General features: G+C 70.5%; 104 protein-coding genes (1 of these 104 cut by a window edge). 40 read left to right on the top strand and 64 right to left on the bottom strand.

Translation table 11 applies throughout. The annotated features are described in order from the left end of the window. Nucleotides 1-841, top strand: the 3' portion of a protein-coding gene (locus ACFY1E_RS36820; protein WP_389084114.1) for a fumarate reductase/succinate dehydrogenase flavoprotein subunit. It extends 1,925 nt beyond the left edge of the window; only the last 841 of its 2,766 coding nucleotides appear in the window; the start codon falls outside the window, past its left edge; it ends in the stop codon at nt 839-841. 218 nt (nt 842-1,059) lie between these two features. Here ACFY1E_RS36820 and recQ read toward each other — a convergent pair whose 3' ends face one another. From recQ to ACFY1E_RS36745, 15 genes are all read right to left on the bottom strand, one after another. Beyond that, on the bottom strand, nt 1,060-3,048 hold the full coding sequence (gene recQ, locus ACFY1E_RS36815) for a DNA helicase RecQ (RefSeq protein ID WP_389084111.1): 1,989 nt from the start codon (nt 3,046-3,048) through the stop codon (nt 1,060-1,062). A 166-nt stretch (nt 3,049-3,214) separates the two neighbouring features. Next, entirely contained in the window at nt 3,215-4,873 is a 1,659-nt protein-coding gene (nuoN, locus tag ACFY1E_RS36810; protein ID WP_389084109.1) for an NADH-quinone oxidoreductase subunit NuoN, read from the bottom strand. Further along, the gene (locus ACFY1E_RS36805) at nt 4,870-6,444 is read right to left on the bottom strand and encodes an NADH-quinone oxidoreductase subunit M (protein ID WP_389084106.1); all 1,575 of its coding nucleotides are present in this window, start codon (nt 6,442-6,444) and stop codon (nt 4,870-4,872) included. The genes nuoN and ACFY1E_RS36805 overlap by 4 nt, the downstream gene beginning before the upstream one ends. 5 nt (nt 6,445-6,449) lie before the next feature. Then, nucleotides 6,450-8,396 carry an NADH-quinone oxidoreductase subunit L gene (nuoL, locus tag ACFY1E_RS36800; RefSeq protein WP_389084104.1) on the bottom strand — a complete coding sequence of 649 codons (1,947 nt, stop codon included), beginning with the start codon at nt 8,394-8,396 and terminating at the stop codon, nt 6,450-6,452. Nucleotides 8,397-8,410: 14 nt separating this feature from the next. Further along, nucleotides 8,411-8,710: an NADH-quinone oxidoreductase subunit NuoK gene (gene nuoK / locus ACFY1E_RS36795; protein WP_020130147.1), complete on the bottom strand. Its 300-nt coding sequence runs from the start codon at nt 8,708-8,710 to the stop codon at nt 8,411-8,413. Beyond that, complete coding sequence (locus ACFY1E_RS36790; protein ID WP_389084101.1) at nt 8,707-9,549, bottom strand: NADH-quinone oxidoreductase subunit J; 843 nt, start codon at nt 9,547-9,549, stop codon at nt 8,707-8,709. The genes nuoK and ACFY1E_RS36790 overlap by 4 nt, the downstream gene beginning before the upstream one ends. Then, on the bottom strand, nt 9,546-10,196 hold the full coding sequence (gene nuoI / locus ACFY1E_RS36785) for an NADH-quinone oxidoreductase subunit NuoI (protein WP_389084099.1): 651 nt from the start codon (nt 10,194-10,196) through the stop codon (nt 9,546-9,548). Before nuoI ends, ACFY1E_RS36790 begins: the two co-directional genes overlap by 4 nt. Beyond that, entirely contained in the window at nt 10,189-11,553 is a 1,365-nt protein-coding gene (nuoH, locus tag ACFY1E_RS36780) for an NADH-quinone oxidoreductase subunit NuoH (protein WP_389084097.1), read from the bottom strand. The genes nuoI and nuoH overlap by 8 nt, the downstream gene beginning before the upstream one ends. After that, nucleotides 11,550-14,054 (bottom strand): NADH-quinone oxidoreductase subunit G, encoded by a 2,505-nt coding sequence (locus ACFY1E_RS36775; RefSeq protein WP_389084095.1) that lies wholly within the window; start codon nt 14,052-14,054, stop codon nt 11,550-11,552. Before ACFY1E_RS36775 ends, nuoH begins: the two co-directional genes overlap by 4 nt. Next, the gene (gene nuoF, locus ACFY1E_RS36770) at nt 14,051-15,400 is read right to left on the bottom strand and encodes an NADH-quinone oxidoreductase subunit NuoF (protein ID WP_389084092.1); all 1,350 of its coding nucleotides are present in this window, start codon (nt 15,398-15,400) and stop codon (nt 14,051-14,053) included. Before nuoF ends, ACFY1E_RS36775 begins: the two co-directional genes overlap by 4 nt. Continuing rightward, the gene (nuoE, locus tag ACFY1E_RS36765) at nt 15,397-16,272 is read right to left on the bottom strand and encodes an NADH-quinone oxidoreductase subunit NuoE (RefSeq protein ID WP_389084090.1); all 876 of its coding nucleotides are present in this window, start codon (nt 16,270-16,272) and stop codon (nt 15,397-15,399) included. Before nuoE ends, nuoF begins: the two co-directional genes overlap by 4 nt. After that, on the bottom strand, nt 16,269-17,591 hold the full coding sequence (locus tag ACFY1E_RS36760; protein WP_365833751.1) for an NADH-quinone oxidoreductase subunit D: 1,323 nt from the start codon (nt 17,589-17,591) through the stop codon (nt 16,269-16,271). Before ACFY1E_RS36760 ends, nuoE begins: the two co-directional genes overlap by 4 nt. Continuing rightward, nucleotides 17,588-18,331 (bottom strand): NADH-quinone oxidoreductase subunit C, encoded by a 744-nt coding sequence (locus tag ACFY1E_RS36755; protein WP_351462614.1) that lies wholly within the window; start codon nt 18,329-18,331, stop codon nt 17,588-17,590. Before ACFY1E_RS36755 ends, ACFY1E_RS36760 begins: the two co-directional genes overlap by 4 nt. Beyond that, entirely contained in the window at nt 18,328-18,882 is a 555-nt protein-coding gene (locus tag ACFY1E_RS36750) for an NADH-quinone oxidoreductase subunit B family protein (protein ID WP_007383964.1), read from the bottom strand. Before ACFY1E_RS36750 ends, ACFY1E_RS36755 begins: the two co-directional genes overlap by 4 nt. A gap of 14 nt (nt 18,883-18,896) precedes the next feature. Beyond that, nucleotides 18,897-19,256, bottom strand: a complete 360-nt coding sequence (locus ACFY1E_RS36745) for an NADH-quinone oxidoreductase subunit A (RefSeq protein WP_003992243.1) — start codon at nt 19,254-19,256, stop codon at nt 18,897-18,899. A 765-nt stretch (nt 19,257-20,021) separates the two neighbouring features. Between ACFY1E_RS36745 and ACFY1E_RS36740 the strand changes: the two genes are divergently transcribed. Beyond that, a complete protein-coding gene (locus ACFY1E_RS36740; protein WP_389084086.1) occupies nt 20,022-20,816 on the top strand; it encodes a C40 family peptidase in 795 nt (264 codons plus the stop codon). Nucleotides 20,817-21,453: 637 nt separating this feature from the next. Here the strand turns inward: ACFY1E_RS36740 and ACFY1E_RS36735 are convergent. Next, nucleotides 21,454-22,770, bottom strand: a complete 1,317-nt coding sequence (locus tag ACFY1E_RS36735) for a geranylgeranyl reductase family protein (protein ID WP_389084083.1) — start codon at nt 22,768-22,770, stop codon at nt 21,454-21,456. Nucleotides 22,771-22,870: 100 nt separating this feature from the next. On the opposite strand from ACFY1E_RS36735, the gene ACFY1E_RS36730 reads away from it, so the two are divergent. Both ACFY1E_RS36730 and ACFY1E_RS36725 read left to right on the top strand, forming a co-directional pair. Next, nucleotides 22,871-23,395 (top strand): GNAT family N-acetyltransferase, encoded by a 525-nt coding sequence (locus tag ACFY1E_RS36730; RefSeq protein ID WP_389084081.1) that lies wholly within the window; start codon nt 22,871-22,873, stop codon nt 23,393-23,395. A gap of 83 nt (nt 23,396-23,478) precedes the next feature. Beyond that, nucleotides 23,479-23,814 carry a PASTA domain-containing protein gene (locus tag ACFY1E_RS36725; protein ID WP_351462620.1) on the top strand — a complete coding sequence of 112 codons (336 nt, stop codon included), beginning with the start codon at nt 23,479-23,481 and terminating at the stop codon, nt 23,812-23,814. Nucleotides 23,815-23,817: 3 nt separating this feature from the next. Here the strand turns inward: ACFY1E_RS36725 and ACFY1E_RS36720 are convergent, their stop codons facing one another. From ACFY1E_RS36720 to ACFY1E_RS36700, 5 genes are all read right to left on the bottom strand, one after another. After that, nucleotides 23,818-24,510, bottom strand: a complete 693-nt coding sequence (locus ACFY1E_RS36720; RefSeq protein ID WP_389084077.1) for a demethylmenaquinone methyltransferase — start codon at nt 24,508-24,510, stop codon at nt 23,818-23,820. 112 nt (nt 24,511-24,622) lie between these two features. Continuing rightward, nucleotides 24,623-25,069 carry a hypothetical protein gene (locus ACFY1E_RS36715; RefSeq protein ID WP_389084075.1) on the bottom strand — a complete coding sequence of 149 codons (447 nt, stop codon included), beginning with the start codon at nt 25,067-25,069 and terminating at the stop codon, nt 24,623-24,625. A gap of 7 nt (nt 25,070-25,076) precedes the next feature. Beyond that, nucleotides 25,077-26,276 (bottom strand): cyclic dehypoxanthinyl futalosine synthase, encoded by a 1,200-nt coding sequence (gene mqnC / locus ACFY1E_RS36710; RefSeq protein ID WP_389084072.1) that lies wholly within the window; start codon nt 26,274-26,276, stop codon nt 25,077-25,079. A gap of 49 nt (nt 26,277-26,325) precedes the next feature. Beyond that, nucleotides 26,326-26,952: a prepilin peptidase gene (locus ACFY1E_RS36705; protein ID WP_389084070.1), complete on the bottom strand. Its 627-nt coding sequence runs from the start codon at nt 26,950-26,952 to the stop codon at nt 26,326-26,328. 43 nt (nt 26,953-26,995) lie between these two features. Then, nucleotides 26,996-27,409, bottom strand: a complete 414-nt coding sequence (locus ACFY1E_RS36700; protein WP_389084067.1) for an SsgA family sporulation/cell division regulator — start codon at nt 27,407-27,409, stop codon at nt 26,996-26,998. 240 nt (nt 27,410-27,649) lie between these two features. Here ACFY1E_RS36700 and ACFY1E_RS36695 point away from each other — a divergent pair, with 240 nt between their 5' ends. Continuing rightward, nucleotides 27,650-29,422: a sigma-70 family RNA polymerase sigma factor gene (locus ACFY1E_RS36695; RefSeq protein ID WP_389084065.1), complete on the top strand. Its 1,773-nt coding sequence runs from the start codon at nt 27,650-27,652 to the stop codon at nt 29,420-29,422. Nucleotides 29,423-29,633: 211 nt separating this feature from the next. Next, entirely contained in the window at nt 29,634-30,704 is a 1,071-nt protein-coding gene (locus ACFY1E_RS36690) for a sugar ABC transporter substrate-binding protein (protein WP_389084062.1), read from the top strand. Between the two features lie 11 nt (nt 30,705-30,715). On the opposite strand, the gene ACFY1E_RS36685 is transcribed toward ACFY1E_RS36690, so the two are convergent. Both ACFY1E_RS36685 and ACFY1E_RS36680 read right to left on the bottom strand, forming a co-directional pair. Then, nucleotides 30,716-32,518 carry a protein kinase gene (locus tag ACFY1E_RS36685; protein WP_389084059.1) on the bottom strand — a complete coding sequence of 601 codons (1,803 nt, stop codon included), beginning with the start codon at nt 32,516-32,518 and terminating at the stop codon, nt 30,716-30,718. 67 nt (nt 32,519-32,585) lie between these two features. Beyond that, on the bottom strand, nt 32,586-33,434 hold the full coding sequence (locus ACFY1E_RS36680; RefSeq protein ID WP_389084057.1) for a menaquinone biosynthetic enzyme MqnA/MqnD family protein: 849 nt from the start codon (nt 33,432-33,434) through the stop codon (nt 32,586-32,588). 308 nt (nt 33,435-33,742) lie between these two features. Between ACFY1E_RS36680 and ACFY1E_RS36675 the strand changes: the two genes are divergently transcribed. Beyond that, on the top strand, nt 33,743-33,946 hold the full coding sequence (locus tag ACFY1E_RS36675; RefSeq protein WP_003992177.1) for a cold-shock protein: 204 nt from the start codon (nt 33,743-33,745) through the stop codon (nt 33,944-33,946). Between the two features lie 112 nt (nt 33,947-34,058). On the opposite strand, the gene ACFY1E_RS36670 is transcribed toward ACFY1E_RS36675, so the two are convergent. Further along, complete coding sequence (locus tag ACFY1E_RS36670; protein WP_389084055.1) at nt 34,059-34,625, bottom strand: helix-turn-helix domain-containing protein; 567 nt, start codon at nt 34,623-34,625, stop codon at nt 34,059-34,061. Between the two features lie 65 nt (nt 34,626-34,690). Here ACFY1E_RS36670 and ACFY1E_RS36665 point away from each other — a divergent pair, with 65 nt between their 5' ends. The 3 genes from ACFY1E_RS36665 (at nt 34,691) to ACFY1E_RS36655 (ending at nt 36,670) form a co-directional block, all read left to right on the top strand. Then, complete coding sequence (locus ACFY1E_RS36665; RefSeq protein ID WP_389084052.1) at nt 34,691-35,401, top strand: AzlC family ABC transporter permease; 711 nt, start codon at nt 34,691-34,693, stop codon at nt 35,399-35,401. Continuing rightward, on the top strand, nt 35,398-35,712 hold the full coding sequence (locus ACFY1E_RS36660; protein ID WP_389084050.1) for an AzlD domain-containing protein: 315 nt from the start codon (nt 35,398-35,400) through the stop codon (nt 35,710-35,712). The genes ACFY1E_RS36665 and ACFY1E_RS36660 overlap by 4 nt, the downstream gene beginning before the upstream one ends. Nucleotides 35,713-35,986: 274 nt before the next feature. Then, entirely contained in the window at nt 35,987-36,670 is a 684-nt protein-coding gene (locus ACFY1E_RS36655) for a class I SAM-dependent DNA methyltransferase (protein ID WP_389084047.1), read from the top strand. Here the strand turns inward: ACFY1E_RS36655 and kstD are convergent. The 6 genes from kstD to ACFY1E_RS36625 all read right to left on the bottom strand — a co-directional run bounded on the left by kstD (nt 36,667) and on the right by ACFY1E_RS36625 (nt 46,145). Continuing rightward, on the bottom strand, nt 36,667-38,457 hold the full coding sequence (gene kstD, locus ACFY1E_RS36650; protein ID WP_389084045.1) for a 3-oxosteroid 1-dehydrogenase: 1,791 nt from the start codon (nt 38,455-38,457) through the stop codon (nt 36,667-36,669). The genes ACFY1E_RS36655 and kstD overlap by 4 nt on opposite strands. A 251-nt stretch (nt 38,458-38,708) precedes the next feature. Continuing rightward, nucleotides 38,709-39,008: a hypothetical protein gene (locus ACFY1E_RS36645; protein WP_389084042.1), complete on the bottom strand. Its 300-nt coding sequence runs from the start codon at nt 39,006-39,008 to the stop codon at nt 38,709-38,711. Beyond that, nucleotides 39,005-39,505: a hypothetical protein gene (locus ACFY1E_RS36640; RefSeq protein WP_389084040.1), complete on the bottom strand. Its 501-nt coding sequence runs from the start codon at nt 39,503-39,505 to the stop codon at nt 39,005-39,007. The genes ACFY1E_RS36645 and ACFY1E_RS36640 overlap by 4 nt, the downstream gene beginning before the upstream one ends. 81 nt (nt 39,506-39,586) lie before the next feature. Continuing rightward, a complete protein-coding gene (locus ACFY1E_RS36635; protein ID WP_389084305.1) occupies nt 39,587-41,887 on the bottom strand; it encodes an MFS transporter in 2,301 nt (766 codons plus the stop codon). 131 nt (nt 41,888-42,018) lie between these two features. Continuing rightward, nucleotides 42,019-43,935, bottom strand: coding sequence for an AMP-dependent synthetase/ligase (locus tag ACFY1E_RS36630; protein WP_389084037.1), 1,917 nt, complete (start codon nt 43,933-43,935; stop codon nt 42,019-42,021). A gap of 257 nt (nt 43,936-44,192) precedes the next feature. Continuing rightward, the gene (locus ACFY1E_RS36625; RefSeq protein WP_389084035.1) at nt 44,193-46,145 is read right to left on the bottom strand and encodes an AMP-dependent synthetase/ligase; all 1,953 of its coding nucleotides are present in this window, start codon (nt 46,143-46,145) and stop codon (nt 44,193-44,195) included. 285 nt (nt 46,146-46,430) lie between these two features. Here ACFY1E_RS36625 and ACFY1E_RS36620 point away from each other — a divergent pair, with 285 nt between their 5' ends. Then, nucleotides 46,431-47,285 carry a MaoC family dehydratase gene (locus tag ACFY1E_RS36620; RefSeq protein ID WP_389084303.1) on the top strand — a complete coding sequence of 285 codons (855 nt, stop codon included), beginning with the start codon at nt 46,431-46,433 and terminating at the stop codon, nt 47,283-47,285. Here the strand turns inward: ACFY1E_RS36620 and ACFY1E_RS36615 are convergent. The 7 genes from ACFY1E_RS36615 to ACFY1E_RS36585 all read right to left on the bottom strand — a co-directional run bounded on the left by ACFY1E_RS36615 (nt 47,280) and on the right by ACFY1E_RS36585 (nt 52,018). Next, the gene (locus ACFY1E_RS36615; protein WP_389084032.1) at nt 47,280-47,930 is read right to left on the bottom strand and encodes a TetR/AcrR family transcriptional regulator; all 651 of its coding nucleotides are present in this window, start codon (nt 47,928-47,930) and stop codon (nt 47,280-47,282) included. The two genes, ACFY1E_RS36620 and ACFY1E_RS36615, sit on opposite strands and share 6 nt — an antisense overlap. A gap of 38 nt (nt 47,931-47,968) precedes the next feature. After that, complete coding sequence (locus ACFY1E_RS36610; protein WP_389084030.1) at nt 47,969-48,277, bottom strand: DUF4229 domain-containing protein; 309 nt, start codon at nt 48,275-48,277, stop codon at nt 47,969-47,971. 98 nt (nt 48,278-48,375) lie between these two features. Then, nucleotides 48,376-48,900, bottom strand: a complete 525-nt coding sequence (locus ACFY1E_RS36605) for a GNAT family N-acetyltransferase (protein ID WP_389084027.1) — start codon at nt 48,898-48,900, stop codon at nt 48,376-48,378. Between the two features lie 16 nt (nt 48,901-48,916). Beyond that, the gene (locus tag ACFY1E_RS36600) at nt 48,917-49,564 is read right to left on the bottom strand and encodes a UdgX family uracil-DNA binding protein (protein WP_389084024.1); all 648 of its coding nucleotides are present in this window, start codon (nt 49,562-49,564) and stop codon (nt 48,917-48,919) included. A gap of 93 nt (nt 49,565-49,657) precedes the next feature. Further along, nucleotides 49,658-50,821 (bottom strand): aminofutalosine synthase MqnE, encoded by a 1,164-nt coding sequence (mqnE, locus tag ACFY1E_RS36595; protein ID WP_365833719.1) that lies wholly within the window; start codon nt 50,819-50,821, stop codon nt 49,658-49,660. Between the two features lie 50 nt (nt 50,822-50,871). After that, nucleotides 50,872-51,327, bottom strand: coding sequence for an Lrp/AsnC family transcriptional regulator (locus ACFY1E_RS36590; RefSeq protein ID WP_030945405.1), 456 nt, complete (start codon nt 51,325-51,327; stop codon nt 50,872-50,874). A 58-nt stretch (nt 51,328-51,385) separates the two neighbouring features. Then, nucleotides 51,386-52,018, bottom strand: coding sequence for a UbiX family flavin prenyltransferase (locus ACFY1E_RS36585; protein ID WP_389084020.1), 633 nt, complete (start codon nt 52,016-52,018; stop codon nt 51,386-51,388). A gap of 143 nt (nt 52,019-52,161) precedes the next feature. On the opposite strand from ACFY1E_RS36585, the gene ACFY1E_RS36580 reads away from it, so the two are divergent. After that, complete coding sequence (locus tag ACFY1E_RS36580; protein WP_389084018.1) at nt 52,162-52,764, top strand: rhomboid family intramembrane serine protease; 603 nt, start codon at nt 52,162-52,164, stop codon at nt 52,762-52,764. Here ACFY1E_RS36580 and ACFY1E_RS36575 read toward each other — a convergent pair. From ACFY1E_RS36575 to ACFY1E_RS36560, 4 genes are read right to left on the bottom strand one after another with little or no spacing between them, the layout of a single operon-like run. Continuing rightward, nucleotides 52,755-53,327, bottom strand: a complete 573-nt coding sequence (locus ACFY1E_RS36575; RefSeq protein WP_389084015.1) for a Uma2 family endonuclease — start codon at nt 53,325-53,327, stop codon at nt 52,755-52,757. The genes ACFY1E_RS36580 and ACFY1E_RS36575 overlap by 10 nt on opposite strands. Nucleotides 53,328-53,371: 44 nt before the next feature. Then, the gene (gene mqnP / locus ACFY1E_RS36570; protein WP_389084013.1) at nt 53,372-54,274 is read right to left on the bottom strand and encodes a menaquinone biosynthesis prenyltransferase MqnP; all 903 of its coding nucleotides are present in this window, start codon (nt 54,272-54,274) and stop codon (nt 53,372-53,374) included. Beyond that, on the bottom strand, nt 54,271-55,722 hold the full coding sequence (locus ACFY1E_RS36565) for a menaquinone biosynthesis decarboxylase (protein ID WP_389084010.1): 1,452 nt from the start codon (nt 55,720-55,722) through the stop codon (nt 54,271-54,273). The genes mqnP and ACFY1E_RS36565 overlap by 4 nt, the downstream gene beginning before the upstream one ends. A gap of 49 nt (nt 55,723-55,771) precedes the next feature. Then, nucleotides 55,772-59,104: a BTAD domain-containing putative transcriptional regulator gene (locus tag ACFY1E_RS36560; RefSeq protein WP_389084008.1), complete on the bottom strand. Its 3,333-nt coding sequence runs from the start codon at nt 59,102-59,104 to the stop codon at nt 55,772-55,774. Between the two features lie 213 nt (nt 59,105-59,317). On the opposite strand from ACFY1E_RS36560, the gene ACFY1E_RS36555 reads away from it, so the two are divergent. The 5 genes from ACFY1E_RS36555 (at nt 59,318) to ACFY1E_RS36535 (ending at nt 62,409) form a co-directional block, all read left to right on the top strand. Beyond that, nucleotides 59,318-59,956 carry a hemerythrin domain-containing protein gene (locus ACFY1E_RS36555; protein ID WP_389084005.1) on the top strand — a complete coding sequence of 213 codons (639 nt, stop codon included), beginning with the start codon at nt 59,318-59,320 and terminating at the stop codon, nt 59,954-59,956. After that, nucleotides 59,953-60,873 (top strand): pyridoxamine 5'-phosphate oxidase, encoded by a 921-nt coding sequence (locus ACFY1E_RS36550; RefSeq protein ID WP_389084003.1) that lies wholly within the window; start codon nt 59,953-59,955, stop codon nt 60,871-60,873. Before ACFY1E_RS36555 ends, ACFY1E_RS36550 begins: the two co-directional genes overlap by 4 nt. A 5-nt stretch (nt 60,874-60,878) precedes the next feature. Continuing rightward, a complete protein-coding gene (locus ACFY1E_RS36545) occupies nt 60,879-61,019 on the top strand; it encodes a hypothetical protein (RefSeq protein ID WP_389084000.1) in 141 nt (46 codons plus the stop codon). Nucleotides 61,020-61,117: 98 nt separating this feature from the next. Next, nucleotides 61,118-61,516 (top strand): PLD nuclease N-terminal domain-containing protein, encoded by a 399-nt coding sequence (locus ACFY1E_RS36540; RefSeq protein WP_389083998.1) that lies wholly within the window; start codon nt 61,118-61,120, stop codon nt 61,514-61,516. Then, on the top strand, nt 61,516-62,409 hold the full coding sequence (locus ACFY1E_RS36535) for a LysR family transcriptional regulator (RefSeq protein WP_389083995.1): 894 nt from the start codon (nt 61,516-61,518) through the stop codon (nt 62,407-62,409). Before ACFY1E_RS36540 ends, ACFY1E_RS36535 begins: the two co-directional genes overlap by 1 nt. Here the strand turns inward: ACFY1E_RS36535 and ACFY1E_RS36530 are convergent. Beyond that, on the bottom strand, nt 62,297-63,268 hold the full coding sequence (locus tag ACFY1E_RS36530) for a DMT family transporter (RefSeq protein WP_389083993.1): 972 nt from the start codon (nt 63,266-63,268) through the stop codon (nt 62,297-62,299). The genes ACFY1E_RS36535 and ACFY1E_RS36530 overlap by 113 nt on opposite strands. A gap of 169 nt (nt 63,269-63,437) precedes the next feature. On the opposite strand from ACFY1E_RS36530, the gene ACFY1E_RS36525 reads away from it, so the two are divergent. Beyond that, nucleotides 63,438-64,850, top strand: coding sequence for a purine-cytosine permease family protein (locus tag ACFY1E_RS36525; protein WP_389083991.1), 1,413 nt, complete (start codon nt 63,438-63,440; stop codon nt 64,848-64,850). Here the strand turns inward: ACFY1E_RS36525 and ACFY1E_RS36520 are convergent. Next, on the bottom strand, nt 64,823-65,452 hold the full coding sequence (locus ACFY1E_RS36520; RefSeq protein ID WP_389083988.1) for a hypothetical protein: 630 nt from the start codon (nt 65,450-65,452) through the stop codon (nt 64,823-64,825). The genes ACFY1E_RS36525 and ACFY1E_RS36520 overlap by 28 nt on opposite strands. 60 nt (nt 65,453-65,512) lie before the next feature. Further along, a complete protein-coding gene (locus ACFY1E_RS36515; protein ID WP_389083985.1) occupies nt 65,513-65,848 on the bottom strand; it encodes an ArsR/SmtB family transcription factor in 336 nt (111 codons plus the stop codon). 164 nt (nt 65,849-66,012) lie between these two features. On the opposite strand from ACFY1E_RS36515, the gene ACFY1E_RS36510 reads away from it, so the two are divergent. After that, nucleotides 66,013-66,987 carry a zinc-binding alcohol dehydrogenase family protein gene (locus tag ACFY1E_RS36510; RefSeq protein WP_389083983.1) on the top strand — a complete coding sequence of 325 codons (975 nt, stop codon included), beginning with the start codon at nt 66,013-66,015 and terminating at the stop codon, nt 66,985-66,987. 45 nt (nt 66,988-67,032) lie between these two features. On the opposite strand, the gene ACFY1E_RS36505 is transcribed toward ACFY1E_RS36510, so the two are convergent. Beyond that, nucleotides 67,033-68,391 (bottom strand): PucR family transcriptional regulator, encoded by a 1,359-nt coding sequence (locus ACFY1E_RS36505; RefSeq protein ID WP_389083980.1) that lies wholly within the window; start codon nt 68,389-68,391, stop codon nt 67,033-67,035. Nucleotides 68,392-68,496: 105 nt separating this feature from the next. Between ACFY1E_RS36505 and ACFY1E_RS36500 the strand changes: the two genes are divergently transcribed. Both ACFY1E_RS36500 and ACFY1E_RS36495 read left to right on the top strand, forming a co-directional pair. After that, a complete protein-coding gene (locus tag ACFY1E_RS36500; protein ID WP_389083978.1) occupies nt 68,497-68,964 on the top strand; it encodes a nucleoside deaminase in 468 nt (155 codons plus the stop codon). Then, a complete protein-coding gene (locus ACFY1E_RS36495) occupies nt 68,957-69,922 on the top strand; it encodes an isopenicillin N synthase family dioxygenase (RefSeq protein ID WP_389083976.1) in 966 nt (321 codons plus the stop codon). Before ACFY1E_RS36500 ends, ACFY1E_RS36495 begins: the two co-directional genes overlap by 8 nt. Here ACFY1E_RS36495 and ACFY1E_RS36490 read toward each other — a convergent pair. From ACFY1E_RS36490 to hemL, 8 genes are all read right to left on the bottom strand, one after another. Then, a complete protein-coding gene (locus tag ACFY1E_RS36490) occupies nt 69,909-70,301 on the bottom strand; it encodes an SRPBCC domain-containing protein (RefSeq protein WP_389083973.1) in 393 nt (130 codons plus the stop codon). The two genes, ACFY1E_RS36495 and ACFY1E_RS36490, sit on opposite strands and share 14 nt — an antisense overlap. A gap of 25 nt (nt 70,302-70,326) precedes the next feature. Then, complete coding sequence (ccsB, locus tag ACFY1E_RS36485; RefSeq protein WP_389083970.1) at nt 70,327-71,424, bottom strand: c-type cytochrome biogenesis protein CcsB; 1,098 nt, start codon at nt 71,422-71,424, stop codon at nt 70,327-70,329. Beyond that, nucleotides 71,421-73,187, bottom strand: coding sequence for a cytochrome c biogenesis protein ResB (locus ACFY1E_RS36480; RefSeq protein WP_389083968.1), 1,767 nt, complete (start codon nt 73,185-73,187; stop codon nt 71,421-71,423). Before ACFY1E_RS36480 ends, ccsB begins: the two co-directional genes overlap by 4 nt. A 3-nt stretch (nt 73,188-73,190) precedes the next feature. Next, nucleotides 73,191-73,961: a cytochrome c biogenesis protein CcdA gene (locus ACFY1E_RS36475; protein WP_344403542.1), complete on the bottom strand. Its 771-nt coding sequence runs from the start codon at nt 73,959-73,961 to the stop codon at nt 73,191-73,193. A 1-nt stretch (nt 73,962) separates the two neighbouring features. Continuing rightward, nucleotides 73,963-74,586, bottom strand: a complete 624-nt coding sequence (locus ACFY1E_RS36470; protein ID WP_389083965.1) for a TlpA family protein disulfide reductase — start codon at nt 74,584-74,586, stop codon at nt 73,963-73,965. A 67-nt stretch (nt 74,587-74,653) separates the two neighbouring features. After that, nucleotides 74,654-75,943 carry a hypothetical protein gene (locus ACFY1E_RS36465; RefSeq protein WP_389083963.1) on the bottom strand — a complete coding sequence of 430 codons (1,290 nt, stop codon included), beginning with the start codon at nt 75,941-75,943 and terminating at the stop codon, nt 74,654-74,656. Between the two features lie 173 nt (nt 75,944-76,116). Next, nucleotides 76,117-76,815 carry a histidine phosphatase family protein gene (locus tag ACFY1E_RS36460; RefSeq protein ID WP_389083960.1) on the bottom strand — a complete coding sequence of 233 codons (699 nt, stop codon included), beginning with the start codon at nt 76,813-76,815 and terminating at the stop codon, nt 76,117-76,119. Continuing rightward, nucleotides 76,812-78,143, bottom strand: a complete 1,332-nt coding sequence (gene hemL, locus ACFY1E_RS36455; RefSeq protein WP_389083957.1) for a glutamate-1-semialdehyde 2,1-aminomutase — start codon at nt 78,141-78,143, stop codon at nt 76,812-76,814. The genes ACFY1E_RS36460 and hemL overlap by 4 nt, the downstream gene beginning before the upstream one ends. Nucleotides 78,144-78,529: 386 nt before the next feature. Between hemL and ACFY1E_RS36450 the strand changes: the two genes are divergently transcribed. From ACFY1E_RS36450 to ACFY1E_RS36430, 5 genes are all read left to right on the top strand, one after another. Continuing rightward, nucleotides 78,530-79,168 carry a hypothetical protein gene (locus ACFY1E_RS36450; RefSeq protein ID WP_351462708.1) on the top strand — a complete coding sequence of 213 codons (639 nt, stop codon included), beginning with the start codon at nt 78,530-78,532 and terminating at the stop codon, nt 79,166-79,168. A 384-nt stretch (nt 79,169-79,552) separates the two neighbouring features. Continuing rightward, complete coding sequence (locus ACFY1E_RS36445) at nt 79,553-83,275, top strand: helix-turn-helix domain-containing protein (RefSeq protein ID WP_389083954.1); 3,723 nt, start codon at nt 79,553-79,555, stop codon at nt 83,273-83,275. 278 nt (nt 83,276-83,553) lie between these two features. Beyond that, entirely contained in the window at nt 83,554-84,315 is a 762-nt protein-coding gene (locus ACFY1E_RS36440) for a ribosome-inactivating family protein (RefSeq protein ID WP_389083952.1), read from the top strand. 745 nt (nt 84,316-85,060) lie between these two features. Next, entirely contained in the window at nt 85,061-86,488 is a 1,428-nt protein-coding gene (locus tag ACFY1E_RS36435) for a glycoside hydrolase family 43 protein (protein WP_389083949.1), read from the top strand. A 292-nt stretch (nt 86,489-86,780) separates the two neighbouring features. Beyond that, nucleotides 86,781-88,337, top strand: a complete 1,557-nt coding sequence (locus ACFY1E_RS36430) for an alpha-L-arabinofuranosidase B (protein ID WP_389083947.1) — start codon at nt 86,781-86,783, stop codon at nt 88,335-88,337. A gap of 329 nt (nt 88,338-88,666) precedes the next feature. On the opposite strand, the gene ACFY1E_RS36425 is transcribed toward ACFY1E_RS36430, so the two are convergent. The 4 genes from ACFY1E_RS36425 to ACFY1E_RS36410 all read right to left on the bottom strand — a co-directional run bounded on the left by ACFY1E_RS36425 (nt 88,667) and on the right by ACFY1E_RS36410 (nt 92,667). Further along, nucleotides 88,667-90,142 carry an ATP-binding protein gene (locus tag ACFY1E_RS36425; RefSeq protein WP_389083944.1) on the bottom strand — a complete coding sequence of 492 codons (1,476 nt, stop codon included), beginning with the start codon at nt 90,140-90,142 and terminating at the stop codon, nt 88,667-88,669. Next, nucleotides 90,142-90,849, bottom strand: a complete 708-nt coding sequence (locus ACFY1E_RS36420; protein ID WP_389084300.1) for a response regulator transcription factor — start codon at nt 90,847-90,849, stop codon at nt 90,142-90,144. The genes ACFY1E_RS36425 and ACFY1E_RS36420 overlap by 1 nt, the downstream gene beginning before the upstream one ends. Nucleotides 90,850-90,967: 118 nt before the next feature. Then, entirely contained in the window at nt 90,968-91,579 is a 612-nt protein-coding gene (locus tag ACFY1E_RS36415) for an FMN reductase (protein ID WP_389083942.1), read from the bottom strand. Further along, complete coding sequence (locus ACFY1E_RS36410; protein WP_389083940.1) at nt 91,576-92,667, bottom strand: LLM class flavin-dependent oxidoreductase; 1,092 nt, start codon at nt 92,665-92,667, stop codon at nt 91,576-91,578. Before ACFY1E_RS36410 ends, ACFY1E_RS36415 begins: the two co-directional genes overlap by 4 nt. A 105-nt stretch (nt 92,668-92,772) precedes the next feature. On the opposite strand from ACFY1E_RS36410, the gene ACFY1E_RS36405 reads away from it, so the two are divergent. Further along, nucleotides 92,773-93,579 carry a DUF6597 domain-containing transcriptional factor gene (locus tag ACFY1E_RS36405; protein WP_389083938.1) on the top strand — a complete coding sequence of 269 codons (807 nt, stop codon included), beginning with the start codon at nt 92,773-92,775 and terminating at the stop codon, nt 93,577-93,579. A gap of 40 nt (nt 93,580-93,619) precedes the next feature. On the opposite strand, the gene ACFY1E_RS36400 is transcribed toward ACFY1E_RS36405, so the two are convergent. Beyond that, nucleotides 93,620-94,510, bottom strand: a complete 891-nt coding sequence (locus ACFY1E_RS36400; protein ID WP_389083936.1) for an NADP-dependent oxidoreductase — start codon at nt 94,508-94,510, stop codon at nt 93,620-93,622. 142 nt (nt 94,511-94,652) lie between these two features. Between ACFY1E_RS36400 and ACFY1E_RS36395 the strand changes: the two genes are divergently transcribed. Further along, entirely contained in the window at nt 94,653-95,054 is a 402-nt protein-coding gene (locus ACFY1E_RS36395; protein ID WP_389083933.1) for a winged helix-turn-helix transcriptional regulator, read from the top strand. Between the two features lie 138 nt (nt 95,055-95,192). On the opposite strand, the gene ACFY1E_RS36390 is transcribed toward ACFY1E_RS36395, so the two are convergent. After that, nucleotides 95,193-95,666: a MarR family winged helix-turn-helix transcriptional regulator gene (locus ACFY1E_RS36390; protein ID WP_389083931.1), complete on the bottom strand. Its 474-nt coding sequence runs from the start codon at nt 95,664-95,666 to the stop codon at nt 95,193-95,195. 31 nt (nt 95,667-95,697) lie between these two features. Continuing rightward, nucleotides 95,698-96,162 carry a hypothetical protein gene (locus ACFY1E_RS36385; protein ID WP_389083929.1) on the bottom strand — a complete coding sequence of 155 codons (465 nt, stop codon included), beginning with the start codon at nt 96,160-96,162 and terminating at the stop codon, nt 95,698-95,700. A 119-nt stretch (nt 96,163-96,281) separates the two neighbouring features. On the opposite strand from ACFY1E_RS36385, the gene ACFY1E_RS36380 reads away from it, so the two are divergent. From ACFY1E_RS36380 to ACFY1E_RS36365, 4 genes are read left to right on the top strand one after another with little or no spacing between them, the layout of a single operon-like run. After that, nucleotides 96,282-96,620: a YnfA family protein gene (locus ACFY1E_RS36380; protein WP_389083927.1), complete on the top strand. Its 339-nt coding sequence runs from the start codon at nt 96,282-96,284 to the stop codon at nt 96,618-96,620. A gap of 53 nt (nt 96,621-96,673) precedes the next feature. Continuing rightward, entirely contained in the window at nt 96,674-97,447 is a 774-nt protein-coding gene (locus tag ACFY1E_RS36375; protein ID WP_389083925.1) for an SDR family NAD(P)-dependent oxidoreductase, read from the top strand. Beyond that, complete coding sequence (locus tag ACFY1E_RS36370) at nt 97,447-97,599, top strand: hypothetical protein (RefSeq protein ID WP_351462750.1); 153 nt, start codon at nt 97,447-97,449, stop codon at nt 97,597-97,599. The genes ACFY1E_RS36375 and ACFY1E_RS36370 overlap by 1 nt, the downstream gene beginning before the upstream one ends. Nucleotides 97,600-97,616: 17 nt before the next feature. After that, a complete protein-coding gene (locus tag ACFY1E_RS36365; protein ID WP_389083922.1) occupies nt 97,617-98,882 on the top strand; it encodes a GNAT family N-acetyltransferase in 1,266 nt (421 codons plus the stop codon). A 61-nt stretch (nt 98,883-98,943) separates the two neighbouring features. Here the strand turns inward: ACFY1E_RS36365 and ACFY1E_RS36360 are convergent, their stop codons facing one another. Beyond that, nucleotides 98,944-100,137 carry an RtcB family protein gene (locus ACFY1E_RS36360; RefSeq protein WP_389083920.1) on the bottom strand — a complete coding sequence of 398 codons (1,194 nt, stop codon included), beginning with the start codon at nt 100,135-100,137 and terminating at the stop codon, nt 98,944-98,946. Between the two features lie 204 nt (nt 100,138-100,341). Between ACFY1E_RS36360 and ACFY1E_RS36355 the strand changes: the two genes are divergently transcribed. From ACFY1E_RS36355 to ACFY1E_RS36345, 3 genes are all read left to right on the top strand, one after another. Next, a complete protein-coding gene (locus ACFY1E_RS36355) occupies nt 100,342-101,181 on the top strand; it encodes a DUF3558 domain-containing protein (protein ID WP_389083917.1) in 840 nt (279 codons plus the stop codon). A 120-nt stretch (nt 101,182-101,301) separates the two neighbouring features. Continuing rightward, nucleotides 101,302-102,210 carry a DUF3558 family protein gene (locus ACFY1E_RS36350; RefSeq protein WP_389083914.1) on the top strand — a complete coding sequence of 303 codons (909 nt, stop codon included), beginning with the start codon at nt 101,302-101,304 and terminating at the stop codon, nt 102,208-102,210. 167 nt (nt 102,211-102,377) lie between these two features. Continuing rightward, nucleotides 102,378-103,643 carry a DUF2637 domain-containing protein gene (locus ACFY1E_RS36345; RefSeq protein WP_389083912.1) on the top strand — a complete coding sequence of 422 codons (1,266 nt, stop codon included), beginning with the start codon at nt 102,378-102,380 and terminating at the stop codon, nt 103,641-103,643. A 57-nt stretch (nt 103,644-103,700) separates the two neighbouring features. Here the strand turns inward: ACFY1E_RS36345 and lysS are convergent, their stop codons facing one another. Continuing rightward, nucleotides 103,701-105,443: a lysine--tRNA ligase gene (lysS, locus tag ACFY1E_RS36340; RefSeq protein WP_389083909.1), complete on the bottom strand. Its 1,743-nt coding sequence runs from the start codon at nt 105,441-105,443 to the stop codon at nt 103,701-103,703. 167 nt (nt 105,444-105,610) lie between these two features. Between lysS and ACFY1E_RS36335 the strand changes: the two genes are divergently transcribed. Continuing rightward, the gene (locus ACFY1E_RS36335) at nt 105,611-107,923 is read left to right on the top strand and encodes a hypothetical protein (protein WP_389083907.1); all 2,313 of its coding nucleotides are present in this window, start codon (nt 105,611-105,613) and stop codon (nt 107,921-107,923) included. Between the two features lie 103 nt (nt 107,924-108,026). After that, complete coding sequence (gene argS / locus ACFY1E_RS36330; RefSeq protein WP_389083904.1) at nt 108,027-109,790, top strand: arginine--tRNA ligase; 1,764 nt, start codon at nt 108,027-108,029, stop codon at nt 109,788-109,790. 79 nt (nt 109,791-109,869) lie between these two features. On the opposite strand, the gene ACFY1E_RS36325 is transcribed toward argS, so the two are convergent. Continuing rightward, entirely contained in the window at nt 109,870-110,310 is a 441-nt protein-coding gene (locus ACFY1E_RS36325; RefSeq protein WP_389083902.1) for a peptidoglycan-binding protein, read from the bottom strand. Nucleotides 110,311-110,610: 300 nt separating this feature from the next. Here ACFY1E_RS36325 and ACFY1E_RS36320 point away from each other — a divergent pair, with 300 nt between their 5' ends. Further along, entirely contained in the window at nt 110,611-111,396 is a 786-nt protein-coding gene (locus ACFY1E_RS36320) for a peptidoglycan-binding protein (protein ID WP_389083899.1), read from the top strand. Further along, nucleotides 111,393-112,205, top strand: coding sequence for a helix-turn-helix domain-containing protein (locus tag ACFY1E_RS36315; protein WP_389083896.1), 813 nt, complete (start codon nt 111,393-111,395; stop codon nt 112,203-112,205). The genes ACFY1E_RS36320 and ACFY1E_RS36315 overlap by 4 nt, the downstream gene beginning before the upstream one ends. Here ACFY1E_RS36315 and ACFY1E_RS36310 read toward each other — a convergent pair. Continuing rightward, nucleotides 112,186-113,049: a class I SAM-dependent methyltransferase gene (locus tag ACFY1E_RS36310; protein WP_389083894.1), complete on the bottom strand. Its 864-nt coding sequence runs from the start codon at nt 113,047-113,049 to the stop codon at nt 112,186-112,188. The two genes, ACFY1E_RS36315 and ACFY1E_RS36310, sit on opposite strands and share 20 nt — an antisense overlap. A 103-nt stretch (nt 113,050-113,152) precedes the next feature. Between ACFY1E_RS36310 and ACFY1E_RS36305 the strand changes: the two genes are divergently transcribed. Continuing rightward, nucleotides 113,153-113,740 (top strand): TetR/AcrR family transcriptional regulator, encoded by a 588-nt coding sequence (locus tag ACFY1E_RS36305; protein ID WP_389083891.1) that lies wholly within the window; start codon nt 113,153-113,155, stop codon nt 113,738-113,740. Nucleotides 113,741-113,851: the final 111 nt, after the last annotated feature.

The following is a 113,851-nucleotide window of genomic DNA, read 5'->3' as shown; positions in this document are numbered from 1 at the left end:
GATCGAGCCCTACTTGACCGACCTCGACGCCGCCGTGCGCCGCACTGCGGTCTCGGTCCTCACCGAGACGGTGCCGCCCGGCACCGGGCAGGCCCTGGCCGGCGCCCTCGGCGACCCCGACGGTGACGTGCGTGCGGCCGCCGCGGCCTCGCTGCGTGAGCTGGTCGAGACCCTCCCGGCCGAACCCGACCTGGGTGCGGCCCTCACCGCTGCGGTCGCCGAGACGGACCCCGTGGTCCGCGCCGCCGCCCTCGACGTACTGCGCGCCCTGCGCCTGGGGAACGTCGAGGTGTTCGCCGGGGCACTGGACGATCCCGACATCGCCGTCCGTATCGAAGCCGTGCGCGCGCTCGTCTCGGTCGACGCGGTCGAACCGCTGTCCGGTGCGGCGGCCGACGCCTCGCGCGAGGTCCGCGTCACCGTGGCCAAGGCCCTCGCTGCCGTCACCCCTGCGGCCCGTGCCGCGAGCGGCCGGGAACTGCTCACCGGCACCCTGGACCGGCTCACCGAGGACAGCGACCCCCTGGTCCGCGGTGCCGCGCTCGGCACCCTGGCCACCGTCGGCTGCCCGGCCCCGCTCACCGCGCGTGCCGTGGCCGCACTGGCCGACCCGGCGTGGCAGGTCCGTGCCGGTGCCGCCACCGCCCTGTCCGCCGCGCCCGCCGACACGGCCGTGCCCGCCCTCGCCAAGGCGCTCGCCGACCCGAACGCCGACGTGCGCAAGGCGGCGGTTCTCGCCCTGACCCGGCACAACGGCACAGCGGAGGCCCGGGCGGCCCTCGCCACCGTCACATCGGACCCGGACGCGGACGTCAGGGCGTATGCGACGCGGGGGCTGTGACGGTGTCCCGGGCCCTGTGAGCACCCCGCCACCGAGCCGGCCCGCCCGCCTCTATGCCAAGTCCGGCTCCGGCTCCGCGTCCATCTCGGGCCAGCCGTCCTCGGCGCCCGCACGGGCTCCCGCCTCCCCGGGGGGCCGTGTGAGGTGCTGTGACGGCACCCCGCGCCCGGTCACCGTGCCTCCGCCACGGGGACCGGCGCCGACCCGCCGGCCCGCCTCTATATCCAGTCCGGCTCCGGCTCCGCGTCCATCTCGGGCCAGTCGTCCTCGGCGCCCGCACGGGCTCCCGCACCGGCATCCCCGGCGGGAGCCGTGTGAGGTGTGCCGTCCAGTGAGGCCAGTACCTCCAGCACCCCTTCCCCGTAAGTCGCCAGCTTCTTCTCACCGACCCCGCTGATGCCGCCGAGCTGCGTCACCGACGTCGGCCAGGCGGTGGCGATCTCCCGGAGCGTGGCGTCGTGGAAGATGACGTACGCCGGGACGCCCTGTTCCCGGGCCTGCTCGGCGCGCCAGGCGCGCAGCGCCTCGAACGCGGGCTGCAGTTCCTCGGGCAGCTCGGCCGCCGCGGCCTTGGCCTTGCGCTCGCCCCGGCCGGCGGAGCCCGATGCCGAGCGCGAGGTCACCGGCTTCTTCGGCTCCTTGCGCAGCGGTACCTCCCGCTCGCGCCGGAGCACCGACCCGCTGGCCTCGGTCAGCACCAGCGTGCCGTACTCCCCCTCGACCGCGAGCAGCCCCTGCGCCAGCAACTGCCGCACCACGCCCCGCCATTCGCCCTCGTCGAGCTCCTCGCCGATGCCGAACACGGACAGCTGGTCGTGGTCGAACTGGATCACCTTGGCCGTGCGCTTGCCGAGCAGGATGTCGACGATCTGCACGGCACCGAACTTCTGCCCCCGCTCCCGCTGCAGCCGCACCACCGTGGACAGGACCTTCTGGGCGGCGACCGTGCCGTCCCAGGTCTCCGGCGGGACCAGACAGGTGTCGCAGTTGCCGCAGCCGGCGGGGTCGGGGTCCTGGCCGAAGTAGGCGAGCAGCTGGCCGCGCCGGCACTGGGCGGTCTCGCACAGCGCCAGCATCGAGTCGAGGTGGGCTGCGGCCCGGCGCCGGAACGCCTCGTCGCCCTCGCCGGACTGGATCAGTTTGCGCTGCTGTATGACGTCGTTGAGGCCGTACGCCATCCATGCCGTCGACGGCAGCCCGTCCCGGCCGGCGCGGCCCGTCTCCTGGTAGTAGCCCTCGACCGACTTCGGCAGGTCGAGGTGGGCGACGAACCGGACGTCCGGCTTGTCGATGCCCATGCCGAAGGCGATGGTCGCGACCACGACCAGGCCCTCCTCCCGCAGGAAGCGGGACTGGTGGGCCGCGCGCGTGCCCGCGTCCAGGCCTGCGTGGTAGGGCACCGCCTCGATGCCGTTGCGTGACAGGAACTCCGCCGTCGCCTCCACCGACTTGCGGGACAGGCAGTACACGATGCCCGCGTCCCCCTCGTGCTCCTGCCGCAGAAAGCTCAGCAGCTGCTTCTTGGGGTCGGCCTTGGGCACGATCCGGTACTGGATGTTGGGCCGGTCGAAACTCGCGACGAAGTGCCGGGCCGTCGGCATGTGGAGCCGCTGGGTGATCTCCTGGTGCGTGGCGTGCGTGGCCGTGGCCGTGAGCGCGATCCGTGGGACGTCGGGCCAGCGCTCGCCGAGGAGGGACAGGGAGAGATAGTCGGGGCGGAAGTCGTGGCCCCACTGGGACACGCAGTGGGCCTCGTCGATGGCGAAGACCGCGATCTTGCCGCGGGAGAGGAGGTCCAGCGTCGAGTCGAGGCGCAGGCGCTCCGGTGCGAGATAGAGCAGGTCCAGCTCGCCGGCGAGGTACTCGGCCTCGACGACCCTGCGCTCGTCGAAGTCCTGCGTGGAGTTCATGAACCCGGCGCGCACGCCGAGCGCCCGCAGCGCGTCCACCTGGTCCTGCATCAGCGCGATGAGGGGCGAGATCACGATGCCTGTACCGGGTCTGACCAGGGCGGGGATCTGGTAGCACAGCGACTTGCCACCGCCGGTCGGCATGAGCACCACGGCGTCGCCGCCGGTCACCACATGCTCGATGACGGCTTCCTGCTCGCCGCGGAAGGCCTCGTAGCCGAAGACCCGGTGCAGCGTGGACAGCGCCTCGCTCTCGGTCACCCCTGGCATCTCGCTGATCCCGCCCATCCCACCCATAGTTCCGTCCCCCGTACGTCGTCCCTCGACCACTGCCTCCACGATAGGGGCCCGCACTGACAGCCCAGGAGTTATCCACAGGCCCGGGTCCCTCCTGACGGCAGTGTGGGCCCCGGTTCCTGTCGAGAACCGGGGCCCACACCCGCGCAATGCAGGTCCGTGCAGGTCAGCGCACGAACACTCCCGCCTGGCTCGCCAGGTCCAGGAAGTACTGCGGTGCCACACCGAGCACCAGCGTGACCACGACGCCGAGCCCGATCGCGGTCATCGTCAGCGGCGACGGCACGGCGACCGTCGGACCCTCGGGCCGTGGCTCGCTGAAGAACATCAGCACGATCACGCGGATGTAGAAGAAGGCCGCGACCGCGGACGAGATCACACCGATCACGACCAGCGGCGCCGCCCCGCCCTCCGCCGCCGCCTTGAACACGGCGAACTTCCCGGCGAAGCCGGAGGTCAGCGGGATGCCGGCGAAGGCCAGCAGGAACACCGCGAACACGGCCGCCACCAGCGGGGAGCGCCTGCCGAGACCGGCCCACTTGGACAGATGCGTCGCCTCACCGCCCGCGTCGCGCACCAGTGTCACCACAGCAAAGGCGCCGATGGTCACGAAGGAGTACGCGCCCAGGTAGAACAGGACGGAGGAGACACCGTCCTTCGACGTGGCGATGACACCGGCCAGGATGAACCCGGCGTGTGCGATCGACGAGTACGCCAGCAGCCGCTTGATGTCGGTCTGCGTGATCGCGACGATCGCACCGCCGAGCATGGTGACGATCGCGACGGCCCACATGACCGGCCGCCAGTCCCAGCGCAGGCCCGGCAGGACGACGTAGAGCAGCCGGAGCAGCGCACCGAACGCGGCCACCTTCGTCGCCGCCGCCATGAATCCGGTCACCGGGGTCGGTGCGCCCTGGTAGACGTCCGGGGTCCACATGTGGAACGGGATGGCCCCGACCTTGAACAGCAGCCCCATGACGATCATCGCGCCGCCGACGAGCAGCAGCGCGTCGTTGCCCATCGTGTTGGCGAGCGCCGGGTCGACGTTCGTGACCGAACCGTCGACGACATGCGCGATCGTCGCGTACGACACGGAGCCCGCGTAGCCGTAGAGCAGCGCGATGCCGAACAGCGTGAACGCGGAGGCGAACGCGCCGAGCAGGAAGTACTTGACTGCGGCTTCCTGCGACATGAGCCGCTTGCGGCGGGCCAGGGCACACAGCAGGTACAGCGGCAGTGAGAAGACTTCCAGGGCCACGAACAGGGTCAGCAGGTCGTTGGCGGACGGGAAGACCAGCATGCCCGAGATCGCGAACAGCAGCAGCGGGAAGACCTCGGTGGTGGTGAACCCGGCCTTCACAGCTGCCTTTTCGCTGTCGCTGCCCGGCACGGACGCGGCCTGTGCGGCGAACGAGTCGACGCGGTTGCCGTGCGCCACCGGGTCCAGGCGCCGCTCGGCGAAGGTGAACAGGCCGACCAGTCCGGACAGCAGGATCGTGCCCTGCAGGAACAGGGACGGCCCGTCGACCGCGATGGCGCCCATCGCCGCGATGTGCGCCTTGGTGGTGCCGTATCCGCCGGCCGCGAGCGCCACGACCGCCGCGAAGGCGGCGACGAGCGCGACGGCGGACACGAACACCTGGGCGTAGTAACGGGACTTGCGCGGCACGAAGGCCTCGATCAGCACCCCGACGATCGCCGCGCCGACGACGATCAAGGTGGGCGACAATTGCCCGTACTCGATCTTCGGTGCGGGGATCTTCGAGATCGGGTCGGCCGCGGTTGCCGCCGTTGTCCACAGGCTGTGGACGGCTGCTGCGCTCACTTGGCCACCGCCTCCACCTCAGGCTTGGGGTCCTTCTTGTGTACGTCGGACAAGGTCGACTTCACCGCCGGGTTGACGATGTCGGTGACCGGCTTCGGGTAGACGCCCAGGAAGATCAGCAACACGATCAGGGGGGCGACGACCACGAGTTCGCGTGCCCTGAGGTCGGGCATCGCGGAGACCTCCTGTTTCACCGGGCCGGTCATCGTCCGCTGGTAGAGGACGAGGGTGTAGAGCGCGGCGAGCACGATGCCGAAGGTGGCGATGATCCCGATGGCCGGGTAGCGCGTGAACGTGCCGACCAGGACCAGGAACTCGCTCACGAACGGCGCGAGACCGGGGAGCGACAGGGTGGCCAGGCCCCCGACCAGGAATGTGCCGGCGAGGACCGGGGCGACCTTCTGCACACCGCCGTAGTCGGCGATGAGCCGCGAGCCGCGCCGGGAGATCAGGAAGCCCGCCACCAGCATCAACGCGGCGGTGGAGATGCCGTGGTTGACCATGTAGAGCGTCGCTCCGGACTGGCCCTGGCTGGTCATCGCGAAGATGCCCAGGATGATGAACCCGAAGTGCGAGATCGACGCGTATGCCACCAGCCGCTTGATGTCCCGCTGCCCGACGGCGAGCAGCGCCCCGTAGATGATGCTGATCAGGGCGAGGACGAGGATGGCGGGCGTCGCCCACTTCGAGGCCTCCGGGAAGAGTTGGAGGCAGAAGCGGAGCATCGCGAAGGTGCCCACCTTGTCGACGACCGCCGTGATGAGGACGGCGACCGGGGCGGTGGCCTCCTGCATGGCGTTGGGCAGCCAGGTGTGCAGCGGCCACAGCGGCGCCTTCACCGCGAAGGCGAAGAAGAAGCCGAGGAACAGCCAGCGTTCGGTGTTCGTCGCCATGTGCAGCGAGCCGTTGGCCCGGGCCTGGGCGATCTCCTGGAGGCTGAAGTTCCCGGCGACCACGTACAGCCCGATCACCGCGGCCAGCATGATCAGGCCGCCGACCAGGTTGTAGAGGAGGAACTTCACGGCCGCGTACGACCGCTGCGTCGACGCCGCCTCCTCGCCGTGCTCGTGGGCACGGTCCCCGAAGCCGCCGATGAGGAAGTACATCGGGATCAGCATGGCTTCGAAGAAGATGTAGAAGAGGAAGACGTCGGTGGCCTCGAAGGAGATGATCACCATCGCCTCGACGCCGAGGATCAGGGCGAAGAAGCCCTGCGTCGGCCGCCACCGCTTGCTGCCGGTCTCCAGCGGGTCGGCGTCGTGCCAGCCCGCGAGGACGATGAACGGGATCAGCAGCGCGGTCAGCGCGATCAGCGCCACTGCGATGCCGTCGACCCCCAGCTCGTACCGGACCCCGAAGTCCTTGATCCAGGCGTGGGATTCGGTGAGCTGGTAGCGGCCGCCGTCCGGGTCGAAGCGGACCAGGACGACGATCGCCAGGGCGAGGGTGGCGAGCGAGACGATCAGCGCGAGCCATTTGGCGGCGGTGCGCTGCGCGGCCGGCACGGCGGCCGTGGCGATGGCCCCGATCGCCGGGAGCACCGCCGTCGCTGTCAGCAGAGGAAAGGACATCGGTATCAGACCGCCCTCATCAGCAGGGTCGCGGCGATGAGGAGCGCCGCACCGCCGAACATCGAGACCGCGTACGACCGCGCGAAGCCGTTCTGCAGCTTGCGCATACGCCCGGACAGGCCGCCGACCGAGGCCGCCGTGCCGTTGACGACGCCGTCGACCAGGGTGTGGTCGACGTACACCAGGGAGCGTGTGAGGTGTTCGCCGCCGCGGACCAGGACGACGTGGTTGAAGTCGTCCTGCAGCAGATCGCGCCGGGCGGCCCGGGTGAGCAGCGATCCCCGGGGGGCGACGGACGGGACCGGGCGGCGGCCGTACATGGCGTACGCGATGCCGACGCCGATGAGCAGGCAGACCATCGTCCCGCCGGTGACCGCCGCCGCGCTGAGCGGGGAGTTGCCCTCGCTGTGGCCCGTGACCGGCTCCAGCCAGTGCAGGAAGCGGTCGCCGATGCTGAAGAACGCGCCGCCGAAGACCGAGCCGACGGCCAGCACGATCATGGGGATCGTCATGACCTTCGGGGACTCGTGCGGATGCGGTTCGGCGTGCTCGCCCCGGTGCTCGGCGACGGGCTCCGCGCTCGGCGCCTCCGGGGAGCGGGTGGGCTGGTTGCGCCAGCGCTCCTCGCCGAAGAACGTCATCAGCATCACGCGCGTCATGTAGAACGCGGTGATGGCCGCGCCCAGCAGGGCCGCGCCGCCGAGGATCCAGCCCTCGGTGCCGCCCTTCGCGAAGGCCGCCTCGATGATCTTGTCCTTGGAGAAGAAGCCGGACAGACCGGGGAAGCCGATGATGGCGAGGTAGCCGAGGCCGAAGGTGATGAACGTGACCGGCATGTACTTGCGCAGGCCGCCGTACTTCCTCATGTCGACCTCGTCGTTCATGCCGTGCATGACCGATCCGGCGCCGAGGAAGAGTCCGGCCTTGAAGAAGCCGTGCGTCACCAGGTGCATGATCGCGAAGACGTAGCCGATGGGGCCGAGGCCCGCCGCCAGCACCATGTAGCCGATCTGCGACATGGTCGAGCCGGCCAGCGCCTTCTTGATGTCGTCCTTCGCGCAACCGACGATCGCACCGAACAGGAGCGTGACGGCACCGACCACGGTGACCGCCAGCTGCGCGTCGGGCGCGGCGTTGAAGATCGCTCCGGAGCGGACGATGAGGTACACACCCGCGGTCACCATGGTCGCGGCGTGGATGAGGGCCGAGACCGGGGTCGGGCCCTCCATCGCGTCCCCGAGCCAGGACTGCAGCGGCACCTGGGCGGACTTGCCGCACGCGGCGAGCAGCAGCATCAGGCCGATGGCGGTGAGCCTGCCTTCGCCGGTGTCCCCGGTGTGGCTGAGGACCGGCCCGAAGGCGAAGGTCCCGAAGGTCGTGAACATCAGCATGATCGCGATGGACAGGCCCATGTCGCCGACGCGGTTGACCAGGAAGGCCTTCTTCGCCGCGGTCGCCGCACTGGGCTTGTGCTGCCAGAAGCCGATCAGCAGGTAGGAGGCGAGGCCGACGCCCTCCCAGCCGACGTACAGCAGCAGGTAGTTGTCGGCGAGGACGAGCAGCAGCATCGCCGCGAGGAACAGGTTCAGATAGCCGAAGAAGCGGCGGCGGCGCTCGTCGTGCTCCATGTACCCGACCGAGTACAGGTGGATCAGCGAGCCGACGCCGGTGATCAGCAGGACGAACGTCATCGACAGCTGGTCGAGGCGGAAGGTGACGTCCGCCTGGAAGCTCCCGACCGAGACCCAGGTGTACAGGTGCTGGATCAGGGTCCGGTGTTCGGCGTCCTTGCCGAGCAGGTCGGCGAAGAGGACGACGCCGATGACGAAGGAGGCGCCGGCGAGGACCGTGCCGATCCAGTGGCCGACGACGTCGAGCCGCCGGCCGCCGCACAGCAGTACGGCCGCTCCGAGCAGTGGCGCCGCCACCAGCAGCGCAATCAGGTTCTCCACGATTCAGCGACCCCTCAGAGCTTCATCAGGCTGGCGTCGTCGACCGAGGCCGAGTGGCGGGAACGGAACAGGGACACGATGATCGCGAGGCCGACCACGACCTCCGCGGCGGCGACGACCATCGTGAAGAAGGCGATGATCTGGCCGTCGAGATTGCCGTGCATCCGGGAGAAGGTGACGAACGCGAGGTTGCAGGCGTTGAGCATGAGCTCGATGCACATGAACACGACGATCGCGTTGCGCCTGATCAGTACGCCGGTGGCGCCGATCGTGAACAACAGGGCGGCGAGATACAGGTAGTTGACCGGGTTCACTTCGACGCCTCCTCGGCCCGCTTGAGGTTCGCCGGATCGATCGCGGTCCGCTCCAGGCGCTCCTGAGCGCGCTGCTCCAGCGCCCGCAGGTCGTTGAGCGCCTCCGCCGACACGTCACGGATCTGGCCGCGTTCCCGCAGCGTCTTGCTGACCGTGAGCTCGGACGGGGTGCCGTCGGGCAGCAGGCCCGCGATGTCCACCGCGTTGTGCCGGGCGTACACGCCGGGCGCCGGCAGCGGCGGCACGTACTTGCCCTCCCGGACGCGCTGTTCGGACAGCTCGCGCTGGGTCTTGGCGCGTTCGGTGCGCTCGCGGTGCGTGAGCACCATCGCACCGACCGCGGCCGTGATCAGCAGGGCGCCGGTGATTTCGAAGGCGAAGACGTACTTGGTGAAGATGAGGGCCGCGAGGCCCTCCACATTGCCGTGGGCGTTCGCCTCGCCCAGACCGTTGAAGTCCTTGAGGGAGGCGTTGCCGATCCCGGCGAGCAGCAGGATGCCGAAGCCGAGGCCGCACAGAAGGGCCAGCCAGCGCTGGCCCTTGATGGTCTCCTTCAGGGAGTCCGCGGCCGTCACACCGACGAGCATCACCACGAACAGGAACAGCATCATGATCGCGCCGGTGTAGACGACGATCTGCACGATGCCGAGGAAATAGGCGCCGTTGGCCAGATAGAAGATCGCCAGGATGATCATGGTGCCGGCGAGCGAGAGCGCGCTGTGCACGGCCCTCTTCATGAAGACGGTCGCCAGGGCGCCGACCACGGCGACGGTGCCGAGGACCCAGAACTGGAAGGCCTCTCCGGTGGAGGTGGAGTAGGCGGCGAGTTGCGCGCTCATCGGCCGATCACCTTCTCCGAGGCGGGCTCGTCCTCACCGAAGGTCGAGGCGGCCTCCTGGACGACCTCGCCCTTGGAGAGGGCCACCTGGCGCTCGGTGCCGGGCGCGGCCTCGGTGACCAGCCCCCGGTAGTAGTCCTGCTCGTCCATCCCCGGGTAGATGGCGTGCGGGGTGTCGACCATGCCTTCTTCGAGACCGGCGAGCAGCTGTTCCTTGGTGTAGATGAGGTTGGCGCGGCTGCTGTCCGCGAGTTCGAACTCGTTGGTCATCGTGAGCGCGCGCGTGGGACACGCCTCGATGCACAGACCGCACAGGATGCAGCGGGCGTAGTTGATCTGGTACACGCGCCCGTACCGCTCGCCCGGCGAGTAGCGCTCCTCGTCCGTGTTGTCGGCGCCCTCCACATAGATGGCGTCGGCGGGACAGGCCCAGGCGCACAGCTCGCACCCGACGCACTTCTCCAGGCCGTCCGGATGGCGGTTGAGCTGGTGCCGTCCGTGGAACCGCGGAGCCGTGGTCTTCTTCTGCTCCGGGTACTGCTCGGTCAGCCGCTTCTTGAACATGGCCTTGAAGGTCACGCCGAAGCCTGCGACGGGGTTCATGAAGCCGGGCTTCAACTGCTCGGTCTCCTTGGGCTCCTCAGCCATCGGACGCCTCCTTTCCATCCGAAGATCCGTCACTGGCAGTATCCGACCCACCACTGACAATCAGCTCTCGCTCGCGGCGCGGACTGCGCCTCGGCACCGGGGGCAGCTCCTGTCCCGGCAGTGGCGGTACGGGGAATCCGCCCGCCATCGGGTCGAATCCGGCGGCCTGTTCGGCAGGCTGCTCGGCCTTCCCTGCCTTGTCGCGGAAGATGTCGGCGACGAAGGACAGAAGCAGCAGGGCGAGGACGCCGCCGCCGATGTAGAGGGCGATGTCGGCGAAGTCGTAGTGCTCGTTCCTGAGGGCCCGGACGGTCGCGACCAGCATCAGCCAGACCACGGAGACCGGGATGAGGACCTTCCAGCCGAGCTTCATCAGCTGGTCGTAGCGGACCCGCGGAAGCGTGCCGCGCAGCCAGATGAAGAAGAAGAGCAGCAGCTGCACCTTGATCACGAACCAGAGCAGCGGCCACCAGCCGTGGTTGGCGCCCTCCCAGAAGGTGCTGACCGGCCAGGGCGCGCGCCAGCCGCCGAGGAAGAGGGTGGTCGACACGGCCGAGACCGTCACCATGTTCACGTACTCGGCGAGCATGAACATCGCGAACTTGATCGACGAGTACTCGGTGTTGAAACCGCCGACCAGGTCACCTTCGGACTCCGGCATGTCGAAGGGGGCGCGGTTGGTCTCGCCGACCATCGTGACGACGTAGAGGATGAAGGAGACCGGCAGCAGGACGATGTACCAGCGGTCGTGCTGCTGCTCGACGATCGTCGACGTCGACATCGACCCCGAGTAGAGGAACACGGAGGCGAAGGCGGCGCCCATGGCGATCTCGTACGAGATCATCTGTGCGCAGGAGCGCAGGCCGCCGAGGAGCGGATAGGTGGATCCGGAACTCCAACCCGCCAGCACGATGCCGTAGATGCCGACCGAGGCGACCGCGAGGATGTACAGCATCGCGATCGGCAGGTCAGTCAGCTGCATCGTCGTACGGTGGCCGAAGATCGAGATCTCGTTGTCGGCCGGGCCGAAGGGGATCACCGCGATCGCCATGAACGCCGGGATGGCCGCGACGATCGGCGCGAGGACGTAGACGACCTTGTCCGCGCGTTTGACGATGACGTCTTCCTTGAGCATCAGCTTGATGCCGTCGGCGAGCGACTGGAGCATGCCCCAGGGGCCGTGCCGGTTGGGACCGATGCGCAGCTGCATCCAGGCGACGACCTTGCGTTCCCAGACGATGGAGAACAGCACGGTCACCATCAGGAAGGCGAAGCAGAAGACGGCCTTGACGACGACCAGCCACCAGGGGTCGCGGCCGAACATCGAGAGGTCTTCAGCGGCGAGGTACGGGCTCATGCCTCCACCTCCTCGGGGGCCGCGCCGACGAGCGTCGCCGGGCCGATACGGACGAGAGCGCCGGGCAGCGCCCCGGTGTCGGAGGCGACGCCCCCGCCTGCGGAGTTCAGCGGGAGCCAGACCACCCGGTCGGGCATCTGGGCGATCCGCAGCGGCAGTTCGACCGCCCCGGCGGGACCGGTCACCGCGATGGTGTCGCCGTCCTTGACTCCCGCCTCGGCGGCGGTCGCGGCCGACACGCGCGCGTGGGCGGCGTGCCGGGTTCCGGCGAGCGCTTCGTCGCCCTCCTGGAGGAGCCCCTGGTCGAGCAGCAGCCGGTGCCCGGCCAGTACGGCCTCACCGGCGGCGGGCCGCGGCAGCTGTGCCGCGGTTTCGAGGGGTTCCGTGGCCCGGGGGCCGTCCCAGGGGCCGAGCCGGTCGATCTCCGCGCGTACGGTGCGCAGATCGGGCAGACCCAGGTGGACGTCCATGGCGTCGGCCAGCATCTGCAGCACGCGCGCGTCGGTGGGCGCGAGAGGGCGGGTCATCTGGTCCGGCTTGAGCGCGGCCTCGAAGAACCGCACCCGGCCTTCCCAGTTGAGGAAGGTGCCGGCCTTCTCGGCGACCGCGGCGACGGGAAGCACGACGGCGGCTCGTTCGGTGACCTCACTGGGGCGCAGCTCCAGCGACACCACGAATCCGGCCTCATGCAGCGCTTCACGCGCGCGTGCCGGGTCCGGCAGGTCGGCGACCTCGACGCCCGCGACCAGCAGTGCCTGCAGTTCGCCGGTCGCCGCGGCCTCGACGATCTGGCTGGTGTCGCGGCCGTAGCGGTGCGGGAGTTCGGCGAGGCCCCAGGCCGCGGCGACCTCCTCACGCGCGCGTGGATCGGTGGCCGGACGTCCGCCCGGCAGCAGCGAGGGCAGCGCGCCCGCCTCGAGGGCACCGCGCTCACCGGCCCGCCGCGGGATCCACGCCAGCTGGGCGCCGGTCGCGGAGGCGGCCCGTACGGCTGCGGTGAGTCCGCCTGCCACGGCGGCCAGTCGCTCGCCGACGACGATCACCGCGCCCTCGGCGCGCAGCGCCTCGGCGGCCCTGGCCCCGTCGTCCTCCAGTCCGACGCCGCTCGCGAGTGCGTCCAGCCACTCGGTCTCGGTGCCCGGGGCGGCCGGCAGCAACGTGCCACCGGCCTTCTCCAGGCCGCGCGTGGCGTGCGTGGCGAGCGAGAACACCTGCTGGCGGTGCCTGCGCCAAGCCTTGCGCAGTCGCAGGAAGACGCCGGGCGCCTCCTCCTCTGCCTCGAACCCGACCAGCAGAACGGCGGGCGCCTGCTCCAGAGAGGTGTACGTGACGCCCGTACCGTCGAGATCACGTCCGCGTCCGGCGATCCTCGCGGCGAGGAAGTCGGCTTCCTCGCTGCCGTGCACGCGCGCGCGGAAGTCGATGTCGTTCGTGTCGAGGGCCACGCGCGCGAACTTGCTGTACGCGTAGGCGTCCTCGACGGTGAGACGGCCGCCGGTCAGGACGCCGGTCCTGCCGCGGGAGGCGAGCAGTCCCTGCGCGGCGATCTGCAGCGCCTCCGGCCAGGAGGCCGGTTCGAGGTCGCCCTCCGCGTTCCGTACCAGGGGCGTCTGGAGCCGGTCCCGCTGCTGTGCGTAGCGGAACGCGAAGCGGCCCTTGTCGCAGATCCACTCCTCGTTGACCTCGGGGTCGTTGGCGGCGAGGCGCCGCATGACCTTGCCGCGCCGGTGGTCGGTGCGGGTGGCGCAGCCGCCGGAGCAGTGCTCGCACACGCTGGGCGAGGACACCAGGTCGAAGGGCCGGGAGCGGAAGCGGTAGGCCGCCGAGGTCAGTGCTCCGACCGGGCAGATCTGGATGGTGTTGCCGGAGAAGTACGACTCGAAGGGGTCTCCCTCGCCGGTGCCGACCTGCTGCAGTGCGCCCCGCTCGACCAGCTCGATCATCGGGTCGCCGGCGATCTGGTTGGAGAAGCGGGTGCAGCGGGCGCAAAGCACGCACCGCTCACGGTCGAGCAGCACCTGCGTGGAGATCGGCACGGGCTTCTCGTACGTCCGCTTCTTGCCCTCGAAGCGCGACTCGGCCTGCCCGTGGGACATCGCCTGGTTCTGCAGCGGGCACTCGCCGCCCTTGTCGCAGACCGGGCAGTCCAGCGGGTGGTTGATGAGGAGGAGCTCCATCACACCGTGCTGGGCCTTCTCGGCGACCGGCGAGGTGAGGTGAGTCTTGACGACCATGCCGTCCGTGCAGGTGATGGTGCAGGACGCCATCGGCTTGCGCTGGCCCTCCACCTCGACGATGCACTGCCGGCAGGCGCCGGCCGGGTCCAGGAGGGGATGGTCGCAGAACCGGGGGATCTCGATGCCGAGCTGTTCGGCGGCCCGGATGACCAGGGTGCCCTTGGGCACGCTGATCTCGGCGCCGTCGATGGTCAGCGTCACGAGATCCTCCGGCGGGACCGCCGCCTCTCCCCCACCCGTGGGAGCGCTGGTGGTCACGGTCATGCGTTCACCTCCGTGCGGTCGGCCCAGGCCGTCGACTTGGCCGGGTCGAAGGGGCAGCCGCGGCCCGTGATGTGCTGCTCGTACTCCTCGCGGAAGTACTTCAGCGAGGAGAAGATCGGCGAGGCGGCGCCGTCGCCGAGGGCGCAGAACGACTTGCCGTTGATGTTGTCGGCGATGTCGTTCAGCTTGTCGAGGTCGGACATCACGCCCTTGCCGGCCTCGATGTCGCGCAGCAACTGCACGAGCCAGTACGTCCCTTCGCGGCACGGCGTGCACTTGCCGCAGGATTCGTGGGCGTAGAACTCGGTCCAGCGGGTGACGGCGCGTACGACGCAGGTCGTCTCGTCGAAGCACTGCAGGGCCTTGGTGCCGAGCATGGAGCCGGCGGCGCCCACTCCCTCGTAGTCGAGGGGCACGTCGAGGTGCTCGTCGGTGAACATCGGCGTCGAGGAGCCGCCCGGCGTCCAGAACTTGAGGCGGTGGCCCGGCCGCATGCCGCCGCTCATCTCGAGCAGCTGGCGGAGCGTGATGCCGAGCGGGGCCTCGTACTGGCCGGGGCTGGCAACATGGCCGCTGAGCGAGTAGAGCGTGAAGCCGGGGGACTTCTCGCTGCCCATCGACCGGAACCATTCTTTGCCCCGGTTCAGAATCGCGGGAACCGACGCGATCGACTCGACGTTGTTCACAACAGTCGGGCACGCGTAGAGGCCCGCCACCGCAGGGAAGGGGGGACGGAGCCGCGGTTGACCCCGGCGGCCTTCGAGCGAGTCGAGCAGTGCGGTCTCCTCACCGCAGATGTACGCGCCGGCGCCGGCGTGCACGGTGAGCTGGAGGTTCAGCCCGCTGCCCAGGATGTTCTCGCCGAGGTAGCCGGCCTCGTAGGCCTCGCGCACGGCCTCGTGCAACCGCCGCAAGACGGGGACGACTTCACCACGCAGATAGATGAAGGCATGCGAAGACCTGATGGCGTAACACGCGATGACGATGCCCTCGATGAGGCTGTGCGGGTTCGCGAAGAGGAGCGGGATGTCCTTGCACGTCCCTGGCTCCGATTCGTCGGCGTTGACAACTAGATAGTGCGGCTTTCCATCACCCTGGGGAATGAACTGCCATTTCATTCCCGTCGGGAATCCAGCGCCGCCACGGCCGCGCAGCCCGGAGTCCTTGACGTACGCGATCAGGTCGTCCGGGGACATCGCGAGGGCCTTGCGGAGCCCCTCGTACCCCTCGTGCCTCTTGTAGACGTCCAGCGACCAGGACTTCTCCTCGTCCCAGAAGGCCGACAGCACGGGTGCGAGCAGCTTCTCGGGGCTGTTGTTCCTGAGTTCGGGTGCCAAGGTCATCACTCCCCCTCCTCGGCGGCAGGCCCTGCCGGGTGGGCCGGGTCGGAGGCCGACGTGTCCTGTGGCGCATCGTGTGAGCTGAGGTGCTCGGTCGGCGACGGCTCGTGCACTTCCCTGTCCTGCGGCTCGTCCTCGTGCGGGCCGCCGTCCCGCGGATGGACCACGCGCGCGGGTGCGGCCTCTCCCCTTGCCAGGCGAAGGCCCACCAGCGACGCCGGTCCCGCACTGCCGCTCTCCTCGACGGCCCCTGGCCGCTCGTCGGGGAAGCCGGCCAGAATCCGCGCGGTCTCCTTGAAGGTGCACAGACGCGCCCCGCGCGTGGGCTCGACGTCCCGTCCCGCGCGCAGATCGTCGACGAGGCGCTTGGCGCTGGCCGGGGTCTGGTTGTCGAAGAACTCCCAGTTGACCATCACCACCGGCGCGAAGTCGCAGGCCGCGTTGCACTCGATGTGCTCCAGGGTGACCTTGCCGTCGTCGGTGGTCTCGCCGTTGCCGACGCCGAGGTGCTCCTGGAGCTCCTCGAAGATCGCGTCACCGCCCATCACGGCACACAGCGTGTTGGTGCAGACGCCCACCTGGTAGTCACCGGACGGCTTGCGCCGGTACATCGTGTAGAAGGTCGCGACGGCGGTGACCTCGGCCGTGGTCAGACCCAGCATGTCCGCGCAGAACTGCATCCCGGTGCGCGTGACATGGCCCTCCTCCGACTGCACGAGATGCAGCAACGGAAGGAGCGCGGACCGGGAGTCGGGGTAGCGGGCGATCACCTCGCGCGCGTCCGCCTCGAGCCGGGCTCGGACGTCGTCCGGGTAGGCGGGCGCGGGCAGTTCGGGCATGCCCAGGCTGACGCCCCGCTCCGAAGAACTCGTGGTCACCGGTCGACGCCTCCCATCACGGGGTCGATGGACGCGACGGCGACGATGACGTCGGCGACCTGGCCGCCCTCGCACATCGCCGCCATGGCCTGCAGGTTGGTGAAGGACGGGTCGCGGAAGTGGACCCGGAAGGGGCGGGTGCCGCCGTCGGACACGGCATGCACCCCGAGCTCGCCCTTGGGCGACTCGACCGCCGCGTACGCCTGTCCCGGCGGCACGCGGAAGCCCTCGGTGACCAGCTTGAAGTGGTGGATCAGGGCCTCCATGGAGGTGCCCATGATCTTCTTGATGTGGTCGAGGGAGTTGCCGAGCCCGTCCGGTCCCAGGGCGAGCTGGGCGGGCCAGGCGATCTTCTTGTCGGCGACCATGACCGGTCCGGGCTGCAGCCGGTCCAGGCACTGCTCGACGATCCTGAGGGACTGGCGCATCTCCTCGAGGCGGATCAGGAAGCGCCCGTAGGAGTCGCAGGTGTCGGCGGTCGGGACGTCGAAGTCGTATGTCTCGTAGTCGCAGTACGGCTGCGTCTTGCGCAGGTCGTGCGGCAGACCGGTGGAGCGCAGGATCGGGCCGGTGGCGCCGAGGGCCATGCAGCCGGCCAGGTCGAGATAGCCGACGTCCTGCATACGGGCCTTGAAGATGGGGTTCCCGGTGGCGAGCTTGTCGTACTCCGGGAGGTTCTTCTTCATCTTCTTCACGAACTCGCGGATGTGGTCCACCGCGCCGGGCGGCAGGTCCTGCGCGAGTCCGCCGGGCCGGATGTACGCGTGGTTCATCCTGAGGCCCGTGATGAGCTCGTAGATGTCGAGAATCATTTCACGATCACGGAATCCGTAGATCATGATCGTGGTGGCGCCGAGTTCCATGCCGCCGGTGGCGATGCACACCAGATGCGAGGAGAGCCGGTTCAGCTCCATCAGGAGCACCCGGATGATCTTGGCGCGCTCGGTGATCTGGTCCTCGATGCCGAGGAGTTTCTCGACGGCGAGGCAGTAGGCGGTCTCGTTGAAGAAGGACGTCAGATAGTCCATGCGCGTCACGAACGTGGTGCCCTGCGTCCACGTGCGGAACTCGAGGTTCTTCTCGATGCCGGTGTGCAGGTAGCCGATGCCGCAGCGGGCCTCGGTGACCGTCTCGCCGTCGATCTCCAGGATCAGACGGAGCACTCCATGGGTGGAGGGGTGCTGGGGTCCCATGTTGACGACGATGCGCTCGTCGTCGGCGCGGGCCGCGGACTGGACGATCTCGTCCCAGTCGCCACCGGTGACCGTGTAGACGGTGCCTTCAGTGGTCTCGCGAGGAGAGGCTTGCGAAGTGCTCACGAGTACGACCTCCGCTGGTCCGGAGCCGGGATCTGGGCGCCCTTGTACTCGACGGGGATGCCGCCGAGGGGGTAGTCCTTGCGCTGCGGATGGCCCTGCCAGTCGTCCGGCATCATGATCCGCGTCAGGGCCGGGTGACCGTCGAAGACGATCCCGAAGAAGTCGTAGGTCTCGCGCTCGTGCCAGTCGTTGGTGGGATAGACGGAGACCAGGGACGGGATCTTGGGGTCGGCGTCCGGGGCGCTGACTTCGAGGCGGATCAGCCGGTTGTGGGTGATCGAGCGCAGGTGGTAGACGGCGTGCAGCTCGCGGCCCTTGTCGTGCGGGTAGTGGACTCCGCTGACGCCGGTACAGAGCTCGAAGCGCAGGGCGGGGTCGTCGCGCAGGGTGCGGGCGACGCGCAGCAGGTGCTCGCGCTCGATGTGGAAGGTGAGTTCACCGCGGTCGACGACCGTCTTCTCGATGGCGTTGTCCGGGAGGAGTCCTTGCTCCTCCAGGGCGCCCTCCAGTTCGTCGGCGACCTCGTCGAACCATCCGCCGTAGGGGCGGGCCGCCGGCCCCGGGAGGCGGACCGATCGGACCAGGCCGCCGTAGCCGGACGTGTCGCCGCCGTTGTTGGCGCCGAACATGCCGCGCTGGACGCGGATCTCCTCACCGCCCTCGCCGCGCATGCCCGGGAGGTTGGAGGCGCCGAGATCCTTCTCCGGGTTGACCCCGTTGGTGCCGTTCGCGTCGCTCACCGCAAAAGCCCCTTCATCTCGATCGTGGGCAGGGCCTTGAGCGCCGCTTCCTCCGCCTCGCGGGCCGCTTCCTCGGCGTTCACGCCGAGCTTGGAGGACTGGATCTTCTGGTGCAGCTTGAGGATGGCGTCCATCAGCATCTCGGGCCGTGGCGGGCAGCCGGGCAGATAGATGTCGACCGGCACGATGTGGTCGACGCCCTGGACGATCGCGTAGTTGTTGAACATGCCGCCCGAGGAGGCGCAGACCCCCATGGAGATCACCCACTTGGGGTTCGGCATCTGGTCGTAGACCTGGCGCAGCACCGGCGCCATCTTCTGGCTCACCCGGCCGGCCACGATCATCAGGTCCGCCTGGCGGGGCGAACCGCGGAAGACCTCCATGCCGAAGCGCGCCAGGTCGTAGCGGCCGGCGCCGGTGGTCATCATTTCGATGGCGCAGCAGGCCAGCCCGAACGTGGCCGGGAAGACGGACGCCTTGCGCACCCAGCCCGCGGCCTGCTCGACGGTGGTCAGCAGGAATCCGCTCGGCAGCTTTTCTTCGAGTCCCATGTGTTAAAGGCCCCTCAGTCCCATTCCAGGCCGCCGCGCCGCCATACGTACGCGTACGCGACGAAGACGGTGAGCACGAAGAGCAGCATCTCCACGAGCCCGAAAATCCCCAGGGCGTCGAAGGTGACGGCCCAGGGGTAGAGGAAGACGATCTCGATGTCGAAGACGATGAAGAGCATCGCCGTCAGGTAGTACTTGATGGGGAAGCGCCCGCCGCCGGCCGGCGTGGGGGTCGGCTCGATCCCGCACTCGTAGGCCTCGAGCTTGGCCCGGTTGTACCGCTTCGGACCGATCAGCGTGGCCATGACCACGGAGAAGATCGCAAAGCCTGCCCCGAGGGCTCCCAGTACGAGGATGGGCGCATACGCGTTCACCGCTCCTCGCTCCTCTCAGTCGGCACTGACTGCTGGCGATGGCATCGGACTCACACCAACCTCATAGGTCTCTCCAACCCCGCCCGTCCCGGCGAAGATCGAGAACATGTGAAGCAGGTCACAAGCCCAACTGCCTCGCATCTTATGCCCGCCGCTCTGTGATCTGCGACACGGGGTATTGCACAAGCTTTGTGATCTCCACCACCTGATGAAGGATCATGAAGTCGGATGAGCGGTGATCTTCGTACGCGAAGCGTCCAAGTGATCACCAGAGGTGACATTTTCGCTCGTCGGCGCAGCTCGGCAGGGGCGTCTCAATATCAAGAGACTTCCCTTGCATGCAAATTGGTGTTGGACGAGATGTCCTGATAATGCGCCGCGTTCACACCTCAGAGGGAGCATGCGGTCCGACGTGGACGCGTGCACGCATTCACGAGCGGGACCCGGCCGTGACGCGAGCGCAATCGGGTCGTGATCTTCGCGCGAGACGCGCACATTGCCGTGACCGTTGCGTGACCTCCACCACACCGCGAGAGGCGCCCGAGAACGGGGCTTGGCCACCCGCCCCAACCAGTGGTAGGTGCGGGGCAATTCGGGCGTAATCATGAAACGCCGTGATCACAGGGCCGATAGGCCCTGTCCGCAATGTCCGTTACGGCGTCAATAAAGAGTGAGCCGCCCGGAATTCGGGCCGTCGGTTGAACAACTGTGGCGCACCACACGTTTCTTGAAGGTATGGAGGAGCCCCTGATACCCGTTGTCCTCATGTCCCACACCGCTCACATACGCAGCCACCGGAAGCCCCGCCGCAGCGCGACCACGAGTCTCGCGGTGCGCGCCGGAGTTGCCGGTGGCGTCCTCAGCATGGCTGCCGCGGGCGCGTCGGCCTCGGCGAGCGCCGCCGAGACCACGCAGACCCTGCAACTGCCCACCCTGACGGCCGATCTGGCCACTCAGGTCGCCCAGTCCGCGGACGCCACGCAGCAGGCAGCCGCGAACTACGAGCTGCAGGCCGAACGTGACGCGGCTGCCGCAAAGGCCGCGAAGCAGGCCAAGGCGGACCTCGCGGAGGCGAAGAAGAAGGCCGAGGCCAAGCAGAAGGCCGAAGCCGCTCGCAAGGCAGCCGCCGAGCAGGCCGCTTCCCGCAGCGCGGAGCGGACCACCCTCGCCGCCGCCACGACGAGCACCTCGACGTCCACGGCCACCGGTTCGGCCGCCGCGATCGTCAACTTCGTCAAGGCTCAGGTCGGTAAGGCGTATGTGTCGGGTGCGACCGGTTCGTCCGCTTACGACTGCTCGGGGCTGGTGCAGACCGCCTTCAAGCAGATCGGCATCAGCCTGCCGCGGGTCTCGCAGGACCAGTCGACCGCCGGCACCCAGGTCTCGCTGAGCAACCTGCAGCCGGGCGACATCCTGTACTGGGGCAGCGCGGGCAGCGCGTACCACGTGGCGGTGTACGTCGGCGACGGCATGTTCGTCGGCGCGCAGAACCCGTCCACCGGTGTGGTCGAGAGGCCGCTCTCCTACGACCCGCCGACCGGCGCGGTGCGAGTGCTCTGAGGCACCCCGCAGCACAACACGTGCTGCACGGACGCACGGAAGGGCCGCAGCCGCTCGGGGGCAGCGGCCCCTCCGTCCATTCCGCCGCATCTCCGGCGGCCGGAACGGCCCCCAGACGCCAGACGGCTCGGCGCCCGGATTGTCCGCGCCCGGGAGGGCATTGACCGCCCGTCGCGCGGACTCATGGACACCCTCATTCGCGGTTCTGCGGGTTCGGGCCGCCGAGACCCCACACCGCCGGGTCCATGAACCAGCCGAGGCAGCCCTCGCCCGTCAAGGTCGCCCTGCGACCCCGCCCTTCGTGCTCCTCCAGAGGGGGTCCCCCAACCCTGGCCGTCTTGCCGTGCAGGATGCCCGGCTTGTCCCACTCGGAGATGATCGGGTGACCGTACGCTCCTTGCGGCCGTCGCGGAGGGAGACGCGTACGCCGGTCACTCGGCCGACCTCGTGCACGACCTCCCTGAGCTGTCTTCCGAGTACGAACTCCGAGCGGGAGCGGGGGGGACGTGGGCGGGCAGGCTGATCGCGCCCCTCGGCGAGCCGCTGATGGATACAGCCCCGCGCTCCTCCAGGGCGCTGCCGCTGTATCGATGTGCGTCTCCGCCGAGGGGCAGTGGGCTTCGCCAGACCTGCTCGGTCAGGCCTTCGGGGCCACCCTGCTCAGCCCGTTGATGATGCGGTCCATCGCGTCGCCGCCGGTCGGGTCCGTCAGGTTCGCCAGCAGCTTCAGGGTGAACTTCATCAGCATGGGGTGGGTCAGACCGCGCTGGGCCGCGATCTTCATGACCTTCGGGTTGCCGATGAGCTTCACGAAGGCGCGGCCCAGCGTGTAGTAGCCGCCGTAGGTGTCCTTGAGGACGCGCGGGTAGCGCTGCAGGGCGAGTTCGCGGCTGGCCGGGGTCGGGCGGGCGTGGGCCTGGACGATGACGTCGGCGGCGATCTGGCCGGACTCCATGGCGTAGGCGATGCCCTCGCCGTTGAAGGGGTTCACCAGGCCACCGGCGTCGCCGACCAGGAGCAGGCCCTTGGTGTAGTGGGGCTGGCGGTTGAAGGCCATCGGGAGGGCGGCACCGCGGATCGGCCCGGTCATGTTGTCCGGGGTGTAGCCCCAGTCCTCCGGCATGGAGGCGCACCAGGCCTTGAGGACCTCGCGCCAGTCGAGCTCCTTGAAGGAGTCGGAGGTGTTCAGCACGCCCAGGCCGACGTTGGAGGTGCCGTCGCCCATGCCGAAGATCCAGCCGTAGCCGGGGAGCAGGCGGTCCTGGGGCCCCCGGCGGTCCCAGAGTTCCAGCCAGGACTCCAGGTAGTCGTCGTCGTGGCGGGGCGACTCGAAGTACGTGCGCACCGCGACGCCCATCGGCCGGTCCTCGCGGCGGTGCAGGCCCATCGCCAGCGACAGGCGGGTCGAGTTGCCGTCGGCGGCGACCACGAGCGGGGCGTGGAAGGTGACTTCGCGCTTCTCCTCGCCGAGCTTGGCGTGCACGCCGGTGATGCGGCCGGTGCGGTCGTCGATGATCGGGGCGCCGACGTTGCAGCGCTCGAAGAGCCGGGCGCCCGCCTTCTGGGCCTGGCGGGCGAGCTGCTCGTCGAAGTCGTCGCGCTTGCGGACGAGGCCGTAGTCCGGGAAGGAGGCGAGATCCGGCCAGTCCAGCTGGAGGCGGACGCCGCCGCCGATGATGCGTAGGCCCTTGTTGCGCAGCCAGCCGGCCTCCTCGGAGACGTCGATGCCCATCGCCACGAGCTGCTTGACCGCGCGCGGGGTCAGGCCGTCGCCGCAGACCTTCTCGCGCGGGAACTCGGTCTTCTCCAGCAGGAGTACGTCGAGGCCGGACTTGGCGAGGTGGTACGCCGTCGTGGAGCCGGCCGGGCCCGCGCCCACGACGATCACATCGGCGGTGTTCTCGGAGAAAGGCTCGGGGGAGGGCTCGGAGTGGGGCTCGGTCACGACGGTCACGGCGGGATCTCCCCAAGTTCGATAAATCTCTGTGCCGAGCGGCACTGGACACAGGCAGTCTATTCAGCAGTATTGATCACCAGGCTGAAGGGCTGCCCTCGTGAACCGAGCTCTCCCCGTAGTACGGCTGCGCGTTCCCACCGACGAGGACGCGGTCGCCTGGCACCGGGTCTTCGACGACCCGGACGTCATGGAGTTCCACGGCGGGAAGTCCGCCGACCTCTCCGTCTACGAGGAGCTCACCGCCAGGCAGCGCAGACATGACGCGGAGCTCGGCTTCTGCCTGTGGACCATGGTCGACGAGTCGGGGCAGGTCATGGGCTTCACGGGCGCCCAGCCGTGGCCGCGGGACTGGGGCCCCACGGGCGAGATCGAGATCGGATGGCGGCTCGGGCGGGACTTCTGGGGCAAGGGGTATGCCACCGCGGCCGCGCAGATGACGCTGGAGCGGCTCAGGGCGGTCGGCGTGCCGAGCGTGGTGGCGATGGTCAGGCCCGGGAACGAGCGGTCCATCGCGGTCACCCGGCGGCTCGGCATGGAACCGGCGGAGACCTTCCTGCACCCCCGGTTCCAGGAGGACGCCCTCTGCTTCCGACTCCAACTCCAAAATAGTCACGCAAAGTAACCGACTGCTACAGAAAGACACCGGACGCTTCCGGTCGACACCCCCATGCGGTTACCCTTCCAGTACCGCTGGGGGTGACATCTGTGCGAATAACACCCAAAACACCCGAGGTACGCGTACCACGGCTGGTCGGGCTGATGGCCATGGACGCGCGCAGGACGGCGGAGGCGACCGGCCTCTTCCTGAATGCGCCGGACCGCCCCGACTTCCACCAGACCGTGGTCGAGTACGTCGTACGGCAGTACCCGCAGCCCAATGCGGAGGTGCCGCGGGACTCTGTGATCTACGTCTGGTTCGACTTCGGCGAGGGAGAGGGCGGCGGAGGCGTGCGCGAGCCGCGCATCCCCAGGCCACCCACCGGCGGGCTGCAGCGCGAGCTGGACGAGCCGGGCGACCCGTACGTCGTCAGCTCCGCCTGAGCGTCAGCCCTTGAACCCGCGGTGCAGGGCCACGACCCCGCCCGTCAGGTTCCGCCACGCCACCTTCGACCAGCCGGCCTTCTGCAGATGCTCGGCCAGCGCGGGCTGGTCGGGCCAGGCGCGGATGGACTCGGCGAGGTAGACGTAGGCGTCCGGGTTCGAGGAGACCGCGCGGGCCACCGGCGGCAGGGCGCGCATCAGGTACTCGGTGTAGACGGTGCGGAAAGGCGCCCAGGTCGGGTGCGAGAACTCGCAGATCACCACCCGGCCGCCGGGCCTGGTCACCCGGTACAGCTCGCGCAGGGCGGCGTCGAAGTCCTGCACGTTGCGCAGGCCGAAGGAGATCGTGACGGCGTCGAAGGTGTCGTCCTTGAACGGCAGCTTCGTCGCATCGCCCGCGGTCAGCGGCAGCCAGGGGTGCTTCTTCTTGCCGACCTGGAGCATGCCGAGGGAGAAGTCGCAGGGGACGACGTACGCGCCGGTACGGGCGAAGGGCAACGAGGACGTGGCCGTGCCGGCGGCCAGGTCCAGGAGCTTCTGCGCGGGCCGCGCGTCGACCGCCCGGGCCACCTCCTTGCGCCACACCCGGTCCTGGCCGAGCGACAGCACGTCGTTCGTGAGGTCGTACCGTTCCGCCACGTCGTCGAACATCGAGGCGACTTCGTGCGGCTGCTTGTTCAGGGAAGCGCGGGTCACGCAGCCATTCTTGCAGCCCGGCCCGCGGCTTCCGCTCAGGGGAGGACCCCGGGCTTCTTCTTCGCGGCGACGTCCTCGACCCATCCGCAGACCACGAGGAACACTTCGCGGGCTAACGACGCCTGTGCACGAGGCGCCCCGCGCACACCGTCGCGATGCACGCGCCGGTTTCGTCGAACACGGCGAGGTCGGCCCGGCCGGACTCGACCAGAGCCGAAGGCACCGCACCGGACACGACGAGGACGTCGTTCCGGTCGGCCGCCGCCCGCAGTTCGGGTGAGTCGGCGTACTGCGCGAGGATCGCCACGGCTCCCGACTTCAGCACGGCGTGAATGCGTTCGCGCGGGCTCGGGGCGTCGGGAAGCGGGCCCTCGTGCAGGCGCCCGGGCTCCAGCACGCCCGGCCAACTCCGCACCCGCGCCTGCGGAAACCGCTCCCGGACCGCCGCCAGCGGACCCACCGCGGCGATCCGGTTCCCCTCGACCGCCACGGCGCCGTCCTCGATCGCCTGGGCGTCGCGGCCGGTGCGGACCTCGTCCGCCGCGTGGATCGTCAGCACCGGTGCGTCAGTTGGAGGCCAGCAGCTTCAGCTCGGGATGCGCGGTGCCGCCCGCGATCGCCGTGGACGAGATGTGCGACATCACCCGCTCGTCGACCGGGTCGTTCGCCGGGTCGTCGTGCACGACGATGTGCTCGTACGTCGTGGTCCGCTGGGCGGGAACGCGCCCGGCCTTCCTGATCAGGTCGATGATCTCGAGCCGGTTGGAGCGGTGCTTGGCGCCGGCCGAGGAGACGACGTTCTCCTCCAGCATGATCGAGCCGAGGTCGTCGGCGCCGTAGTGCAGGGACAGCTGCCCGACCTCCTTGCCGGTGGTCAGCCAGGACCCCTGGATGTGCTGGACGTTGTCCATGAAGAGCCGCGCGACGGCGATCATCCGCAGGTACTCGAAGAGCGTGGCCTGGGTGCGGCCCTTCAGATGGTTGTTCTCGGGCTGGTAGGTGTACGGGATGAAGGCGCGGAAGCCGCCCGTCCGGTCCTGTACGTCACGGATCATCCGCAGGTGCTCGATGCGCTCGGCGTTGGTCTCACCCGTGCCCATGAGCATGGTGGACGTCGACTCGACCCCCAGGCGGTGCGCGGTCTCCATGATCTCCAGCCAGCGCTCGCCGGACTCCTTGAGGGGAGCGATGGCCTTGCGCGGCCGCTCCGGCAGCAGTTCGGCGCCCGCGCCCGCGAAGGAGTCGAGCCCGGCGGCGTGGATCCGCGAGATCGCCTCTTCCACGCTCACCTTGGAGATCCGGGCCATGTGCTCGACCTCGCTCGCCCCCAGGCTGTGGATGACGAGCTGCGGGAACTCCTTCTTGATGGCGGCGAAGTGCTTCTCGTAGTACTCGACGCCGTAGTCCGGGTGGTGGCCGCCCTGGAACATGATCTGGGTGCCGCCGAGTTCGACGGTCTCCGCGCAGCGCCGCAGGATGTCGTCCAGATCCCGCGTCCAGCCCTTCGCCGTGTCCTTGGGAGCGGCGTAGAAGGCGCAGAACTTGCACGCCGTGACACACACGTTCGTGTAGTTGATGTTGCGCTCGATGATGTACGTCGCGATGTGCTCGGTGCCGGTGTACTTACGGCGGCGTACGGCGTCGGCGGCGGCGCCCAGCGCATGCAGCGGGGCGTCGCGGTAGAGGTCGAGTGCCTCTTCGGGGGTGATCCGACCACCGGCCGCGGCACGGTCGAGGACGGACTGAAGGTCGGCCTTCTCGGTCACCGGGGCGTCCCTTTCGTCAAGGGTTGTGGACAGGCCAGCCCAGCCTACGTCAGGCCGTGTACGCCCCGATCAGCAGCCCGAGAAACGCCCCGCCGAGCAAGCAGGGCCCGAACACCACGCCCGTCCCCCGCCCGGTCCTCCCCGCGACGGCGAGTGCGCCCCCGTACAGCGCCCCGAGCAGGAACGCGGCGAGGGTGCCGAGCATGAGCGTCGGCCAGCCGTACCACCCCAGGGCGGCGCCCAGCCCGAGCGCCGGCTTGACGTTCCCGAGGCCCGTGCCGCCCGGATCGATGAGGAACAGCACCAGGAAGAAGCCGCCGAACGCGAGCGCGCCGTACAGCGCCGTCGGCCAGTCGCCGGCGTGCTCGGGGAGCAGCGCCACCACTCCGAGCAGCACGAGGGCGGCTCCCGCGAGCGCCAGCGTCAGCACGTCCGGCAGTCGCTGCACCCCCACGTCGACGACCGCCAGCAGCACCCCGAGGGGCCCGAGCAGCAGCCAGACGCCGAGTTCGGGGCGGGTACCGGTGGCGGCGGCGAGGGCGGCACAGACGAAGGCGGTGGTGAGGGCGAGGACGCCCGTGCCGTACGGCTGCACGGAGAACCGGCGGGCGGCCCTCGGCAGCAGCGCCCCTGCTGCCGCGCCCCAGAGCGCGGCGACGGCGATCAGCAACTTCATCCGTCCCGGGGGTGGTTGGCCTGCGAAACCGTGGCCCCCAGCCTCACACAGCGCCGAACAGAGAGGCGAGCCCCCGGTCGAGGGCCGGTTCCAGGGGCTCGCCGCCCGGTTCGGTGACCGTGTAGGAGCGGAGCAGGAAGCGGTACAGCGCTCTGGTCTCGAAGCGGACCGCCGCGATGCCCTGGGGGGCGTGGAGTTCCACGACGGTGTGGGCCTGGCCGTGCGGGCGGAGCCGTACCGTGCCGAGACCGGCGGGTCCGTCCAGGCCCTCCTCGAGGAGGCTGCGGGCGAAGGTCCAGGTCACCTCCTCGTCGTCGAGCGAGATCCAGGCCGGGAAGACGAAATGCACCGCCAGCGGGTCGTCGGAGAGATAGCGGAGGGTGACGGGCACCGCCAGCTCCTCCTGGTCGGGGGTGAGCAGGTGGGCGCCGGTGGGCTGCTCCAGGGCTATGTACACGAGGGGGCTCCCTTTTCGGGCATGTAGAGCATTTCGAGCATGTCGGGTTCTGCGGCGGCCCGTTGGGCCTGTGCACCTCTTGGGAGCCCCTTTGGAGCGCAGGCATTACGCCGCAACAGAAAACAACCCCAGTGACGTGCGCCACATCGCCGATGAGCCGCAACTTTGATTGAAACTTTTGCCATCTAGGCTTACAAAATCCTCTCCGCCCTCAGTAGTAGGCAACTGGAGCGTTCCGCCATGTCCGACGGTTCCACTGCAGTGTCCGCACCGGCTTCCGCGTCCGACGCCGCCACGGCCGCGTATGCCCGGATCTACGAGGAACAGCAGCCGCGACTCGTCGCATACGCCCGCTCGCTCACCCGGAACGCCTGGACCGCCGAAGACCTCGTCGCCGAGGCGCACTTCCGGGTGTGGCGGCGGCTGGCCGCGGGGCACGAGATCGACAACGTGCCGGCGTATCTGATGACGACGGTGCGCCACCTCGCGATCGCCGCCGGGAGCGCGGTCCGCGAGACGCCGCGGGACCCGCACGGCGAGGAGCGGGTCGAGACGGACGCTCACCCGCACACGGACGACCCCGCCGAGCGGGTGTCCTCCGTCGACCTGCTGGTACGGGTGCTGGAGCAGCTGCCCGAGCGGTGGGTGAAGGCGCTGTGGCTGGCCGAGGCGGAGGGGCAGCCGCTGGCCGCGATCGGCCCGCAGCTCGGGACCAAGGAGGGTGCCACGGCGGTGCTCTTGCACCGGGCCCGGGAGGGGATGCGGCAGGCGTTCCTGCGGACGCAGACCGGTGCGCCCGACGACCCCGCATGCCAGGTGTACTGGGCGCGGATGCCCGCGTACGTACGGGGTGCGGCGACGGCGAAGCAGTCCGAGCGGCTGCTCGGGCATGTGGACGCGTGCGACGACTGCCGGGCGCGGCTGGCCGCCCTGATGAGCGCCAACGACCGGCTGCCCGCACTGGTCGGCCCGGCACTTCTCGTGTTCGCGGTGGGCGGTGCGGGCAGGTTCCTGCTCGCCCTGACCGCCGGACCGGCCGGTGCGGCGACCGCGGCCGGCGGGCACGGCGGACTGCTGCACGGAGTGCGCCACATGGCGGTCGGCGGTTCGAAGACCCAGGTGGCGGCGGCTGCCGGGGCGGTCGTGGCGGGCGCCGCCGCGCTCCTGCTCGTCCTCGGGCCGGCCGACGCCGGTCGGATGCCGGCCCAGCGCACTCCGGTGGCCGACGCACCCGCGGCTCAGGTCCCGGTGGCCGGGACGCCGGCGGGGCCGCCGTCGAAGGGCCCGCGGAACGGGGCACCGAAGAAGGGCGGTACGCAGGCTCACGCGGCCGGCGTTCAGGACAGCGAACGGGTGCGTACGGCGGGCACCGGCAGCACCGCACCGTCCGTACCGAAGCCCCGTCATGCCGATGGGCCCACTCCGGCTCCGGGTGGGAACACGGCCGGGAGCAGCACGGACGACACACCGCCGCCCACCAAGCCCGCACCTGAGAAGCCCACCAAGCCGGCACCGAAAAAGCCCACCAAACCGGCACCGAAGGGCAAGGACCCGGCGCCCCCGAAGACGGGCGGTTCGAGCCAGGACCCGAAGGCCCCGCCCTCGCCCTCGCCCTCGCCCACTCCTACTCCCACGCCCGTCCCCACGCCCGTCCCCACTCCCACGCCCACCAACCCGTACCCGGAACCCCCGGCTCCGACCGAACAGCCCCCGCAGACTCCGGCACCTCCGACCGAGGACACCCCCGGACCCGAGTCCCCGGGCGCGCCGGCACCGGAGCCCGAGAATCCGACTCCTGTGGTGCCCGGGCCTGTTGAAGACCCTGCTCCCCCCGCGGAGGGCACGGGCCAGCCCCCTGTGGCACAGCCCGCCCCGGACCCCGCACCGAGCACGCCCAGCCCCGCCGGGAGCGAGCCCCCGTCCGGCTCCGGGCCTGCCGCTCCACCGGTGCCCACACCTCCCGGAGGCGGCTGCGGGGGCCCGCACGGCAGTGCGGGGCCCGGCTCGGAGTAGATGCGCCAAGGCCGAGAGGCCCCGCTCCCCCACCCACGGATCACAGGTTCACGGTGCGCCCGCGCGCACCCGTCTGCCGGGTGGGCGCGACGTCTACAGTGGGGGGCGAGGAGGCCTGATGAGCAGCGGAAACCACGGCGGCATGCACGGGCCACCGATCCGCCCCCGGGCCTGATCTCCGGCATGAAACCGTCCGCAGGGAGAGCCCCCCGTGAAGACCCGCCGCCTCAGACATCCCGGCCTCGGCACCGTCGCCGTCCTCGCCGTCGTCGCGCTCAGCGCCTGCGGCGGCTCCGGTGCCGACCCGGGGGCCGGCGCGAACGGGGCCCCGGTGGTGGGCGTCGACTACCCCCGCTCCGACACCGACTTCTGGACTTCGTACATCGAGTACACCCCTCGGTTCGCCAAGGAGCTCGGGCTGAGGCTGGAGACGACCAACTCGCAGAACGACGTCGGCAATCTCGCCGCCGACGTGCAGACGCTCATCATCCACGGGGTGCAGGGCGTGGCGATGGCCCCGCAGAGCACCGGCGCGATCGGGCCCGTCCTGCGGCAGTTGTCCGCCCAGAAGATCCCCGTGGTCACCCTGGACACCCGCCCCGACACCGGCCACGTCTACATGATCGTCCGCGCCGACAACCGCGCGTACGGCGAGAAGGCCTGCCGGTTCCTCGGCACCGAGCTCGGCGGTGAGGGCAAGGTCGTCATGCTCGAAGGCGACCTCGCCTCGATCAATGCCCGGGACCGCACCGAGGGGTTCAACGGGTGCATGAAGAAGAACTACCCCAAGATCCAGGTCTTCGGCGAGGCGACCAACTGGGACGGGGCGATCGCGGCCCGGAAGCTGCAGTCGGATCTCACCGACCACCCGGACATCAAGGGCGTCTACATGCAGGCCAGCTCCGCGCTCTCGGGCACCCTCCAGGTGCTCCGGCAACAGGGTCTGCTGGTCGGCCCGAAGGACGCCAACCACGTGTTCGTGGTCTCCAACGACGGCACCCCCAGGGAGCTCGAGAGCATCGCCCGGGGCAAGATCGACGCAACGGTCTCCCAGCCCGCCGACCTCTATGCGAAGTACGCCCTCTCCTATCTGAAGGCGGCGATCGAAGGCAAGACGTTCAAGCCGGGCCGGACCGACCACGACAGCACGATCGTCCAAGTCCGCAAGGGGGTGCTGGAGGACCAGCTCCCCGCCCCGCTGGTGACCGCGGACGGCGGGACCTACGGCGGGGTTCCCAGTCTCAGGAGCGACGACACGTCCCTCTGGGGCAACAACCGCTGACTGCGCTCCGGCTAGTCGACCTTCGACATCTGCGCCGTGGGCCTGCCCTCCGCGTCGCTGTCCGACATGTACTTGAGGTCGCTGCCGACCCGGGCCAACCGCACCGTGTGCGCCACCGGGTTGCAGCCGGTGTGATTGGACTTGGCGCCCACCGACGTCGTGACGAGCTCCTGCTTCGTCACTTTCTTCAGGGTCAGTACGTCGTTGCAGACGCCCCCGAGCTGGTCGGTCTGCCGGACTCGGCCCAACTCCTCGCCCACGCCCGCCTGATGGACCGTGACCCGGAAGGTACCCGCGGGCAGGGCACCGTCGAGGACGAGGCCCTGCCCCTCCCAGGTGCCGAGGTAGCCGGCCGGCACGGCGGACCCGGTGGCGCCGTCGGCGGCGGTGGAGTCGTCGGTGGGTGAGGCGCTCGACCTGGCGCCCGGCCGCGGGGAGTACGCCCCGCTGCTCGAACCGCCCGCGTCGTTCTCACTGCTGCCCGGCAACAGGTCGAACAGGAACACCGACCCCACCGTCACGGCCGCCAGCGCCCCGGCGACCGCCAGCGCCACCGTGCAGCTCAGCCGCCGTCCGCGACCGCTCTCCCCCGGTGCGGACGTCGCCGCGACGGACACGGAAAGCCTGCCCGGAACCTGCTCGACGGGAGGCGCGTCCCGCGGCTCGGGCACGTACGCGGCAGGCGCATCAACGGCAGAGGCAGGAGCGGCAGGGACAGGGACAGCGGGCGCGGAAACCGAGGGGGCGGAGGAAGCCGCAGCCTCCGGCATCACCGGTGCAGGCCCGAACTCCCCCACCGTCGACTTCCCGGCCACCTCCCGGCCGGCCGTCGACCGCCCGGCCGCTTCTCCACCGGCCGTCACCGCATCCCCGACCGAGGGGCTGCTGAACCCCACCGGCCCGGAGGGCGCCTCGTCCCCCGCCTCCAGGTTCAGCAGCTTCACTACGCTGCGGCTCACCTGTTCCACCAGCGTCCCCGGCAGCCACCCGCCCGCCACCAGCCGCGCCGCCCCCTCGGGAGCCAGCCGCCGTGCCACCTCACCCGGCGTCGGCCGCTGCCCCGGCTCCTTGACCAGGCACGCCTCCACGACCTCCCGCAACTCACCGCCCAGCGCGCCGAGTTCGGGCTCCTCGTGGACGACCTTGTAGAGCAGCGCCGCGGACGAGTCCCCGGGGAACGGCGGCCGGCCGGTCGCCGCATACGCCAGCACCGCGCCCAGCGAGAAGACATCGGCCGCCCCCGTGGCCCCCTTCCCGAGGATCTGCTCGGGCGACATGTAACCGGGCGAGCCGATGGACACGCCGGTCGACGTCAGGGACGCCGTACCGTCCGTCGCCCGCGCGATGCCGAAGTCGATCAGCAGCGGGCCGTCCAGCGTCAGCAGGACGTTGGACGGCTTCACGTCCCGGTGCACCAGGCCCAGTTCGTGCACCGCCGCCAGCGCCTCCGCCAGCCCCGCACCCAGCGCCCGTACCGAATGGGCCGGCAGCGGGCCGCCGTCCGTGACCGCCGACGCCAGCGACGGTCCCGCCGCGTACGCCGTGGCCACCCAGGGGACGGCCGCCGTGGGGTCCGCGTCGAGCACCGGAGCCGTCCACGCGCCGCCCACCCGCCGCGCGGCCTCCACCTCGCGGCGGAAGCGTGCGCGGAACTCCTCGTCGAGCGCGAAGTGCGGGTGCACGATCTTGACGGCGACCGTGCGGCCCCCGGCGCTGCGACCCAGGTAGACGCGGCCCATCCCGCCGGAGCCGAGCCGGCCGAGCAGCCGGTAGGGCCCCACGACGGTGGGCTCGTCGGCTCCGAGCGGCTGCATGGCGTCCACCCCTCCCCCGTATCCCCCGTAACGACGAGAAAAGGGTAGTGCGCCGTTCCCGTACGGCTTACGGCTGCAGCAGATCGACCTTCACGTCGGCCGGGAAGCCGGTCGTCGGACCGACCCGCCGGGCGAACTCGGCGACCGCGGCCAGCTGCGGCCCGCCGAAGCGGAAGTCCAGCGTGGTGAAGTACTGCTCCAGTACCCGCTCGTCGAAGTCCTCCCAGCGGGCCGCCTGCTCGGCGACCTTGCCGACCTCGTCCAGGGAGAGGTTGCGGGAGGTGAGGAAGGCCTCGTGGACCTTGCGGGTGATCTCCGGCTCGCGCTCCAGGTAGTCCCGGCGCGCCGCCCAGACCGCGAAGACGAACGGCAGCCCCGTCCACTGCTTCCACAGCGCGCCGAGGTCGTGCACCTCCAGGCCGAAGCGCGGGCCGTCGAGCAGGTTCGCCCGCAGGGCCGCGTCCCCGATGAGTACCGCCGCCTCGGCCTCCTGCATCATCAGGCTGAGGTCGGGCGGGCAGGTGTAGTAGTCGGGCTGGACGCCGTAGCGGTCGGCCAGGAGGAGCTGGGCGAGACGGACGGAGGTGCGCGAGGTCGAGCCGAGCGCGACCCGGGCGCCGTCCAGCTCGTCCAGCGGGACCTGCGAGACGATCACGCAGGACATCACCGGTCCGTCGCATCCCACCGCGATGTCCGGGAAGGCGACCAGGTCGTCCGCGTTCCTGAGGAACTCGACGAGGGTGATGGGCCCGATGTCGAGGTCTCCCTGCACCAGCTGCTCGCTGAGCTTCTCGGGGGTGTCCTTGGTGAGCTCGAAGTCGAGGAGCGTGCCCGTTCTCGCGAGCCCCCAGTACAGGGGCAGGCAGTTCAGGAACTGGATGTGGCCGACGCGCGGCCGGGTGCGAGAATTGTCCACATCGCGAGGCTAGACCCCATGGGGTACGGTGCAGCCTTCAGGGTGGTGTGTCGGCGTCACCGGCGCCCCGTCAACCCCACTCAGACGATCTTCAAACGTCTGGGTGACGTGATCTTGCCCTCTATTGCTTTCGGCTGCCCGCGTGCTAGGCTCGCCGCAAGTTGCAGTTTGGTTTCCCTTGCAGTACAGAGCCTGCGGAGCATGTAACCGCGGGCTCTCGTCGTTTTCAGACGTATGCAGTTGTGCAGCACTGTTTTCACACTTGCAGGTTCTGGAGCAGGGCAACCCTTTGGGCCCAAGGAGGGCTTATGGCTACCGGAACCGTGAAGTGGTTCAACGCCGAAAAGGGCTTTGGCTTCATCGCCCAGGAAGGTGGCGGCCCGGACGTGTTCGTCCACTACTCCGCCATCAACGCGAGCGGTTTCCGCTCGCTGGAGGAGAACCAGCAGGTCTCCTTCGACGTGACCCAGGGCCCCAAGGGCCCGCAGGCGGAGAACGTCACCCCCGTCTGATTCGGTCTCGGAGCCTGGTGCTTTGATCCGGAACTGAGAGCAGTACCCAAGGAGCCCCGCGCCGCAAGGCAGCGGGGCTCCTGCCTTTTTCCCCACATCTGCCCCGTACGGCTCACACATGCTGCATGACCAGCACGAACGTCGTCCCGGGCGCCAGCGCCTCGTACGAGTGCGGCACATCCCCGCGATACGTCATGTAGTCCCCGGGCCCGAGTTCCTCGGTCTCCCCCGCCGGGCCGGCCTTCAGCCTCCCCGTGGACACGATCAGGTGCTCCACCGAACCCGGGATGTGCGGCTCCGACTCACGGGCGGGTCCTGGCTCCGCGCGCAGGTGGTAGATGTCACGCCGGGCGCCGGGGGGGCTCGCGGAGAGCAGGGTGGCCCGGTAGTCCGCCCGTTCGGAGGCCACGACCGGCCCCTCTCCCGCCCTGATCACGTGCACGGCAGGGGCGGGCGGCTCCACCAGCGCGCTGAACGGCACCCCCAGGGCCACCCCCAGCGCCCAGAGGGTCTCCACGCTCGGATTTCCGCTCCCGCTCTCCAGCTGCGACAACGTCGACTTCGCGATCCCGGCCCGTTTGGCCAGCTCGGAGAGGGACAGCCCGGCACGGGTGCGCTCGCGGCGCAGCGCGGCCGCGATCCAGTCCAGGGGGAGCCGGGGTGGCAGATCGGACGTCATGTTCGCTCCATCGGTACGACCGTTCGCCTTGACGAACGGCGCTTCTTCTGTTCACTCTAGAGAACATGCGTACGGTATGGCGAACGACCTCCGCACCCGGCCCATCGACTCCCTCCCCGTCGCGGGACCTGATCCGCGACGCCTCCCTCGTCTGGCTCGCCAGCGGCATCGTCGGTGTCTCCTTCGGAGCGATCGCCGTGGCCGGGGGTCTGCCGGTGTGGGTGCCGGTGGTGATGTCCCTCGTGGTCTACGCGGGCTCCGCCCAGTTCAGCGCGGTCGGAGTCATGCTGGCCGGGGGTGGCCCGATCGCCGCGGCGGCCACCGGTCTGCTGCTCAACACCCGCGCGGCCGCCTTCAGCCTCGCGATCGCCGACACCCTCGGGCCGGGCCGGCTCACCCGTCTGGTCGGCGCCCACCTCGTCACCGACGAGACGGTGGCCTTCGCCCTGGCACAGGCCGATCCGGCACGGCGGCGGAAGGCGTTCTGGGTCTCGGGGATCGGCCTGTTCGTCGTGTGGAACGTGGGTGTCCTGGCCGGAGCGCTGGCCGGGGGCGCGCTGGGCGACACGGCGACGTACGGACTGGACGCGGCCTTCCCCGCGGTACTGGTGGCCCTGGTGCTGCCCACCCTGCGGGCGGACGCCCGGATACGGCGGTCCGCGCTGCTCGGCGGCGCCCTGGCCCTCGCGGTGACGCCGGTCGTTCCGGCGGGGGTGCCGGTGCTGCTGGCGCTGGTGGGGCTGGTCCTGCACCGCCGCAAGGGGGCCTCCGCATGAGCGCCACGGTCGCGATGATCCTGGCCTTGGCGGTCGGGACGTACGCCTTCCGGCTGGTCGGTCCGGCGCTGCACGGGCGCGTGGAGCTACCGGCGCGGGTCCAGGAGCTGCTGTCGGCGGGTGCGGTAGTGCTGCTGGCCGCCCTGCTGGCGACGGGCACGCTGACGGAGAGCGGGGGCTTCGCGGGCTGGGCACGTCCGGCCGGGGTCCTGGTCGGGGGCGTGCTGGCGTGGCGGAGGGCACCGTTCGCGGTGGTGGTACTGGCGGCTGCGGGGACGGCGGCGGTGCTGCGGGCGGCGGGGGTGGGGTGAGTGGGAGTGGGGCAAGCGGCGGTGGGGTGAGCGGGGGTGACCGCGAGTCGCGCGGCGCTCGATCCTGTTGATCTCCTAGCCGCGACCCAGGCGCACGAGCCGAGACGGACCGACCCAGGCGCACGAGCCGAGACGGACCGACCCAGGCGCACGAGCCGAGACGGACCGACCCAGGCGCACGGGCCCAGGCGCACGGACCGGGACGGACCGGCCGAGGGGGGCGCAGGAGGTCGGGGCCGGTCCGTTGTCAGTGGTGGTCGCTACCGTTTTGAGCATGACCGAGACCCGCGACGCGACCGCGCCCGAACCCGACTTCCTCACCCGCACCCGGACGTTCTACGACGCCGTGGCCGAGGACTACGCCGCCCGGTTCGAGCGGGAGCTCGTGGGCAGGCCGTTGGAGCGGGCGGTGATCGAGGTGTTCGCAGCACTCGTGGGCGGTGAGGGGCCGGTGGCCGACCTGGGGTGCGGTCCCGGCCGGACGACGGCCCGCCTCGCCTCGCTCGGAGTGGACGTCTTCGGCCTCGACCTGTCGGAGTCGATGCTGGCGGTCGCCCGCCGCGAGAGCCCGGGGCTGCGCTTCGAGCAGGGCTCGATGCTGGACCTGGACATCCCCGACGGGACGCTGGCCGGGGCGCTCTCCTGGTACTCCTCCATCCACACCCCGGCCGACGAACTGCCCGCCCTGTTCGCCGAGTTCCACAGGGTGCTCGCACCCGGCGGCCACCTCCTGGTCGGCTTCCAGGCGGGCGACGAGCACCGTCACCACGACCGCCCCTGGGGCCGCCCGGTCTCCCTGACCTTCCTGCGCCGCCGACCGGAGGAGATGATCCGGCTGTTGACGGACGCCGGCTTCGCGCTCCTCTCGCAGACGGTGCGGGAGCCGGAGGAAAGCCTGGAGGAGACCTCCCCGCAGGCCTTCCTCATAGCCCGCAAGCCGGCGGTGGTGGCCTCCTAGAGCGCCCCGGCGACGTCCAGCGCCGCGATGTACCCGAACGTCATCGCGGGTCCGATCGTCGACCCGGCCCCGGCGTAGCTGTGTCCCATGACGGCGGCGCTGGCGTTCCCGGCGGCGTACAGGCCGGGGATCACCGAGCCGTCCGGCCGCAGCACCCGGGCCCGGGCGTCCGTGACCAGCCCGCCCTTCGTCCCGAGGTCCCCGGGGACGATGCGGAAGGCGTAGTACGGGGGCAGCCACAGGGGTGCCAGGCAGGAGTTGGGGAGGACGGAGGGGTCCGTGTAGTAGTGGTCGTACGCGCTGTCGCCGCGGTGGAAGTCGCTGTCGGTCCCTTTGAGGGCAAGGGAGTTGAAGCGGTCGACCGTGGCGCGCAGGGCCGCGGCGGGAACGCCGACGGAGGAGGCGAGGGCGTCGAGGGTCCAGGCCTTGTGCGCCGCGCCCGAGCTGTACCAGTCGTCGGGGAAGGTGAAAGTGGGGGCGACGTCCTTGAACAGGTACCGGTTGCGGTAGTTCTGGTCGACGATCAGCCAGGCCGGGATGTCCGGGTCGGTGGGGTTGCGGTCGTACATGGTGTGGACGACGTCGCTGTAGGGGCCGGCCTCGTTGACGAAGCGGGACCCCGCCGCGTTGATGAGCAGGCCGCCGGGGAGGGTGCGTTCGGCGAGACAGAAGTAGGGCTGGTCGGGGAGCGGGATGGCCGGTCCCCACCAGGCGTCGTCCATGAGGGCGAGTGCGGCGCCCAGTTGTCGTCCCGCCCGGATGCCGTCGCCGGTGTTCTCCTTCGCGCCGACCGTCCACTCCGTCCCGATGGGCTGCCGCTGGTACTGGGCGCGCATGGCACCGTTGTGCTCGAAGCCGCCGGAGCCGACGACCACGGCACGGCGGGCGCGTACCAGCCCGGGGGCGCCGTCCTTCGTGACCACCGCCCCGGTGACGGCACTGCTCTCGACGAACAGGTCGGTCAGCGGGGTGCCCAGCCGGACGGGGACGCCCGCGTCCAGCAGCCCCTTGCGCAACCCGGCGGCCAGCGACTGCCCCATCGTCAACGGCGTCTGCCCCAGCAGCGCCGCCTTCGTGCCGCGCGCCAGGCACTCGGCGGCGACGGCGGCGCCCTTGACGCTCACGGCGGCGAGGGCGAGCCACTTGTAGTCGGCGCTGAACACGACCATGCCGGAAGGAACCTGCATGTACGGCGGATTGAGATGGGCGAGTTCGGCGCCGAGGAGGTTGCCGTCGAACTGGTCGGGCTCGATGGAGCGGCCGCCCGGCAGACCGCCCGGCAGCTCCGGGTAGTAGTCGCTGTACCCCTCCATCCAGCGGAAGCGGAGCGGGCTGTTGGCCATGACGAAGGAGATCATGGCAGGGCCGTGGGCGAGGAAGGCGCTCTGCCGGGCCACGGGTACGTCCGGGCCGACGACCGCGGCGAGGTAGGCGGCGGCCTTGGCGGGGGTGTCCGGGACGCCGGCGGCGAGGATCACGGGGTTGTTGGGGATCCAGATGCCGGCACCTGAACGTGCGGCGGATCCGCCGAAGGTGGGGGCCTTTTCGACCACGACGGTGCTCAGCCCCCGCTTGGCCGCCGTGAGCGCGGCGGTCATACCGGCCGCGCCGGAGCCGATCACCACGACGTCATAGGTGCCGAGGAGGGGGAGGTCGGCGGCGGTCGCCGTGCTGGTGCCGGGGCCCGCGCCGACGGCCAGGGCGAGACCGGTGGTGCCCGCGGTACCGAGCACCTGCCTCCGGGTGGGTCGTGCCGTACGTCTCACAGGTTCCGCGCTCGTGACCATGGCAGGTCGCTCCAACCGGACGAGGGGTGGGGTGAGTTGCTCAGGCGCTCAGGTGCGGGGTGGGAATGTGGCGCGGGGGTCTTGGGAAGTCAAGGCCGGAGGCAGAAGCGGTACGGGGTATTCCGGCGGTCTGCGGCGATTGGGAATCCGGGACACCCTCGGGACGCCCGCCCGACAGCGAAGGAAATAGCCGGTCGAAAGAATCGGCCCCTTATTGCCGCCCTTCGTTCAGGGCTCACCCGTCACTCTCTTCAGGACGCTTCTTTGGCCCGGACCCGGGCCGCGGCCTGGATGGCCTGGACGTAGGGCTCGTCCTCGCACTGGGTGGCCCGGGAGAGCTCGTCGAAGGGGACGAGTGCGGCATGGCCCGGATCCCGGTTCTCCATCCAGGCGGTCCAGGCGTCGTGGACATCGGCCGCGGTGACCAGTTCCCCCTTGGCGCGCATGAGGACGGCGTAGAGAAGGAAGAGGCCGTCGGCGTCCGACGGGGGCCGGGCCTCCGGCGGCAGGAGTTCGCGGATCAGACCGGCGTCCGCGCGCAGATAACTCACGTGCAGAGTATGCCGATGAACAGACCTGCGTGCAATGCCGCAAATACCCAGGGGACTTTCCGTTCGGTCGAACCCAACTCGGTGTACCTGGTCCACCACGGGCCGTCCGGATTCCCCGTCAGTATCTCCCACTCCTGGCTGAATATCTGTAGGGGGAGCCGCGGTTCGACGGCATTGATGATGTCGAATTTCGCGTGGTTGAGCACGCGGTAACTGCGTAACTGGAGCCACCAGACGAGCGAGATGGAGATTCCGGCGAGCGTCAGTACCAGCGCGGCCCACCACGGCACATTCCGGTTTTCCGTGGCGGTGAGGCCCAGCGCGCCGATGAATGCGGTCTGAACGGAGAGGAAGAATGCGTTCGCCGCGCCGCGCCGGGCGGAGACACGGTCCGACATCTCGACGGCCATCTTGTAGAGGTCGAGGAGTTCCGGTGCGGGGTCGGGCTCTTCCGCACGGGCGGGGTCCCCGCCGGGGCCGGCCGGTTCGGACGTCACCAACTCCTGATGCCCTGACCGGAGTTGCCTCTAACCTCGCTGACATGCCCCGCGTGCCCGACGAGTGGGGGTCGGTGGGTGCTAGGCCTCCTTGTGGCCGAGCTGGATGTCGACACCCTCCTGGCTGCCGTTCAGCGTGACCTGGGTGGCCACCGACGGGTAGCCGCTGGCGATCACGGTGTACTGCTCGCTGGAGAGGTCGGTGAAGGCGTAGCTGCCGTCGACGCTCGTGGTGCGGGTCCCCACGACATTGCCTGCGGCGTCGATCAGGGAGACGCGGGCGTCGTCCAGCGCACGCCCGTCCGGCGTGCGCACCGTGCCCCGCAGGGTCGCTGCCACGACGAGCCGGATGTCGCAGCGGGCGGTCTCGGCGGTGACCGTGGCCGGTACGGCGGTCGGGCGATGGCCGGGGGCGCTGACGCTGAGCGTGTAGTCGCCGGGGAGCAGGTCGCCGATGCCGTAAGCGCCGTCCGTGGCGGTGGTGGTGGAGGCCGTCACGTCGCCGTGCCGGTCGGTGGCCACCACCAGCGCGCCGGGCAGGACCTCGCCGTCGCCGCCGTACACCGTGCCGGCCAGGCCGCCCGGGCCGGGCAGGATCACGAGGTCGTGGGAGACCGGTGCGCCGTTCAGGGTCAGCGTGAAGACCTGCGGTTGGTAGCCGGGCGCCGAGCCGATGAGGACGAAGGTGCCGCGCTCGGCGGTGTCCACCGCGTAGGTGCCGTCCTCGCGGGAGACGGCGCGGGCCAGTTGGCGTCCCGACGTGTCCAGCAGGGTGATCGCGGTGCGTGCAACGGGGACGCCCGTGCCGTTGCGCACCTGCCCGCGGATGACGGCCGCGTCCGTACGGACCGCGGTCACCGCCGCAGGACCGTCCGGGACGGGGGCCTCGGCCTGTTCCCCGGCCTGTTCCGCGGCCTCGCTCGCGTTCCTCTTCGCACGGAACAGCAGGGCCGTGACGACCGCGGCGAAGGCGAAGAACCCGGCCGACCACCAGTAGGCGACCTCGTAGCTGTGCAGGGCTGCGTTCGCCTTGACCAGGGGGTCGGACAGATGGTCCTTGGCGTAGTCGGTGGCGGCGGTCGCGGCCAGGGTGTTCAGCAGCGCCGTACTGATCGAACCGCCCACCTGCTGGGTGGTGTTGAGGGCCGCAGAGGCCACGCCCTGGTCGCTCGCCTGGACGCCGAGGGTGGCGTAGCTCATCGCCGCGGGCATCGACATGCCGAGCCCGGCACCCAGCAGCAGTAGCGGGCCCAGCACATGCGCGGCGTAGCTGCTGTCCAGGTCGAGGCGGGTCAGCCAGATCATGCCGCCCAGGGCGAGCAGCATGCCGGTGGGCACGACGATCTTGGGGCCGATCTTCGGGACCAGCCAGTTGGTGGAGATCTGCGCCAGCACCATCAGCGCGCCCACCATCGGCAGGAAGGCCACACCGTTCTTGACCGGCGAGTAGCCGAGCGTCGACTGGAGGTAGTAGGTGAGGAAGAGGAAGACGCCGAACATCCCCGCGGACGAGATCAGGATGGTCGACAGGGCGGCGGCGCGGTCGCGGTCGGCCAGGACGCGCAGCGGCAGCACCGGGTGCTCGGCACGGGTCTGCCAGAGGAAGAACGCCACCAGCAGGACGGCACCTGCGGCGAGGAAGCCCCAGGTCATCCAGTTGCCCCAGTCGTGCGTCTCCGCGTTGGCGAAGCCGTAGACGATGCCGAACAGGCCGCCGGAGACCAGGACGACACCGAGGATGTCGAGCTTCGGCCGTTCGGCGGGGATCGAGCGGCCGATGAAGACGATCGCACCGATCAGCGCCGGGACCGCGATGGCGTCGTTGACGTACAGCGTCCAGCGCCAGTCCAGGTACTCGGTGAGCAGACCGCCGAGGACCAGGCCGACGGCCGCGCCGGAGCCGGCGATGGCACCGAATATGCCGAACGCCCTGGCGCGTTCCTTGGGTTCGGTGAAGGTCGTGGTCAGCAGGGAGAGCGCGGCCGGCGCGAGCAGCGCGCCGAACAGGCCCTGCACCGCGCGCGCGACGACCAGCATGGTGAAGCCGCCGGCCGCGCCGCCCACTGCGGAGGCCGCGGCGAAGCCGACGATGCCGACGATGAAGGTCGTCTTGCGGCCGAAGAGGTCGGCGAGCCGGCCGCCGAGCAGCAGCAGACTGCCGAAGGCCAGGGAGTAGGCGGTGACGATCCACTGCCGGCCGTTGTTGTCGAACCCCAGGTCCTGCTGGGCGGACGGCAGTGCGATGTTCACGATGGTGGCGTCGAGGACGACCATGAGCTGGGCGAGGCCGATCACGGCCAGCGCCCACCAGCGGTGCTTCGACGGAGCCTGGGTGGGGCCGGGCGGCCCGGCCTGGGCGGTGGCGGCAGCGGCGGCCGGGATGACTTCCACGATGGTGCTCCCCAGATCGGTCCGAAACCGTTTCGTACACCAACCTAGGTGCAGAGAGGAGCGAAACGCAAACGTTTCGATGCGATGCCGTCGGGACGTACGAAAGATTCACACGTGGCGGCTCACCGCTCGTACAGGCTCTCGATCTCCGCGGAGAAGTCCCGCATCACGGCCTCCCGCCGCAGCTTCATCGACGGGGTCAGATGGCCCTCCACCTCCGTGAAGTCCCGGGGGAGGATGACGAAGCGGCGGATGGATTCCGGGCGGGAGACGAGCTTGTTCGCCTCGTCGACCGCACGTTGCAGGATCGCCTTCAACTCGTCGTCGTCGACGAGGAGTTCCGCGGGGACGGGGTGCCGTCCGTTCATCCGGCGCCAGTGGCTGACGCCCTCCATGTCGAGGGTGACGAGTGCGGCGATGTACGGGCGGCGGTCACCCACGACCATGCACTGGGAGATCAGGGGGTGCGAGCGCAGCCAGTTCTCCAGGGGTGCCGGCGCGGTGTTCTTGCCGCCCGCCGTGATCAGGATCTCCTTCTTGCGGCCGGTGATCGTGAGGTAGCCCTCGTCGTCGAGGCGGCCGAGGTCGCCCGTCGGGAACCAGCCGTCCGCCGAGGAGGGGATCACTCCGCCGCCGTGCGGGTCCCAGTAGCCGCGGAAGACCTGGCCGCCCTGGAGGAGGATCTCGCCGTCCGCCGCGATGCGGACCCTGGTGCCGGGCATGGGCCAGCCCACCGTGCCCAGGCGGGGCTTGAGGGGCGGGGTGACCGTGGCGGCGCCGGTGGACTCGGTGAGGCCGTAGCCCTCGTAGATCTCCATGCCGGCGCCCGCGTAGAAGGCGGCCAGGCGGCGGCCGAGCGGGGAGCCGCCGGAGATGATGTGGCGGATGCGGCCGCCCATGGCGTTGCGGATGCGCCGGTAGACGAGCGGGTCGTAGAAGGCGCGGGACGCCTTGAGGGAGGCGCCGGGGCCGGAGCCGGTGCCGGCGTGCCGGGCCTCCATCGCCTCGCCGTAGCGGACGGCCACGCTCGCCGCGCGGTCGAAGGCGGAGACCCGGCCGCCGACCTCCGCCTTGGCGCGGGCGTTGTTGTAGACCTTCTCCAGCATGTACGGGATGCAGAGGAGGAAGGTCGGCCGGAAGGTGCCCAGGTCGGCCAGGAGGTCGTCCGCCTGGAGGCTCGCGGCGTGGCCCAGGCGGACCCGGGCGCGGATACAGGCGATCGCCACCATGCGGCCGAAGACGTGCGACATGGGCAGGAAGAGCAGCGTGGCCGGGTCCTCCGACTTCGACTTGAAGATGGGGTAGAGGAGTTCGGTCGCGTTGTCGACCTCGGCGAGGAAGTTGCCGTGCGTGAGGACACAGCCCTTGGGGCGGCCGGTGGTGCCCGAGGTGTAGACGACCGTGGCGAGCGTGTCGGGGACCAACATGCCGCGTCGTACGGCGACTTCCTGGCCGGGCACGGGTGCGCCGAGCTCGGCCAGCCGCTCCAGGTGCCCCTTCTCCACGATCCACATGTGCCGCAGGTCGGGCAGTCGGCTGAGCTCCGGGCCGAGGGCCGTCGCCTGCTCGGCGGTCTCCGTCACCAGGGCCACCGCGCCGGAGTCCTGGAGGATCCAACGCGTCTGGTAGACGGAGGAGGTGGGGTAGATGGGGACGGTGACGAGGCCCGCGGCCCAGGCGGCGAAGTCGAGGAGCGTCCACTCGTAGATCGTCCGCGCCATGACGGCGATACGGTCGCCTGCCACCAGCCCCTCCGAGATCAGGCCCTTGGCGAGGGCCAGGACCTGCTCGGCGAACTCCGCCGCGGTGACGTCCGCCCAGTTCCCGTCCTGGGTGCGGCGGCTGACGACGCGGGCGTCGGGTGCCGCCTCCGCGTTGTCGAACGGCAGGTCGGCGAGCGAGCCGTGGGTGGGCGGCGGGACGAGCGGCGGGACCGACGCCTCACGCACTTCGCCGTCCAGCCGCCGTATCTCGGGCTCCACCAGCTGGGGGACGCCGTCGTAGTCGGACGCGGACGGATAGGGCACGGGCACGGACATGGCAGCTCCTGGGGCGTGCAGCTCGGTACCGCTGTGCTGTTGTACGTGCTGCGTGTACCGAGACGTTCACCAGCGGTGTGCGGCTGAGGGGTTACCGCGGGTTACCCGATAGTACGTGTCGGGCATGGGGAGTTGGTGCGGGCCCGCCGGGGGTTTTGCGGTGGGGTTGTGCCGGGGGCTGCCGTCTGTCGTCTGCGGGTCCGTTGTGGCTGGTCGCGCCCCCGCGGCGGAGCCGCAATCGATACAGCCCCGCGCCCCTATCGGGGCGCTGCCGCACCGGAAGAGTTGTACAACTCCTCGATTTGCTCGGCGAATTCCTCTGCGATCAGCTCCCGTTTCAGCTTCATCGACGGGGTCAGATGTCCCGCCTCCTCCGTGAAGTCGACCGGGAGGATGGTGAAGCGGCGGATGGATTCCGGGCGGGAGACCAGTTTGTTGGCCTCGTTCACTGCCCGCTGCAGGACCTGTCGCAACTCGTCGTCGTCCAGGATCAGTTGGGCCGGGACCGGGTGCTTGCCGCGCATCCGGCGCCAGTGGCTGACACCCTCCATGTCCAGGGTGATCAGGGCGCCGACGTAGGGGCGGGCATCGCCGACGACCATGACCTGGGAGATCAGGGGGTGGGCGCGCAGCCAGTTCTCCAGCGGGGCAGGCGCGACGCTCTTGCCGCCCGCCGTGATCAGCAACTCCTTCTTCCGGCCGGTGATGTAGAGGTAGCCCTCCTCGTCGAGGCGGCCGATGTCGCCGGTGGCCAGCCAGCCGTCGACGGTCGCCGGCACGACGCCGCCCGCGTTCGGGTCCCAGTAGCCGCGCAGGACGTGGTCACCGGCGAGCAGGATCTCGCCGTCGGCGGCGATACGGACCTTCGTGCCGGGTATCGGCCAGCCCACCGAGCCCAGACGGGGTTTGAGCGGCGGGGTCACGGTGGACGCGCCGGTCACCTCCGTGAGGCCGTAGCCCTCGTAGATCTCGATGCCCGCCCCGAAGTAGAACGCGGCCAGCCTGCGGCCCAGCGGGGAGCCGCCGCAGATCATGTAGCGGACCCTGCCGCCCATGGCGCCCCGGATACGGCGGTAGACGAGCGGGTCGTAGAAGGCGCGGGCGGCCTTCAGTGCGGCGCTCGGGCCGGGTCCCGTACCGGCGTGGCGGGCCTCCACCGCCTCCCCGTACCGCCGGGCCACGCCCGCCGCGCGGTCGAAGGAGGTGACCCGGCCGCCGACCTCCGCCTTCGCGCGGGCCACGTTGAACACCTTCTCCAGCATGTACGGAATGGCGACCAGGCAGGTCGGCCGGAAGCTCGCCAGGTCCGGCAGGAGTTCGTCCGCCTTCAGGCTCGGCGCGTGACCCAGCCGGACCCGGGCGCGGATGCAGGCGACCGCGACCATGCGGCCGAAGATGTGGGACATCGGGAGGAAGTGCAGGACGGAGGCCTCTTCGCTGGTCCGCGCGCGGAACACGGGATAGAGGAGCTCGATCGCGTTGTCGACCTCGGCGAAGAAGTTGCCGTGGGTGATCGCACAGCCCTTGGGGCGGCCGGTGGTGCCCGAGGTGTAGACGACGGTGGCGAGCGTGTCGGGGCTCAGCATCCCGCGCCGCACGTCCACTTCCTGGTCCGGCACCTGGCCGCCCTGCTCCGCCAGCCGCTCCACATGGCCCTTCTCGACGACCCACAGGTGCCGCAGGTCCGGCACGCGGTCGCGTTCCGGGCCGAGGGCCGCCGCCTGGGCGGCGGTCTCCGTGACGAGTGCGACCGCGCCGGAGTCCTGGAGGATCCAGCGGGTCTGGAAGGCCGAGGAGGTGGGATAGATCGGGACGGTGACCAGGCCCGCGGCCCAGGCGGCGAAGTCCAGGAGCGTCCACTCGTAGATCGTCCGCGCCATCACACCGAGCCGGTCCCCCGGCACCAGCCCCTCGGCGATCAGGCCTTTCGCCGTCGCCAGCACCTGGTCGGCGAACTCTGCCGCCGTCACGTCCGCCCACCGGCCTGATTCGGTGCGACGGCTGAGCACCTTGTCGTCGGGGGCGATGCGGGCGTTGTCGAAGGGCAGGTCGGCGAGCGAGCCGTAGGTCACCGACGGGACGAAGGGCGGCACGGAGACCTCGCGCACCTCCCCGTCCAGCCGCCGGATCACGGGCTCCACGAGTACCGGCGTGCCGTCGTACGTCGTGGCGTGGACGACGGCGGGCGCGGACGGCTGCGAGGTGGACACGGGCGACTCCAGACGTTCACCAGAGTTGCCCTGCGGGGGAGTTGCCGCAGGCTGGGGGGAGGTGATCGTACGGCGCGCCCGTGATGAGCCGGTGTGGGTTCCAAGGTGGTCCGGCGGCGGGGATGCGTCGGGGATGTGCAAGCTCGTGGCTTTTCTGGCCGATAGCGACGGGCCGGACGGGATGGTGAACGTTTTTCATCTTCTGACCCGCCCCCACCTGCCCTTACCTCGGGTAACCTGACTCTGGAGTAAGCAGAGCCGCTCATGGGGAGTCTCGGAATGTCGATGTCCGTCGTCCTGCCCGGTACGCCCGCCCTCGGGCCGCTGCTCGCCCGCGGCGCCCTGCTGTCCCCCTTCAAACGCCCGCGCCCGGACGCCGACTTCCCCCGCAGCCGGCTCGTCCTGCCCGGACTGCGCATCGACCTCGCGCGGCTGGCGGCGTACGAGCGGGTGTGCGGCTTCGCGACCGGCGAGGACGCGCTGCCGCCGACCTATCCGCAGGTGCTGGGCTTCCCGCTGGCCATGCGGCTGATGAGCGACCGGGGCTTCCCGCTGCCGCTGCTCGGCCTGGTCCACACCTCGATCGAGATCACGCAGCGGCGCGCGCCCACGGCGACCGGGGAGTACGAAATCGCCGTGTACGTCGGCGGGCTGGAGCCGCATCGGCGCGGCACCGAGGCCTCGGTGATCACCGAGATGCGGGCCGGCGGGGAGGTCGTCTGGGAGTCGCGGAGCACCTATCTGGCACGGCACCGGACGCAGCAGTCCGGTGAGCCGGCCGGGGACGACCGGGAGCAACTGCCCGCCGTCGCCGAGTGGCGGCTGGCCGCCGACGTCGGGCGGCGGTACGGCGCCGCGTCCGGCGACCGCAACCCCATCCATCTGCACCCGCTCACCGCCCGCCTCTTCGGCTTCCCGCGCGCCATCGCGCACGGCATGTGGACGGTGGCCCGCTGCCTCGCCGCGCACGGCGTGCCCGAACGCGCCCGCGTGGAGGCGCGGTTCAGGGCCCCGGTGCTGCTGCCGGGGACGGTGACGTATGCGGCGGACGGGGAGCGGTTCGAGCTGCGCGGGAGCGGGGGCCGCGTCCATGTGAGCGGAAGCGTCAGCGGCCTCGGGGCGGCTGACGCCTCGTCATGACTCCGGGGTGGGCGGCGGCGACCAGGGCCGCCCGTCCATGAGGTTGCCCAGGCCCGCCCAGGCGAAGTTCATCAGGGTGGCCGCCGCCTGGCGGGCCGTGGTGCCGGGGGTGGCGTTGGCCCAGGCGGCGAGGGCTTCGGCGGCCCCGACCAAGGCCTCGGCGAGTCCGGCGACCTCCCGTTCGGGGAGGTTCGGATTGCGGTGGGCCTCCCTCGCCGCGACGACGATGAGCTGCGTCACGAACGCGACGATCTCCTCGCGCATCGCGGTGACCTCGGCCGCGAAGGGCTCGCGGGTACGGGCCTGCAGATGCAGCACGGCCCAGCCGTCCGGGTTCTGCGCGGTGTGCGTGAAGAACGCCCGCAGCCCCTCCCAGAGCTGACGGTCGGCGGGCAGCTCGGGCCTGACCCCGGCCCGGACGGCCTCGACGAGCGCCGTCGCCTCCCGGCGGATGCAGGCCGTGAACAGGTCTTCCTTCGAATTCAGGTACAGGTACACCAACGGCTTGGACACGCCCGCCAGTTCGGCGATCTCGTCCATCGACGCGGCCATGTACCCGCGCTGCCCGAAGGTCCGCACGGCGGCGTCCAACATCTGCTGCTCACGGACCGCGCGCGGCATCCGCTTGGTCTTCACGGCACCCATGGGGCAAGGGTAATTGGGAGCGGGCGCCCTCAACCCCGTTAGGAGGCCTGGGGTGCCTGGCCCTGCGAGCGGCTCGCGTCGTCCGCCTCGTCCTCCTGGGCGGCGTTCGCCGCGAAGCCGGCCTTCATCCGGTCGACCCGCTCGACGACCTGCACGGAGGCGCGGTCCCGCTCCTTGCGCAGGACGACGAAGCTGATGGGAGCGGAGATCACCAGCGCCAGCAGGCAGATCCACATGAAGTTGGAGGCGCCGTAGCCGCGCGGGACGATGCCGGAGTAGACGAGGCCCCAGACGACCACGAAGCAGCCCGCGAAGATCCCGAGGCGCATCAGCGTGTAGCGGAGCATCTCAATCCACTCTTCCGTCAACGGTACGAACATTCCCAAAGGGCACCGTCCAGTGAAGCACGCCCGGGACCCGATCTTGCAGGGGGGTGTGCGGGCTCTCAGCCCAGCGGCAGCAGCATGAAGACGTCGTCGCGGTAGTCGTCCGGGGCGACGCGGATGGCGCCCGGGACCCGGCCGACCTCCTTGTAGCCGCAGGAGCCGTAGAACCGCTCCAGGCCGTTCCCGCCGCGGCAGGTGAGCCGGATCGCGTCGATCCCGTCGAAGCCGCGGGCCGCGTCCTCGGCGGCGGCGAGGAGGTCCCGGCCGTATCCCTTGCCCTGGTGGCGGGGGTGCACCATCACCGTGTACAGCCACACCCAGTGCTGCATCAGCCGGTGGGTGTTGAAGCTGAAGAAGGCGCTCGCCGCGACCGCACCCGACTCGTCCAGCCCGACCAGCAGCCGGCTCCGCCCCTCGGCCATGGCGACGAAGTGCTTCACGAGCTCCGGCCGTATGTCCTCGGCCGTGACCGGCGGTACGAAGCCGACCGAACCGCCCGCGTTCGAGACGTCGGCCCACAGGTCGAGGATCCCGTCGCGCAGGGCGGGAGTGACGGCGGGGTCGAGAGTGAAGGTAAGGGACACCGGGCAATGGTACGCATTACGACAGCGCCCGCGCCGCCACCTCGAGATCCGAGACGAGACCCCGGTAGGCCGCCTCCCTGTCGTCCGCCCGCAGTACCGCCGAGGGGTGCACGGTCGGCACCAGCCGCTCCCGCCTGCCGTGGATCTCCTCCTCCAGGACCGTCCCGCGCACCTGCGTGACCCGGAACGAGGAGCCCAGCAGCGCCTTCCCGGCGGTCGCCCCCAGCACCACGATCAGCTCGGGTTCCACCACGGCCAGCTCGGCGGCCAGCCACGGTCCGCACGCCGTCATCTCGCGCAGGCTGGGCGCCTTGTGGATACGGCGCTTGCGGGGTTCGGCCTGGGTGAACTTGAAGTGCTTGACGGCGTTGGTGACGTACGCGTCCGCCGGATCCAGCCCGGCCTCGGCGAGAGCCCGGTCGAGCAGCTTGCCCGCAGGCCCGACGAACGGCTTCCCCTGCCGGTCCTCCTGGTCCCCGGGCTGCTCCCCGACGAGCATCACGCGCGCGTGCGCGTTCCCCGCACCGAAGACGGTCTGCGTGGCGTCCCGGTGCAGCGGGCAGCCCCTGCATTCCGCCGCCGCCTTGCGCAGGGCGGGAAGCCCGCCGCGCTCGGGAAGGAAGGGCTCAGCGGTATAGGCATCCTCGGGAGCCTTCGTAACCATGCGCCCCGAGTACCCCCGCAAGGGGCGCGGGACCGTATCTGTTTGCGGCTCCGCCGCGGGGCGCGACAAGCCCCCGCCAACCCGCAGCCGAACTCAGACCCGCATCGGCTGCGGAGATTCCCGACGAGCCGGGTCCGGGCCCTCGTACTCCCGAATGATCTCGTACCGGGTGTTCCGCTCCACCGGCCGGAACCCAGCATCCCGGATCAGATCCAGCAGATCCTCACGGGTCAGTTTGTTCGGCGTGCCGTAATTGTCGGCGTCGTGCGTGATCTTGTACTCGACGACCGACCCGTCCATGTCGTCCGCCCCGTGCTGCAGCGCGAGCTGCGCGGTCTGCACACCGTGCATGACCCAGAAGACCTTGACGTGCGGGACGTTGTCGAACAGCAGCCGGGAGACCGCGAAGGTCTTCAGCGCCTCCGCGCCGGTCGCCATCTGCGTCCGGGCCTGGAGCCGGTTGCGGACCTTGCCGTCCTTCATGTCCACGAAGTCGTGCTGGTAGCGCAGCGGGATGAAGACCTGGAAGCCGCCGGTCTCGTCCTGGAGCTCCCGCAGCCGCAGCACGTGGTCGACGCGGTGCCGCGGCTCCTCGATGTGGCCGTACAGCATGGTGCACGGGGTCTTCAGACCCTTCTCGTGCGCCAGGCGGTGGATGCGCGACCAGTCCTCCCAGTGCGTGCGGTGGTCGACGATGTGCTGGCGGACCTCCCAGTCGAAGATCTCCGCGCCGCCGCCGGTGAGGGACTCCAGGCCCGCGTCGATCAGCTCGTCCAGGATCTCGCTCGCGCTCAGCCCGGAGATCGTCTCGAAGTGGTGGATCTCCGTGGCCGTGAAGGCCTTGAGCGAGACGTTCGGCAGGGCGGCCTTGAGCTCCCGCAGCGAACGCGGGTAGTAGCGCCACGGCAGGTTGGGGTGCAGGCCGTTGACGATGTGCAGCTCGGTGAGGTTCTCGCCCTCCATCGCCTTGGCGAGCTTCACCGCCTCCTCGATGCGCATGGTGTACGCGTCCTTCTCGCCCGGCTTGCGCTGGAAGGAGCAGTAGGCGCAGGAGGCGGTGCAGACGTTGGTCATGTTGAGGTGCCGGTTGACGTTGAAATGGACCACGTCACCGTTCTTGCGCGTGCGCACCTCGTGGGCGAGGCCGCCGAGCCAGGCCAGGTCGTCCGACTCGTACAGCGCGATGCCGTCCTCGCGGGTCAGCCGTTCACCGGCCCTGACCTTGTCCTCCAGCTCGCGCTTGAGCCCGACGTCCATACCCTCAACCTCTTTCTACGACAGCTCGACCCCACCGTACGCCTACGATCTCAGACCTCTTCGGGCAGTTCCCCGACCCGGTTCTCCCACTTCGTGGAGAGCACGATCGTCGTACGCGTACGGGAGACCCCCTTGGTTCCGCTGAGCCGCCGGATGATCTTCTCCAGGCCGTCCACGTCGTTCGCCCGCACCTTGAGCATGTACGAGTCGTCGCCGGCGATGAACCAGCAATCCTCGATCTCGCTGAGCTCCTTCATCCGCTGGGCCACGTCCTCGTGGTCGGCGGCGTCGGACAGCGAGATGCCGATGAGGGCGGTGACGCCGAGGCCCAGCGAGGCTGCGTCCACGGTGGCGCGGTAGCCGGTGATGACGCCGGCCGCCTCCAGCCGGTTGATGCGGTCGGTGACGCTGGGTCCCGACAGGCCGACGAGGCGCCCCAGCTCCGCGTACGAGGCCCGGCCGTTCTCCCTCAGGGCCTGGATGAGCTGCCTGTCCACCGCGTCCATGCGATTCGATGCCTTCCGCTGAAGATTCCCGAGTAGATGAGAGGTACTGCGGCGTGCCCTACCGGCCGGCGCTCCCGCCGCCCAGTTCGCCCGCCCAGCGCCGGTACAGACCGTGCTCGACGCCCGCCGCGTCCAGCACCCGCCCGGCTACGAAGTCCACCAGGTCCTGGATGTGGGTGGCGCCCGCGTAGAAGGCGGGCGAGGCGGGCACCACGGTCGCGCCCGCGTCGTCGAGCGCCACCAGGTGCCGCAGGGTCTGACCGTTCAAGGGGGTCTCCCTCACGGTCACGACCAGCGGCCTGCGTTCCTTGAGCGTGACACTCGCCGCGCGCTGCAGCAGGTCCTTGGAAAGGCCGAGGGCGACACCGGCCACACAGGCGGTGGAGGCGGGCACGATCAGCATGCCCTTGCTCGGGTACGAGCCCGAGGACGGCCCCGCGGCCAGGTCCCCGGCGGGCCAGTACCGCACCCCGTCGACGTCCGCGTCATAGACCCCGGGCTTGCCCTCGGCCCCCCGGCCCAGCCATTCCCGCAGGTCGTCGCGCCAGTGCGCGTCGCGGAACGAGATCCCGGTCTCGTCCAGGAGCGTGAGTCGCGAGGCCCGGCTGACGACCAGGTCCACGCTTTCGCCGGCCTCCAGGAGCGCGCGCAGCACCGACGCGGCATAAGGCGTGCCGGAGGCCCCGGACACCCCTACGATCCAAGGTGTACGCGCCGTCTCTCCTGGCTTGGCTGGGTTCACAACACCGAGCCTATCCGGCCTCGCAGGGTGGGAACCGGTCGAGGGGGCTCGGGCGTTCTTCAGGCGGGGACGAGTGAGCGGTGGGGGTTGCCATGTCGGACAGCGGGCTCGAGTGGTCGCGCGGGGACCGGGCGAAGGCCGCGGCCAAGCTGATGGTGGGCTGGGTCGCGCTGCTGTGGCTGCTGGAAGTGGTCGACGTGATCAGCGGCCATGCGCTGGACGGGCTGGGCATCACACCGCGCGAGCCGTCCGAGCTGGTGGATGTCGTACCGGCCGCGTTCATCCACTTCGGATTCGCCCATGTGGCCGCCAACAGTGTGCCGCTACTGGTCATGGGCTTCCTGGCGGCGCTGGGCGGGATACGCCGGTTCGCCGCGCTGTGCCTGTTCGTCATCGTGGCGGACGGACTGGGGGTGTGGCTCATAGCCCCGGCGCACACCAACACGGCGGGCGCCTCCGGCCTGATCTTCGGCCTCTTCGGCTTCCTGCTGGTCAGCGGCTTCGTGGAGCGGCGGCCGCTGGGCGTCGTGGTGGGTCTGCTGGTGGGTGCGGTGTGGGGCGGCTCGATCCTGCTGGGCCTCTCCCCGCTGCAGACGGGCGTCAGCTGGCAGGGCCATCTGATCGGCCTGGCGGCGGGCGTGGCAGCGGCGTTCTGGTTCCGGCGGCGTGTGGAGGCCCGCGCGATTCAGGGGTGAGGGCTCGCTTCCGGATCCACGGGAAGGCGGTCGGTGTCGATGGCCAGCCGTCCGATCTTGGTCTCCACGGTGACCTTGCCGCCGTAGGGAAACGTGTCGCGTCCCAGGTAGCCGTCCGGACCGGGGTTCCAGAGCGTGACGAGATGTCCCTTCGTGGGATCGAAGATCAGGTAGTTCGGGATGCCTCGCGCCGCGTACTGCTTGTTCTTGACCTCGTAGTCGTTGCGGACACTGGACGGCGAAACGACCTCGATGGCGAGCTCCATCAGGTCAGGCGCGTAAGCGGTGAGGTTGCGGTTCTTCTCGGCCGCCGGGATGAGGGCAAGGTCAGGGCAGAACTCGAAGTCCTCGCTGAACGGGATCGCGACATCGCTGATGAAGGCCCACTCCTGGCCGAGCTGAGCTTCCAATTGGGTCCACAGCCGCACGATGGTCTCGTTGTGGAACGGCCTGAGCGGACTCATCACGATATTGCCCTCGACAATCTCCATCCGGTACCCGCGGAACATGTCCTCGTACCGGGCGAGCTGCGAGTGCAGACGGTCGCTGTCCGAGACGGTCACGTCAGCCTCCCTCTCTCTGCACTCGATGGTAGGCCGCACCGTAACTACACGGTCAGACCCCGAACCAGAAGATCAAGCAGCGCACACACGAACAGGGCAATCCCGATGAACCCGTTGACGCTGAAGAACGCCCTGTTCAGACGGGACAGGTCGTTCGGGCGCACGATGTTGTGCTCGTAGACGAACGCGCCCGCGACGATCATCAGGCCGACCCAGAAGAAGCCGCCCGCGTCCGTCACCACGGCGTACCAGACGAGCAGTGCCGTCACCACGGCGTGGCAGACCCGCGCGACCCAGATGGCGACCGGGATGCCGAAGCGCGCCGGGACCGACATCACGCCGATCTCGCGGTCCGTCTCCACGTCCTGGCAGGCGTAGATCAGGTCGAAGCCGCCGATCCAGATGCCGACCGCGAGGCCGAGGATCACCGCGTCCCAGGACCACTCCCCGCTGATCGCCAGCCAGCCGCCGACCGGGCCCATCGCCTGGGCGAGGCCGAGGATGGCCTGGGGGAAGTTCGTGAACCGCTTGCCGTACGGGTACACCACCATCGGGATCACCGCGATGGGGGCCAGGGCGAAGCAGAGCGGGTTGAGCAGGGCCGCCGAGCCGAGGAAGACGACGACCGCGATCAGCGCGCCGGTCCAGGCGTGCTTCACCGACATCGCGCCGGTGACCAGCTCCCGCTGTGCCGTCCGCGGATTCCTGGCGTCGATCTCGCGGTCGATGATCCGGTTCACCGCCATCGCGAAGGTGCGCAGGCCCACCATGCAGATGGTGACCAGGAGCAGCCGCCCCCAGTGGATGTTCCGGTCCCACTGGAACATCGCGGTGAGCGCGGCGATGTAGGCGAAGGGCAGAGCGAAGACCGAGTGCTCGATCATCACCAGGCGGAGGAACGCCTTGGTGCGTCCTGGCTGCGGGATCGCGGCGGAGGCGCTGCTCACAGGCCGTACTCCTTCCAGCGGCGGTCGACCTTCGCCGCCGTCTCCGGGTCGGACAGGACCATCTCGGGCCAGCCGCCGTCGCGCGTGTAGCCCTCCTCGGGCCACTTCTTCGTCGCGTCGATGCCTGCCTTGCCGCCCCAGAACTGCTGGTAGGAGGCGTGGTCGAGGTGGTCGACGGGACCTTCGACGACGCTGAGGTCACGGGCGTAGTCCGTGTTGCCGAGCGCGCGCCACGCGACCTCATGGAGGTCGTGGACGTCGCAGTCGGAGTCCACGACCACGATCAGCTTCGTCAGGGACATCATGTGTGCCCCCCAGATCGCGTGCATCACCTTCTGGGCGTGCTTGGGGTACTTCTTGTCGATCGAGACGATCGCACAGTTGTGGAAGCCGCCCGCCTCGGGCAGGTGGTAGTCCACGATGTCCGGGACGATGATCTTCAGTAGGGGCAGGAAGAAGCGCTCGGTCGCACGACCCAGCGGTCCGTCCTCCGTCGGAGGCCGGCCTACGACGATCGACTGAAGCAGCGGCCGCTTCCGCATGGTCACGCAGTCGATCTTCAGCGCGGGGAAGGGCTCCTGCGGGGTGTAGAACCCCGTGTGGTCGCCGAAGGGCCCCTCGGGGAGCATCTCGCCGGGCTCCAGCCAGCCCTCGATGACGACCTCCGCCTGTGCCGGCACCTGCAGCGGCACGGTCTTGCAGTCGACCATCTCGATCCTCTTGCCGGCGATGAACCCGGCGAAGAGATACTCGTCGATGTCGCCGGGGAGCGGCGCGGTGGAGGCGTAGGTGACGGCGGGCGGGCAGCCGAAGGCGATCGCGACCGGCAGCCGTTCGCCCCGCCTGGCGGCGACCTGGTAGTGGTTGCGGCTGTCCTTGTGGATCTGCCAGTGCATGCCGATGGTGCGCCGGTCGTGGCGCTGCAGCCGGTACAGGCCCAGGTTGCGGATGCCGCTCTCCGGGTCCTTGGTGTGGGTGAGCCCCAGGTTGAAGAAGGACCCGCCGTCCTGCGGCCAGGTGAAGAGGGCCGGCAGCTGGTCCAGGTCCACGTCGTCGCCGGTGAGGACGACCTCCTGGACGGGGGCTTCCTTCACCTTCTTCGGCGGTACGTGCGTCATCGCGCCGAGCTTCCCGAAGGCCTCGCGGACGCCGACGAACCCGTGCGGGAGCTCGGGACGCAGCAGCCCGCCGATCTTCTCGCTGATCTCCCCGTACGACTTCAGCCCGAGGGCCTTGAGCAGCCGTCGGTCGGTGCCGAAGACGTTCATCGCGAGGGGCATGGCGGAGCCCTTCACGTTCTCGAAGAGCAGCGCCGGGCCCCCCGCCTTCTGCACCCGGTCGACGATCTCCCCGACCTCCAGATACGGGTCCACCTCGGCCTTGATGCGCTTGAGGTCACCCTCGCGTTCCAGTGCCCTGAGCAGGGAGCGAAGATCGTCGTAAGCCATGCGTCCCAGTATCGCCGAGCCCCTCGGACCCCCGACGCCCGCCCCGCCCTCAGGCGGTTCGCCGGCGCTCCCGCTCGGCGGTCAGCCGGGCGGCCGCGCGGCGTGCCTCGGCGAGGCGGTGCGGCGAGTCCCAGGCGGACGCGACGCGTTCGGCCAGCGCGTAGTTCTCGGCCGCGGCCCCGTCCTCGCCGAGGAGCCGGTACAGGTCCGCGAGGGCGTGGGCGAGGGGCCGGGTCGCATAGGCGGCACCGGCCGTCCCGGCGAACTGGTCGCGGATCGGCAGCACGTGCCGGATCAGCATGGCCGCCGTCTCCGTGTCGCCGAGCAGGACCGCGAGTTCGCTGCGGTAGTCCAGCTCCAGGCCGTAGAGGTGGTCCGTCACCGGTCGCGGCGCGATCGACACCGCGGCCGCCTCGTCCAGCCGTCCCAGTCGGGCCAGGACCAGGGCGTGCGCCACCGCCACCGGGGTGCCGATCTCCGCGTAGAGGTCGCGGAAGACCCCCTCGATGTCGGCCGCCCGGTCCTGGGCGAGCCGGATGGTCAGCAGGCCCAGCGTGCGGGGTCCGGTGGCGTGGTGGGCGCCCACGCGCCGCAGCAGGCCGTCGGCCTCGGCGTAGCGGGCCTCCGCCTCGTCGAAGCGGCCGGTGACCGTGGCCAGCATGGCCGAGGTCGCGGCGGCGATGCCCTGCGCCCACAGCATGCGGTAGCGGCGGGCCAGTTCCAGGGCTTCGGTGTTGTGCCGGCGCAGCCCGTCGGGGTCGTTGCGGGTCGCGGCGGTCATGCCGTCGAGGTGCTCGCAGACCCAGCGGTAGGCCGGCAGGTCGTGTGCCTCGGCCAGCTGGCGCAGTTCCGCGACGAGCGGTGTGCGCAATGCGCCCTGTGCCTCGTGCGGCAGCAGCTTGGCGGATGTCATCAGCGCCGAGGCCAACAGGCGCGGTTCGCCCTCGGCGCGGGCCAGCGCCAGTTGCGCGTGCGCCGCCCGTAGGGCCCGCGGTGCCTCCTCGGCGGCGACGGCGTCGACGAGGACCTGCAGGACCCGGGCGCGGGTCGCGCCGTCGAGCGCGGGGTCGTCGGCGAGCCGTTCCAGCCGGGCCAGGGCGGTGCGGTCGAAGAGCCCCTCCAGCCGGGAGCGCCAGGGCGAGGGCTCGGTCCAGGCGCCGTAGACCGCGGCGACCAGGTCGTCCCGGCCGGCCCGCACCGCGAGGTCGACCGCCCGCTGCCGGGTGTGCCGGGCACCGTCGGTGGACCCGGCCCGCAACTGTGCCGCCAGCAGCCGAACGTAGAGGGTCACCGTGTCGTCCGGGTCGGCGTCGGGGTCGGCCACGGCCGCCCGGTGTGCCGCGAGGGCGTGCTCGATCAGCTCGACGGCCACGTCGTGCGCGTACCGTCGCTCTGCCAGTTCGGCCGCCCGCAGCGCGTAGTCGACGGCCAGGGGCGCGTTCGCGGTCCGGCCCGTGCGGGCGAAGTGGAAGGCGAGAGCCGCGAGGTCGTGCGGGCGGTGGCGGCGCAGTCCCTGCGCGACACGGTCGTGCAGACGGGCCCGCCGGACCCCGGACAGGTCGGTGTAGACGGTGTCACGGACCAGTGCGTGCACGAAGCGGACCCGGCCGAGAGCGGGCTCGGTCAGCAGATCCGCTCTCACCGCGGCGTCGAGTCCCGCCAGCACGGTGTCCTCGTCGGCGTCGGCCGCGTCGACGAGGAGGGCGACCTCGGCCTCCGGCCCCGCGACGGCCGCGAGCTGCAGCGCCGAGCGGGCCTCGGCCGGCAGCAGGGCCAGCCGTCTGCGCAGCACGTCCCGTACGCCCTGGGGGACCTCCGACACGGCCACCAGAGCGCCCTCGCCGACCAGCAGGCGGGCGCTCTCCAGGACGTAGAAGGGGTTGCCGCCGGTGCGTTCGGCAAGCGCGGTCACCGTGGCGTCGTCGACGGGTTCGCCGCAGACAGCGGTGACCACGGTCGCGACGTCCCGGGTCGACAGGCCGCCGAGCGGGATGCGCCGCGGGGCCCGCAGGGCGAGCCGACCGAGGGTCTTGACCAGGTCCTCCCCGACCTCCGCCGACCGGTAGCCGGCCACGATCAGCAGGGGTACGCCGGTGATCTGCGCGGCCGTCTCCAGGAGGGCCAGGGTCTCGCCGTCGCCGCGGTGCAGATCCTCCAGGACGACGGCGAGGGGCTGTGCGGCGGCCGCGTCCCGCAGCCAGGCGGCGAGGGCCAGGTGGGTACGGAAGCGGCCCGCGGCGGCCTCGTCACGCGTCATGGCGGCCACCGTCTGAGGCTCGTGCAGCAGGGCGGTCAGCTCCTCGGGGCGGGCCGGCGGCACGACAGCGGCCAGGGCGCCGAGCGCCTCCACCCAGGCCCAGGCCGGCGGCGCGCCCTCGTACTCGGGGCAGCGGCCGATCACCACCGTCCACCCCGCCGCCTCCAGCCGTCCCGCGAACCGATCGAGCAGCGCCGACTTCCCCGCTCCGGCCTCGCCGGTGACCAGGACGACACCGCCCGCCCGCCGGGCGTCCCGCGCGGCTGCGGCCGCGGCGCCCAGCTCGGCCTCCCTGCCGACGAAGAGTCCGCCCTCGTCCTCGGGCGCGGCAGCGGTCTCCAGCGGGGCGGGCGGTACGGCCGCGCGCAGCACGTCCAGCCGCCGGCTGAGCACGGCGTGTTCGAGCTCGGCCAGGGCGGGCCCGGGATCGCAGCCGAGTTCCTCGCGGAGCACGGCGGCGGCCCGGCGCAGGGACGCCAGGGCGTCTCCCTGGCGTCCGCAGGCCCACTGGGCGAGGGCGAGCAGCCGCCAGCCCTCCTCCCGCAACGGGCTCTGCCGTACGAGGACTTCGGCCGCCGGCACCGCCTCGGCCGGGTGTCCGGTGCGCAGGTCGGCTGCGACGGCCAGTTCGCGGGCCTGGGCGCACAGTTCGGTCAGCCGGGCCACCTCCGACTCCGCCCACGGTTCACTCGCGTGCTCCAGGAACGCGGGACCCCGCCACCAGCCGAGCGCCTCGGCCAGCAAATCCCTCGCCCGGTCGGGCGGAGCGCTGCGGGCCCGGGAGACCAGGGTCTCGAACCACCAGGCGTCCACCGCCTCGGCGGGCAGCCGCAGGGCATAGCCCGGCGGGGAGGTGACCAGTACGGACGCGGGGGCGCGCGGGAGCCGCTCCGGCTCCAGCACGCGGCGCAGATGGGACACGTAGGTGTGCAGGGACACGGTGGCCCTGGCCGGGGGCACCCCGCGCCACAGCTCGTCGATCATGCGGTCGACGGGCACCACCCGCCCGCCGGCCGCGACCAGCAGCGCGAGTACGGCCCGCTGCCGGGGAGCGCCCAGTTCGACCGGCTGCCCGCCGACCTCGGCGCCCAGGGAGCCCAGGACTCGTATACGTATGCGCAGCACGCCGCGCGAATCTACCCGAGCCGTGGTTGCGGAGCGTTAACGGTTCGCTAAACGCCCTGGTCGGCGGCGCACCAAGTGCGATGCCAAGTGGGCGCCAAGACGGCCGCGCGACGGTGGGCGTTCCTGATCGGAACCTCATCCTTGGAGCAGGCAGGCGTGTCCCGCAGTACCGCATTTCCCGCACCCTCGGGCCAACGGCCCTACACACACGAGATGGTGGTCGTCCACCGGGTCTTCCGGCGCGAGTCGGCGCTGGCTCCCCGTCTGGTACGGGCCGTGCCGGACGGCGGCACCGCCCGCGCGGCACAGGTCGCGGCCCACCTGGACGACTACGTCATGGGGCTGCACCATCACCACGCCCTCGAGGACGAGTTGATCTGGCCCCTGCTGCACGCGCGGGGCGCGGACGGCGCGCTGGTCGAGCGGATGGAGGAACAGCACCAGCGCATCGACCGGACCCTCGCGGTGGTGGCCGAGTGGCTGCCCGCATGGCTGCGGGAGGCGAGCCCCATCGCCCGGGAGGAACTGGCCCTGGCGCTGAGCGAGCACCATACGGTGCTCCTCGATCATCTCGACGACGAGGAGCGGCTGGTGCTGCCGCTGGTCGCCGAGCATCTGAGCGTCGCCGAATGGGAGCTGGTGGGCCGGCGCGGTCTTGAGGGGCTGCCCAAGGACAAGGTGCTGCTCGCCGTCGGCGCGATCCTGGAGGACGCGACGCCCGAGGAGCGCGCCTACTTCCTCGGCCGGGCCCCGCTCCTCGGCCGCCTGATGTGGCGGCTCGTCGGCCGGCGGAAGTACGCCGCGTCCTGCCGTGCCCTGCGCGGCCCACTGGACGGGGGGACGGGCCGGTGAGCGTGCTCGACTCCGCGCCCCTCGACACCCTGGACGCCTACCGGACCTGCGAGTTCGTCACGCTCGGCCGCGACGGCGCACCACCGGCCTGGCCCGCCGCGGTCCGGCGCAAGGACGACGGGACGCTGCTGCTGACCACGTCCCTGGCGTTCGCGCAGAAGGCGCTGAACGTGTGCCGCGACGGGCGCGTGGCCCTGCTCTGGTCCGACCCCACCGGCAGCGGCCTCGAAGACGCCCCGCAGATCTTCGTCGGCGGCCTCGCCGTGTGCCCGGACGACATCATGACGGGACCGGAGGGCGCCGAGGACTACTGGCGGATGCTCTTCGAACGGCAGCCGCACAGCCGCTCCTACCTCGCCCCCGGCTTCAAGCGGCTGATGGAGTGGTACTACCTGCGCCTGCTCATCACCGTCACCCCGGAACAGGTCGTCGTACGCCCTCCGCTGGCGTCCCTGCTCGCGGAGGGACCGGCCACCGGTGCGGAGCCCGCCGCGCCTTTGCTCGGGGCCGCGCAGCTCGCCCGCTACCCGAGCGCGGTGCTGGCGGCCCGCGACAAGACGGGAGCGCCCGTGCTCGCCCGGACCCTGCCGGTGCCGACGGACGCGGGCTTCGCGCTGACCGTGCCCGCCGACTGCGCCGTGACGGCCGGCCCCGCCTCGCTGCTGGTGCACCAGCACGACGAGCGGCTCAACCACATGCAGAACACGCTCGTGCGCGGAGAGCTGCGGCAGGCCGGCGACGGCTGGCTGCTGGTCCCAGGCCGGGTGGTGGAGCCGATGGGCTCCGGCCGCCCGACCGACGCGGTACGGGTGCTGCGCCGGACCAAGCGGGCCACCGCGCGCTATCTGGAACGGCGTGGCCTGCCCCGGCCGCGGGTGCGGTGGGAGGCGTTCCGGGCACTGGCCGCCCCACGATGACCGCCGTGAGCGGCCTCGTCCTTACGGCAGGCGTCGCGACCGGTGTCGCGGCCGGCGTCCGGGCCCTCGGCCGTCGGCCACACCGGCCCCATCGGCTGCCCAACACCGACCGGATCCGGCACGTGATGCGCTCGCCCCACCACTGACCGGCGGACGGGGGAGGACTTGCGGCCACCCGCTACCCTGACCCCGTCACCGGGGCCGTGCAGCGCCCCGCCACCGTCTTCTGGGGGATCGCACCACCATGATCAGGTATCTGCCGTATTTGCTGGTCCTGGCGTTGTGGATCTATGCCTTCATCGACTGCCTGAACACCCCTGAGGAGCAGGTGCGCGGGCTGCCCAAGGTGGTCTGGGTCATCATCATCCTGCTGTTCGGGGAGGTGCTGGTCGGGCCGATCGCCTGGCTGGTCGCGGGCAAGTACCGCGGGCCCGTCCCGGCGGGGGGATCCACGCCCTCCGAGTGGCACCGCAACCACCGCACCCAGTTCGTCGCGCCCGACGACAACCCCGAGTTCCTGAAGTCCCTCAAGGAGGAGAACAAGAAGGACGAGGCGCTCCTCAAGGACTGGGAGGCCGATCTGCGGCGTCGCGAGGAGGACTTGCGGCGGCGGGAGAGCGGCGAGGACCCCAAGGCGGACTGATGGAGCTGCGGCTGCTCGTCACCTTCGAGAAGGTCGCGACCGTGCTGAGCTTCACGCAGGCCGCGGCCGAGCTGAAGTACGCACAGTCCAGCGTGACCAGCCAGGTACGGGCCCTGGAGTCCTCCCTCGGCACGGAACTGTTCGACCGGCTCGGCAGCAGGATCCGCCTCACGGAGGCGGGTGAGCGGCTGCTCCCCTACGCCCGGCAGATCATCGAGCTCACCGAGGAGGCGCGGGCCGCGGTCGCCGGTACCGAGGAGCCCGCCGGTTCGCTGGTGGTCGGGACCATGGAGTCGCTGACCTCGTACCGGCTGCCGCCGCTGCTGGAGTTCTTCCACCACCGCTACCCCAAGGTGCGGCTCTCCCTGCGCACCACCATCGGCGACGAGACCCGGCAGGCGCTGCGGCAGGGCACGTACGATCTCGGCTTCCTGATGGAGGAGGCGACGGAGCACCCCGGCCTGGAGAGCGTGGTGCTGTGCGAGGAGCCGCTCGCGCTGGTCGCCGCGCCCCGACACGCCCTCGCGGGGCGGGAGTTCGGCACCAACGAGCTGGTACGGCAGTCCCTCCTCGCCACCGAACCGGGCTGCGCCTACCGGGACTTGTTCGAACGGGAACTCAAGTCCGCCGGCGAGCCGGTCGACTTCATGGAGTTCGGGACGATCGAGGCCACCAAACGCGCGGCGGCGGCCGGCCTCGGGGTCTCGTTGCTGCCCGAGGTGACGGTCGCCGCCGAACTCGCCGAGGGGGCTCTGGTACGGCTGCCGTGGCAGCCGCCGTTCACGCTTCGGACCCAACTGGCGTGGCGGGCCGGGAAGCGGCTTCCGGCGCACGTCCGGCTGTTTCTCGAGCAGGCGCGGAAGCTGGTGTCCGAAGAGGCCGGGCAAGCGTGACCTTCAGGCTGGCCAGCACGATCAGCGGGACGCCCAGTGCCTGGACGAGGCCGATGTGGTGGCCGTACACCGCCCAGTCCATGACCATCGCGACCGCCGGGTAGACGAAGGCGAGGACGGCGATCTTCGAGGTCGGCAGCTTGGCGTAGGCGGCGTACATCAGGACGTACATCACGCCGGTGTGGATGAAGCCGAGCCCGACGAGCCAGCCCCAGTCCCAGCCGGTGCCTGCCATCGCGCCGAAGTCGGCGAAGGGGAGCAGCAGCGGGATCCCGACGAGGACCTGGACCAGGGCGATGAGGTGCGGGCGGACGCCGGTGATGCGCTTGGTGACCAGGGTGGACAGGCCGTACAGGAGCGCGGCGAGGAGGGCCTGGCCCACGCCCGTCAGATAGGTGCCGCCGCTGGTGAAGTCGGACGGCGTGACGCCCGAGACCAGGATCAGGCCCGCGAAGGCCAGCACGATCCAGCCGACCTTGGCGGCGGTGAGGCGCTCGCGGAAGAGGAGGGCGCCGAGCAGGACCACGTAGAACGGCTGGGTGTGGTAGACGACCGTGGCGACCGAGATCGACGTGTTCCGGTACGACTCGAAGAGGAACACCCAGTTGAAGACGATGAACACCCCGCCGAGGACGGCGAGTCCGAGGGTGCGCGGGGTGAAGCCGTGGTCCCGGAGCCAGCCGCGGGCGAGGACGTAGGAGCCGAGCGCGAGGGCTCCGAAGACGACCCGGAAGAAGACGACATCGAAAGGCGAGGCGCCCGACTCGACGACGAAGACGCCGAGGGTGCCGGACAGCACCATGGCGGTCATCAGCTGGGCGACGCCCCTGCTCTCTGCGGACTTGCTCTGCGTGTTCATGTCCTGGACGCTACGAGCGGGCGGTGGTGCGGGTCCACGCGCCAGTGGGGCGTCCTGCCGATGGGGTCATCGGCGGCGCCGATGCCTACAGCTTGTACGCCGCAGGGCCCACCGAAGCGGACAGTGCGCCCCTGTGCCCGGACCGGCCGGAACCGGACACTTACCTCGCATGACGACTGCTCCCGCCGACTCCTCCGGCACCCTCGCCCCCGCATACGGTGACAAGGTCATCGCCGTCGAGACGGCGGGCTCCGAGCCCATCCCCGACGCCGAACGCCATGGCTCGCCACTGCAGCTGCTGTGGACCTGGGCGTCCCCGAACATCGAGTTCGCGACCGTCTTCATCGGTGTGATCTCGGTGCTGTTCTTCGGCCTGAGCTTCTGGCAGGCCACGGCCGCCATCGTGCTCGGCACCGCGCTCGGCGCGATCACGCAGGGCGTGCTGTCCCTGGACGGGCCGCGGTTCGGTGTGCCGCAGATGGTGATCGGCCGCTTCTCCTTCGGCCGCCTGGGCAACATCCTGCCGGCCGCGGCCAACGGCCTGGTGGCGGGCGTGGGCTGGTTCGCGGTGAACAGCGTGAGCGCGGCCTTCGCCCTGAACACGCTGACGGGCCTGCGCCCGCTGCCCTCCCTCCTCCTGGTGGTCGTGGCCGAGATCCTGATCGGCTTCATCGGCCACAACTTCGTCCACACCTTCGAGAAGTACGCCTTCCCGGCCCTCGCGGTGATCTTCCTGCTGGCGGGCGTGTGGACGTTCAAGGACGCGGACCTCGCCGGGGGCGGCACCGGCGGCGGCATCGGCGGCTTCCTCCTCGCCTTCAGCGCGGCCTGGGGCTACGCGGCCGGCTGGAACCCGTACGCCACGGACTACTCCCGCTATCTGCCGCGCACCGCGAACCGGTTCAGGACGGTCCTCTACCCGGCCGTCGGCCTGTTCGTGTCGGTCGCCCTCGTGGCGGTCATCGGGGCGGCCTCGGCGACCATCGTGGCCCCGAAGGACGCCACCCCGACGGCGGCCTTCACCGGACACCTCCCGGGCTGGCTGGGCGATCTGGTGCTCCTCGCCATCATCCTCGGCGGCATCTCCGCGAACGCCCTCAACATCTACTCGGGCGCCATCTCCATCGCCTCCTTCGGCCTGAGGCTGCCCACCTGGCTGAGCCGCAGCGTGCTGGTCGTGGTGTCGGGTGTCGCCGGTACGGCGGCCGCGTGGGCGTCACTGTCCGACGCGGGGTCGGCGTACGAGGCGTTCCTGCTGGTCATCGCGTACTGGGTGGCGCCGTGGCTCGGGGTCGTCCTGGTGGAGCGGTGGCTGCAGGGCCGCACGGCCACGGACGAGGAGCTGGCCGCCCGCCTCAGCGACCGCTCCTTCACCAACTGGCCGGGCCTTGCAGCCCTGTTGATCGGCGTCGCGGTGTCCGTCCCGCTCTTCTCCAACCAGGAGGACTACGTCGGTTACGTACCGAAGCACTGGCCGTCCTTCGGCGACATCACTCCGGTGGTCGGGTTCGTGGTGAGCGCGGGGCTGTATGCGGTGCTGCGGCGGGCGAAGGCTCAGCCGGCGTCCAGCGGTTCCGCCTGATCCGCGTGCTCGACCCTGATGTACCGGCTGTTGTGCTCGCCGTAGGCCTTCCTCAGGATCGGTTCCGCCTTGTCGGGGTCGTCGACCCCGACGAGGACGAAACCCCTTTCGTCCGCGGCTACTTCGCGCATCTCGAAGGTGCCGTCCCAGCGGTCCATGTCGTCGCCGATCCGGTCGGAGAGGGCGTGCAGGGTCCTTCCGCCGACGTCGGTGTCGTGCAGCCGCACGGTCACGCCCCGCACGGCCGCCCGGCAGATCGCGTCGTCCAAGGCGGCTGAGGGCATGCGCCAGACGTCGACCGATCGGTGCTCCTCGTCGACGGAGAGGCCCGTGTAGACGTCGGGGTACTTCTTCCGGGCCAGTTCGTCGACGTGTACGACCACACGCGTCAGCGGGGTGCCGTCGTCGCGGTCGGGCAGGCTACCGACGGGGCGGGTGCCGGCACAAGTGCGGTCCGCGACCGCCGACTTGATCCGGTCCGGGTCCGCCCTGAGGCCTCCGTCGGTGTGTCCGGCCCCCATGGCCTGGACGTACAGGCCCGCGGCCACCATCAGCGCGACGCTCGCTCCGGCCGATGCGACCCAGGTGCGGTTGCTGCCCATGTCCCCCTCCGTCCCCCTGCGTTGGCGTCAGCACTGTGACGCGGGAGGGGGCGCAGAGGTTCAGACCGTCGGTTCGTCCCGCAGGACGAGGTCCAGCAGCCCCGGGAAGCGGGCCTCGAACTCCGCCCGGCGCAGCCGGTTGACCCGCCGGGGGCCCTCGTCGCGCTGCTCGACCAGGCCCGCGCCCCGCAGCACCATGAAGTGATGGCTGAGCGCCGCCTTGCCGACCGGCACGTCGAAGCTGCCGCAGCTGCGCGACCACTCCGCCGAGCCCGCCAGTTCCCTGACGAGGCTGATGCGTACGGGATCGGCGAGCGCGGCGAGAGCGGTCTGCACGGAGACGTCGTCGGGGTGGGTGTGCTCGGGGGCGGTCCGATGACCGGTGCGCTGCGCCACGCGGGTCTCCCTCCACGCCTTGCCGAGGTTCACGTCCTGCCGGGTTCACATCTTGCAGAGTGTTCGATGAGAATCATACACTCGCGACTGTTCGCTTTCCATTGAACAGTCCATTGAACAGTCCATGGAGCAGTCGTGGACCGAACAGTCATGGGTGGTGTGGCATGCGCGCGGTGGAGTTCCAGGAGTACGGCGGTCCCGAGGTCCTGAAGGTCGTGGAGGCGGAGGTCCCCGAGCCCGGTCCGGGCCAGGTGAGCCTCGACGTGGCGTACACCGGGGTGAACTTCGCCGATCTCAAGGCACGCGGCGAGGGCTACCGGGTGCCGCAGCTTCCCTTCGTGCCCGGCCTGGAGGCGTCGGGGCGCATCCGCGCGCTCGGCGAGGGGGTCACGGGCCTGTCCGTCGGCCAGGAGGTGACGGCACTGACGGAGGGCGGCGCCTACGCGGACGTCGTACTGGCGAACGCCTCGACCGTCTTCCCGGTCCCGGCAGGCGTGAGCCTGCGCACGGCGGCGACCCTGCCGACCGTGCTGCCGACGGCGTACGCCTTGGTGCACGCGGTGGGCCGGCTGCAGCCGGGTGAGACGGTGCTCGTGCAGGGTGCGGCGGGCGGCGTCGGCACAGCGGTCGGACAGCTGGCGAAGGCAGCCGGGGCGGGAGCCGTGTACGGGGTGGTGTCGGGGGCGGCCAAGGCGGCGTACGCGCGCGAGTACGGCTACGACGAGGTGTTCGTCGGCGAGTTCGCCGAGGCGGTACGGGAGGCGACCGGCGGCCGGGGCGTCGACCTCGCGCTCGATCCGGTGGGCGGCGAGACGTTCCGTGGCAGCCTGGCCTCGCTCGCGGTCTTCGGGCGCCTCGTCTCCTTCGGCAACGCGAGCTCGGCGCCGGCGTGGCACGTCGGACAGCCGGAGCTCTACCCCTCCGGGGTGTCGGTCGGCGGCTTCTCGATCCTCACGCTGGCACAGACGGCCCCCGGCGAGCTGCGCTCCCTCGCCGAACGGGCCTTCGCGAAGGCGGTGGACGGCACGGTGTCGCTGCCGGTCACCGCCGAGTTCGGGCTGGAGGAGGCGGCGGACGCGCACCGGCTGATGGGGACACGGACCAGCACCGGGAAGCTGTTGCTGCGGGTGAGCGGCTGAGGGCGGGGCGGGGCTGGACATGCCCGTACAACGGCCCGAGCCAGGTCACCCTGCGGTGGGAAAGCGCCCCGAAAGGGGCGCGGGGCCGTGTCCATATGCGCCGCCGCCGCGGGTCGCGACCAGCCCCGACGGCGCCGCACCCGACCGACGGCCCATCACGCCACCCCGCGCGGAGCGCCCCCGCACGACCCGATGCGCACACACCGCCGCCAGCAACTCCCCCAGCAGGTCCGGATCGTCGACCTCAAGCCCCAGCAGGGACTCGATCCGCTCCAGTCGCTGGTAGAGCGACTGGCGGCCGATGTGCAGCAGGGCCGCGGTCCGGGTCGGGGAGCAGCCGTGCCGCAGATGGACTTCCAGGGTGCGGACCAGGTCGCTGGGGTGAGCCGCCTCCCAGGCCAGCAGCGGACCCAGGGTGTGCTGGACCAGCCGGTCGAGGCGGTCGCGGTTGGTGTCGATACCGCCGCGGGTAAGCTCCCGTTCCAATGCGAGCGCGCGGGCGGAGGTGACCAACGGGCCCTCGGGGGCGGACGGTTCGGCCGCCGGCACGGTCAGGGCCAGCTCCAGCGTCGTACGGGCGGCCCGCAGCGTGTCGCTCCAGCGCAGCCAGCCGCTGCCCGCGTCGACGGCGTGCCCGACGGCGACGGTGAGGCCCGCGTCCGCTGCCGTACGGAAGGCCTCCTGTACGGCACGGACCGGGTCAGCGGAGCGGAAGCCGCCGTCGCCGGGCAGCGCGAGCAGTGCCAGCACATCCCCCGGGAACGGCGCCCGCAGCACCGCCACCCCGCCCAGCAGCCGTACCGCCCGGTCCACGGCGCCCACCTCGCGCGTGCCGTGCACCGACACGCCGATGAGCCGGGCGCCCGGCCCCGGGTGGAACCCGGCGAGCGCGGACCGTGCCTCGACCTCCGGCTGGTTGAGGGCCGCGCGGTCGGCCAGGTCGGCGAGCAGGGCCGCCGTGTGGTCGCCGCCCCAGGGACGGAGCACCGACCGCCCCGACAGCCCCCGGGTCACGATCGCGCGGTTCGCCGCCTCCGTGATGCGTACGAAGGGCACGACCCGGTGCAGGGCCAGCAGGGGCAGGCCCAGGCGGCAGGCCTCGTCGACGACCTCGGGGGGCATCTGCGGCAGTGAGCGGCCCACCTCCACGGCCAGCCCGGCGGCGCCCCGCGCGGCCAGCTCGCGGACGTACCGGCGGCGGACCTCCTCGTCGGCGTCCATCAGGCCGAAACCGTTCGTGAGCAGCAGTTCTCCGCCGTCGAGGAAGTTGGCGCCCTCGTACACCTCGCTGGAGTGCACCCAGCGCACGGGGCGGTCCAGGGCGCCCTCGCCGGCGAGGAGGGCGGGCTCGGAGGCGCGGACGGGATCGAGGTCCAGGACTTCGCGGAGGGTGAGTGCGGCCACGGGCACCTCCAGGGACGGCGCGTGGACAGTTCGTCCGGCGGCGGGATGCCCGGAGAGTACTTTCCGCACGTTGCCCTCGTGTTTCGGCCACAGCAGAGTGAGGACATGGACCTTGAGGACCCCTTGGACCAGGCGACGGCACGGGCCTGGCTCGCCACCGCCGTCGCGGAGGCCCGTGCCGGGCTCGCGGAGGGCGGCATCCCGATCGGTGCCGCGCTCTACGGCCCCGACGGCACCCTGCTCGGCCGCGGCCACAACCGGCGCGTCCAGGACGACGACCCCTCGATGCACGCGGAGACGGCCGCTTTCCGCAATGCGGGACGGCAGCGCTCGTATCGCGGTACGACGATGGTCACGACCCTCTCGCCGTGCTGGTACTGCTCCGGCCTTGTCCGCCAGTTCGGCATCTCGCGGGTGGTGGTCGGCGAGGCGGCCACCTTCCACGGCGGGCACGACTGGCTGGCGGAGCACGGCGTGCGGATCGTGCTGCTGGACGACCCCGAGTGCATCGGCATGATGCGCGACTTCATCAAGAACCATCCGGCACTGTGGAACGAGGACATCGGTGAGTGACCCGCGTATTCCGACCATCGACCTGCGGCCCTGGCTCGACGGCGACGAGGACGCCCGCGCCGGCATCGCCCGCACCGTCGACGAGGCCCTGCAGACCGCCGGGTTCCTGCTGGTCACCGGGCACGGTGTGGATCCGGGGCTGCGGTCCGCGATCCGGGAGGCGGCTCGGGCGTTCTTCCGGCTGCCCACCGACGTCAAGCAGCCGTACGCGGCGAAGGTCGGGGGGCGCGGCTGGCTCGGGCCGGGCGCCGAGGCCAACGGCTATTCGGAGGGTACGGAGACGCCGCCGGACCTGAAGGAGTCGCTGACGTTCGCGACGCACGAGCCCTTCGAGGACCCCGTCGTCAACGCGGAGTGGTACGCGCCCAACGTGTGGCCGCGGCAAGTGCCGGAGCTCCGGGCGCTGTGCGAGGAGTACCTGGAGCGGATGGGTGAGCTGGAGAAGCAGCTCCTGTCCCTGCTCGGCGAGGCGCTGGGCCTCGAACCGGACTTCTTCTCCCGGCACATGGACCATCCGACGTACGGCTTCAACATCAACTGGTATCCGGGCACGGAGGTCGTCGGGGAGCCGCAGCCGGGTCAGTTCCGCATCGGGCCGCACACCGACTTCGGGACGGTCACGATCCTCGACCGGCAGGCGGGCAAGGGCGGACTGCAGGTGTACACGGACGAGGGCGGCTGGGAGGACGCGCCCTTCGACCCGGAGGCCTTCACCATCAACATCGGGGATCTGATGGCCCGTTGGACCGGTGACAGGTGGCGGTCGGGGCGGCACCGGGTGCTGCCGCCGCCCGCGGACGCGCCCGCCGAGGAGCTGATGTCGCTCGTGTACTTCGGCGAGTGCACACCGGGGACGCTGGTGGAGTCGGTGCCGGCTCCGGTGGGGCGGGTGGCGTACGAGCCGGTCGACTCGCACCGCTATCTGCGGGAGAAGCTGGACTCGATCACGGTCGGCTGACCAGCTTCTCGAAGCGGGCCCGCCAGGCGGGCTCCGCCGCTTCCGCTCCCCGGTACTCGTGGGTGAAGCGGAGGGCCGTGCCCTGCTCGCCGTCCCGCTCCAGGTGGAAGCGGATCCGGTCGCCGTCGTCCAGCGTGTACTCGGCGACCCGGTCCACGTCCCAGGCGGTGACCCGGCCGCTGCCCAGGTCACGCAGGGCGACCGCGCCGCCGAGCCTGGGTTCGAGGACGTCTGCGGCGGTGAACCACCGGGCGAGGCCCTCGGGGGTGGCCACCGCCGGCCAGACGTCCTCCATGCGCCGTGGGATCCGCACCAGGAAGTGCAGCATGTGCGTGTTCCCGTGGCTCTGACTGGTGCCCTGTGCGATGGAACCGCTCATGACACCAGTGTCGGCCACCCGCGGCTCAGACGCCCGCGTACGAGTGCTTGCCGCTGACGAAGATGTTGACGCCGTAGTAGTTGAACAGCCAGCAGCCGAAGGCGATCAGTGCCAGGTAGGCGGCCTTGCGGCCCTTCCAGCCGGCCGTGGCGCGGGCGTGCAGGTAGCAGGCGTAGGCGACCCAGGTGATGAACGCCCAGGTCTCCTTGGGGTCCCAGCCCCAGTAGCGGCCCCAGGCCGACTCGGCCCAGATCGCGCCCGCGATGATCGTGAACGTCCACAGCGGGAAGACGGCCGCGTTGATGCGGTACGAGAACTTGTCCAGGGAGGAGGAGGCGGGCAGCCGCTCCAGGAAGGACGTCGCGAAGCGGCCGGGTGTGCCGCCGTTCTCCAGCTTGGTCTCGTACGAGTCCTTGAAGAGGTACAGCAGCGTGCCGACGGCGCCCACGTAGAAGACCGCGCCGCACAGGATGGCGGTGGAGACGTGGATGTACAGCCAGTACGAGTGGAGGGCGGGAACCAACTGGTCACTGGCGGTGTACAAGACAGTGACGGCGATGCCGAGATCGAGGAGGACCGTGGTGATCAGGAACAGGCCGAGCCAGCGGACGTTCTTCTTCAGCGCGAGCAGCACCAGGTACACGGTGACGGCGACCGCGGAGAACGTGATGTTGAACTCGTACATGTTGCCCCACGGCGCCCGCTCCACCGAGGCCGCGCGGGCGATCACACCGCCGAGGTGGACGAGGTACGCGAGCACGCTGAGCGAGATGGCGATACGCCCGTAGAGGTCGCCCTGCTCGTCCCCGCCGTGCGCCCCCGGCCCGTCCGGCACGTCCCGCGCACCGGCCGAGGCCCGTACGACGACCTTGGGCCGCTCCAGCACGGCGGTGCCGCCCGCCTTGTTCACCGTGACGGCGGGGGCCTTGCTCCCCTTCGCCTCCGTGGTGAGCGCGGCGGCCGTGCGGGCGACCTTGCTGCGGCTGCCGAAGAGCCATTCGGCGATGTACGCGAAGAAGGCCAGGGTGTAGACGGCCATCGCGGAGTAGATCAGCGTGTTGCTGATGTTCGCGAGGTGTTCGTTGGTGGCCGTGGCCAACTCGGTTCCGGCGGCGAGAGTCACTGCGTCTCAGCCCCTTCGGCAGGTACGACTTCGGTGTCGGGGGTGGTGGTGTCGTCTTGGTCCGGTGAGCCGGCGTCGGGATCGGCGTCGGAGGCGTGGGAGTGCTCGTCGGGCTCGGGTGCGCCCGGTGCCTGGTCGTACAGGATTCCGGCGAGGTCGCCGAGTTCCTCGGGGACCTTGGCGGACTCGCTGCGGCCGAGGCCGGCCATCTCGACGACGGTCACACCGTCGGCGCCCTTGACGGCCCGCACCCAGACGCGGCGGCGCTGGATGAACAGGGAGGCGGCGAGGCCGAAGATCGCGGTGAGGGAACCGGCGAGGGCCCAGGTGGTTCCGGGCTGCTGGACGACCTGGAAGTTCGCCCACTGCTTGGTGGTCTCGTAGGTGATCGAGCCGGCGCCGTTCGGGAGCTGCATGGTCTGGCCCGGCCTCAGGTTGTCCCTGAGCTGGGCGCCCTTGGAGTCCTTGAACTCCTTCACATGCGCCTTGTCGAGCTGGTACACGCTCTGCGGGATGCCGGAGTCGACGCCGAGGTCACCGTGGTACGGCGTCAGGTTCAGCACCGGGTTGCGCAGCGCGGGGAACGTGGAAGCCGTCTCGCTGCCCGGGGTGTAGGTCGGCAGGAGGAAGGCCGAGATGCCCAGCTGTTCGCTGACGCCCTTGGCGTTCTTGTAGCCGTCGAGGACCTTGACCACACCGGTGGAGGTGACGTTGGAGTCGAGCGGGAGGAGCGGTACGGCGTCGCGGTAGACGACGTTGCCCTTGCCGTCGCGGACGGTGATGAGGGGGGCGTAGCCGTGGGCGGTGAGGTAGACCTTGGCGTCGCCGATCTCCAGCGGCTCGTTGACCTTGACGAGGTCCTTCTTGTCCTTGCCGTAGGCGCCCTGACTGTAGGTGAGGGCGGCCTGGTAGGTGCGCGGGGTGCCCTTGTTGGGGCCGCTGGCCTCGTAGGTGCCGGTGAACTTGTCCAGGTGGAAGCTGAACGGCACCAGGTCGTCGGGGGTGAAGAGGTTGCCGGACTTGAAGTCGTCGTAGGAGATGAGGGTGTTGGAGAAGCCGTCGCCCTCGACGACCAGCTTGTTGCCCTCGGACTTGAAGAGCTGGCCCCAGGCGAAGGCGATCAGCATCACGATCAGCGCGATGTGGAAGGCGAGGTTGCCGACCTCCCGCAGATAGCCCTTCTCGGCGGCGACGGCGTCACCGGCGAGGTGGGCGCGGAAGCGGCGCTTCTTGAGGAGGGCGAGGGCGGCCTCGCGCACCTGCTCGGGCTCGGTCTCCGTGCGCCAGGTCGTGTAGGCGGGCAGCCGGGTCAGGCGCTTGGGGGCGCCCGGCGGCCGGCCGCGCAGCTGGCCGATGAACTGCCAGGTGCGCGGGACGATGCAGCCGATGAGGGAGACGAACAGCAGGATGTAGATCGCGGAGAACCACACCGAGCTGTAGACGTGGAAGAGGCCGAGCTTGTCGTAGACCGGCGCGAGGAAGGTGTGCGATTTGCGGAAGTCGGCGACCTTCGTCTCGTCGATGCCGGACTGCGGGATCAGCGAGCCGGGGATGGCGCCGAGGGAGAGGAGCAGGAGCAGCAGCAGCGCGACCCGCATGGAGGTGAGCTGCCGCCAGAACCAGCGGGCCCAGCCGATGACACCCAGGCCGGGCAGGTTCGCCAGTTCCTCGCTGGGGGCGGTGGAGAGCTGGGAGCCGGCGGCGCCGAGGTCCGGGTCCTCGGCCCGCTCGGGGGGCGTACCGGTGGTGGTGGCCTTGCTCATCGATCAGATCCCCACAGTGAAGCCGGCGGACCAGGACTGCATGTCCTGCACGATGCGGTCCCAGGCGCCGGTCAGCAGCAGCAGACCGGTCACGATCATCATCGTGCCGCCGATCCGCATCACCCAGACATAGTGGCGCTTGACCCAGCCGAAGGCGCCGAGCGCCTTGCGGAAGGCGACCGCGGCGAGCACGAAGGGCACGCCGAGGCCGAGGCAGTAGGCGACGGTCAGTATGGCGCCCCGGCCCGCGCTCGACTGCTGTGCGGACAGGGTCAGCACGGATCCGAGGGTCGGGCCGATGCAGGGGGTCCAGCCGATGCCGAACAGCGCACCCAGCAGCGGCGCACCGGCGAGACCTGCCACCGGCCGCTTGTGGAAGCGGAACTCCCGCTGGGTCATCCAGGGCATCAGGCCCATGAAGAAGACACCCATGAGGATCATGAGCGCGCCCAGCACCTTGGAGAGGATGCCCTTGTTGTCCTGCAGCGTGTCGCCGAAGTAGCCGAACAGGGCGCCGCTGGAGACGAACACGGCGGTGAAGCCGAGCACGAAGAGGGAGGCGCCCGCGACCATCCGACCGCGCCGGGCCTCGGCCAGGTCGGTGCCGGCGACCCCGGTGACGTAGGACAGATAGCCGGGGACGAGCGGCAGGACGCACGGGGAGAAGAAGGAGACGAGTCCGCCGAGGAGCGCGATGGGCAACGCGAGCAGCAGGGCGCCGTTGAGCACCGTGTCGTTGTAGCCCGTCGCGGCGAGCGTGGTGACTGAGGTCACGTCACTTCTCCGCGAGGACCGGGGCGATCATCGTGCGCAGCTTGTCCTCGCTGAGCGCGGCCAGCGAACGGGCGGCGATGTTGCCCTCCCGGTCGAGGACGAGCGTGGAGGGAACCGCCTGCGGGTTGAGGGTGCCCCTCTTGAAGCGGAGCATCAGCTTGCCCGTGGGGTCGTAGAGGCTCTGGTAGGTGATGCCCTGCTGCTTCTCGAAGGCGACCGCGTTCTGGGTGCTGGTGTCGCGGGTGTTGATGCCGACGAACTGGACGCCCTTGCTCTTGAGGTCCTGGTAGACCTTCTCGAAGTTGGGCGCCTCGGCACGGCAGGGGGCACACCAGGAACCCCACACGTTCAGGACGACGACCTTGCCTTTGAACGAGGCGACGTCGAGCTGTCCCCCGTCGACGGTCTTGCCGGAGAGGTCGGGCGCCGCGGCCCGCTCCCCCTTCTTCGCGGTGGAGATGCCGTCCTTGCCCATGACGAAGTTGGTGTCACCGCCGCCGCCCGAGGTCCCTCCGGACGAGCAGGCGGACATCAGCAGCGCGGCGACCGCGGCACCGGCGGTGGTCAGGACGGCTCGGCGACGTGCGCGGTTCGGGCGCACGGGGGCGCGGCTGGCGGCACTCATGTGAAAAGTTTCGCATGCCCGTTCCCGGGGTCGTGCGCACCCCCCTTGCGGGGGGGAAACCCGCATTTCAGGCACCCTGTCCCTGGGGTGAGGACGAGGAGGAGGGGGTCTGCTTGAGGAAGGTCTTCCAGCCGCCCGCCGGCTGCTGACCGACGCCGAGGGTGCGCAGCTTGGCGAGCACCTCCGGCTTCTGCACGTCCATCCAGTCGACGAACTGCCGGAAGGAGACGAGGCGTACGTCCGCGCCCTTCTCCTTCTCCCGGGCGATGTGCTTGAACGCCTCCTCGACGGCGTCCATGTATATGCCGCCGTTCCAGTGCTCGAAGTGGTTGCCGATGAAGAAAGGCGCCCGGTTTGTCTTGTATGCCCGCTCGAAGCCCGCTATGTAGGCCTGTGCGGACTGGGTGCGCCAGGCCGGGTAGTTGTAGGCGGGCGCCTTGGTCGAGTTGACCGACTGGTTGGCGAGCATGTTGTAGTCCATCGACAGGACCTCGAAGCTGCGCCCGGGGAACGGTATCTGCTGCAGCGGCAGGTCCCACAGCCCGTGCTTCTTCTCGGGCCAGACCTGGCGGCCGCCGGGCGAGGAGGCGTCGTAGCGCCAGCCGAGTTCCCTGGCGGTGGGCAGCAGGCTGTTCTGGCCGAGCAGACAGGGCGTGCGGCCGCCGACCAGCTCCTTCTCGTAGTCGAAGGGCAGGGACGGCATGTCGGACCACCCGGTGTTCGTCCGCCACTCCTTCACGAAGGCCTTGGCCTGCTGGATCTCGCTCTTCCACTGCGCGGGCGTCCAGTTGCCGACGGTGCCGTAGCCGGAGCAGAAGTGGCCGTTGAAGTGGGTGCCTATCTCGTGGCCTTCGAGCCAGGCGCGGCGGACGTTGGTGAGCGTGGACCTGATGTGCTCGTCGGTGAGGTAGCCGATGTCGGAGGCGCCGCGCCGGTTGTTCGGCGGGTTGTAGAGGCGCTTCTTCGACTCGGGCAGCAGATACAGCCCGGACAGGAAGAAGGTCATGGACGCGCCGTGCTGCTTGGCGAGGTCGAGGAAGCGGGGGAAGAGCCCGTTGCCGACCTCGCCGGCCCCGTCCCAGGAGAAGATCACGAACTGCGGCGGGGTCTGCCCCGGCTCCAGCGGCTCGGGCTTCGCAGGCTGATGGGGCTGCTTGCCGGTGAAGGAGGTCGAGCCGTCGCCGATGGGGCGGGCGGGGTGCGCCGGCTTGTCGGATCCGCCGCTCTTGGAACCCGAGGAGTGGGTGGACCCGTCTGACGGCGTGAGGGTGCCGCAGCCGGAGAGTCCGACGGCGGCCGCGGCGCCCGCGCCGAGACCGAGCATTCCCCTGCGAGTGAGAGCGCTGCGAGTGCGCATTCCAACCCCGATTCGTCATGTCCTGTGGTGGTCACCCATTCAGAGGACATGACGAAGGGAGAGGTTCCTGACGATCACGTTGATCTGGCCACAATTGTCACGAACGTGTCATGGGACACCAAAGGGGATTTCTCAACTCCCAATGGGGCCCCATGACTTCCTCAAAGGGAGCCTCAGGCGCCGAAGGCCTTGCTCTTCCCCTTCACCGGCTTGGCGCCCGCGAGGAGATGCGCCGGGACCAGATCGCGGGCCGGTTCGCTGTAGCCGACGGACACGAGCTTGTCGCCCTGGTAGGTGAAGGACGTCAGCGAGGCGAGCGTGCACTGCCGCTTGCGCGGGTCGTGCCACAGCCGCCGCTTCTCGACGTACGACCGCACGATCCAGATCGGCAGCTGATGGCTGACGAGGACGGCCTCGTGCCCCCGCGCCCGGTCCTTGGCGGAGTCCAGCGCCTGCATCATCCGGACGACGATGTCGACGTACGGCTCGCCCCACGACGGCTTGAACGGGTTGACGAGGTGCTTCCAGTTGCCCGGCTTGCGCAGCGCGCCGTCCCCGACCCCGAAGGTCTTGCCCTGGAAGACGTTGTCGGCCTCGATGAGCCGCTCGTCGGTGGCCAGGTCGAGCCCGTGCGCCTTGGCGATCGGGGCTGCCGTCTCCTGGGCCCGCTCCAGCGGGGAGGCGCAGACGTAGGTGATGTCGCGGGGCGCGAGGTGCTCGGCGACCCGCTCGGCCATCTGCCGGCCCAGCTCGGAGAGGCGGTAGCCGGGCAGCCGCCCGTACAGGACCCCGCCCGGGTTGGCGACCTCGCCGTGCCGCATGACGTGGACGACGGTGATGTCGCTGCCCGCCGTGTTGGTGCTGTCGCTCATGCTGCCGTGGCCTCCGCCGCCGCTCGGGCCGCCGCCGGGAGGGCGTCGGCGATGCGCTGTACGGCCTGTTCGTCGTGGGCCGTGGACACGAACCAGGACTCGAAGGACGAGGGCGGAAGGTAGACGCCCTGCGCCAGCATCGAGTGGAAGAAGGCGGTGAAGCGGAAGGACTCCTGCTTCTTGGCGTCCTCGTAGTCGCGGACCTCCCGGTCCGTGAAGAAGACGGAGAACATGTTGGAGGCGTTCTGCAGCCGGTGCGCGACGCCTTCCTTGCTCAGCGCCTCGGTGACGAGCGACTGGATCGTCGCCGACACGGCGTTGACCTTGTCGTACGCCGCCTCGTCGAGCAGGCGCAGCTGGGCGAGGCCGGCCGCGGTGGCGACCGGGTTCCCGGAGAGGGTGCCGGCCTGGTAGACGGGCCCGGCGGGCGCGAGATGCGCCATCACATCGGCCCGCCCGCCGAAGGCGGCGGCGGGGAACCCGCCGCCCATGACCTTCCCGAAGGTCATCAGATCGGGCTTGACCCCGTCGATCCCGAACCAGCCCGCCCGGCTGGTCCGGAAACCGGTCATGACCTCGTCGGAGATGAAGAGGGCGCCGTTCTTGGAGCAGGCGTCCTTCAGGCCCTGGTTGAACCCGGGTCGCGGCGGCACGACACCCATGTTCCCGGGCGAGGCCTCGGTGATCACGCAGGCGATCTCACCGGGGTGCCGGTGGAAGGCCTCGTGGACGGCCTCGAGGTCGTTGTACGGCAGCACGATGGTGTCGCCGGCCTGGGCGCCCGTGACGCCGGGCGTATCGGGAAGGGCGAACGTGGCCACTCCGCTGCCGGCGGCGGCGAGCAGCGAGTCGACGTGACCGTGGTAACACCCGGCGAACTTGATCACCTTGGTGCGCCGGGTGAACCCGCGGGCGAGCCGGATGGCGCTCATGGTGGCCTCGGTCCCGCTGGACACCAGCCGCACCTGGTCCACGGGCTCGACTCGAGCGACGATCTCCTCCGCGAGCGCGACCTCGCCCTCACCGGGCGTACCGAACGACGTACCGCGCGAGACGGCGTCCTGAACGGCGGCGATGACCTCCGGGTGGGAGTGCCCGAGGATCATGGGCCCCCAGGAACACACCAGGTCGACGTAGTCCCGCCCGTCCGCATCCGTCAGATACGGACCGGTACCGGACACCATGAACCGGGGCGTACCGCCCACGGCACGAAAGGCACGCACCGGGGAGTTCACACCACCGGGAGTGACGGCCGCGGCCCGGTCGAACAGTGCCTGCGAGACAGGCGCTTCGTATGAATAAGGCAGTGAATCAGGCAGTTCGCTCATGACCTGCGACTTCTCCGACCTTCTCCGACTTCTCGGGCTCCGGTTGCAAGGGACCTCCTCAGGGTAGGCCAGGGTGCACGGGCGGCAGCGGGCGCCGCTGCTGACCGGCAGGACAGCCGCCGCCCTGGACGATCTGCGAAACTGGGACCTGATACACACAGCTCATACGGCCCTGGCGTACGTATAGGTGTACGGATGGATGTACGACCGGGTGCGCGGCCAGGTGTACGACGAGGTGTACGGAGGCTTGTTCAGAGGCTGCGAAGATCCTGCGGACAGGTGTTTCAACGCACGTTTCGGCGGGCGGCCGTGGGGGAGGTCACTGACACGATGATCGGGTTGCGCGGCGGGGGCCACGCGTCCTAGAAAAGCAGTCGGGTGGAGATATGCATCGCGGTGGCGGACTGGGCGAGGGGACTGATGACCTGGGTCCTCGACGTGCCCATCGAGGAAGGCACCGACGCGAGGCGGAGGAAGCGACCGAGGCACGTCGGGGACAGGGTGCACCGAGCGAGCCCGAGCAGATCGACCGGCGGATCGACCGCCGGGGCGACGCGCTCCGGGCGGGGAGCAGGAATGGTGGTCGGGTGGGGGTGACGTACAAGTACTTCGGCGCGCCGGACGGCGCGACCGCGGCCCGTGTCCCGATCTCGATGCGCCCCGAGGAACTCGGCGGCGACGAGCTCGGCATGAACGGCATGTTCACCAAGATCAAGCCGGAGACGATGGCGGCGATGGTGCTCACGGGCATCGAAGGCGTCCCCCTCCACAAGGTCCCGCCCCTGGAACTGGTCGTCCTGCACCCTGACTACGCGGTGGTCAAGCTCCCGATGACGGTCGTCGACCCGCTGCGGGGCATAGGCGAGGAGGCGGTGGGCGCGGCGGCGTTCATCTGGTCGACGGTGCCGGACCGCGGGGGCCCGCGGGATGCGTTCAACGTGTACCAACTGCTGCACGAGTGGCAGGACTTCAGCCATCGGCTGCATGAGGCGGGGCATCAGCCGTACTGCCTTGTGTGGCCCTGATCGGCTCTGAGCCGGGGTTTCTTGCGGGTTGGGCGGGGTCTTCGGACCTCGCCCTTTTTGGTGGCGTAGATGGCCGTCGGGCGGCCAGGGCGCATTGGTTTCGCTGGGGTACTGATGTGCCCTCGGCGGTCGGGCCGCTTGCCTCGGTTTATCGCCTTGCGGGTGCGGGTCTCGCTGGACGGCAGTGCGTGGACGCTGCCCCTCTGTGCCTGCCGAGATGTCATCCCGGTTGGTTCGCTGGACACGGCCACGCCGCCCGCCTCACGGTACGAGCAACTTCTCGGGCGGACATCACAGTCGGAAAGGGTTCTCGCCCAAGGGGGACGAAAAGTACCTTGTGCTGCTGATCAGCATGTTCTTCTTGTATGCGAAAGAGGCTTCGTCATGGGGCGCCCCGAACTACCGGTCGACCCGGCGGCCGGTCCCGTGCAGCGACTCGCCCATGATCTTCGGGAGCTGCGCCGTTCGGCGGGTGGCGTGTCGTACCGGGCCATGGCGAAGAAGGCCAGCTTCTCGGTGACGACCCTGGCGAAGGCGGCGAGCGGCGAGCGGCTGCCGTCGTTGGCCGTGCTCCGGGCGTACGTCCAGGCGTGCGGGGAGGACCCCGCTGAGTGGGAGGCCCGGTGGGCGGAGGCCGAGGCGCGGGCCGGGCAGGAGCGGCAGGAGGATGCCGACGCCGCACCGCCCTACCGCGGCCTCGCCCGCTTCGAGCCGGACGACCGTGAGCTGTACTTCGGCCGGGACCGGCTGATCGACGAGCTGAGCGAGCTGGCGTGCGGGTCCCCCTTCGCCGTGGTGTTCGGAGCGTCCGGCAGCGGCAAGTCCTCCCTGTTGCGGGCTGGTCTGATACCCGTGCTGCGGGAGAAGATCGCGCAGGAGGGGCGTACGGCGGTGCTCCGTATCCTCACTCCGGGGGCCCGGCCCGCCACCACCTACGGACATCTGCTGACGCCGGAGGCAGACGAGCCGGAGAGCTGGGTGGTGGTGGACCAGTTCGAGGAGGTCTTCACCCTCTGCCGCGAGCGCGCCGAGCGGGACCGCTTCCTCGACCTTCTGCTCGCCGCCCGCGACCCGGGCAGCCGACTGCGCGTGCTCATAGCCGTACGGTCCGACTTCTACGCACGGTGCGCCGAGCACCCGCGGCTCGCGGAGGCGCTGCACTCGAGCGGGCTGCTGGTCAGGCCCATGACCGCGGACGAGCTGCGCGAGGCGGTGATCGGTCCCGCGCAGGCGGCCGGGCTCATCGTGGAGCGGACCCTGACCGCACGGATCGTCGAGGACGTGCTCGACGAGCCCGGCGGACTTCCGATGCTGTCCCACGCCCTGCTGGAGACCTGGCAGCGGCGCAAGGGACGGATGCTGACCCTGGCCGCTTACGAAGCGGCCGGCGGGGTACGCGGCGCGATCGCGGCCAGTGCCGAGGAGGCGTACGGGGAGCTCTCCCCGGCCCAGGCGCACGCCGCCCGGCACCTGCTCCTGCGGATGGTCGAGCCCGGCCAGGGCAACGCCGACACCCGCCGCCCGCTCAGCTGGGAGGAAATGGCCGGGTGGGAGGACCCTGAGGTGCGAGCCGTCGCCGGGCGGCTGACCCGGGCCCGGCTGCTGACCACCGACGACGACGGAACTCAGCTCGCCCACGAGGCTCTCATCACCTGCTGGCCGCGGCTGCGCGAGTGGATCGACGCGGACCGGGAGCGGCTGCGCCAGCACCGGCAGCTGACCGACGCCGCCCGTACCTGGCTGGAGCACGAGCGCGACCCGGGCACGCTGTACCGGGGCACCCGCCTGGCGCGGGCCGAGGAACTGTTCGCGGGCGAGGACCGCGGCTACGACGGTCTGACGTCCGAGGAAACGGCCTTCCTGGTCGCCGCGGCGCAGCAGCGGGCGGAGGAGGAGCGGGCCGCCACCCGGGCCCGGCGCCGCAGCCGCACGCTCACGGCCTCGCTCTGTGCCGTGCTGGCGGTGGCCCTGGTCGTCGGGCTGACCGCTCTGCGGCTGCGGCAGGACAGCGAGAAGCAGACCACCGACACGGCGGCCCGCCGGGCGGCCGCGGTCGCCGAGGCACTGCGGACCACCGACCCGCGCACCGCGATGCTGCTCGGTGTCGCCGCATGGCGCATGTCCCCGCTGCCGGAGTCCCGCCGAGCCCTGCTGGGCGCGCTGGCCCAGCCCGAACTGGACAACTTCACCGACCCGGCGCCCGGTGACGAACCGAGGCGGGTCCTCGACGTCTCCGGGCGCACGCTGCTCAGCATCGGCGGTAGCGCCGCCTGGCGGACGTGGGATGTGGGAACCCACCGCCGTATCGCCTCGGGGCCGCTACCGCACGGGTCGGTGCTCGCCGCGGGCCCGGGCGGCCGGGTGCTCGTCATCCAGACCACCGACAGGACCCAGCGGCTGTGGGACACCCGAACGAGGCGCTGGATCGGGGGTCCCCTGCCGGACACGTACACCGTGAGCTTCGCGGCGAGTGGGCGCAATTACCTGGTGACGAGTCTGTTCGACGACCGGGTTGGGCTCTACTCCGCCACCGACGGCCATCTGGTCTTCCGGACCCCGTCGGCCGGCAGCGGGGAGCGCGCCGCCGCGGCGGCCGACGACCGGCTGCTTGCCGTCTGCCCGCGCGGCCGGGCCCCGGAGGTCTGGGACACCTCCACGCGCGGCGTCCGGTCCGGTGCCTGGACGAGCGCTCGCGGCGTCTGTGCTGACGACACCCTCCTCGACCTCACCGGCGGCCGACTCCTGGCTCTTGCCGGGGGCCGGGTGCGAGTGTGGGACACCACGTCGGGACGAGAACTCGCCGACATCGCCCACCCGGGCGCCGTGTCGGCCGTCGTGAGCGCGGACGGCTCCTTCCTGGCGACGGGCGGCGGCCAGGAGATCAGAGTGTGGCGTCTGTCCAAGGGCGGCGCCCCCGTTTTCCGACACTCCTTGGACAGCGAGTCGCTCTCGGGTCTCGCCTGGGACCCCTCGCGGCCCCTGCTGCGGTACCTCGAGGGAGGCACGGTCCACACCCTCGACCTCACCACGACGCTCACCCGCGCCTGGCGCAGGAGTCCGCTCGCCGGGGTCCGGCTCAGCCCCGACGGCAGGACGCTCGCCACCGCCGAACGTATCGGTGACCGCTACGTCGTCCAGCTGCGGAACACGCGTGACGGCCGTCTGTTGCGAACCCTGCCGCCCCCGTCACGTCCCTCCTTCCGCACCGGCGTCCCGAGGGTCCCCGGGGACATCACCGAGCCCTTGCTGTCCTTCAGCCCCGACGGCGGCTCGTTCGCGTACGGAGTCTCCGCCCCCTGGGACACGGCGCCTCAGCGTGTGACGGTGTGGGACGTGGCCGCCGGACACGCGAAGGCCACGGTGGACCTGGCGACGGCGTCCACCACATCCACGGACGCGATCGCCCTGGGACCAGGCGGTCGTACGCTCCTCACCGCACGTCTGACCGAGGGCGGCTACTTCAACGAGACATGGGACACCACGCGGCAGCGGAGGACGGCGCTTCTCCCCGGCCCGGCCGGCCGTCATCTGGCCGTCAGCCGGGACGGCGGGCTCCTCGTGACCGACAACCGCGTGGTCCGGGCGGGCCGGTCCCACGTCCATGACCTCGTCCAGCACGACGACATCGGAGCCATCGCCTTCGCGCCGGACGGTGGCCGCCTTGCGGCCGGCGACGGGACAGGGCGGGTGGCCATCTGGGACGGCGGTCTCCGGCACCGAGCGGGCATCCTGAGGAACGTCTTCTCGGCGCCCGTCGATCCGTCCACCGGCTCAGCCGAGACGATCACGTCTCTCGCGTTCAGCCCGGACGGCAGCACGCTCGCCGTGGGCGGCGACGCGGGCACCGTCCAGCTCTGGGACATCGCGACCCAGCAGCCTCTCGGTCCTCCTCTGCCCACCCCCGGTGAGAGCGTCGACACGCTCGCCTTCAGCCCGGACAGCACGATGCTGTACGCGGGCGGCAAGCACGCCCCGATCCAGCGGTACGTCGTGGATCCTGACCGGGCGGCATCCCTTGTCTGCTCCCGTGCCGGGAACACGGAGCTGACCCGGGCGCAGTGGCACACCTACCTCCCGGACCGGCCGTACAGGCGGGTCTGCCCCTGACCGTCACGGGCCTCGCGCCGGTACGGCGCGAACCAGCCGGACGGCCCCTCCTGGGCATCCCCACCCGCGCAACCCGGCTGTGCCCCCGTGGTCTCGCGTCCTGCCGCACGGCGCGAAGAAGCGGGCGGGGCGTCGAGCAGCGGGCTTACATCCGGACAAGTAGCGTGGAACTTGATCCTCCGGAATTGTTTGCGGTGGCCAAGGGGGCCTGCCGGACAACCTCCCGGCTGTGAGCGTCGGTCGTGACATCGCTGTACGTCGAACAACCGGAGCACACCATGCCCACCAGCATCCTGATCACGGTCGCCTTGTCCGTCCTTCTCGGGATCCTGGTGTTCTTCACGGTGCCCAGGGACACCGAGACATCCGCCTCGACGGCGGCGGACCATGTGCCGATCAACGCCGAGACCGTCGCGGGGAAGAAACACCTCGACTTCCCACAGGTCCGCTGGAACATCAACCGCGGCTCGGGCGCCTATCTGACAATGCTGGACCAGCTGCGCAACCTCGCCGAGACCTCGGCCGACGGCCGCGTCATGCCTGACGTCGACATCGAGGTGAACGTCGCCAAAACCGGCGGCACGGAGGGCCAGAGTTTCGCCGACATCGTGATCAGCAGCGGCAACCACACTCCCACGGTGCATGCGGTCGTACGGCTCAGGGACTTCTGCGTCGTGCGGTTCTTCTCCAGCGACACCCCGCACAACTTCGTCCTGAACCTCGCCTCCGACGCCCCCAACCAGGAAGACGCCGACGACGACTGGTTCCTCGGCAAGGAGGGCTGCGACGCTCTGGCCCGCGTCGCGAACCAGTCGCTGACCGCCGTCGACCTGAGCGAGTCCAGCCTTGAGAACAGCCTCAGGGACCTCGGTGTCCGCGGCGCCGACCGCACCGCCCAGGCGCGCGGCATGCTGCGCTACATCATCGCCATCACCGAGGCCTCCCGGTTCCGTCCCATCGCCAACCGCATCGCGAACGGCATGGACCACGGGTCAGATGTCTTCGTCACCGCACAGCAGGTCGGCCTGATGCGTAACTAGACCGGCATCAGCCACGTCCTCATCGGCCGCACCGCCCTCTCTGGGAAAGCTGGAACGGCGACACCACGCCGCCGATCGAGTACCTGCGCGCCACGGTCTGCGTGAACGACGAGCCGTCCTCGGGGACGCCTGGAGGTGGCGCGCGCCCCGCTCTCGGCGAGGAATCACGTCGGCGGCGGCCAGGGCGTCTGGCCCTGGGGAAGGTGACCTCGACCGCGGTCCTGTGCGGCGACGGTCCCGTCGGTCGTGATCGGACGTGCCGCGTCGCGTCTCCCGTCAGTGCGCCACCGCCAGGGGCCGGGCGAGTGCCGGATCGCTCATTTGTACGTTCGGTTAATCGGATGTGTCGGATGTATTGACGCGCTCTCTTTTCCGGATTTAGCCTCTGCCCGATTTCACGAACAGCGTTCGATATACCGTTCAACGCGCCTGATGGGACAGTGAGTTGGTCATGAAGGCTTCCGGTCGAAGAGCCGCCCACCTGAAACGCCTCCACGGGCGCTGAGACACGCAGACACCCGGCCCGTGCCGCACCCGCCCCACCTGGGCGAACGCCCATGCTCGCGCGCCATGACCCGCCTTCACCACGGCGTCCTGGGCGAAGCGGTGAAACACCGTCGTTCGGATCCCCCCTTCCGGCCCACACGGTGTCCGGGTCCCGTCCCACCCACTCCGAGACCAAGGCCCCCCACCACCCCGCTCCCCCTTCGCCCGGCAGTGGCACCCGCACCCGACAGGAGATCCGATGTCTGCGCTCCGCGCCCGGCTGACGGTGATATTGCTCGCCGTCTGCCTCCTCTTCACAGGGCAGGCCCTGACCACGCCCCAGCGGGCGGCCGCCGCCGACCCCGGCTACCTGATGGTGCACTTCACCGGCGACTCCGCGACCGGTCAGATGCTGTACCTCGCGCACAGCACGGACGGCCTGCACTGGAACGACCTCAACGGCGGAGCGCCGGTCCTGAACTCCACGATCGGCACGAAGGGGGTGCGCGACCCCGCACTGGTGCGCTCACCCGACGGCAGCAAGTACTGGATCATCGCGACCGACCTGTGCATCCGCTGCGGCTCGACGTACACCAACGGCAGCCCCAACTTCGTGGTGTGGGAGTCGACCGACCTGGTGACCTGGTCGAAGCCGTGGCTGCTCGGCGCCGCCGGACTGATCCCCGGCGGAAAGAACGCGTGGGCGCCGGAGGCGATCTGGAACCCCGAGACCGACGACTACGTCCTGTACTGGGCGACGAACGCCACGGTCAACGGCATCTTCAAGTACCGCATCTACGCCGCCCGCACCAAGGACTTCCGCACCATCACCACCCCGCAGATCTGGATCGACCCGCCCGGCAGCACCCCGGTCGTCGACACCCAGATGACCGAGGTGCCCGCCGGTACCGGCCCCTACCGCTACCTGAGGGTCTCCGGCGACGGCCAGAACAACGTCGAGGGCGCCAACTCGATCCTGGGGACGTGGACCAACCTCGGCAATCTCTCCAGCATCGGCCTCACCGGCAATGTGGTCGAAGGCCCGGTCTGGATGAAGTTCCGGGACCGCAATGAGTGGGCCCTCTACATCGACTACAACAACCCGCAGGGCGTCCGCGAATACCGGCCGATCCTGACGACCAACCCGTTCGACGTCAGCACCTACCGGCTTCAGGACGCGACCGGCTACGACATGGGCGGCACCCCGAAGCGCCACGGCGCGATCATGACCCTCACGGCCGCCGAGGAGAGCCGCGTGCTCGCCCGCTGGCCCAACACCCCGGCGCAGCGGCTCCAGTCGTACAACTTCCAGGACCGGTACGTGCGCCAGATCAACTTCGACGTGCGCATCGACCCGAACGTCAGCCCCGTCGAGGACTCCCAGTTCCGGCTCAGGCCCGGCCTGGCGGGCACCGGCACCGTCTCCTTCGAGTCGGTGAACCACCCCGGCTACTTCCTGCGGCACGCCAACTACGACTTCCAGCTCACCCTCTACGACGGCACCGCCCAGTTCGCCGCCGACGCGACCTTCCGCAAGGTCGCCGGCCTGGCCGACTCCACCTGGTCGTCGTTCCAGTCGTACAACTTCCACGACCGCTACATCCGCCACTACGCCTACTACCTGAAGCTCGACCCGATCACCACCGTGACGGGTCGCAGCGACGCCACCTTCCGTGTGACGAGCTGACCCGCCACCGACATCTCCCTTCCGGCGACGGCGACGGCGATGTCGTGAGGGGCGGGCAGGGGAGACGAATCCCAGCTTCTGTCTCAAGCCCCCATGACGGGACCACCCATTTCGCCGCCGCCACCCGTCGCTCCCTGGATCCGACGAGCAACCAGCCTCCGGGGCCGGTGCCGAAGACGGCTGTAGCCGCACCGGCCCCGGAGGCGTCGACGCAACCCGCGCCCTCACACAGCCGGGCACCACGGGTTCGTCGACGCCTCACCTCACAACCCACCTCGTGAAGGAGTCCTTCATGATCAAGCCACCGTGGATACGCAGCGCCAGACGCGCGCTTCTCGCGGCCGGTGCCACCGCCGCGCTCGCCGCCGGCCTGCTCACCGCCACGGCCGCCCCCTCGCAGGCCGCCACCCAGGGGCCGTGCGACATCTACGCCGCGGGCGGCACCCCCTGCGTCGCCGCGCACAGCACCACCCGCGCCCTGTACGGGGCGTACAACGGCCCGCTCTACCAGGTCAAGCGTGCCTCCGACGGCGCGACCAAGGACATCGGCCCGCTGACCGCCGGAGGCGTCGCCGACGCCGCGCAGCAGGACTCCTTCTGCGCGAACACCAGCTGCGTCATCACCGTCATCTACGACCAGTCACCCAAGGGCAACAACCTCACCCAGGCACCAGCCGGAGGAGCCGCCGGCGGGCCGGACAACCTCGCCAACGCCGTCGAGGCACCGGTCACCGTCGGCGGACACAAGGCGTACGGCGTCTACATCGCCCCCGGCACCGGCTACCGCAACAACAACACCAACGGCATCGCCACCGGCGACCAGCCCGAGGGCATGTACGCCATCTTCAACGGCAAGCACTTCAACGGCGGCTGCTGCTTCGACTACGGCAACGCCGAGACCAACAACCTGGACACCGGCAACGGCCACATGGAGGCCCTCTACTTCGGCAACAGCAAGGCCTGGGGCTGGGGCAGCGACAACGGCCCCTGGGTCATGGCCGACCTGGAGAACGGCCTGTTCTCCGGGGTCAACCGCGGATTCAACGCCAATGACCCGAGCGTCGACCACCGGTTCCTGACCGCCATGCTCAAGGGCGGCGCGAACCAGTGGGCGCTGCGCGGCGGCGACGCCCAGTCGGGTGGCCTGTCCACCTTCTACAACGGCGTACGCCCCACCGTCTCCGGCTACAACCCGATGCACAAGGAAGGCGCGATCATCCTCGGCATCGGAGGTGACAACAGCAAGTGGGCCCAGGGCACCTTCTACGAGGGCGTCATGACCCAGGGCTACCCCTCGGACGCCACCGAGAACGCCGTCCAGGCCAACATCACCGCCGCCGGCTACAGCAGCGGCTCGACCAGCACCGGAACCCTCACCCCCGGCTCCCGGATCTCCCTGAAGGCCACCACCTCGCCCTGCTGCACCTCGCACTACCTGCGCCACGACGACGCCGACACCAAGGTCGTCATCTCCAACATCACCTCAGCCAGCTCGGCCACCGACAAGGCCGACGCCACCTGGATCGTCCGGGCCGGCCTGGCCGACACCTCGTGCCTGTCCTTCGAGTCCGTCGACAAGCCCGGCCAGTTCCTGCGCCACTACAACTACCAGCTCAACCTGAACTTCGACGACGGCGGAAGCAACTTCGCCAAGGACGCCACCTTCTGCCCCACCTCGGGCAACAGCGGCACCGGCACCTCGTTCCAGTCCGTCAACTTCCCGACGAAGTACCTCCGCCACTACAACTACACGGTCTACATCGCCAGCAACGGCGGCTCCAACGCCTGGGACTCCACGACGTCATGGGCCCAGGACACCAGCTGGCTCACGGCGGCTCCCTGGAGCTGACGAGGGACCGAGCCCGTGGGCGGCTCCGGGCCGGGGCCGCCCACGGGCTCTCCATCCGCCCGCACCTTCCTGCGCCCCGGAGACACCATTCGGTCCTGGGGACGTACGCCTGCTTCCAGGTCCAAGCAGCGCTGCCCGGCTTGTGGTGGAGTTCGACCGACGAGCCGGTAGCCGGAGGCCGCCCGCGACAGCGCGGCCACCGAGACCCGGGCCTGTCCGGACATCGTCCGGTACGACGGGGAGCCGGCCCGGGCCCGTAAGGACCCTTGAGAGTTAGATGCGGTTGAGTGGAATGGCCGGTTCCAGACCCTCCGGGCGGGAGGGGCGGGTCACCCCCCGGCGCCCGTCCCGCTCCCCGGCACCCCGCCGACGGTGAACCCGATCACCGACCCGCCCCCCGCCCGCTGTGCCGCGAACGGCGCCCCGCCGTGCGCCATGGCGACCTCCCGCACGATCGACAGGCCGAGTCCGGACCCCGGCAGGGACCGTGCGTCGGCCGCGCGGTAGAAGCGGTCGAAGATACGGATCAGGTCGCCGTCGGCGATCCCGGGGCCGCGGTCGAGGATCTCCACGCGGACCGTGCCCGCACGGGCGGGCCCGGAGACGGCGATCTCGATGGGCCCGGTGCCGTCGCGGTCGAACTTGGCCGCGTTCTCGACGAGGTTGGAGATCGCTCGCTGCAGCATCCCGGGCCGTCCGTCGGTCGTCGTGTCACCGCTCACCCGGACCGTGATCTGCCGCCCTCCCCCACTCTCGGCTCCGCTCGAGCGGGGGGACCCCCATCGCCGGCGCGCGAGCCCGGCCACGTCCTCCGCGATGTCCGCGAGGTCGACCCGCTGCAGCGGCTCGCTGTCGGACTGCCCGGCCGCCAGGTCCACCAGCTCGTTGACCAGGTCGGTCAGTTCACGCGCCTCCTGGCCCAGATCCGCGACCAGCTCGTCACGGGTGGCCGGAGGCAGTTCGTCGATCCGGCGCAGCAGGGAGATGTTCGTACGGAGCGAGGTGAGCGGTGTACGCAGTTCGTGGCCCGCGTCCTGGACCAGGCGCCGCTGGTCCTCCTCCGACTGGGCGAGGCGGCCCAGCATGCGGTCGAAGGCACGGCCGAGGCGGCCCACCTCGTCGTAGCCGGTGACGGGTACCTCGATGCCGAGCCGCCGGGTGCGGGCGACGTCCTCCGCGGCCGAGGTCAGCAGGATCAGACGGCGGGTGATGCGCCGCGCCAGCCACCAGCCGAACAGTCCCGCCGCGATCACCACCGCGCACATCAGGATCAGCGTGCGCTGCTGCAGTGCCCGCAGCAGGTCCTCGGTGTCGCTGAACTCCTGCGCGACCTGCACCGCACCCCGCCCGGCGCCGAGCGAGACGGTCGCGATGCGGTAGACGTCCGTGTCGACGTCGACGTCCTTGTGCACGACCAGCTTCCCGGCCTTCCGGCCGGCCGCGACCGACCGGTCGGCGGCCACCACCGGCAGCCCGGGGCTGCCCGGGTCGACGACCTTGCCGTCCGACCCCAGCACCTGCACATCCGTACGGGCGGGCCGCACGATGTCGTGGCCCGGCGCCGAGGAGGAGAAGTCGTCCGTCGTCATCCGGTGGTGGCGCACCTCGTCCCGCAGGTCCTGCACGACCTGGTCGAACACCGACTCCTGGTCCACCCGGACCAGCCGGGCCGCGGCACTGTACGACAGCACACCGACCAGCACCGTGACGGCGGCGGTGACCGCCGCGAACGAGACCGCGAACGTGGTGCGCAGGGAGACCAGCCCGGGCCGCCTTCTCGCCAGTAGCCGCCTGATCCTGCCCACTAGTCTTCCCGCAGCACGTAACCCACACCGCGCACCGTGTGGATCAGCGCCGGCGCACCCGGCTCGTCGAGCTTGCGGCGCAGATAGCCGACGTACACGGCGAGGTTCTTGGAACCCGGTCCGAAGTCGTAGCCCCAGATGCGGTCGTAGATGGTGGAGTGGTCGAGGACGATCCCGGCGTTGCGCACGAGCAGCTCCAGCAGCTCGAACTCGGTCCGCGTGAGCTCCAGCTCCCGCTCGCCGCGCCAGGCCCGCCGCGCCTGTACGTCCATGCGCAGCCCGGCGGCCTCGATCTGCCGGTCGGAGGCCGCGGGCAGCTCCTTCGGCACGTCGGCCAGGGCCGCGGGGTCCGGGCTGGTCCGGCGCAGCAGCGCCCGCAGCCGCGCGAAGACCTCCTCGACGTCGAACGGCTTGACCACGTAGTCGTCGGCGCCCGCGTCCAGGCCCGCGATGCGGTCGGCCGTCTCGACGAGGGCGGTGAGCATGAGGATCGGCGTGCGGTCGCCCTCGGCCCGCAGCACCCGGCAGACCTGCAGCCCGTCGATGCCCGGCATCATCACGTCGAGCAGGAGCACGTCCGGCGGGGTCTTGTGGGCCTGCGCCAGCGCCTCGACGCCGTCGGCGACCGCGGTGACCTGGTAGCCCTCCAGGGTCAGGGCGCGTTCCAGGGCATGACGGATGGCGCGGTCGTCTTCGGCGAGCAGCACAGTTTGGGGCACGTCCCCATACTGCCAATTCATCTGGCGGTTCAGCGGAGGACGGTGGCCGTACGATCTGCCTTTTTACCGGCCTCTCACCGTCACACGAGCAACCCGGCGGTCCCTCCTACCGTCCTCTCACTGAAGGGGCGGACAGTGCGGCCAGCTGCTGAGCGAACGGCACCACCTCGAAACCGTCCGTCCTGGTCGGCGCCTTCGCCGGCCGCGACAGGCCGCTCATCAGACCGGCCAGCTCCCCCGCCGCCCGTTCGATCCGCCCGTCCAGTCCCTCCGCGCCCCAGTCCTCCGACGCGGCGTACACCCCGGTGGGGACGACCACGGCGCGAAGGTACGCGAAGAGCGGACGCAGCGCATGCTCCAGCACCAGGGAGTGCCGGGCCGTGCCGCCGGTCGCCGCGATCAGCACCGGCTTGCCGGCCAGCGCGTCCTTGTCGAGCACGTCGAAGAAGGACTTGAACAGCCCGCTGTACGAAGCCGAGAACACGGGAGTGACGACGATCAGCCCGTCCGCCTGCGTCACGGCGTCCAGCGCTGCGGCGAGTTTCCGCCCCGGGAAGCCGTTGGTGAAGTTGTGCGCGATCTCCACCGCGAGGTCGCGCAGCTCCACGACCTCGGTTTCGACCGGTGTCTGCCGGCCCACGGCGGCGGCCAGCCGGTCGCCCAGCAGCCGGGTGGACGACGGGACGCTCAGCCCCGCCGAGACGACGACCAGCTTCATACGGCGGCCTCCTCCTTCTCCGCGGCGGCCTTCAGCGACGCGTGCGTAGGCGCCTCCGGCACGTTCGCCGGACGCCCGGCCGCGAACTCCTTGCGCAGCACCGGCACGACCTCCTCGCCCAGCAGGTCGATCTGCTCCAGCACGCTCTTCAGCGGCAGCCCGGCGTGGTCCACCAGGAACAGCTGGCGCTGGTAGTCACCGGCGTACTCCCGGAAGGACAGGGTCTTCTCGATCACCTGCTGCGGCGAGCCGACAGTCAGCGGGGTCTGGTCCGTGAAGTCCTCCAGAGAGGGCCCGTGGCCGTAGACCGGCGCGTTGTCGAAGTACGGCCGGAACTCCCGCACCGCGTCCTGCGAGTTGTGCCGCATGAACACCTGCCCGCCCAGGCCCACGATCGCCTGCTCGGGCGTGCCGTGCCCGTAGTGCGCATACCGGGACCGGTACAGCTCGACCATCCGCTTGGTGTGGTCGGCCGGCCAGAAGATGTTGTTGTGGAAGAAGCCGTCGCCGTAGAACGCGGCCTGCTCGGCGATCTCCGGAGAGCGGATCGAGCCGTGCCAGACGAACGGCGGGACCCCGTCCAGCGGGCGGGGCGTGGAGGTGAAGCCCTGTAGCGGGGTGCGGAACTTGCCCTCCCAGTTCACGACGTCCTCGCGCCACAGCCGGCGCAGCAGGGCGTAGTTCTCGATGGCGAGATTGATGCCCTCGCGGATGTCCTGGCCGAACCACGGATACACCGGCCCGGTGTTGCCGCGGCCCATCATCAGGTCCACCCGGCCGTCGGCCAGGTGCTGGAGCATCGCGAAGTCCTCGGCGATCTTCACCGGGTCGTTGGTGGTGATGAGGGTGGTGGAGGTGGAAAGGATCAGCTTCTCGGTCTGTGCGGCGACATAGCCGAGCATCGTGGTCGGTGAGGACGGCACGAACGGCGGGTTGTGGTGCTCACCGGTCGCGAAGACGTCGAGGCCGACCTCCTCGGCCTTCAGCGCGATGGCGACCATGGCCTTGATGCGCTCGCGCTCGGTCGGCGTACGCCCGGTGGTCGGGTCCGGCGTGACGTCGCCGACGCTGAAGATCCCGAACTGCATGGTCGCTCAACCTCCAAGTTGTTGACCGTTCAACTATACCCGCTCAACGGTCACCCCCGCCCCCTTATTCCGGCGATTGTCAGTGCCCCGTCCTACGATCCCGACATGGCCGCCCCACGCCGTGACACCCGAGGCATCGTCGGCGCCGCGGACTTCCTCGCCCGCGTGGACTTCCGCCGCCCGGACCCCGCCGAGCCGCTGCGCCGCCATGTCGAGCACTACTGGCTGATCGACTGGGACCTGGAGGAGCCGTACGTCTCGCACGTGGTCCCGCACCCCGCGGTCCACATCGTCTTCCAGCAGTTCGCCGACCAGGAGCCGTTCGTCGAGGTCGCCGGCGTCCAGCAGGGCCTCTTCGCGCAGAAGCTGGAGGGACGCGGCCGGGTGTGCGGCATCAAGTTCCGGCCCGGCGGCTTCCGCCCCTTCGCACCCGGGCAGGCGGTGAGCGAGTGGACGGGCCGACGGGTCCGCTCCCCCGAGGCCTTCCCCACGGCGGACCTCGCGGCCGTCCTCACCCCGCCCGACGAGAGCGCCCGGATCGCCGCCCTCGACACCTTCCTGCTCTCCCTCTCCCCCTGCCCCGACCCCCAGGCCGACCTCGCGATGACCCTGGTCGAGCGCATCCGCACCGACCGCACCATCCGCCGCGTCGCCGACTTCGCCCGCGCCGAGGGGATGTCCGTACGGCTGCTGCAGCGGCTGTTCGCCGGGTACGTCGGCGTGGGCCCGAAGTGGGTCATCCTGCGCTACCGCATCCACGAGGCCCTGGAGCACGCGGAGACGGACCGCGAGGTCGACTGGGCGGCCCTGGCCGCCGACCTCGGCTACGCCGACCAGGCCCACCTGGTACGGGACTTCACGGCGACGGTCGGGGTACCACCGACCGCCTACGCAGCCAGAACCTCCGGCTAGCCGTACCCATCTGCGTCACGCGGATTCTTCACGAAAGCCCCTACGGGACCAGAACCAACCGGCCGCGCACCCCGCCCTCCGCCAGGCGGGCGTGCGCCTTCGCCGCGTCCTCCAGGGCGTACGTCTCGGCCACCCGCAGCGTCAACACCCCCTCGTCCACCAGTCCCGCCAGCTCGGCCAGCCGCGCCCCGTCGGCGCTCACCTCCACCGCACCGGTCCGCACACCGCGCACGGGCGCCGGGGCCGCCTGCGGGATGACGCCGACGTACGCGCCCCCGTCCCGCACCCACTCCAGAGCCGTCTCGCCGAGGATCGCCGCGTCCAGCACGGCGTCGACGCTCCCCGCCCCGCCGGCACCGGACGTGAAGTGCGCGGCCCCCAGGGACCGTACGAGCTCCTCGTCGTCCTCCCTGGCCAGCGCGGTCACGGTCACCCCCCGATGGGCGGCGAGCTGGACGGCGAACCCGCCGACCGCTCCCGCGGCCCCCGTCACCAGCAGCGACTGCCCCGGCGCCAACTCCAGCAGATCCAGGGCCTGTACGGCGGTCAGGGCGTTCAGCGGCAGCGTCGCCGCATGCACCGCGTCCACCGTGGCCGGCGCCTTGGCGACCGCGTCCGTGTCGACGACGACGTACTCGGCATGCGTGCCCAGCGGCTGCACCACGCCGTGGTCCAGGGCCACCACCTCGTCGCCGACGCTCCACGCCGTGGCCACTCCCGTCGCGTCCACGGTCCCGGCCACGTCCCAGCCGAACCCGATCTGCTTGCCCGCACCCCCGAAGGCACCGGCCCGCACCCCCGCGTCCACCGGGTTCAGCGCGGCAGCCGCGACCCTGATCCGCACCTGCCTGGCCGCCGGCTCCGGCACCTCCACGTCCACGACCTCCACGGCCTCGGGCCCGCCGAACGTCCTCACCACTGCAGCACGCATGGTCATTTCTCCCGTAAAGAGACTCTTCGAATGGCTTCGCTTGGCTTCGCTTGGTTCCGCCTGCGTGCAACAACCCTAGGAAGAGCTACTATCCATGAGGAAGTAGTTACCTGAAGGTGCCTACCTCACCGGGAGGAGAGCCATGGCGACCAGGACCGCGGCCCAGAAGCGCGAACAGGCCCGCACGGAGTACGACGCGTTCCTCCGCGCCTGCCCCACCAACCAGCTCCTCGACCGCCTCAGCGACAAATGGGTCAGCCTCGTCCTCGCAGCCCTGACCTCCGGACCCATGCGCTACAGCGACCTCAGCCGCAAGATCGCGGGCGTGAGCCCCAAGATGCTGACGCAGACGCTGCGTTCACTCGAACGCGACGGCATCCTCACCCGCACGGTCACCCCGTCCGTACCGGTCCGCGTCGACTACGAACTCACCCAACTCGGCGGCAGCCTCGCCCAGTTGCTCACCGCGGTGAAAACCTGGGCCGAAACCCACTTCGACGAGGTCCACGAGGCCCGCGAACGCTACGACGCCGCCGGCGCCTAGGCCTGTCCCGTGGACAGGTCGGCTACAGGGAACTGCGCCCTCCTGTGGCATCAGCCGCTGCCACGGCGGGCGACGCAGGGCGTCGGCCCCCGGGAGTGCGTGCCAGGGCCCGCGACGCCGAGCTGATCGCCGGACGGGCTAGACCTCGCCCGCCCGCAGCCGAGCGACCCGCTGGGCGCTGAACTCCACCGTGCGCCGCATGTGCCCGATGACCACGGCGAGTTCGGCGTCGTCCAGCTCCTCGAAGAGGCTGGACCAGCCGCCGCCCAGCCGCTCCCACATCCGCCCGAACTCGGCGATCCGCTCCGGCACGGTCGCCACCAGCACCCGCCGCCGGTCCTGCGCGTCCCGCTCCCGTACGACGTAACCCGCCTTCTCCAGCCGGTCCACCAGCCGCGTCGCGGAGCCGGTCGTCAGCCCCGTCATCTCGGCGATCCGGCCGCTGGTCACCGGCCCGCCCTCCAGCGTCAGCAGGTTCAGGCACTGCAGATCGGTGGGGTGCAGCCCCAGACGGTCGGCCATGGCCTGGTTGAAGAGGGCGTACGAGGCCATGTAGCGGCGCGAGACACCGGCCAGCTCGTCGAGCAGCCGCTCCCGCACGTTCCCGGCCATGCCCCGCTCCTCCCTGGAAGCCCCGGCCTCCCTAGAAGGAGTACTCGTCCCCGGTGGCGAGCACCAGCACCCGCTGCCGGTCGTTGTGCCGGTGGCGGTCGACGGCGCCCCCGTTCCACGCCGTGTCGATCTCCACCCGCACCTCGGACGGCGCACCCCGCAGCCGTACCCGCAACCGGATCTGCCGGGCCACCGCGTTCGCGGCCAGCGCTCCCACCCGGCACAGCATCACCCGCTCCCCCGACCGCACACACCCGCCCGGCAGCGCCTGCTTGTTCACCGGCGCCGCCGACCAGCGCAGCCGCACCGTCGCGTCCGGCACGGCCGACGGCCCGTAATTGCGCGGCGTCAGCCGCAGGTCCACCCGTCCGGCAGCCATGGACACGACACCGTGATACGCCAGATCGGCCTCCGGAGCACCCACGGCACTGCCCGGCACAGCAGCCGCCGTCACCAGGGCGGCAACCCCGACCACAGGAACCCGCAACCTCCGCATCCCACCACTCCTCACTCCACGCAGTCGTACGGATGTATCCCACGCGGAGCACGCGGCAGGCGCCGTCCAACAGGTGACAGCACACCTGCCGGTGGCGGCAGACATGCCAAGCTGCAGACATGCTCGTCGCCCGCTCCGCCGCCCTCTTCGTCGTCGCCGCCCTCTTCGAGATCGGCGGCGCCTGGCTGATCTGGCAGGGCGTACGGGAACACCGCGGCTGGCTGTGGATCACCGGCGGCATCCTCGCCCTCGGCGCCTACGGCTTCGTCGCCACCTTCCAGCCCGACGCCCACTTCGGCCGCATCCTCGCCGCGTACGGCGGCATCTTCGTGGCCGGCTCGATCCTGTGGGGCATGGTCGCCGACGGCTACCGCCCCGACCGCTGGGACATCACGGGCGCCCTGGTGTGCCTGGCCGGCATGGCTCTCATCATGTGGGCGCCGCGGAACGGCGGCTGAGCCTCGCCTACGCTGGACGCAGCCGACCGCCGACCCAACACCAGGAGCACCGCATGGCACCCGCACCGTCCGCCGCCTCCCGCATCGCCGTCGTGACGGGTGCGAGCAGCGGAATCGGCGCCGCCACCGCCCGGCAGCTCGCCGCAGCCGGCTACCGGGTCGTCCTCACCGCCCGCCGCAAGGACCGCATCGAGGCGCTGGCGGAGGAGATCAACGCGGCGGGCCACCAGGCCACGGCGTACCAGCTCGACGTCACCGACCGAACGGCCGTGGACGAGTTCGCCACCGCCTTCAAGACCATCGGCGTCCTGGTCAACAACGCGGGCGGCGCACTCGGCGCCGACCCCGTCGCCACCGGCGACCCGGCCGACTGGCGCGCGATGTACGAGACGAACGTCATCGGCACCCTGAACGTCACCCAGGCCCTCCTGCCCAAGCTGGTGGCGAGCGGCGACGGCACGGTCGTGATCCTCTCCTCCACCGCCGGCCTCGGCACCTACGAGGGCGGCGCGGGCTACGTCGCCGCCAAGCACGGCGAGCACGTCCTCGCCGAGACCCTCCGCCTGGAGATCGTCGGCCAGCCCGTCCGCGTCATCGAGATCGCCCCCGGCATGGTCAAGACCGACGAGTTCGCCCTCACCCGCTTCGGCGGCGACCAGGCCAAGGCGTCGAAGGTCTACGAGGGCGTCGCCGAACCCCTCACGGCCGACGACGTCGCGGACACCATCACCTGGGCCGTCACCCGCCCCCACCACGTCAACGTCGACCTCCTGGTCCTCCGCCCGCGCGCGCAGGCGTCGAACACGAAGGTCCACAGGGAACTGTGATGGCGGAGGACGCCGAGCGGGAGGCCGAGCAGCAGCGCCTGCGGCTGGAGAAGAAACGCGAACGCTACGTCTGGTACTACCTCGCGTACTTCCTCTTCGGCATCCACATCGTGGCCTTCGTGATGATCTACGCGGTGCTGCACGCCAAGTAGGCATAGGGTCACGGTCTGTGGACCGACACATAGCTTTCGACGCGCTGCACAACTTCCGCGACCTGGGCGGCTACACGACCCCGGACGGCCACCGCATCCGCCCCGGACGCCTGTACCGCGCCGACTCCCCGGGCAAGCTGACCGAGGGCACACAGGACTGGGACCGCTTCCTCTCCCTCGGCATCCGCACGGTCATCGACCTGCGCCATCCCTGGGAGGCGGAGGCGCGCGGGCGCGTCCCCTCCCACCCCTCCTTCACGTACCACAACCTCAGCATCGAGCACCGCGCCTACGAGCAGGCGATCCAGGCCCCCGACGTCGACCCCGGCCCGTACCTGGCGGAGCGCTACATGGAGGTGGCGGAGGACGGCGTGAAGGAGATCCGCCGGGCCCTGGAACTGGTGGCGGAGGCAGCGGAGTCCGCGGAACCCCTCGTCTTCCACTGCGCCTCGGGCAAGGACCGCACGGGCCAACTGGCGGCGCTGATCCTGACGTTGCTGGGCATCCCGGAAGAGACCATCATCGAGGACTACAGCCTCACCGAACTGGCCGCGCCCGCCATCCTGGCCAGCTGGAAGTCGAGAAACGCCGGCCGCGAACCGACCTGGCCGGGCTTCGGCCGGGCCCCGCAGCAGGTGATGCGCACCTTCCTGGCCGCCATGAAGCAGCGCTACGGCTCGCTGGAGGACTACATCACGCGGGAACTCTCCCTGGACGCAGAGGCCTTGGCGGCCACCCTCCGCACGGCCCTCCTGGAACCCCGGCCCACCACCTGGCCGCCCCTCACCCACCGCAAGGCGACCCCGCCCGACGCCCGCACCCTCGTCCGCCTCCGCGACTCGGCCGCGCTCTGGCAACTGGCCCGGGGAATCGACCAGTGGAAGCCGGGCGAGAAGGACGAGACCCACTTCCGCACGCGCATGCAGGAGGGCGAGGTCTGGCTGGCCCACGCAGGCCCCCACCTGGCCGGCGCCTGGGAACTCTGGTGGGACGACGAGGCCGCCTGGGGCCCCCGCCCCGCGGACGCGGGCTACATCCACCGCCTGATGACCACCCCGCACACGGCCCCACCGGGCACCGGCCGCCGCATGCTGGCGGAGGCGGAGTCCCGCATCGCCGCCACAGGCCGCCCGCACGCCCGCCTGGACTGCCTGGCCTCCAACCCCCGCCTGCGCGCGTACTACGAGTCGGCGGGCTACAGGATCGTAGGCGAACAGCTGGCGAAGGACGGCGGGGTGGGGAGTCCGTATGCGGTGACGCTCCTGGAGAAGCGGCTCCTTTGACGCAATGAGGGCCCGAGCAGGAAAGCTCGGGCCCCAATGGCGCGTAAGGCAGTCAGCTGCGTCAGCCCTTCACACAGACGACCTGCTTCAGCTTCGCCACGACCTCCACCAGGTCCCGCTGCTGATCGATGACCTGCTCGATCGGCTTGTACGCACCCGGGATCTCGTCCACGACACCGGAGTCCTTACGGCACTCCACGCCCCGCGTCTGCTCCTCCAGGTCCTTCGTCGAGAAGCGCCGCTTCGCCGCGTTGCGGCTCATACGCCGACCCGCGCCGTGCGACGCCGAGTTGAAGGCCTTCTCGTTGCCGAGGCCCTTCACGATGTACGAACCCGTGCCCATGGAGCCAGGGATGATCCCGTACTCGCCGGAGCCCGCGCGGATCGCGCCCTTGCGGGTGACGAGCAGGTCCATGCCGTCGTAGCGCTCTTCGGCAACGTAGTTGTGGTGAGCGCTGATCTCGGGCTCGAAGGTCGGCTTCGCCTTCCGGAACTCCTTGCGGATCACGTCCTTCAGGAGCGCCATCATCAGGGTGCGGTTGTACTTCGCATACTCCTGCGCCCAGAAAAGGTCGTTCCGGTAGGCCGCCATCTGCGGGGTGTCCGCCACGAAGACAGCGAGGTCACGGTCGACGAGGCCCTGGTTGTGCGGGAGCTTCTGGGCAACGCCGATGTGGAACTCGGCGAGTTCCTTGCCGATGTTGCGCGACCCCGAGTGCAGCATCAACCAAACAGAACCGGTCGTATCCGTGCACACCTCGACAAAGTGGTTGCCACTTCCGAGCGTACCCATCTGCTTTTCGGCGCGCTCGTGACGGAATTTGACCGCTTCGGCGATCCCGTCGAACCGCCCCCAGAAGTCGTCCCACCCCGCAGTAGCGAGCCCGTGCAGCCGCCCCGGATCCACGGGATCGTCGTGCATCCCCCGCCCCACCGGAATGGCCTGCTCGATCTTCGACCGCAGCCGCGACAGATCCCCCGGCAGATCATTGGCGGTGAGCGACGTCTTGACGGCAGACATCCCACACCCGATGTCCACCCCCACCGCCGCAGGGCAAACAGCCCCCTGCATGGCGATGACGGACCCGACCGTCGCCCCTTTCCCGTAATGCACGTCCGGCATCACGGCCAGGCCCTTGATCCACGGCAGTGTCGCGACATTGCGGAGCTGCTGGAGGGCCACGTCCTCGACCGTCGTCGGGTCGGTCCACATGCGGATCGGGACCTTCGCGCCCGGCATCTCTACGTACGACATATCGTCCCCATTCCCCCGAAAACATGACAGAAGTCTTAGATCGCAAAACCGGCGCCAAGGTCAGTGAAATAGGACAGCGGACCGGCGTCCACGGCAGTGCGTGCGATAGACATTGTCTCCAGTGGACGCCCCCGCGCGGCAAGCGAATAACCAGCGGGGACACTGGAGCAACGGCACAGAGCCACCGTCGAGAGGAGCCCGACCGTGCAGCGGAAGGCGTACGTATCCGGCGTCGCCGCGCTCCTCGTGGCGCTGCTGGCAGGCTGCACGGGCGGTTCGGGCGGCGGCGGTGCGACGGATGACGCGAACCCGGGCAACGCCGGTACGGCGAGCGTCGTGGCGCAGCCGGGCAAGTACCGCACGCTGCCGGGGCCGTGCAGCGCGGTGAGCCATGACACGCTGGACTCGCTGCTGCCGGGGATCAAGCAGATCGCGGACGCGGATCAGCAGGAGAAGGCGTACGAGGGTGATGCCACGCTCGCGTTCGACAACGACCGCAAGGCGGGTTGCCGCTGGAAGGTGGACTCGACGACCGCGACCGACCGGCTGCTGGTCGATTTCGAGCGGGTGGTCTCCTATGACAACTCGGTGAGCGACGACAGCCAGGCGCAGGAGCTGTTCGCGGAGAAGGAGACGGCGGCCGACCTGCCGGAGCCGACGAGTTCGGAGAGTGGTTCCGCCTCCGCCTCCGCTGCCGGTGCCAGTTCCAGCCCCAGTGCCGAGGCCAGTTCCTCGGCCTCGGCCTCGGTCTCCCCTTCCGGCTCCGGCTCGGGGTCCGCCTCTTCCTCCGCCACGCCGTCGAGTCTTCAGCCCCGTACTCTCGACGATCTCGGTGACGAGGCGTTCCTGGACGACGCTCTGAGCGGCCCGGGTTCGACGGCCCGGCAGCGCACGGTGACTGTGGTGTTCCGCACGTCCAACGTCATTGTGACCATCGAGTACGAGGAGCAGCCGGCTGCCGTCGGCGCCGTGCCGGACAGCAAGGAAATGCAGGACAGGGCGCGGAATCTGGCGGCGCAGCTGGCGGACACGCTGGGCGGTTAGGGGTCGTTCGGGTGCCTCGGGCGCCCCTTCGTAAAGCTGAAGAAGCGGAAGCACACAGTTTCCTCACCGCGTACGGTGGCTCCTCGGACCCGATCCGCCGACCTCAGGAACCACAGCGTCATGAGTGAAGGAACCATGCAGCGACCAGCAGAGCGAGACCAGCGCAACCGGCGAGAGATGCGAGCGAGGCGGTCAGGCCGTCTGCTTGTGGGCGCGGTCGCAGTCCCCGTGATGGTGTTCGCCGCGGGCTGCTCCTCGGACTCCGGCTCCGGTGACGGGGGGAGCAAGGGCACGAGCGCCGGTGAGACGGCGCCCGCGACGGCGAGTACGGCGCCGACGGTGCAGGCGGCGGCGTACAAGAAGTTGCCTGATTCGTGTGGGGTGCTGTCGGGCAAGACGCTGGGCTCGCTCGTGCCGAAGGGTGTCAAGTCCGGCAAGGCGGGCAAGTCCGGCGATACGGCGACGCGGGCGAGCTGCTCGTGGAGCAGTCTGGACAACAAGGGCGTGAAGGGCTCGCAGTTCCGCTGGCTCAATGTGTCGCTGCTGCGTTTCGAGTCGGATGCCACGCGTGGTGAGGGCGACCAGTTGGCGCATGCGTACTTCGAGAAGCAGGTGAAGGACGCCCAGGGGGCTCAGGGTGCGCAGAACCTGAAGTCTGAGCCGGTTGCCGGGACGGGCGCCGAGGCGACGCTGGTGCGCTACGACCTGAAGAAGAAGGAAGGCGCCTTCAAGCAGCAGACGGTGGTGGCGCGCGTCGAGAACGTCGTGATCACGCTGGACTACAACGGCGCGGGCCTGGCGGGTGAGAAGACCCCGGACGCGGACGGGCTGGTGAAGCTGGCGGAGGCGGCGGCCAAGGAGGCGGTGGCCTCGGTGGCGGCGGCGAACGGTGACGGCGGCGCGGGCACGGGGGGTGGTGCGGGCACGGCGAAGCCCTCGCCGTCCGGGGCGGCGTCGAAGTCGGCGTCCCCGGTTCCTTCGAAGTCCGCTTCGGCCTCTCCGTCCTCCTCAGCGTCGAAGAAGAGCTGACTGTCACATCTGGGCCGCGTGTGGACGCCAACTCGCAGCTCAGCACCGTATTTTGAGGGAGCCCGGTCCCCTGCGGGGATCGGGCTCCACCCGTTCCGTTACCTCGTTCGGCGTACACATGTGCCACTCTGTTGCGCGCAACAGCACGCAATGGGAGGGGAGTACGGGTGGCCGCGCCACTGCAGCTGACTCGGATGCACCGCGTTCTCATCGGCGTGGTCGTTTCCGGCGCCGTGATCATCGCCGGCATCGGCTTCGCCGGTTCGTACGCGGCGGTCCGTGAGTTGGCCATCAAGAAGGGTTTCGGGAACTTCTCGTATGTGTTCCCGATCGGCATCGACGCGGGTATCTGTGTCCTGCTGGCCCTGGATCTTCTCCTGACGTGGATCCGTATCCCCTTCCCGCTGCTGCGTCAGACGGCGTGGCTGCTGACGGCGGCGACGATCGCGTTCAACGGTGCGGCGGCCTGGCCGGACCCGTTGGGTGTGGGGATGCACGCCGTGATCCCGGTGCTGTTCGTGGTGGCCGTCGAGGCCGCCCGCCATGCCATCGGCCGTATCGCGGACATCACGGCGGACAAGCACATGGAGGGTGTCCGTCTGACGCGGTGGATGCTCTCGCCGATTCCGACGTTTCTGCTGTGGCGTCGGATGAAGCTGTGGGAGCTGCGCTCCTACGAGCAGGTGATCAAGCTGGAGCAGGAGCGGCTGGTCTATCAGGCGCGGTTGCGTTCGCGCTTCGGGCGGGCGTGGCGGCGGAAGGCTCCGGTGGAGTCGCTGATGCCGCTCAGGCTGGCGCGGTACGGCGTTCCGCTGGCGCAGACGGCTCCGGAGGGGCTGGCGGCGGCGGGCATCGAGCCGGCGCTGCTGCCGCCGGCGCCGCAGCCGGTTCCCGTGGCGGTTCAGGAGGTGGCACCGCCCGCGCCCAACCGCGCGGTCGAGGCGGCGCCCGCCGTGCAGTACACGCCGGAGCCCGAGCCCGAGCCCGATCGGAGCCAGTGGCTGCATGCCCGGCACCCCCAGCAGGTCGAGTACCACGGCGACTACGACCCGACGTACGACCCTGAGCAGTACGCCCAGTGGTTCGCGGAGCAGCAGCAGGCCGAGCAGTACCAGCAGGAGCAGTTCCCGGAGCAGCCGGTGTACGAGGAGCCGTCCCCGGAGGAGACGGGCAGCTTCCCGATCCCGGCCGGCCCGGGTCGCACCCGTGAGCTCGGTGAGGGCGGTGGCCCGCCGGAGCCGGACGAGGACGCGTACTACCAGGTCTTCCGTGAGTCGATAAAGAGCGGGAACGGGGCGCCCACCCCTCGCGGGTTCATCGCGGACGTGGAGGCGACGTACAACGTCACGCTTCCGCAGCGTGAGGCCGAGCAGATGGTGAATCGCTTCTCCAACCGGCTCAACGCGGAGCTGGCGGAAGAGCACATCGCATAGGCGTGTCGCATGAGAAAGCGCCCGGTGCCGTTCGGCACCGGGCGCTTTCTCATGGCGTCACTCCCCGAGCAGGGCCCGTACCCGCTCCTGCCCGACCGCGAGCAGCAGCGTGGGCAGTCGCGGGCCCGTGTCGCGGCCGACCAGCAGGTGGTACAGCAGGGCGAAGAAGGTCCGCTGGGCGGTCTTGATCTCCGGCGGGAGTTCCTTGGGCGTGGCGTCCGCGGGGAACCCTGCCTGCACCTTCGGTACGCCGTAGACGAGGTGGGTGAGCCCGTCGAGCGACCAGTGGTCGGCGAGGCCTTCGGTCAGCAGCCTGAGGGACTGCTGGGAGGCCTCGTCGAGGGACTTGAGCAGGTCGGCGTCGGGTTCGTCGCGCACGATGGTCCGCTGGTCGGCGGGGACGTGCGTGTTGATCCAGGCCTCGGCCTTGTCGTAGCGCGGACGGGCCTCGTCGAGGGAGCCGAGCGGGTTGGCGGGGTCCAGTTCGCTCAGGATCCGCAGGGCCTGGTCCTCGTGGCCTGCGGTGATGTCGGCGACGGAGGCCAGGGTCCGGTACGGCAGCGGGCGCGGGGTCTTCGGCAGTTCGCCGCCCGCGGTGCGCACGGCACGCGAGTGGGCCGCGACGTCCGCGGGGAGGGCCGACCCGTCGGCGACCTTCGCGTCGAGCTTGTCCCACTCGTCGTAGAGGCGCTGGATCTCCTGGTCGAAGGCGATCTTGAAGGACTGGTTGGGCCGGCGGCGGGCGTACAGCCAGCGCAGCAGCTGCGGTTCCATGATCTTCAGGGCGTCCGCGGGGGTCGGCACGCCGCCCCGTGAGGACGACATCTTCGCCATGCCGCTGATGCCCACGAAGGCGTACATCGGCCCGATGGGCTGCTTGCCGCCGAAGATCCCGACGATCTGTCCGCCGACCTGGAAGCTGGATCCCGGGGAGGAGTGGTCGACACCGCTCGGCTCGAAGATCACGCCTTCGTAGGCCCAGCGCATGGGCCAGTCGACCTTCCAGACCAGCTTGCCGCGGTTGAACTCGTTCAGCCGGACGGTCTCGGAGAAGCCGCAGGCGGTGCAGGCGTAGGTCAGCTCGGTCGTCTCGTCGTCGTACGAGGTGACCGTCGTCAGGTCCTTCTCGCAGTTGCCGCAGTAGGGCTTGTACGGGAAGTAGCCGGCAGAGCCGGACGAGCCGTCGTCCTCGCCGGCCGCTCCGGAGCCCTCGGCAGCCTCCAGCTCGGCCTCGTCGACGGGCTTCTGCTGCTTCTGCTTCGCCGGGGCCTTCTTGGTGCGGTACTGGTCGAGGATCGCGTCGATCTCCGTGCGGTGCGCGATCGCGTGCAGGATCTGCTCGCGGTACACGCCGGAGGTGTACTGCGCGGTCTGGCTGATCCCGTCGAACTCGACGCCCAGCTCGGCGAGCGACTCGATCATGGCGGCCTTGAAGTGCTCGGCCCAGTTGGGGTGCGCGGACCCCTTGGGGGCGGGCACGGACGTCAGCGGCTTGCCGATGTGCTCGGCCCAGGTCTCGTCGACCCCGGCGACACCGGCCGGCACCTTGCGGTAGCGGTCGTAGTCGTCCCAGGAGATCAGGTGCCGGACCTGGTACCCGCGGCGCCGGATCTCGTCGGCGACGAGGTGCGGGGTCATCACCTCGCGCAGGTTGCCGAGGTGGATCGGGCCCGAGGGCGAAAGGCCGGACGCGACGACGACAGGTTTGCCGGGGGCCCGGCGCTCCGACTCCTCGATGACGTCATCCGCGAAACGGGAGACCCAGTCGGCGGTCTCGGTGCTCTGAGCCACGATCGGCACGTCCTTCTTCCTATTTGTTCTGGTACGCCATGGAGACACGTCCTCGGGGCCGTGCCGGTGCGCCTGCGCCGACGGGACCCGCCACCCATTGTCACCCGCGCCTGTCCCTGCCGGAAACGGATTGGGTCGCCGTACAACCCCAGGGGCCCCACGGCAGTCCTCTTGCCGTGATCACAGACAGATTCCGGGCCGGGCTGCGCGTGGGGGCGGCCGGACTCGCGATGACCTTGCCGACGGCCTGCGTCCTCCTCGCGGCACCCGCCGCCGAGGCGGCCACGACCTGCGGCGACACCACGTTCAAGCGCACCTTCTACACGAACACCTCGTTCTCCGGCACGCCGAAGAAGACGGACTGCGACACCACGATCGACCAGTCCTGGTCGGGCGCTCCGTTCTCCGGGATGCCCACGAACTCTTTCGGTGTCCGCTGGTCGCTGACCCGTGACTTCGGTTCCGGCGGTTGTTTCACCTACCGTCTGTCCGGCACGGACGGCCTGCGGCTGTACGTGGACGGGGTGCGGAAGGTGAACAAGTGGAGCAACACCGGTGACTCCGGCAACAGCGTCCCGGGCATGTTCTGCATCGGCTCGGGCAGCCACACCGTGCGCGTCGACCACGTGAACTGGACGGGCCTGTCCCGGGTGAAGTTCACCTGGCCCGCCTCCTCCGACAGCAAGCCGCCGCTGGCCCCGACAGGCATCACCACCACGTACGACGCGGCGACCGGCAGGGCGAGCGCCGCCTGGAAGAAGAACCGGGAGCTGGACATCTCCCAGTACCGGGTGCGGGTGGAGACCCCCGCGTCCGGCGTGGCCTCCTGGACGACCACCGGCACCACCGCCGTGTACACCCCACCGAAGGACGGCCAGAAGTACCGGTTCTGCGTCCAGGCCGTCGACAAGTGGACGAACTACGGCGCCACCGCCTGCGGCCCGTACGTCAGCACACCGGACCGGACGGCACCGGCGGCCCCGGCCGTGAACGCCTCCGACGTCTCCGTGTCGGTGACCGGCGCCACGACGATCCCGCGCGTGAACGTCTGGCTGGGCCAGGTACAGCCGTCCGACGGCCCCGTCTTCACGCTGTGGCGCGCCACGGCGGCGGCGGGCCCGTTCACGAAGGTCGCCGCCCTGGACCTGCGGCAGACGCCGGATGAGCAGTACCTGTACGACGAGACGGCCGCCGAGAAGCAGACGTACTACTACGCGGCCACGGCCACCGACGCCGCGGGGAACACCTCGGCGCGCACCACTCCGGTCGCGGTGACCACGCCGGACGTGTCGGCGCCGGGCGCGGTGCGGGGGCTCGCGGCGAAGGCGGACACCGACAAGGTCGCGCTGACCTGGACGGTGCCGGCGGACGACGCCGTGCGCTGGCAGGTCTACGGTGCGGACGGCGGCGCGGAACCGGTCCTCCTGGGCACCGCCGCGGCCGCCGCGTACGACGACACGACGGCGCGGCCGGGCGTCACCCGCACCTACACGGTGTACGCCCTCGACGCGGCCGGACACCGCTCCGCACCGGTGACGATCGCCTCCCGGCGCCAGGTGGCGCCCGCCCTGCCCGTCTATCTGAAGCCGGACGCGAACGGCCGGCCGGAGCTGCGCTTCCGGGTCGCGGCGGACAACGACCACAGCGGCGGCTTCCGGGTCTACTCCGGCAGCAGCGCCTCCACGGTCCGCACCACCCTGCGCGCCTGCGCACCGGAGGAGATCTTCCGTACCGATCTGTACGTCGAGTACCGCTGCGTCCTCACGGACTTCGGCGGCTCGACCGACCGGTACATCACCGTGCTCGCCGTGGCCGCGAACGGCGTGACCTCGACGGACTTCAAGGCCGTGCAGTACGTGGACACCGTGGCGCCGCCCGTGCCGACCGGTTTCACCGCCACGCCGCAGCCGTGGGGCACGACCCTGCGGTGGGACGCCTCGACCACCGCCGACGTGCGGGCCTACTGGCTGCGCACGGGCACTCCCGAGATGGTCGACGGGGTGCGCACCTGCGGGGGCGGCACCACGCTGTACTCGGACGGGGCCACGTCCTTCGAGGACACCTCGGGGCTGCCGGACGGCGAGGAGCGCTGCTGGGAGCTGCGCGTGGTGGACGGCTCGCACAATTACTCGGAGGCCGTCACCGTCTTCGCGACCGAGCAGGACACCCGGCCCGCCGAGCCGACCGCGCCGGGCTCCCCGGTGACCGGCCTGGACGTGGTGGAGAACACCGGTGGCGCCGCCCTGAACTGGGACTCCGTCGACGGTGCCACCGGCTACCGGGTCTACCGCTGGGACCGCGCCACGGGCTCGTACGAGCGGATCGCCGAGGGGACGATGCCGAACCCGTACTCGGACGCGTTTCACGCGTACCGCGACGAGAACCCGCCGTACGGCACCGCCGCCTACTACCGTGTGACGGCCGTGTACGCGGACGGCACCGAGTCCGCCCCGGCCCTCGCGGCCGTGGCGCTGGCGCCCACGGCCTGACGCGCCGCCCGGGGGCGGGCGGTAATGCGGGAGACCGCCCGTCCGCCCCCGTGGGACACTGGAGGCGTTTTCGTACTCCTACGAGCGGAACGGCATCCACTCCATGGCCTCGGTCACGTCCCTCACGTCCTCCGTCCACCAGCGTCTCGCCGACGCCCTGGTCACCGCCCTCCCCGAGGCCGGTGCGGGCGCGGACCCGCTGCTGCGACGCAGTGACCGGGCCGACTTCCAGGCCAACGGGATCCTGGCGCTGGCGAAGAAGGCGAAGGCGAACCCGCGGGAGCTGGCGACGCAGGTCGTCTCCCACATCGTCACCGGTGAGGGGCTGATCAAGGACGTCGAGGTCTCCGGGCCCGGCTTCCTCAACATCACGATCTCGGACCGGGCGATCACGGAGACGCTCGCGGCGCGTGCCGCCGACGGCGACCGGCTCGGGGTGCCGCTGAAGGAGAACCCGGGCGTCACCGTCGTCGACTACGCCCAGCCGAACGTGGCGAAGGAGATGCACGTCGGCCATCTGCGCTCGGCGGTCATCGGTGACGCGCTGCGCGGCATGCTCGACTTCACCGGCGAGCGGACGATCGGCCGGCACCACATCGGCGACTGGGGCACCCAGTTCGGCATGCTCATCCAGTACCTGTTCGAGCACCCCGGCGAGCTGGCCCCGGCCGAGGACGTCGACGGCGAGCAGGCCATGTCGAACCTGAACCGGGTGTACAAGGCCTCGCGCGCGGTCTTCGACGCGGACGACGAGTTCAAGGAGCGCGCCCGGAAGAGGGTGGTCGCCCTCCAGTCGGGCGACAAGGAGACCCTCGACCTCTGGCAGCAGTTCGTGGACGAGTCGAAGGTCTACTTCTACTCGGTCTTCGAGAAGCTGGACATGGTGATCCGTGACGAGGAGATCGTCGGCGAGTCCGCGTACAACGAGGGCATGCCCGAGACCGCCCGCCTCCTGGAGGAGATGGGCGTCGCGGTGCGTTCCGAGGGCGCGCTCGTCGTGTTCTTCGACGAGATCCGGGGCAAGGACGACAAGCCGGTCCCGCTGATCGTGCAGAAGGCCGACGGCGGCTTCGGCTACGCGGCCTCCGACCTGACCGCGATCCGCAACCGCGTCCAGGACCTGCACGCGACGACGCTGCTGTACGTCGTGGACGTACGGCAGTCGCTGCACTTCAAGATGGTCTTCGAGACGGCCCGGCGGGCCGGCTGGCTGAGCGACGGCGTCACCGCGCACAACATGGGCTACGGCACGGTGCTGGGCGCGGACGGCAAGCCGTTCAAGACGCGTGAGGGCGAGACCGTACGGCTCGAGGACCTGCTGGACGAGGCGGTGCAGCGGGCCGCCGAGGTGGTCCGGGAGAAGGCGCAGGACCTCACCGAGGACGAGATCCAGGAGCGGGCCGCGCAGGTGGGCATCGGCGCGGTGAAGTACGCCGACCTGTCCACTTCCCCCAACCGGGACTACAAGTTCGACCTGGACCAGATGGTGTCGCTGAACGGTGACACGTCGGTGTACCTGCAGTACGCGTACGCCCGTATCCAGTCGATCCTGCGCAAGGCCGGGGAGACGAAGCCGGCCGCGCACCCGGAGCTGGAACTCGCCCCGGCGGAGCGGGCACTGGGTCTGCACCTGGACGCGTTCGGGGACACGGTCTTCGAGGCGGCCGCGGAGTACGCGCCGCACAAGCTGGCCGCGTACCTGTACCAGCTGGCCTCGCTGTACACGTCGTTCTACGACAAGTGCCCGGTGCTGAAGGCCGATACGCCGGAGCAGGTGGAGAACCGTCTGTTCCTGTGCGACCTGACGGCCCGCACCCTGCACCAGGGCATGGCGCTGCTGGGTATCAGGACGCCCGAGCGGCTCTGAGGCCCGTACCGGCCGACGCGCCGTGGCCCGCCTCCTCCCGGCCGGGAGGAGGCGGGCCGCGGTCGTTCGGGCGCGGGCGTCAGCTGCCGTTGGCGAACCGCTTGAACGCGGCCCTGGTGCCCGATCCGGCGTCGCCGTCGATGGCGCCGGTGTAGCCCCAGGAGTCCTTCAGCAGGCGCTGCAGTGCCTTGATGGTGTTGGGGCCCGGGTCTCCGTCGATCGTGTCGTTGTAGCCCCAGTAGGTGTGCAGGCAGCGCTGGAACGCCTTCCAGCTGTTGGTGCCGAGCTGGCCGTCGATGCCGTCGTTGTAGCCCCAGTACGTGTGCAGCCAGTTCTGGACGTTCTTGGCCTCCGCGGAGGTCAGCCCGAAGTTGTTCGTCGCCCTGATGGTGACGGTGTGCGCGCTCGTGGCCGACGCCGGCGCGGCGAAGCTGGTGCCCGCGGTGGCCAGTCCGCCGGCGGCGAGTCCGACCACGGCGGCGGCGCTGACGAGTGTCCTGGCCAAGGCGTTCGATCGCATGCGAGTCCCTCTCGGATCGTGGTGTGTGGTGCCGGGACGAGACTGCGGGGCGGGCGGCGGGGGCCGCCACGGTTGCCGCGGAAGTGACGTCGTCGCGGGACGTCCCGCCCGTTGACCTGCGGGGACATGCGGTGGGGCGACGGCGCGCAGGGACGGCTGTCGACGGGTGGTGGCCGATTGCGTATGGGTGCAGGGCGCAGGTTCCGGTGCGGTCCTGGGGATGCTGGTGCAGAATGCGGCTCGGGGTACAGGGGCCACTGACCACGGCCGCTGTTCATGAACGCGTGGGGGGACCACACCATGTCGCGTTGGAAAGCGCTGTCCGCAGAACTCGATCCACGTGTACGGCAGTTGCTGGTGCGCCTGCGCCGGCTGAAGGACCACAGCGGGCTGAGCGTGCGTCAGCTGGCGGCGCGGACGGGGTACAGCCCGAAGTCGTGGGAGCGGTATCTGAGCGGGCGTTCGCTGCCGCCGCGGGAAGCCGTGGAGGCGCTGGCCCGGATCGGCGGCGAGGACCCGACCCGGCTGCTCGCCCTGCACGAAGTCGCCGCCGAGGCCTGGGGGAACCCGCGCGGCGGAACTGCCGTACCGGAGACGGCGGTCGGCGAAACCGGCGTACCGGAGCCGGAGATCGTGTCGGCGGGGCCCGGCGGCGGGGGTGCGCGGTCGTTGCGCGTCGCGCTCGTCGCTGGGGCGGTGGCCCTGGTGCTGGCCGTGTCGTCGGCGGTGCTGGTGACCATACGGCTGACGGACCACGACAGCGGCGCGGCGGAGCAGACGACGACCACGGTCACCTTGACCGCGGGGGTGTCGGCACCGCCGTACACCTGCCGGGTGAACCAGGTCGACGGCCGCTGGTACGCGGGCAACAGCCGTACCCGGAACGCCACGGTGGGGTACGGCGACTCCGGGCCGGCGGTGGCCGAGGTGCAGTGCCTGCTGCGCCGGGCGGGTATCTCGCCGGGCGGTATCGACGGCATGTTCGGCCCGCTGACGCAGGGCGCGGTCAAGGCCTTCCAGAGGCAGGCGCGGCTCGACGTGGACGGTGTCGTCGGCCCGCACACCTGGAAGGCCCTGCGGGGATGAACCCGGAGCTGGCCCGACTGGCCACCACGCTACGGGAGTTGAGAGGCCGCACGGGTCTGAGCCTGGCGGCTCTCGCGGCGAAGACGGCGTTCAGCAAGTCGTCCTGGGAGCGCTACCTCAACGGCAGGACGCTGCCGCCGCGCACGGCGGTGCAGGAGCTGTGCCGGCTGGCCGGGGAACCGGACGGCCGGTGTCTGGCGCTGTGGGAGATCGCGGAGTCGGAGTGGAGCGGGCGGGCGACGCAGGCGGGGCGGGCGTCGTCGCCGGTCGCGGATCCCGTGCCGCCTCCCGAGCCGGTGGAGGCAGGGAAGGGCGGTGGTCACCGGAGGGCGGCAACGGTGGCGGTGCTGGCGTCGGTGTGTGCGGTGGCCGTCGGGGGCGTGGCGGTCGCGCTGCTCCTGCTGCCCCGCCACGGCCACGAACCCCGGCCGACCGCGGTGGTCACCTCCACTCCGGGGCCGCACTGCCGGGCTTCTTCCTGCGAGGGCGAGAACCCGATCGACATGTACTGCGCCGCGAGACCGGACACCCTCGCCACACGTCACACGGCCACCGGGGCCTGGCTGGAAGTGCGCCACAGCAAGGAGTGCGGGACGAGTTGGGCCCGGATGTGGGGCACCCGGATCGGCGACCGGCTCGAGCTGACGGCGGGCGGCCGGGTCCGTGGCGCCGAGGTCGAGAACGACGTCGACGCGGACAACTTCGTCTACACCCCGATGACGGTGACCCGTCCCGGAACCGTCCTGCGCACCTGTTTCCGTCCGGCGAAGGGCCGCGGGGAGGAGTGCTTCACGTCCGTTTCGCGGTGACGGCCATCGTGGCGTACGGCACGGCGATGCTGCCGCCGCGCGCGTCGATGGCGCTGCCGACGGCCTCCAGGACCTCGGCGAGCGCAGCGGCCGGGAGGCGGGTGAAGGCGCCCTGGGTGGGCATGACGTCCAGCCAGGCGGCACGGCTGTAGGTGAACTCCCAGTCGTACCGCCACTGCTCGGTTCCGCCGAAGCCGCCGGCCGTGCGGATCCCGTCGGCTGCCTTGTCGAGGATGGCCCGGTACGGGACCGTGGCGGGCCGGGTGAGGGCCGCGCGGAAGTCGAACGGCGAGTCTGGCATGACGCGTTCGCAGGCGTCCGCGACGGCTTCGGCCAGGTCGGCCGGGAGCAGGGCCACGTTCCAGAAGACGGACAGCACCCCGCCGGGCCGCAGGACGGCCGCCGCCTTCGCGGCCCCGGCCACGGGGTCGATCCAGTGCCAGGCGGTCCCGGCGACGACGGCGTCGAACTGCCGCTCCCCCGGCTCCCATTCCTCGAACCTCGCCACGTCCACGGCCACGCCGGGTTCCAGGCGCCGGGCCAGTTCGGCCATACGTGCGTCGGGCTCGACCCCGAGCACTCCGCACCCGGCGGCGGTGAACTGCCGGGCGGCGATCCCGGTGCCGCAGCCGACGTCGAGGACCTCGGGGCCGGGGCTCGCGGCGACGATCCGCGCCACCAGGGCGTCGGGGTAGCGGGGCCGGGCCCGGTCGTAGCGCTCGGCGTCGCCGCCGAAGGACTCCGCGATGTCCCGGCGCTGGTGGGGCTGGTTGCCGGCGGCAGGGGCCGGGGAGGCCGCCGAGGACGGCAGGGACGAGGACGTCGAAGACGGTAAAGTGGGCATGCGCCCACTATGAGTGGGCACGCGCCCACTCGTCAATGGGTGCACTCGTCGATGGGCACTCGCCAATGGGTATGCGCCCACTCGTGCCGGGACAGGAGGCGGTATGCCGACAGGTGTGGCCATCCGCGACCCACGCCAACAGCTCTTCGACGCCGCCGAGCGCATCCTGCTGCGCGCCGGGCCGAACGCCCTGACCAGCAGGGCGGTGACGGCGGAAGCGGGCTGCGCGAAAGGGGTTCTGCACCGGCACTTCGCGGACTTCGACGCGTTCCTGGCCGAGCTGGTGCTGGACCGTATCCGCCGGCTGGCGGACCTGGATGCGGCGCTCCGCGAGGCCGCCGGAACGGGAACGGTCGCCGGCAACCTCACCGAGGCGCTGACGGACCTGTTCGACGCGGTGGCGATCGCCGTCGTGGGCCTGGTGATCACCCGGGACGAACTCCGCGCCCGGCTGCGCGCGGCCGGTTCCAGCGGCATCCCGCTCATGACGGAGGCGTCGGCGATGTTCACGGGCTATCTCGCCGCCGAACGCGACCTGGGCCGTATCGCGGCGGACGCGGACGTGAACCTCCTCGCCGCCACCCTGCTGGGCGCCGCACACCTCCTGTTCGCCGACCGGGAGGCGGGGCCACCGGACCCGGCGGCGGTGCGCGGAACGGTGGCGACGGTCGTCGGGGGCGCCGTGCGGTGACGGCCGCCCGGGGGATTGATGCTCCTATTGCCCGTCAAGCGGCTTGGAGCCAGTTGCGGTAGGCGTGGGCGAGGTCGTCGTCTCGGCGGATCCCGCGTTCGAGGGTGGAGA

This window comes from Streptomyces sp. NPDC001604, from assembly GCF_042893475.1.
In the GTDB taxonomy this organism is placed as follows: Bacteria; Actinomycetota; Actinomycetes; order Streptomycetales; family Streptomycetaceae; genus Streptomyces.
This window is presented reverse-complemented; position numbering and strand designations above follow the sequence as displayed.

Coding starts and splice junctions, on each gene's coding strand:
- ACFY1E_RS36705 (WP_389084070.1), bottom strand. CDS start 26,952: ATGAAGTTGCTGATCGCCGTCGCCGCGCTCTGGGGCGCGGCAGCAGGG.
- ACFY1E_RS36430 (WP_389083947.1), top strand. CDS start 86,781: ATGATCAAGCCACCGTGGATACGCAGCGCCAGACGCGCGCTTCTCGCG.
- ACFY1E_RS36375 (WP_389083925.1), top strand. CDS start 96,674: ATGGCACCCGCACCGTCCGCCGCCTCCCGCATCGCCGTCGTGACGGGT.
- ACFY1E_RS36325 (WP_389083902.1), bottom strand. CDS start 110,310: ATGCGATCGAACGCCTTGGCCAGGACACTCGTCAGCGCCGCCGCCGTG.
- ACFY1E_RS36685 (WP_389084059.1), bottom strand. CDS start 32,518: ATGCAGCCGCTCGGAGCCGACGAGCCCACCGTCGTGGGGCCCTACCGG.
- ACFY1E_RS36405 (WP_389083938.1), top strand. CDS start 92,773: ATGGCCGCCCCACGCCGTGACACCCGAGGCATCGTCGGCGCCGCGGAC.
- ACFY1E_RS36630 (WP_389084037.1), bottom strand. CDS start 43,935: ATGTCCGTGCCCGTGCCCTATCCGTCCGCGTCCGACTACGACGGCGTC.
- ACFY1E_RS36410 (WP_389083940.1), bottom strand. CDS start 92,667: ATGCAGTTCGGGATCTTCAGCGTCGGCGACGTCACGCCGGACCCGACC.
- ACFY1E_RS36415 (WP_389083942.1), bottom strand. CDS start 91,579: ATGAAGCTGGTCGTCGTCTCGGCGGGGCTGAGCGTCCCGTCGTCCACC.
- ACFY1E_RS36615 (WP_389084032.1), bottom strand. CDS start 47,930: ATGGGTGCCGTGAAGACCAAGCGGATGCCGCGCGCGGTCCGTGAGCAG.
- mqnE (WP_365833719.1), bottom strand. CDS start 50,821: ATGGACGTCGGGCTCAAGCGCGAGCTGGAGGACAAGGTCAGGGCCGGT.
- ACFY1E_RS36400 (WP_389083936.1), bottom strand. CDS start 94,510: ATGCGTGCTGCAGTGGTGAGGACGTTCGGCGGGCCCGAGGCCGTGGAG.
- ACFY1E_RS36670 (WP_389084055.1), bottom strand. CDS start 34,625: ATGACGTCCGATCTGCCACCCCGGCTCCCCCTGGACTGGATCGCGGCC.
- ACFY1E_RS36590 (WP_030945405.1), bottom strand. CDS start 51,327: ATGGACGCGGTGGACAGGCAGCTCATCCAGGCCCTGAGGGAGAACGGC.
- ACFY1E_RS36790 (WP_389084101.1), bottom strand. CDS start 9,549: ATGAGCGCGCAACTCGCCGCCTACTCCACCTCCACCGGAGAGGCCTTC.
- ACFY1E_RS36695 (WP_389084065.1), top strand. CDS start 27,650: ATGTCCGACGGTTCCACTGCAGTGTCCGCACCGGCTTCCGCGTCCGAC.
- kstD (WP_389084045.1), bottom strand. CDS start 38,457: ATGGTCACGAGCGCGGAACCTGTGAGACGTACGGCACGACCCACCCGG.
- ACFY1E_RS36500 (WP_389083978.1), top strand. CDS start 68,497: ATGGACCTTGAGGACCCCTTGGACCAGGCGACGGCACGGGCCTGGCTC.
- ACFY1E_RS36465 (WP_389083963.1), bottom strand. CDS start 75,943: ATGCGCACTCGCAGCGCTCTCACTCGCAGGGGAATGCTCGGTCTCGGC.
- recQ (WP_389084111.1), bottom strand. CDS start 3,048: ATGGGTGGGATGGGCGGGATCAGCGAGATGCCAGGGGTGACCGAGAGC.
- ACFY1E_RS36385 (WP_389083929.1), bottom strand. CDS start 96,162: ATGCGGAGGTTGCGGGTTCCTGTGGTCGGGGTTGCCGCCCTGGTGACG.
- ACFY1E_RS36440 (WP_389083952.1), top strand. CDS start 83,554: ATGCCCACCAGCATCCTGATCACGGTCGCCTTGTCCGTCCTTCTCGGG.
- ACFY1E_RS36360 (WP_389083920.1), bottom strand. CDS start 100,137: ATGTCGTACGTAGAGATGCCGGGCGCGAAGGTCCCGATCCGCATGTGG.
- ACFY1E_RS36510 (WP_389083983.1), top strand. CDS start 66,013: ATGCGCGCGGTGGAGTTCCAGGAGTACGGCGGTCCCGAGGTCCTGAAG.
- ACFY1E_RS36750 (WP_007383964.1), bottom strand. CDS start 18,882: ATGGGACTCGAAGAAAAGCTGCCGAGCGGATTCCTGCTGACCACCGTC.
- ACFY1E_RS36655 (WP_389084047.1), top strand. CDS start 35,987: ATGACCGAGACCCGCGACGCGACCGCGCCCGAACCCGACTTCCTCACC.
- ACFY1E_RS36580 (WP_389084018.1), top strand. CDS start 52,162: ATGTCGGACAGCGGGCTCGAGTGGTCGCGCGGGGACCGGGCGAAGGCC.
- ACFY1E_RS36490 (WP_389083973.1), bottom strand. CDS start 70,301: ATGAGCGGTTCCATCGCACAGGGCACCAGTCAGAGCCACGGGAACACG.
- ACFY1E_RS36480 (WP_389083968.1), bottom strand. CDS start 73,187: ATGAGCAAGGCCACCACCACCGGTACGCCCCCCGAGCGGGCCGAGGAC.
- ACFY1E_RS36805 (WP_389084106.1), bottom strand. CDS start 6,444: ATGTCCTTTCCTCTGCTGACAGCGACGGCGGTGCTCCCGGCGATCGGG.
- ACFY1E_RS36320 (WP_389083899.1), top strand. CDS start 110,611: ATGTCGCGTTGGAAAGCGCTGTCCGCAGAACTCGATCCACGTGTACGG.
- ACFY1E_RS36740 (WP_389084086.1), top strand. CDS start 20,022: ATGTCCCACACCGCTCACATACGCAGCCACCGGAAGCCCCGCCGCAGC.
- ACFY1E_RS36600 (WP_389084024.1), bottom strand. CDS start 49,564: ATGGTTACGAAGGCTCCCGAGGATGCCTATACCGCTGAGCCCTTCCTT.
- ACFY1E_RS36450 (WP_351462708.1), top strand. CDS start 78,530: ATGCATCGCGGTGGCGGACTGGGCGAGGGGACTGATGACCTGGGTCCT.
- ACFY1E_RS36470 (WP_389083965.1), bottom strand. CDS start 74,586: ATGAGTGCCGCCAGCCGCGCCCCCGTGCGCCCGAACCGCGCACGTCGC.
- ACFY1E_RS36620 (WP_389084303.1), top strand. CDS start 46,431: ATGTCCGTCGTCCTGCCCGGTACGCCCGCCCTCGGGCCGCTGCTCGCC.
- ACFY1E_RS36350 (WP_389083914.1), top strand. CDS start 101,302: ATGAGTGAAGGAACCATGCAGCGACCAGCAGAGCGAGACCAGCGCAAC.
- argS (WP_389083904.1), top strand. CDS start 108,027: ATGGCCTCGGTCACGTCCCTCACGTCCTCCGTCCACCAGCGTCTCGCC.
- hemL (WP_389083957.1), bottom strand. CDS start 78,143: ATGAGCGAACTGCCTGATTCACTGCCTTATTCATACGAAGCGCCTGTC.
- ACFY1E_RS36525 (WP_389083991.1), top strand. CDS start 63,438: ATGACGACTGCTCCCGCCGACTCCTCCGGCACCCTCGCCCCCGCATAC.
- ACFY1E_RS36435 (WP_389083949.1), top strand. CDS start 85,061: ATGTCTGCGCTCCGCGCCCGGCTGACGGTGATATTGCTCGCCGTCTGC.
- ACFY1E_RS36660 (WP_389084050.1), top strand. CDS start 35,398: ATGAGCGCCACGGTCGCGATGATCCTGGCCTTGGCGGTCGGGACGTAC.
- ACFY1E_RS36395 (WP_389083933.1), top strand. CDS start 94,653: ATGGCGACCAGGACCGCGGCCCAGAAGCGCGAACAGGCCCGCACGGAG.
- ACFY1E_RS36530 (WP_389083993.1), bottom strand. CDS start 63,268: ATGAACACGCAGAGCAAGTCCGCAGAGAGCAGGGGCGTCGCCCAGCTG.
- ACFY1E_RS36390 (WP_389083931.1), bottom strand. CDS start 95,666: ATGGCCGGGAACGTGCGGGAGCGGCTGCTCGACGAGCTGGCCGGTGTC.
- ACFY1E_RS36540 (WP_389083998.1), top strand. CDS start 61,118: ATGATCAGGTATCTGCCGTATTTGCTGGTCCTGGCGTTGTGGATCTAT.
- nuoH (WP_389084097.1), bottom strand. CDS start 11,553: ATGAGCCCGTACCTCGCCGCTGAAGACCTCTCGATGTTCGGCCGCGAC.
- ACFY1E_RS36555 (WP_389084005.1), top strand. CDS start 59,318: ATGGTGGTCGTCCACCGGGTCTTCCGGCGCGAGTCGGCGCTGGCTCCC.
- ACFY1E_RS36305 (WP_389083891.1), top strand. CDS start 113,153: ATGCCGACAGGTGTGGCCATCCGCGACCCACGCCAACAGCTCTTCGAC.
- ACFY1E_RS36380 (WP_389083927.1), top strand. CDS start 96,282: ATGCTCGTCGCCCGCTCCGCCGCCCTCTTCGTCGTCGCCGCCCTCTTC.
- ACFY1E_RS36665 (WP_389084052.1), top strand. CDS start 34,691: ATGCGTACGGTATGGCGAACGACCTCCGCACCCGGCCCATCGACTCCC.
- ACFY1E_RS36535 (WP_389083995.1), top strand. CDS start 61,516: ATGGAGCTGCGGCTGCTCGTCACCTTCGAGAAGGTCGCGACCGTGCTG.
- nuoI (WP_389084099.1), bottom strand. CDS start 10,196: ATGGCTGAGGAGCCCAAGGAGACCGAGCAGTTGAAGCCCGGCTTCATG.
- ACFY1E_RS36520 (WP_389083988.1), bottom strand. CDS start 65,452: ATGGGCAGCAACCGCACCTGGGTCGCATCGGCCGGAGCGAGCGTCGCG.
- ACFY1E_RS36565 (WP_389084010.1), bottom strand. CDS start 55,722: ATGGCTTACGACGATCTTCGCTCCCTGCTCAGGGCACTGGAACGCGAG.
- ACFY1E_RS36445 (WP_389083954.1), top strand. CDS start 79,553: ATGGGGCGCCCCGAACTACCGGTCGACCCGGCGGCCGGTCCCGTGCAG.
- ACFY1E_RS36460 (WP_389083960.1), bottom strand. CDS start 76,815: ATGAGCGACAGCACCAACACGGCGGGCAGCGACATCACCGTCGTCCAC.
- ACFY1E_RS36310 (WP_389083894.1), bottom strand. CDS start 113,049: ATGCCCACTTTACCGTCTTCGACGTCCTCGTCCCTGCCGTCCTCGGCG.
- ACFY1E_RS36775 (WP_389084095.1), bottom strand. CDS start 14,054: ATGACCGTGACCACCAGCGCTCCCACGGGTGGGGGAGAGGCGGCGGTC.
- ACFY1E_RS36370 (WP_351462750.1), top strand. CDS start 97,447: ATGGCGGAGGACGCCGAGCGGGAGGCCGAGCAGCAGCGCCTGCGGCTG.
- ACFY1E_RS36610 (WP_389084030.1), bottom strand. CDS start 48,277: ATGCTCCGCTACACGCTGATGCGCCTCGGGATCTTCGCGGGCTGCTTC.
- ACFY1E_RS36675 (WP_003992177.1), top strand. CDS start 33,743: ATGGCTACCGGAACCGTGAAGTGGTTCAACGCCGAAAAGGGCTTTGGC.
- ACFY1E_RS36315 (WP_389083896.1), top strand. CDS start 111,393: ATGAACCCGGAGCTGGCCCGACTGGCCACCACGCTACGGGAGTTGAGA.